The sequence below is a fragment of the Stenotrophomonas sp. TWI1409 genome, assembly GCF_039673015.1.
Taxonomy (GTDB): Bacteria; Pseudomonadota; Gammaproteobacteria; order Xanthomonadales; family Xanthomonadaceae; genus Stenotrophomonas; species Stenotrophomonas maltophilia_A.
The window spans coordinates 1-94,185 of the sequence record NZ_JBDJKU010000009.1 but is presented as its reverse complement, the minus strand read 5'-3'; the positions used below and the strand labels follow the sequence as shown (position 1 = coordinate 94,185).

General features: G+C 64.4%; 86 protein-coding genes and 1 tRNA gene. 48 read left to right on the top strand and 39 right to left on the bottom strand.

The window, feature by feature from the left end:
• Nucleotides 1-89: 89 nt before the first annotated feature.
• From ABE423_RS05310 to ABE423_RS05270, 9 genes are all read right to left on the bottom strand, one after another.
• Nucleotides 90-836, bottom strand: coding sequence for a hypothetical protein (locus ABE423_RS05310; protein ID WP_125892186.1), 747 nt, complete (start codon nucleotides 834-836; stop codon nucleotides 90-92).
• Nucleotides 837-871: 35 nt separating this feature from the next.
• Entirely contained in the window at nucleotides 872-1,549 is a 678-nt protein-coding gene (locus ABE423_RS05305; RefSeq protein ID WP_049401000.1) for a DUF4124 domain-containing protein, read from the bottom strand.
• 43 nt (nucleotides 1,550-1,592) lie between these two features.
• On the bottom strand, nucleotides 1,593-2,183 hold the full coding sequence (locus ABE423_RS05300) for a Sua5/YciO/YrdC/YwlC family protein (protein WP_019338925.1): 591 nt from the start codon (nucleotides 2,181-2,183) through the stop codon (nucleotides 1,593-1,595).
• 147 nt (nucleotides 2,184-2,330) lie between these two features.
• Complete coding sequence (locus ABE423_RS05295) at nucleotides 2,331-4,817, bottom strand: DNA topoisomerase I (RefSeq protein WP_032129673.1); 2,487 nt, start codon at nucleotides 4,815-4,817, stop codon at nucleotides 2,331-2,333.
• A 193-nt stretch (nucleotides 4,818-5,010) separates the two neighbouring features.
• On the bottom strand, nucleotides 5,011-5,943 hold the full coding sequence (locus ABE423_RS05290) for an RDD family protein (RefSeq protein ID WP_049461963.1): 933 nt from the start codon (nucleotides 5,941-5,943) through the stop codon (nucleotides 5,011-5,013).
• 49 nt (nucleotides 5,944-5,992) lie between these two features.
• Nucleotides 5,993-6,751, bottom strand: a complete 759-nt coding sequence (locus ABE423_RS05285; protein WP_049423390.1) for a pilin — start codon at nucleotides 6,749-6,751, stop codon at nucleotides 5,993-5,995.
• Nucleotides 6,752-6,790: 39 nt separating this feature from the next.
• On the bottom strand, nucleotides 6,791-7,264 hold the full coding sequence (locus tag ABE423_RS05280) for a DUF494 family protein (RefSeq protein ID WP_005411195.1): 474 nt from the start codon (nucleotides 7,262-7,264) through the stop codon (nucleotides 6,791-6,793).
• Between the two features lie 43 nt (nucleotides 7,265-7,307).
• Nucleotides 7,308-8,435: a DNA-processing protein DprA gene (dprA, locus tag ABE423_RS05275; RefSeq protein ID WP_125892190.1), complete on the bottom strand. Its 1,128-nt coding sequence runs from the start codon at nucleotides 8,433-8,435 to the stop codon at nucleotides 7,308-7,310.
• A 130-nt stretch (nucleotides 8,436-8,565) separates the two neighbouring features.
• Entirely contained in the window at nucleotides 8,566-9,699 is a 1,134-nt protein-coding gene (locus ABE423_RS05270) for a LysM peptidoglycan-binding domain-containing protein (protein WP_346485269.1), read from the bottom strand.
• 126 nt (nucleotides 9,700-9,825) lie between these two features.
• Here ABE423_RS05270 and def point away from each other — a divergent pair, with 126 nt between their 5' ends.
• From def to ABE423_RS05250, 4 genes are all read left to right on the top strand, one after another.
• Nucleotides 9,826-10,338 carry a peptide deformylase gene (gene def, locus ABE423_RS05265; RefSeq protein WP_008267110.1) on the top strand — a complete coding sequence of 171 codons (513 nt, stop codon included), beginning with the start codon at nucleotides 9,826-9,828 and terminating at the stop codon, nucleotides 10,336-10,338.
• Nucleotides 10,339-10,458: 120 nt separating this feature from the next.
• Entirely contained in the window at nucleotides 10,459-11,382 is a 924-nt protein-coding gene (fmt, locus tag ABE423_RS05260; RefSeq protein ID WP_346485267.1) for a methionyl-tRNA formyltransferase, read from the top strand.
• A 3-nt stretch (nucleotides 11,383-11,385) separates the two neighbouring features.
• Nucleotides 11,386-12,717 (top strand): 16S rRNA (cytosine(967)-C(5))-methyltransferase RsmB, encoded by a 1,332-nt coding sequence (rsmB, locus tag ABE423_RS05255; RefSeq protein ID WP_010481181.1) that lies wholly within the window; start codon nucleotides 11,386-11,388, stop codon nucleotides 12,715-12,717.
• A 23-nt stretch (nucleotides 12,718-12,740) separates the two neighbouring features.
• On the top strand, nucleotides 12,741-14,462 hold the full coding sequence (locus tag ABE423_RS05250; RefSeq protein ID WP_346485264.1) for a glycosyltransferase family 39 protein: 1,722 nt from the start codon (nucleotides 12,741-12,743) through the stop codon (nucleotides 14,460-14,462).
• An 18-nt stretch (nucleotides 14,463-14,480) separates the two neighbouring features.
• Here the strand turns inward: ABE423_RS05250 and ABE423_RS05245 are convergent, their stop codons facing one another.
• Nucleotides 14,481-15,602 (bottom strand): glycosyltransferase family 4 protein, encoded by a 1,122-nt coding sequence (locus ABE423_RS05245; RefSeq protein WP_125892196.1) that lies wholly within the window; start codon nucleotides 15,600-15,602, stop codon nucleotides 14,481-14,483.
• Between the two features lie 43 nt (nucleotides 15,603-15,645).
• The gene (locus tag ABE423_RS05240; protein WP_107433229.1) at nucleotides 15,646-16,464 is read right to left on the bottom strand and encodes a glycosyltransferase family 2 protein; all 819 of its coding nucleotides are present in this window, start codon (nucleotides 16,462-16,464) and stop codon (nucleotides 15,646-15,648) included.
• Between ABE423_RS05240 and ABE423_RS05235 the strand changes: the two genes are divergently transcribed.
• Nucleotides 16,463-17,521, top strand: coding sequence for a CDP-glycerol glycerophosphotransferase family protein (locus ABE423_RS05235; protein ID WP_049461970.1), 1,059 nt, complete (start codon nucleotides 16,463-16,465; stop codon nucleotides 17,519-17,521). The genes ABE423_RS05240 and ABE423_RS05235 overlap by 2 nt on opposite strands.
• A 97-nt stretch (nucleotides 17,522-17,618) precedes the next feature.
• Here the strand turns inward: ABE423_RS05235 and ABE423_RS05230 are convergent, their stop codons facing one another.
• From ABE423_RS05230 to ABE423_RS05215, 4 genes are all read right to left on the bottom strand, one after another.
• Nucleotides 17,619-19,163, bottom strand: coding sequence for a PH domain-containing protein (locus ABE423_RS05230; protein WP_032128560.1), 1,545 nt, complete (start codon nucleotides 19,161-19,163; stop codon nucleotides 17,619-17,621).
• Entirely contained in the window at nucleotides 19,160-19,660 is a 501-nt protein-coding gene (locus ABE423_RS05225) for a PH domain-containing protein (protein WP_049401009.1), read from the bottom strand. The genes ABE423_RS05230 and ABE423_RS05225 overlap by 4 nt, the downstream gene beginning before the upstream one ends.
• A 75-nt stretch (nucleotides 19,661-19,735) precedes the next feature.
• Nucleotides 19,736-20,872 (bottom strand): GTP cyclohydrolase II RibA, encoded by a 1,137-nt coding sequence (gene ribA, locus ABE423_RS05220; protein WP_125892204.1) that lies wholly within the window; start codon nucleotides 20,870-20,872, stop codon nucleotides 19,736-19,738.
• Nucleotides 20,873-20,959: 87 nt separating this feature from the next.
• Complete coding sequence (locus ABE423_RS05215; RefSeq protein WP_032128563.1) at nucleotides 20,960-21,880, bottom strand: lauroyl acyltransferase; 921 nt, start codon at nucleotides 21,878-21,880, stop codon at nucleotides 20,960-20,962.
• 60 nt (nucleotides 21,881-21,940) lie between these two features.
• Between ABE423_RS05215 and dtd the strand changes: the two genes are divergently transcribed.
• The 16 genes from dtd to ABE423_RS05135 all read left to right on the top strand — a co-directional run bounded on the left by dtd (nucleotide 21,941) and on the right by ABE423_RS05135 (nucleotide 42,190).
• The gene (gene dtd, locus ABE423_RS05210) at nucleotides 21,941-22,381 is read left to right on the top strand and encodes a D-aminoacyl-tRNA deacylase (RefSeq protein WP_049401012.1); all 441 of its coding nucleotides are present in this window, start codon (nucleotides 21,941-21,943) and stop codon (nucleotides 22,379-22,381) included.
• Between the two features lie 90 nt (nucleotides 22,382-22,471).
• A complete protein-coding gene (gene rpoD, locus ABE423_RS05205; protein ID WP_032128565.1) occupies nucleotides 22,472-24,325 on the top strand; it encodes an RNA polymerase sigma factor RpoD in 1,854 nt (617 codons plus the stop codon).
• A 258-nt stretch (nucleotides 24,326-24,583) separates the two neighbouring features.
• Nucleotides 24,584-25,984 carry a type II toxin-antitoxin system HipA family toxin YjjJ gene (gene yjjJ / locus ABE423_RS05200; protein WP_065428852.1) on the top strand — a complete coding sequence of 467 codons (1,401 nt, stop codon included), beginning with the start codon at nucleotides 24,584-24,586 and terminating at the stop codon, nucleotides 25,982-25,984.
• Between the two features lie 124 nt (nucleotides 25,985-26,108).
• Nucleotides 26,109-26,184 (top strand) — tRNA-Ile (locus ABE423_RS05195).
• A gap of 176 nt (nucleotides 26,185-26,360) precedes the next feature.
• Nucleotides 26,361-27,575 carry an integrase arm-type DNA-binding domain-containing protein gene (locus ABE423_RS05190; protein ID WP_346485259.1) on the top strand — a complete coding sequence of 405 codons (1,215 nt, stop codon included), beginning with the start codon at nucleotides 26,361-26,363 and terminating at the stop codon, nucleotides 27,573-27,575.
• Between the two features lie 325 nt (nucleotides 27,576-27,900).
• Nucleotides 27,901-28,131 carry a hypothetical protein gene (locus ABE423_RS05185; RefSeq protein WP_074899926.1) on the top strand — a complete coding sequence of 77 codons (231 nt, stop codon included), beginning with the start codon at nucleotides 27,901-27,903 and terminating at the stop codon, nucleotides 28,129-28,131.
• On the top strand, nucleotides 28,131-28,817 hold the full coding sequence (locus tag ABE423_RS05180) for a hypothetical protein (protein ID WP_346485258.1): 687 nt from the start codon (nucleotides 28,131-28,133) through the stop codon (nucleotides 28,815-28,817). The genes ABE423_RS05185 and ABE423_RS05180 overlap by 1 nt, the downstream gene beginning before the upstream one ends.
• A gap of 560 nt (nucleotides 28,818-29,377) precedes the next feature.
• The gene (locus tag ABE423_RS05175) at nucleotides 29,378-30,289 is read left to right on the top strand and encodes a DUF6387 family protein (protein ID WP_346485256.1); all 912 of its coding nucleotides are present in this window, start codon (nucleotides 29,378-29,380) and stop codon (nucleotides 30,287-30,289) included.
• A 356-nt stretch (nucleotides 30,290-30,645) separates the two neighbouring features.
• Nucleotides 30,646-30,900 carry a hypothetical protein gene (locus ABE423_RS05170; protein ID WP_154264540.1) on the top strand — a complete coding sequence of 85 codons (255 nt, stop codon included), beginning with the start codon at nucleotides 30,646-30,648 and terminating at the stop codon, nucleotides 30,898-30,900.
• Between the two features lie 226 nt (nucleotides 30,901-31,126).
• The gene (locus ABE423_RS05165) at nucleotides 31,127-31,822 is read left to right on the top strand and encodes a phage antirepressor N-terminal domain-containing protein (RefSeq protein ID WP_346485254.1); all 696 of its coding nucleotides are present in this window, start codon (nucleotides 31,127-31,129) and stop codon (nucleotides 31,820-31,822) included.
• A 551-nt stretch (nucleotides 31,823-32,373) separates the two neighbouring features.
• Nucleotides 32,374-32,850 carry a hypothetical protein gene (locus ABE423_RS05160; RefSeq protein ID WP_081352268.1) on the top strand — a complete coding sequence of 159 codons (477 nt, stop codon included), beginning with the start codon at nucleotides 32,374-32,376 and terminating at the stop codon, nucleotides 32,848-32,850.
• Between the two features lie 1,244 nt (nucleotides 32,851-34,094).
• Nucleotides 34,095-35,774: a D-Ala-D-Ala carboxypeptidase family metallohydrolase gene (locus ABE423_RS05155; RefSeq protein WP_241885996.1), complete on the top strand. Its 1,680-nt coding sequence runs from the start codon at nucleotides 34,095-34,097 to the stop codon at nucleotides 35,772-35,774.
• A 3-nt stretch (nucleotides 35,775-35,777) separates the two neighbouring features.
• Nucleotides 35,778-38,039, top strand: a complete 2,262-nt coding sequence (locus ABE423_RS05150) for a hypothetical protein (protein ID WP_201117422.1) — start codon at nucleotides 35,778-35,780, stop codon at nucleotides 38,037-38,039.
• Between the two features lie 1,030 nt (nucleotides 38,040-39,069).
• Nucleotides 39,070-39,741, top strand: a complete 672-nt coding sequence (locus tag ABE423_RS05145; protein ID WP_180845245.1) for a hypothetical protein — start codon at nucleotides 39,070-39,072, stop codon at nucleotides 39,739-39,741.
• Nucleotides 39,742-40,571: 830 nt separating this feature from the next.
• Nucleotides 40,572-41,336: a hypothetical protein gene (locus ABE423_RS05140; protein WP_346485251.1), complete on the top strand. Its 765-nt coding sequence runs from the start codon at nucleotides 40,572-40,574 to the stop codon at nucleotides 41,334-41,336.
• 20 nt (nucleotides 41,337-41,356) lie between these two features.
• Nucleotides 41,357-42,190, top strand: a complete 834-nt coding sequence (locus ABE423_RS05135) for a hypothetical protein (RefSeq protein WP_346485249.1) — start codon at nucleotides 41,357-41,359, stop codon at nucleotides 42,188-42,190.
• A 23-nt stretch (nucleotides 42,191-42,213) separates the two neighbouring features.
• Here ABE423_RS05135 and ABE423_RS05130 read toward each other — a convergent pair whose 3' ends face one another.
• On the bottom strand, nucleotides 42,214-42,702 hold the full coding sequence (locus ABE423_RS05130; protein WP_346485247.1) for a hypothetical protein: 489 nt from the start codon (nucleotides 42,700-42,702) through the stop codon (nucleotides 42,214-42,216).
• 61 nt (nucleotides 42,703-42,763) lie between these two features.
• Nucleotides 42,764-43,567 (bottom strand): hypothetical protein, encoded by an 804-nt coding sequence (locus ABE423_RS05125; RefSeq protein ID WP_346485245.1) that lies wholly within the window; start codon nucleotides 43,565-43,567, stop codon nucleotides 42,764-42,766.
• A gap of 1,352 nt (nucleotides 43,568-44,919) precedes the next feature.
• Here ABE423_RS05125 and ABE423_RS05120 point away from each other — a divergent pair.
• The 3 genes from ABE423_RS05120 to ABE423_RS05110 all read left to right on the top strand — a co-directional run bounded on the left by ABE423_RS05120 (nucleotide 44,920) and on the right by ABE423_RS05110 (nucleotide 46,785).
• Complete coding sequence (locus ABE423_RS05120) at nucleotides 44,920-45,249, top strand: hypothetical protein (protein ID WP_346485243.1); 330 nt, start codon at nucleotides 44,920-44,922, stop codon at nucleotides 45,247-45,249.
• 427 nt (nucleotides 45,250-45,676) lie between these two features.
• Nucleotides 45,677-45,895, top strand: coding sequence for a hypothetical protein (locus ABE423_RS05115; RefSeq protein WP_346485241.1), 219 nt, complete (start codon nucleotides 45,677-45,679; stop codon nucleotides 45,893-45,895).
• Nucleotides 45,896-46,485: 590 nt separating this feature from the next.
• Nucleotides 46,486-46,785 carry a hypothetical protein gene (locus ABE423_RS05110; RefSeq protein WP_346485240.1) on the top strand — a complete coding sequence of 100 codons (300 nt, stop codon included), beginning with the start codon at nucleotides 46,486-46,488 and terminating at the stop codon, nucleotides 46,783-46,785.
• A 128-nt stretch (nucleotides 46,786-46,913) separates the two neighbouring features.
• Here the strand turns inward: ABE423_RS05110 and ABE423_RS05105 are convergent, their stop codons facing one another.
• Nucleotides 46,914-47,189 (bottom strand): hypothetical protein, encoded by a 276-nt coding sequence (locus ABE423_RS05105; RefSeq protein ID WP_346485238.1) that lies wholly within the window; start codon nucleotides 47,187-47,189, stop codon nucleotides 46,914-46,916.
• On the bottom strand, nucleotides 47,186-47,497 hold the full coding sequence (locus ABE423_RS05100) for a hypothetical protein (RefSeq protein WP_346485237.1): 312 nt from the start codon (nucleotides 47,495-47,497) through the stop codon (nucleotides 47,186-47,188). Before ABE423_RS05100 ends, ABE423_RS05105 begins: the two co-directional genes overlap by 4 nt.
• Before the next feature lie 206 nt (nucleotides 47,498-47,703).
• Between ABE423_RS05100 and ABE423_RS05095 the strand changes: the two genes are divergently transcribed.
• Nucleotides 47,704-48,318, top strand: coding sequence for a hypothetical protein (locus tag ABE423_RS05095; protein ID WP_346485235.1), 615 nt, complete (start codon nucleotides 47,704-47,706; stop codon nucleotides 48,316-48,318).
• A 538-nt stretch (nucleotides 48,319-48,856) separates the two neighbouring features.
• Complete coding sequence (locus tag ABE423_RS05090; protein WP_346485276.1) at nucleotides 48,857-49,294, top strand: hypothetical protein; 438 nt, start codon at nucleotides 48,857-48,859, stop codon at nucleotides 49,292-49,294.
• A gap of 11 nt (nucleotides 49,295-49,305) precedes the next feature.
• Here ABE423_RS05090 and ABE423_RS05085 read toward each other — a convergent pair whose 3' ends face one another.
• The 4 genes from ABE423_RS05085 to ABE423_RS05070 form a co-directional block, all read right to left on the bottom strand.
• Entirely contained in the window at nucleotides 49,306-50,766 is a 1,461-nt protein-coding gene (locus ABE423_RS05085; protein WP_346485233.1) for a P-loop NTPase fold protein, read from the bottom strand.
• 183 nt (nucleotides 50,767-50,949) lie between these two features.
• Nucleotides 50,950-51,879, bottom strand: coding sequence for a site-specific integrase (locus ABE423_RS05080; RefSeq protein ID WP_346485231.1), 930 nt, complete (start codon nucleotides 51,877-51,879; stop codon nucleotides 50,950-50,952).
• Nucleotides 51,880-52,069: 190 nt separating this feature from the next.
• A complete protein-coding gene (locus ABE423_RS05075) occupies nucleotides 52,070-52,429 on the bottom strand; it encodes a hypothetical protein (RefSeq protein ID WP_346485229.1) in 360 nt (119 codons plus the stop codon).
• Between the two features lie 240 nt (nucleotides 52,430-52,669).
• Entirely contained in the window at nucleotides 52,670-52,822 is a 153-nt protein-coding gene (locus ABE423_RS05070) for a hypothetical protein (protein WP_346485227.1), read from the bottom strand.
• A gap of 97 nt (nucleotides 52,823-52,919) precedes the next feature.
• On the opposite strand from ABE423_RS05070, the gene ABE423_RS05065 reads away from it, so the two are divergent.
• Both ABE423_RS05065 and ABE423_RS05060 read left to right on the top strand, forming a co-directional pair.
• Nucleotides 52,920-53,159, top strand: coding sequence for an AlpA family phage regulatory protein (locus ABE423_RS05065; protein ID WP_346485225.1), 240 nt, complete (start codon nucleotides 52,920-52,922; stop codon nucleotides 53,157-53,159).
• Between the two features lie 438 nt (nucleotides 53,160-53,597).
• The gene (locus tag ABE423_RS05060; RefSeq protein WP_346485224.1) at nucleotides 53,598-54,419 is read left to right on the top strand and encodes an inovirus-type Gp2 protein; all 822 of its coding nucleotides are present in this window, start codon (nucleotides 53,598-53,600) and stop codon (nucleotides 54,417-54,419) included.
• A gap of 6 nt (nucleotides 54,420-54,425) precedes the next feature.
• On the opposite strand, the gene ABE423_RS05055 is transcribed toward ABE423_RS05060, so the two are convergent.
• Nucleotides 54,426-55,208: a hypothetical protein gene (locus ABE423_RS05055; RefSeq protein WP_346485223.1), complete on the bottom strand. Its 783-nt coding sequence runs from the start codon at nucleotides 55,206-55,208 to the stop codon at nucleotides 54,426-54,428.
• A 287-nt stretch (nucleotides 55,209-55,495) separates the two neighbouring features.
• On the opposite strand from ABE423_RS05055, the gene ABE423_RS05050 reads away from it, so the two are divergent.
• Nucleotides 55,496-56,143 carry a hypothetical protein gene (locus tag ABE423_RS05050; RefSeq protein ID WP_346485222.1) on the top strand — a complete coding sequence of 216 codons (648 nt, stop codon included), beginning with the start codon at nucleotides 55,496-55,498 and terminating at the stop codon, nucleotides 56,141-56,143.
• A 135-nt stretch (nucleotides 56,144-56,278) separates the two neighbouring features.
• Here the strand turns inward: ABE423_RS05050 and ABE423_RS05045 are convergent, their stop codons facing one another.
• Entirely contained in the window at nucleotides 56,279-56,857 is a 579-nt protein-coding gene (locus ABE423_RS05045; protein ID WP_346485220.1) for a hypothetical protein, read from the bottom strand.
• Nucleotides 56,858-56,887: 30 nt separating this feature from the next.
• Entirely contained in the window at nucleotides 56,888-57,280 is a 393-nt protein-coding gene (locus tag ABE423_RS05040) for a DoxX family protein (RefSeq protein WP_032128569.1), read from the bottom strand.
• A gap of 118 nt (nucleotides 57,281-57,398) precedes the next feature.
• Here ABE423_RS05040 and ABE423_RS05035 point away from each other — a divergent pair, with 118 nt between their 5' ends.
• Both ABE423_RS05035 and ABE423_RS05030 read left to right on the top strand, forming a co-directional pair.
• Nucleotides 57,399-57,818 carry an H-NS histone family protein gene (locus ABE423_RS05035; RefSeq protein ID WP_100435293.1) on the top strand — a complete coding sequence of 140 codons (420 nt, stop codon included), beginning with the start codon at nucleotides 57,399-57,401 and terminating at the stop codon, nucleotides 57,816-57,818.
• Between the two features lie 49 nt (nucleotides 57,819-57,867).
• Nucleotides 57,868-58,275, top strand: a complete 408-nt coding sequence (locus ABE423_RS05030) for a hypothetical protein (RefSeq protein ID WP_125892319.1) — start codon at nucleotides 57,868-57,870, stop codon at nucleotides 58,273-58,275.
• Nucleotides 58,276-58,296: 21 nt separating this feature from the next.
• Here ABE423_RS05030 and ABE423_RS05025 read toward each other — a convergent pair whose 3' ends face one another.
• Nucleotides 58,297-58,938, bottom strand: a complete 642-nt coding sequence (locus tag ABE423_RS05025) for a glutathione S-transferase family protein (RefSeq protein WP_125892321.1) — start codon at nucleotides 58,936-58,938, stop codon at nucleotides 58,297-58,299.
• Nucleotides 58,939-59,065: 127 nt separating this feature from the next.
• Here ABE423_RS05025 and ABE423_RS05020 point away from each other — a divergent pair, with 127 nt between their 5' ends.
• Nucleotides 59,066-59,482: a hypothetical protein gene (locus ABE423_RS05020; protein ID WP_125892323.1), complete on the top strand. Its 417-nt coding sequence runs from the start codon at nucleotides 59,066-59,068 to the stop codon at nucleotides 59,480-59,482.
• Between the two features lie 7 nt (nucleotides 59,483-59,489).
• Here ABE423_RS05020 and ABE423_RS05015 read toward each other — a convergent pair whose 3' ends face one another.
• Nucleotides 59,490-60,293: a helix-turn-helix transcriptional regulator gene (locus ABE423_RS05015; RefSeq protein WP_125892380.1), complete on the bottom strand. Its 804-nt coding sequence runs from the start codon at nucleotides 60,291-60,293 to the stop codon at nucleotides 59,490-59,492.
• A gap of 65 nt (nucleotides 60,294-60,358) precedes the next feature.
• Here ABE423_RS05015 and ABE423_RS05010 point away from each other — a divergent pair, with 65 nt between their 5' ends.
• Nucleotides 60,359-61,252, top strand: coding sequence for a DMT family transporter (locus ABE423_RS05010; protein ID WP_253143463.1), 894 nt, complete (start codon nucleotides 60,359-60,361; stop codon nucleotides 61,250-61,252).
• A gap of 8 nt (nucleotides 61,253-61,260) precedes the next feature.
• Here the strand turns inward: ABE423_RS05010 and ABE423_RS05005 are convergent, their stop codons facing one another.
• Nucleotides 61,261-62,289, bottom strand: a complete 1,029-nt coding sequence (locus tag ABE423_RS05005) for a hypothetical protein (RefSeq protein WP_180837315.1) — start codon at nucleotides 62,287-62,289, stop codon at nucleotides 61,261-61,263.
• 258 nt (nucleotides 62,290-62,547) lie between these two features.
• Nucleotides 62,548-65,382: a TonB-dependent receptor gene (locus ABE423_RS05000; RefSeq protein WP_125892328.1), complete on the bottom strand. Its 2,835-nt coding sequence runs from the start codon at nucleotides 65,380-65,382 to the stop codon at nucleotides 62,548-62,550.
• 554 nt (nucleotides 65,383-65,936) lie between these two features.
• Between ABE423_RS05000 and ABE423_RS04995 the strand changes: the two genes are divergently transcribed.
• On the top strand, nucleotides 65,937-66,389 hold the full coding sequence (locus tag ABE423_RS04995) for a PA2169 family four-helix-bundle protein (protein WP_005419568.1): 453 nt from the start codon (nucleotides 65,937-65,939) through the stop codon (nucleotides 66,387-66,389).
• An 85-nt stretch (nucleotides 66,390-66,474) separates the two neighbouring features.
• Here the strand turns inward: ABE423_RS04995 and ABE423_RS04990 are convergent, their stop codons facing one another.
• Complete coding sequence (locus ABE423_RS04990) at nucleotides 66,475-67,965, bottom strand: MFS transporter (RefSeq protein WP_346485215.1); 1,491 nt, start codon at nucleotides 67,963-67,965, stop codon at nucleotides 66,475-66,477.
• A gap of 107 nt (nucleotides 67,966-68,072) precedes the next feature.
• Between ABE423_RS04990 and ABE423_RS04985 the strand changes: the two genes are divergently transcribed.
• Nucleotides 68,073-68,978, top strand: a complete 906-nt coding sequence (locus ABE423_RS04985) for a LysR substrate-binding domain-containing protein (protein WP_180837313.1) — start codon at nucleotides 68,073-68,075, stop codon at nucleotides 68,976-68,978.
• 198 nt (nucleotides 68,979-69,176) lie between these two features.
• A complete protein-coding gene (gene cml, locus ABE423_RS04980; RefSeq protein WP_180837311.1) occupies nucleotides 69,177-70,364 on the top strand; it encodes a CmlA/FloR family chloramphenicol efflux MFS transporter in 1,188 nt (395 codons plus the stop codon).
• Between the two features lie 66 nt (nucleotides 70,365-70,430).
• Here cml and ABE423_RS04975 read toward each other — a convergent pair whose 3' ends face one another.
• A complete protein-coding gene (locus tag ABE423_RS04975; RefSeq protein ID WP_346485212.1) occupies nucleotides 70,431-73,781 on the bottom strand; it encodes an autotransporter domain-containing protein in 3,351 nt (1,116 codons plus the stop codon).
• A 188-nt stretch (nucleotides 73,782-73,969) separates the two neighbouring features.
• Between ABE423_RS04975 and ABE423_RS04970 the strand changes: the two genes are divergently transcribed.
• Together ABE423_RS04970 and ABE423_RS04965 are read left to right on the top strand one after the other, a co-directional pair.
• Nucleotides 73,970-74,170, top strand: a complete 201-nt coding sequence (locus ABE423_RS04970; RefSeq protein WP_346485274.1) for a hypothetical protein — start codon at nucleotides 73,970-73,972, stop codon at nucleotides 74,168-74,170.
• A gap of 124 nt (nucleotides 74,171-74,294) precedes the next feature.
• The gene (locus tag ABE423_RS04965; RefSeq protein ID WP_346485210.1) at nucleotides 74,295-74,645 is read left to right on the top strand and encodes a VOC family protein; all 351 of its coding nucleotides are present in this window, start codon (nucleotides 74,295-74,297) and stop codon (nucleotides 74,643-74,645) included.
• 15 nt (nucleotides 74,646-74,660) lie between these two features.
• Here ABE423_RS04965 and ABE423_RS04960 read toward each other — a convergent pair whose 3' ends face one another.
• On the bottom strand, nucleotides 74,661-75,281 hold the full coding sequence (locus tag ABE423_RS04960) for a TetR/AcrR family transcriptional regulator (RefSeq protein ID WP_346485208.1): 621 nt from the start codon (nucleotides 75,279-75,281) through the stop codon (nucleotides 74,661-74,663).
• A gap of 126 nt (nucleotides 75,282-75,407) precedes the next feature.
• Between ABE423_RS04960 and ABE423_RS04955 the strand changes: the two genes are divergently transcribed.
• Nucleotides 75,408-76,880, top strand: coding sequence for an MFS transporter (locus ABE423_RS04955; RefSeq protein ID WP_346485206.1), 1,473 nt, complete (start codon nucleotides 75,408-75,410; stop codon nucleotides 76,878-76,880).
• Between the two features lie 10 nt (nucleotides 76,881-76,890).
• Here ABE423_RS04955 and ABE423_RS04950 read toward each other — a convergent pair whose 3' ends face one another.
• The 3 genes from ABE423_RS04950 to ABE423_RS04940 all read right to left on the bottom strand — a co-directional run bounded on the left by ABE423_RS04950 (nucleotide 76,891) and on the right by ABE423_RS04940 (nucleotide 79,255).
• Nucleotides 76,891-77,196, bottom strand: a complete 306-nt coding sequence (locus ABE423_RS04950; protein ID WP_032128582.1) for a KGG domain-containing protein — start codon at nucleotides 77,194-77,196, stop codon at nucleotides 76,891-76,893.
• Between the two features lie 135 nt (nucleotides 77,197-77,331).
• The gene (locus tag ABE423_RS04945; protein WP_346485205.1) at nucleotides 77,332-78,006 is read right to left on the bottom strand and encodes a CerR family C-terminal domain-containing protein; all 675 of its coding nucleotides are present in this window, start codon (nucleotides 78,004-78,006) and stop codon (nucleotides 77,332-77,334) included.
• A complete protein-coding gene (locus ABE423_RS04940; RefSeq protein WP_049423757.1) occupies nucleotides 77,999-79,255 on the bottom strand; it encodes a M24 family metallopeptidase in 1,257 nt (418 codons plus the stop codon). The genes ABE423_RS04945 and ABE423_RS04940 overlap by 8 nt, the downstream gene beginning before the upstream one ends.
• A 207-nt stretch (nucleotides 79,256-79,462) precedes the next feature.
• Here ABE423_RS04940 and ABE423_RS04935 point away from each other — a divergent pair, with 207 nt between their 5' ends.
• Nucleotides 79,463-80,947, top strand: coding sequence for a DUF4434 domain-containing protein (locus tag ABE423_RS04935; RefSeq protein WP_346485202.1), 1,485 nt, complete (start codon nucleotides 79,463-79,465; stop codon nucleotides 80,945-80,947).
• Between the two features lie 5 nt (nucleotides 80,948-80,952).
• On the opposite strand, the gene ABE423_RS04930 is transcribed toward ABE423_RS04935, so the two are convergent.
• On the bottom strand, nucleotides 80,953-81,417 hold the full coding sequence (locus tag ABE423_RS04930) for a MarR family transcriptional regulator (protein ID WP_346485200.1): 465 nt from the start codon (nucleotides 81,415-81,417) through the stop codon (nucleotides 80,953-80,955).
• Nucleotides 81,418-81,467: 50 nt separating this feature from the next.
• Between ABE423_RS04930 and ABE423_RS04925 the strand changes: the two genes are divergently transcribed.
• The 3 genes from ABE423_RS04925 to ABE423_RS04915 all read left to right on the top strand — a co-directional run bounded on the left by ABE423_RS04925 (nucleotide 81,468) and on the right by ABE423_RS04915 (nucleotide 86,113).
• Nucleotides 81,468-82,379: a S41 family peptidase gene (locus tag ABE423_RS04925; RefSeq protein WP_346485198.1), complete on the top strand. Its 912-nt coding sequence runs from the start codon at nucleotides 81,468-81,470 to the stop codon at nucleotides 82,377-82,379.
• Between the two features lie 98 nt (nucleotides 82,380-82,477).
• Nucleotides 82,478-83,371, top strand: coding sequence for an NAD(P)-dependent oxidoreductase (locus tag ABE423_RS04920; protein WP_346485196.1), 894 nt, complete (start codon nucleotides 82,478-82,480; stop codon nucleotides 83,369-83,371).
• 210 nt (nucleotides 83,372-83,581) lie between these two features.
• The gene (locus ABE423_RS04915; RefSeq protein WP_346485194.1) at nucleotides 83,582-86,113 is read left to right on the top strand and encodes a methyl-accepting chemotaxis protein; all 2,532 of its coding nucleotides are present in this window, start codon (nucleotides 83,582-83,584) and stop codon (nucleotides 86,111-86,113) included.
• Nucleotides 86,114-86,208: 95 nt separating this feature from the next.
• On the opposite strand, the gene ABE423_RS04910 is transcribed toward ABE423_RS04915, so the two are convergent.
• The gene (locus ABE423_RS04910) at nucleotides 86,209-86,595 is read right to left on the bottom strand and encodes a DUF2628 domain-containing protein (RefSeq protein ID WP_071227807.1); all 387 of its coding nucleotides are present in this window, start codon (nucleotides 86,593-86,595) and stop codon (nucleotides 86,209-86,211) included.
• A gap of 217 nt (nucleotides 86,596-86,812) precedes the next feature.
• Between ABE423_RS04910 and ABE423_RS04905 the strand changes: the two genes are divergently transcribed.
• Nucleotides 86,813-86,983, top strand: coding sequence for a hypothetical protein (locus tag ABE423_RS04905; RefSeq protein ID WP_165929944.1), 171 nt, complete (start codon nucleotides 86,813-86,815; stop codon nucleotides 86,981-86,983).
• A 60-nt stretch (nucleotides 86,984-87,043) separates the two neighbouring features.
• On the opposite strand, the gene ABE423_RS04900 is transcribed toward ABE423_RS04905, so the two are convergent.
• Nucleotides 87,044-89,089 carry a TonB-dependent receptor gene (locus tag ABE423_RS04900; RefSeq protein ID WP_346485192.1) on the bottom strand — a complete coding sequence of 682 codons (2,046 nt, stop codon included), beginning with the start codon at nucleotides 89,087-89,089 and terminating at the stop codon, nucleotides 87,044-87,046.
• A gap of 493 nt (nucleotides 89,090-89,582) precedes the next feature.
• On the opposite strand from ABE423_RS04900, the gene mdoH reads away from it, so the two are divergent.
• Genes mdoH through ABE423_RS04880 form a run of 4 tightly spaced genes read left to right on the top strand, consistent with a single transcriptional unit; the run spans nucleotide 89,583 to nucleotide 94,007 of the window.
• Nucleotides 89,583-91,508 (top strand): glucans biosynthesis glucosyltransferase MdoH, encoded by a 1,926-nt coding sequence (gene mdoH / locus ABE423_RS04895; RefSeq protein WP_032128590.1) that lies wholly within the window; start codon nucleotides 89,583-89,585, stop codon nucleotides 91,506-91,508.
• Nucleotides 91,509-91,558: 50 nt separating this feature from the next.
• Nucleotides 91,559-92,218, top strand: a complete 660-nt coding sequence (locus tag ABE423_RS04890) for an alpha/beta hydrolase (protein ID WP_346485190.1) — start codon at nucleotides 91,559-91,561, stop codon at nucleotides 92,216-92,218.
• A 3-nt stretch (nucleotides 92,219-92,221) separates the two neighbouring features.
• On the top strand, nucleotides 92,222-93,265 hold the full coding sequence (locus ABE423_RS04885; RefSeq protein ID WP_346485188.1) for a sensor histidine kinase: 1,044 nt from the start codon (nucleotides 92,222-92,224) through the stop codon (nucleotides 93,263-93,265).
• Nucleotides 93,266-93,275: 10 nt separating this feature from the next.
• Entirely contained in the window at nucleotides 93,276-94,007 is a 732-nt protein-coding gene (locus ABE423_RS04880) for a LytTR family DNA-binding domain-containing protein (RefSeq protein WP_010481294.1), read from the top strand.
• The last annotated feature ends 178 nt before the right edge of the window (nucleotides 94,008-94,185 follow it).

Below are 94,185 nucleotides of genomic sequence, written 5' to 3'. Positions count from 1 at the left end.
TCTGGTGGTGCTCCGGCCCGCACCCAAAAAACCCCAATTTTTTTGTTCCGTCGCGCCCGCCCCCCCCCCCCCCCACTACCGGGTGGCCGTTACCCCGGTACCGGGCAGTTGCTGGCCTCCAGCACACCCTGCAGCCGCTCGCGTTCACCGCGCGCGGTATCGCGGTTCTCCGGCGCGGCGAAGCGCTCACGGCCGCGGGCATCGCGGAAGCGCTGCTGCCAACCACCGCAGCGCTGCGCTTCGGGAAGCGCTTCGCAGTGGTCGCGCACCACTTCACAGCTGGCGGCATTCACCGGCGTCACTCCGCCAAGGCCCTGTACCGTCATCAGCTCGCAGCGGCCGGGCGCGGCTTCGTACTCGTACAGGTAGCCGCCGCCCTGGCTGTCGGTGCACTGGAAGATCGGAGGAAGCGGCGGCTTCGGTGGACCGTCACCTGCGGCGGCGCGGGCCTCGGCATCGCGGCGCAGCGTCGCGCTGTCGAGGATCTGGTCGTCTCCTGCGTGTTCGACCATGCCTGCTTCCATGATCGTGCGTCCTTCGTCCGCGCGTCGTGGTTTTGCTGGGGCCGCAGGGGCAACGGCCGGTCCGGACGGCACCGGCGCGGGTGTTTCAACGGGCGCGGATGCAGGTTCGGCGGCTACAGGCGCAGCGGCGGCCGGCTGCGAGTTGGCCGGGTCGGGGATGCGCAGCACCTGCTGCTTGCTGCCGGTGGCGCACGGCGTGCGCTGCAGGGTAGGGACGTCACTGCTGCTGGAGGTACAGCGGTAGATCACGCCCTCTTCGGCCAACGCGCTTCCGGGCAGCAGGACCAGGAGCAGCCAGATCACTCGGTTCATGCGCACAGCGTACAGGCTGCGACGGCGTGCTGCGCTCAGCGTTCGCAATCGCGCGACAGGCGCGCATCGATACCGCGCTGTTCGTTGCTGATGGCGGTGCGTTCACTCTGCAGCGCGCTGTTGTAACGGCGATCCAGCTCCCAGCGGCGGTCACTCAGCCGTGCGCAGACTTCCTGTGGTGGCAACGCATGGCAGCTGTCGCGGACCAGCACGCTGCCGGCCGGCACCTGCACGTCCATGCCGATCGAGGGGCGCCGATAACCCGTGCCTTCGCCGATCGGCGTGCCGATGGCCGGGCGTGGTCCGGGATAGGCTGGACCACGATGGCCGTGCGGCAGCCAGACACTGGTCCACAGCGGCACCCAGCGCGGATTGCCTTCGTTGTTGTCGCTGGTATAGCGCCGTCCGTCCTCGCTCACGCACTCGTACATCGGCTGCGGCGGCTGGATGTAGACGTGGCGGACTTCGCGCTCGCGGATGACCGGGGTTTCGCTGGGCGGCGGAGGCGTGGCATCACTGCGCACCACCCGTGGAGCGGGATCGCGCGGGCGCTGCAGGTCGCGCACCTGCTGGCGGCCGCTGTTGCACGGCCTGTCCTGCAGGGCGACGGCACCGTTGCTGGCAACGCAGCGGTAGACACGCACGTCCTCGGCCGCGGGTGCCGTCCACGGCAGCAGCAGGCACAGGCTCAAGGTGGCGCGTAGCAGGGTCATGGCGGCAGGGTGCGTGATTGTCCGCAGCAGCGCAATCGCCGGCTCAGGAGCGCAGCACGTTGCCGCTGAGCGCGTCGCGGATCGGGGTGGGCTGGGCCAGGCCGCCGGTCTGCCCATCGAGGATGCCGTCGAGCAGGCGCAGCAGGCGCGGGTCCAGTTCTTCGCGGCTGCGTGCCGGTGGTTCGCCGGCCAGGTTGGCGCTGGTGGAGACCAGCGGGCCGCCCCAGGCGCGGCAGAGTTCGGCCACCAGCGGGTGCGCGCTGATGCGCACCGCGATACCGCTGTGTTCGCCGGTGACCCAGGGCTGCGCGCGCGGGCCGGCAGGCAGGATCCAGGTGTTGGCACCGGGCCAGCTGGCCAGCACCGCGCGCTGGCGGGCGTCGGGCAGCGCCTGCAGCCGCACCCAGCCTTCCAGCTGCGCCAGTTCGGCCGCGACCAGGATCATGCCTTTCTCGATCGGGCGCTGCTTCAGCCGCAGCACCATGTGCACCGCAGCTTCGTGCGAGGGATCACAGCCCAGACCCCAGACCGCTTCGGTCGGGTAGGCGATCACGCCGCCCGCGCGGAGCGTGGCGACAGCAGAGTCCAGGGTGAGTTCTTTCATGGCGGCGACCGGCCCGGCGTGGGCCTTCATTATCCCCCTGCCGCGTGCAGAAGGGGTGGACCCTGGCACCCGGTAGTGCCGGCCGCTGGCCGGCATCAGCGGTAGGTACTGACTGCTGATGGTGGGTGCGGACCGTTGGTCCGCACACCTTGACCCTCATCCACGCATGGCGTGGATCTACTTCTTTGCAGCGGCCTTCTTCGCCGGGGCTTTCTTCGCGGCAGCCTTCTTCACCGCTTTCTTTGCCGGGGCCTTCTTGGCAGGCGCTTTCTTTGCAGCGGCCTTCTTCGGCGCCGCTTCCTTCTTCACCGCCGCCTTCTTTGCCGGGGCCTTCTTCGCGGCAGCCTTCTTGGCGCCGAAGCCCTTGCGCACCGGCTTGCCGGTTTCTTCCATCAGCTGCTGCACTTCGGCCAGGGTCAGCGAGGCCGGTTCGCGATCCTTGGGGATCTTGCCGTTCATCTTGCCGTCGCTGATGTACGGGCCGAAACGGCCGTTCAGCACCTGGATGTCGCTGCCCTCGAACTCCTTGATGATCCGGTTGCGCGCGATCTCTTCCTTCTCTTCGATCAGGAACACGGCGCGGGCCAGGTCAATGGTGTACGGGTCATCTTCCTTCTTCAGCGAGGCATAGGTGCTGCCACGCTTGGCGAACGGGCCGAAACGACCGATGCCGACGCTGACCGGCTCGCCCTTGTCCTCACCCAGCGCGCGTGGCATCAGGAACAGTTCCAGCGCGTCTTCCAGGGAGATGGTGTGCATCGACTGGCCGGGGCGCAGCGAGGCGAACTTCGGCTTCTCCTCGGCGTCCTCGGCGGTGCTGCCGATGGCAGCGTAAGGCCCGAAGCGGCCGAGGCGTACGCTGACCGGCTTGCCGGTCTTGGGGTCGGTGCCGAGCTCGCGCGCGCCACTGGCCTCGGCACGGTCGACCGATTCCTTCTTGTCTTCCACCAGCTCCTTGAACGGCTCCCAGAAGCGGGCCATCAGCGGGATCCACTCTTCTTCGCCACGCGAGACGGCGTCGAGCTCGTCTTCCAGCTTGGCGGTGAAGTCGTAGTCCACGTACCGGGTGAAGTGGCTGGACAGGAACTTGGACACCGCGCGGCCGACGTCGGACGGGCGGAAGCTGCGGCCTTCCATTTCCACGTACTTGCGGAACAGCAGGGTCTGGATGATCGAGGCGTAGGTCGAGGGACGGCCGATGCCGTACTCTTCCAGCGCCTTCACCAGCGCCGCTTCGGTGTAGCGCGGCGGCGGCTGGGTGAAATGCTGTTCGGCCTGGATGCGTTCCAGCGGCACGCGGTCGCCGGGCTTCATCGCCGGCAGCTTGCGGCCTTCGTCCTCGTCTTCGGCGCTCTTGTTGTCCTTGCCTTCTTCGTACACGGCCAGGAAGCCGGGCACCACCACGGTGGTGCCGCTGGCGCGGAACACGTGTTCGCTGCCGGCGGACAGATCGACGCTGACGGTGTTGAGGGTGGCCGGAATCATCTGGCAGGCCACCGCACGCTTCCAGATCAGCTCGTACAGCTTGCGCTCGTCATCGGTCAGGTAGCGCGCCACCTGCGCAGGCGTGCGCAGCGCCGAGGTCGGGCGCACCGCTTCGTGCGCTTCCTGGGCGTTCTTCGACTTGGTCTGGTAGGTGTTCGGCTGGTCCGGCAGCGAGGCGATGCCGTAGTCGCGGGCGATCACGTCGCGGATCTCGGCCAGCGCGTCCTGCGACAGGTTCACCGAGTCGGTACGCATGTACGAGATCAGGCCGACGGTGCCTTCGTCACCGATCGCCACGCCTTCATACAGCTTCTGCGCCACCTGCATGGTCTTGCGGGTGGTGAAGCCGAGCTTGCGCGAGGCTTCCTGCTGCAGGGTGGAGGTGGTGAACGGCGGCGCCGGGCGGCGCTTGCGCTCCTTGCTGGCCACATCGGTGACATGCAGCGAGCCCTGCGCGGCCTGCTGGATGCGCAGGCGGGCGGCCTCGGCGGTGTCGCCGTCGGTGATGGTGAACTGTTCGAACTTCTGCCCGTCCAGCTTGATCAGCTTGGCGTTGAAGTGCTGCGACGGGTGCGCGCACTCGGCGGCGATCGACCAGTATTCGCGGGCGATGAAGGCTTCGATCTCTTCCTCGCGCTCGACGATCATGCGCAGTGCCGGGCTCTGCACGCGGCCGGCGGACAGGCCGCGCTGGACCTTGCGCCACAGCACCGGCGACAGGTTGAAACCGACCAGGTAATCCAGCGCGCGGCGCGCCTGCTGGGCGTCGACCAGGTCGCTGGCGATCGCGCGCGGCTGGCTGATCGCTTCCTTGATGGCGCGCGGGGTGATCTCGGTGAACACCACGCGCTGCATCGGCTTGTCCTTGACCAGCCCGCGTTCCTTCAGGATCTCGGCGATGTGCCAGCTGATCGCTTCACCCTCGCGATCCGGGTCGGTCGCCAGCAGGATGTCGTCGGCGCCCTTGGCGGCCTTGGCGATCGCATCGACATGCTTTTCGTTCTTGTCGATCACGTCGTAGTGCATGGCGAACCCGTTGTCCGGGTCGACTGCGCCTTCCTTCGGGATCAGGTCGCGCACGTGCCCATACGAGGCCAGGACCGTGTAGTCCTTGCCGAGGTATTTGTTGATCGTCTTGGCCTTGGCCGGCGATTCGACGATGAGCAGGTGCTTGGGCATGTCAGGAAAGGTCTGTGGGCGGACCGGGGGAGAGGGGCCGCTAGGGTGGAGCAAACGGCCGCATTAGTGAAGCGGCCACGGGCAAATCCATAAACTGAACGCCCGGTAATGTGCCGGGCGTTCAGGTTTCACCTTATTAGAGGAATCACGCCCGGCCAGCCCATGTCAAGCAGCCAGGCGTGAGGATGGCCGTTCATGAGGCCATCTTGGCGATGAAGCCAACCGCGAACACCATGAGCGCCAGGCCCACCAGCGACAGCAGGCCGGTCAGTACGAGCACCAGCACGGTCACCGTGCCCAGCTCCCGGCGCTGCAGCTGCGGCTGGTCGGTGTAGGCCCAGCGGTCGACCACCAGGGTGTCGCAGATCATGTCGTGCAGGCCCTGCTTGCGCTCGGTGAAGGCGGCCATCAGGAAACCGATGCCGAGGGTGAAGGTGCTGAGCACCGCGGCCCAGTAGCGACCAAATGCGCGGGCCTTGGTCAGGCGCTCGCCATTGCTGCGCACGACCTTGATGCCGACCGCCATCTTGCCCAGCGTGGCACCGCCCTGCGAGGCATGGAACCAGGTGTAGTACGCCATGCCGATGGCCAGGTTGATCAGGGCACTGGCCAGCTGGGCCACGATTTCGATGGCCGATTCGCCGCTGCCCACCGCACCCATGCTGGCACCAAGCGCCACACCGAGGATGGCGCCGATGATGCCGCCGGGGATGGCCAGCACGAAGTAGTCGATCATGTAGGCCGCCACGCGCTTCCAGAAGCCCGCGTAGACCACTTCGCCGCCCATCACCGGCTGGGCATGGCCGCCGCCGCCGAGCGCCGCAGGGGCGCTGTAGGGCGAACTGCTGAGCGCGCCGGTGCCAGGCAGTGGCGCCGTACCGTTGTCGATCGCGGCATAGTCGCCACGCAGGTCGAAGCCGCCACTGCCGGTGGCCGTGCTGGCGTCGGCCAGTGTCTGCAGTCCCAGTTCGTCGACCACCTGGCGCAGCGCAGCCCACTGCGCCATGCCTTCGCGCCAGACCAGGGTGTCCAGGTTCAGCTGGCCGCGCTGGAAGCGCTGGCGGATCTCCTGGACCGGCAGCGGGCCCTGGCGTTGCTGTCCTTCGGCGTAGTACCACTCAGTCATTGCATGTTCCCTGTTGAATCATCCTTGGAGGTGCTGGCGTGCGCGTGGCTCAGCCGCGGCACGTCGGCGGCAGGTACTTGTCGTTGCTTTCGCCACTGCATTCCCAGCGGCCGCTGTCGCGATCGTATTCCAGCCACAGCAGGTCGCCATCAAGGCTCTTGCCGGGCAGCGCCAGGGTGGCTTCGATGCCGCAGTGGCCATTGTTGAAGCGACCGATGTTCACCGCCGACAGCCCTGCATGGGCGAAGTCACCCGGGGCCGGGAAGCCGGCGTCGTTGGCACCGGGGCAACGGCCTTCGTCATCGGCGAAATGCTGCACCTGGTCCTTCAACGGCTGCAGCGCGGTCACTGCGCCGGCGACCTTGGCGCGCACGGTGTAGTCGTTGTAGGCGGGCAGCGCGATGGCGGCCAGGATGGCCACGATCGGGACCAGCACCAGCAGCAGGCCGCCGCCGATGATGGCGGTCAGGGCGCAGCCGGACAGCTTCTTCTTCGGCGCTGGCAGGGCGGTGGCCGATGCACTGGTGGTGTAGGGCGTGGACGGCGGCAGTACCGGCGGCTGCGGCGGAGGCGGTGCCACCGGTTCCGGATCGGGCTCGGGTTCCACGGGCGGTGCGGCAGCGTCCAGCGCCGGCACGATCAGGCCGAGTTCGTCGACCACGGTGCGCAACGGCTGCCATTGCGGCAGGCCGTCGCGCCAGACCAGGGTGTCCAGGGAGATCTGGTTGTTGCGGAACAACTCGACCAACTGTTCCGCCGGCAGCGGACCCTGCTGCCGGTTGCCTTCTGCATGGAACCACTCGCTCACGGGGACGCTCCTGAATGCGCTATGCCCCCAAGTGTACGGTCAGTGCAGGGGTTCTGGCTCGTCCATGAACATCTGCGTCTCCATCCAGGCGTACGCCGCCTCGGAGCCGGGCTGGTTGAACAGCACCATCAGCACGACCCACTTCAGGTCGTCCAGGTCCAGTTCGTCCTGGTCCAGGGCCATGGCCCGGTCCAGCACCAGCTCGCGCTGGTCGGCGTCGAGGATGCCGTGCTGTTCCAGGTACAGCAGGAAACCACGGCATTCCACGTCCAGCTTGTCCAGCTCGGGGCCGTGGTAGACGCGCACGGGGCCATCGACCCGTGCCTGGGCCACGCTCGGCCGCTGCGCGGCCAGGGCATCGAGCCAGTCGAATGCCTTGTTGATCTCGGTTGGGCTGAAACCGGCCTGGATCAGGCCGTTCTGGAGCGAATCGCGGTCACGGATCAGGTCCGCATCTTCGCTGAAATAGTGTTCAAACAGGTACAGCAGTACGTCCAGGATGCTCTCTTTCATTGCCCCTCGGCCTGCGTCGCGCGACGCTGTGGAGGTGAAGAAACTAGGGAGTTCGACAGTAGCGGCCGTGTACGCACACCACGATTCCCGCCAGTTCCATGGCCAGCAGCATGGAGGACACCTGGGGCGCCGTCAATCCACAGCGCGTGATCAGTGAATCCATACCGCTTGGGTTGTGGTCCAGGGCCCGCCACAAGCTCTGGTAGTCAGGGTCGTCGGCCCAGCGCGCCGGCAGGAGTGCCGGCGGTGCCTGTTCAGTGGGGGTGGCGAGCCGTGATTGCAAGCCCGGCAGCTGCTGGCGAAGGGCGGGCGCCAGCAGTTCAAGGACCTCCTCCGGGCGCTCGACCAGTGCGGCACCCTCGCGGATCAACCGGTGGCAGCCCGCGGCGCGTGGGTTGAGTACCGAACCGGGCAGGGCACAGACCTCGCGGCCGGCCTCGGCGGCCAGGCGTGCGGTGATCAATGCGCCGGAGCGCTGGGCGGCCTCGACCACCACCGTCGCCAGCGCCAGCCCGGCCACCAGGCGGTTGCGGGCTGGAAAGTGACCGGGGCGTGCCGGTGTGCCCGGGAGGTATTCGCTGAGCACTGCGCCTTCGGTGGCGATCCGGGCCTGCAGCCTGGCGTGGCTGTCCGGGTAAGCCCGGTCCGGGCCGGTGCCGATCACCGCCACAGTGCAGCCACCGGCGTCCAGCGTGGCCTGGTGGGCGGCCGCGTCGATGCCTGCCGCCAGGCCGCTGGTCACCGCCAGCCCGGCTTCGACGAAGCAGCCGGCAAACCGGGCGGCCAGGGCGCGTCCGCCCGGCGTCGGCGAGCGGCTGCCGACCAGCGCCACCGACGGGCGCCAGGCCAGGCTGGGGTCGCCGGCGATGAACAGCGCCAGGGGTGGGTTCGGGACATCCAGCAGGGGCGGGGGGAATGCCGGATCGGTGAAGGCCAGCAGGTGCTGGTTGTCGTCTTCCAGCCAGCGCCGTGCCACGGCCCAGGCCCGGGTGTCCGGGCATTCCAGCGCGGCGCACTGCTCGGGCGTGCAGCCGTGCGCGCGCCAGTTCGCGGCGCCCTGCGCGATCGCAATCTCCGCGCTGCCTGCGGCCTGCAGCAGTGCCCGCCGTGGCGCCAGCGCGCCGCCTGCCATCAACAGGCGCAGCAGCGCCTCGTCAGCTTGGTTGGTCATCTCCCCACTATCGAGCGCATACAACAAAGGCGCCCTAGGGCGCCTTCGCATGTGGCTGTCAGGTTTTGCCGGAGGTGCCTGCCGGCCAGCGGCCGGCACTACCTGCAGTGGCCGGGCAACCCGGGACTGGTTACTTCGCGTCCGGGTGCAGTGCGTTGAACCCCACGCGTACCGGCTTCACGCCCTGCATCACCAGCGCGTAGCTGACGTTGTCGAAGGTACGGAACACCATGGCGTGCGCGGCGTATTCGTCCGGCAGCGAAACCCGGCCGGCGCCGGTGCTGAGCGAATCGTCCATGCGCGACGAGGTGGGGTACTTCATGCGGTGCGCCACGTGGCGGCCCGGGCGCCACAGCGAGAACACGGTGCCGTTGTCCACGCCCTGTGCGCGACCTGCGGAAATCGCGATCACATCGCGCGGGCCAGCGGCGGTGAACATGTCGGTGACGGCCAGCACGCGCACATCGACGCCCTCGACACCGGCGGCCGGGACATGGGGGACGAACTGCAGGTCGTACGGCTTGGCCTCGACCGGGACCAGGCGGTCGCCGGCACGCACCTCGCGGCCGCCTTCGTTCTTGTCCAGCACCAGGGTGGACGCCTCGACCTTGCCGCCGGCGACATGGGTGATGGTGCCGGTGGCGACCTGGGCCAGCTCATAGCCGAGTATGCCGCGGCGGTGGTTGGGGGCGTTGTAGGCCCGCCACAGGTTGCCGCTGCCGGGGGTGACGTCGCCGTTGGCGGTCAGGTCCTCGGTCGGCTTGGGCTGGGCGTAGCGCACGGTCGGGCGGACCACGGCCCAGCGCTGGCCCAGCTGGGCGTCGGCCAGGCGCACGTAGACCGCACTGCCGCTGGTGACGCGCAGGCGTTCTTCTTCCAGGCCGGCCACGTAGGGTAGCTGCTCGATGCTGTCGATCACGCTCAGCTGCTTCAGGAACGGCTCGACCTGGGCCAGCGGAATGGCATCGATCGGGGCTTCCTGGCGCGGGCCGGGCTTGGCAGCGACGGTCACCCGGTCCAGATAGGCCAGGCTGAGCACGTCACCGGGATAGATCAGGTGCGGATTGGCGATCTGCGGATTGGCCTGCCAGATCTCCGGCCACAGCCACGGCTTCTGCAGGAAACGTGCGGCGATATCCCACAACGTATCCCCTTTTCGGACCACATAGGTGTCCGGGTGCCCGCCATTCACTTCCACGGCGGTAGCATAGGCAGCCACGGTCAGCATCGCCGCGGCGACGACCGTACGAAAACGAAGCAACATAGGTGTGAAGCCCTGATTCCCCAACAGGTCCGCGCACTATAGTCCAGAAACCGGGGCGCAAGGCAAGCGTTGGAGCTAGAATCTGCGACGTATGCCGGCGTGCCGGCCCCCTATCCGGAAACAGCCATGGCCCTTCTCCCCATTCTCGAGTTCCCCGATCCGCGCCTGCGTACCAAGGCTGCGTTGATCGAAGCCGCCGAAGTCACCACGCCGGCCTTCCAGGAACTGATCGACAACATGTTCCTGACCATGTACGACGCCCCGGGCATCGGCCTGGCCGCCACCCAGGTGGACGTGCACAAGCGCTTCATGGTCATCGACGTCAGCGAAGAAAAGAATGAACCGCATGTGTTCATCAACCCGGAAATCGTCGCCAAGGACGGAGGCCGGGTGTATCAGGAGGGCTGCCTGTCGGTTCCGGGCATCTTCGCCGACGTGACCCGCGCCGATACCATCACCGTGAAGTACCTGGACCGCAACGGCCAGGAACAGCAGCTGGAAGCCGGCGAAGTGCTGGCCACCTGCATCCAGCACGAGATGGATCACCTGGACGGCAAGCTGTTCATCGACTATCTGTCGCCGCTCAAGCGCGAGATGGTGCGCAAGAAGCTGGCCAAGCAGCGCAAGCACGTGGCGTGATCGCCAATCCGGGCCGCCCATCGGGTGGCCCGTGCCTGCGCGACGCGCGCGGGCTGTACGGCGCCGGCCGACGGCGCCGTTTTCTTTCCTGCACGAATCCATCCTGCAAGTGGGGTAGCCATGAGGATTGTCTTTGCCGGTACGCCGGAATTCGCGGTGTCGTCGCTGCGCGCGGCTGCGCGCCACCATGAGGTCGTGGCCGTCTACACCCAGCCTGATCGTCCGGCCGGCCGTGGCCGTGGCCTGGCGCCGTCGCCGGTCAAGCTTGAAGCCGTGGTCCGTGGCATTCCGGTCTACCAGCCCGAATCGCTGAAGGATGAAGCCGCCCAGCAGCAGCTGCGCGACCTGCAGCCGGACCTGATGGTGGTGGTGGCCTATGGCCTTATCCTGCCCAAGGCGGTGCTGGCCATTCCGACCCACGGCTGCTGGAACGTGCATGCCTCGCTGCTGCCGCGCTGGCGCGGTGCCGCGCCGATCCAGCGCGCGATCCAGGCCGGCGATGCGAAGACCGGCGTCTGCCTGATGCAGATGGAGGCCGGCCTGGATACCGGCCCGGTGCTGCTGCACCAGGAGCTGCCGATCGCGGCCACCGATACCGGTGGCCAGCTGCATGACAAGCTGGCGGAACTGGGCGCGCAGGTGCTGTCCGACGGCCTGGGCCTGCTGCGGGCCGGCATCAAGCCGATCGCGCGGCCGCAGCCGGAGCAGGGCGTGACCTACGCGCACAAGCTGGACAAGGCCGAGGCCCGTCTGGACTGGGCGCTGGATGCAGGGGCGCTGGCACGCACCGTGCGCGCCTTCAATCCGTGGCCGATCGCCGAGGCGACGCTGGCTGGCGAGCGGGTGCGCATCCATGGCGCGGTGGCGCTGGATGAGGCCCACGGCCAGGCGCCGGGCACGGTGCTGGCGGCCAGCCGCGATGGCATTGACATCGCCTGTGGCCAGGGCGCACTGCGCCTGCGCGTGCTGCAGCGGGAAGGTGGCAAGGCGATTACTGCGGCCGACTACCTCAACGCCCGCCGCGATCTGCGCGTGGGGGCATAAGCGGTGTCGAAGCAGAACGATTTCTCCGTCGCCAAGGCGGCGCCGGGCGCGGCCACGCGCATGCTGGCCGCACGTGTGCTGGCACAGGTGTTCACCCGTGGCCGTTCGCTGAAGGCCGAACTGGCCTGGGCGCTGCCGAAGCTGGCCGACAGCCGCGACCGTGCGCTGCTGGAAGCCCTGTGTTTCGCCGTCCTGCGCCGCCGCAGCACCTATGACGCGGCGCTGCAGTCGTGGATGCAGAAGCCGCTGTCGGCGCGTGATGCCGATCTGCGCACGCTGCTGATGGTCGGGTTCGCCCAGCTGGACGTGCTGGAGCTGCCGGCGCACGCGGCGCTGTCGGCCACCGTCGATGCCGCGCGTGCACTGGGCCGTGAGCGCCAGGCGGGCTTGGTCAATGCGATCCTGCGCCGCGCGCAGCGCGAAGGTTTCCCGGAGCAGCCAGCGCGCGATGCCTTCCCGGAATGGCTGGCCGATGCGGTGGAACGCGATTGGCCGGCACAGGCCGACGCGATCTTCAGCGCCAGCCTGCAACCGGCGCCACTGTGGCTGCGCGCCAACCGCCAGCAGGGCGGTCGTGACAAGGCACTGGCCGCGCTGGCCGAAGCCGGCATTGCCGCAGAAGCCAGTCCGCTCAGTGCCGACGCGTTGCGCCTGGCCTCTCCGGTTGCCGTGAATCAGCTGCCCGGCTTCGCCGAGGGCGCGATCTCGGTGCAGGACCTGTCGGCGCAGTGTGCCGCCGATGCGCTGGCCCCGGTGGCCGGTGCCCGCGTGCTGGATGCTTGTGCGGCCCCCGGCGGCAAGTCGGCGCACCTGCTCGAGCGCGACCCCAGCCTGCGCCTGCTGGCGCTGGATATCGACGCGCGCCGCCTGGCCCGTGCACGCGATACCTACACCCGTACCGGCGTGGGCGAGCATGCGCAGACCCTGGCGGCAGATGCCAGTGATCCGGGCGCCTGGTGGGATGGCGTGCCGTTCGACGCGATCCTGCTTGATGCGCCGTGCTCGGCGACCGGCGTGATCCGCCGCCAGCCGGATGTGATGTTCCACCGTCGCGCCGAAGACATCGATGCACTGGTCGGCGTGCAGGCGCGCCTGCTGGAAGCCTGCTGGTCGATGCTGCGCCCGGGCGGCGTGCTGTTGTATGCCACCTGTTCGATCCTGCGCGCCGAGAACATCGATCAGGTGCGCGCGTTCCTGAAGTGGCATCCGGATGCCGTGGCGCAGCCGCTGGGCGATGCATTCGGCGTGGATTGCGAAGGGGTGGCGCGCCAGAGGCTGCCGGGTGAAAACGATGCTGACGGTTTCTTCTACGCGCGTCTGTTAAAAGCAGCCTGACCCCCGCTGCCGTTTCGAGTCCCATGCTGAAAGCCCACGCGTCGCGCCAGACGTGGTTGTTGGTGGTGATGGCCCTGCTGGTGCTGGGGGCCGGCCTGGGCCTCCGTGATCCGTGGCCCTCGGACGAGCCACGTTTCGCGCTGGTGGCCAAGCAGATGGTCGACAGTGGCTACTGGTTGTTCCCGCATCGCGGCCCCGAGCTCTATTCGGACAAGCCGCCGATGCTGATGTGGTTGCAGGCGGCGATGTACAGCCTGGTCGGCCACTGGCGGGTGGCGTTCCTGCTGCCCTCGCTGCTGGCCGCGCTGGGCACGCTGTGGTGCGTGGTCGATCTCGGCCGCCGCCTGTGGACGCGCCAGGTGGGGCTGTACGCGGGCTGGGCACTGCTGTTCGCGCTGCACTTCACCTTCCAGGCGAAGAAGGCGCAGATCGATCCGCTGGTGGTGCTGTTCATCACCCTGGCCAACTACGGCCTGCTGCGCCATCTGCTGCTGGGTCCGGCCTGGCGCTGGTGGTGGCTGGGCTGGTTCTTTGCCGGCATTGGTGTGATCACCAAGGGCGTAGGCGTGCTGGCGCTGATGATGATCGTGCCGGCGGCAGTCGCATCCGTGCTGCACTGGCCACGGGTACGCCTGCACGTGCGCGACCTGCGTTTCTGGCTGGCACCGTTGGCCTTCCTGCTGGCGGTGTCGTTGTGGCTGGCGCCGATGCTGCTGGCAGGCTTCGCCACCGGTTCGGAGCCGTACCGCGCCTACATGGACGACATCCTGTTCCGGCAGACCGCGCGGCGCTATACGCAGTCCTGGGACCATCACCAGCCGTGGTGGTACTTCCTGGCGATCATGCCGTCGATGTGGATTCCCGCGTTTCTGCTGCTGCCCTGGGCGCTTCCGGCCTGGTTCCGGCGGCTGCGCCGGCGCGATGCGCGCTACCTGCTGCCGTTGGCCTGGTGGCTGCTGGTCGTGCTGTTCTTCTCCCTTCCGCACGGCAAGCGCGACGTCTACATCCTGCCGGCATTGCCGATGTTCTGCCTGGCGCTGGCGCCGTTGCTGCCCGGGCTGCTGAGGCGGCGCGATGTGCAGCGCGTGCTGGGCGCATTCACCGCGTTGCTGGCACTGGCGCTGGGGCTGGTCGGTGCGCTGGCGCTGCTGGGTGATCCGGATTTCGAAGTGCGCCTTACTCATGGCCGCGGGTTGCTTCCCGGTGCCACCGATGCGCTGGCCTGGGCGGCGCTGGCGATGGCGGTCTGGTCGGCCTTGAGCCTGTGGGTGTGCGGGCGCCAGCGTCGGCACGTTGCCCTGGCCTCTACCCTGGCAGGAGTCTGGGTGCTGTACAGCCTGGTCGGCTATCCGGTGTTGAACGACTCCAGCTCGGCCCGTGGCCTGATGCGTGAAGTGAGTGCACGCATCGGTCCGCAGGCCGAGCTGGGACTGGTGGCATGGAAAGAGCAGAACCTGCTGATGGCTGATCGCCCGGCGGCCACCTTTGGATTCGAAGCACGTTGGCATCAACAGCTGCAGGCGGCCGTGCGCTGGCAGCGGCTGGTTCCGCAGCGACGCTGGCTGCTGGTGAACGAGGATGCGATGCAGGCCTGCATCGATCGTGCGCGGGCCGAGATGGCGGGCATTTCCAATCGTCGCCGCTGGTGGCTGGTGCCTGCCGATGCGGTCGCCGGCGACTGCCGGCCGTCAGTGGCGGAACTCGAGCACGAGCGCCGCCTGCAGGGGCCCGGCATCACCGATTGAGCGTTCGGGGAACGTGGCTCAGGTGCTGGCCAGGGCGGCGTGATAGCTGGCCAGCGTGGCGTCGGCGAATGTCTGCAGGCCGAACTCCCGCTGTGCATGGCGGCGTGCTGCGCGGCCCTGTTCCGGCAGCGCATCGCGCTGTGCGTACAGCGCCTGTACCTGGGCGGCGATGGCGTCGATGTCGCGTGTGGCAACCACCCAGCCATCGACGCCTTGTTCGATGTTCTCCGGCAGGCCCGCGTAGTCGCTGACCAGCATCGGCTTGGCGCTGGCCATCATCTCGCGGCAGGCGAAGGAGATCGTCTCGACGTCATGGGACAGTACGAAGCCAGCATCGCCGGCCGCGATCAGGACACGGGTATCGGCCAGCAGGCCGGTGAAGTGCACCTGCGCGGCCACCTCGCCCAGCGCCTGCACCTGTTCGCGCTGCTGCGCGCTGGGCAGGTGGCCGGCCACGGCCATGTGCACATGCGGACGCACCGCATCGGGCAGCCGTGCGATGGCCCGGGCCAGGTCGATCCAGCCCTTGTAATCGTCGGTGCCGGCATTGCTGACCAGCACCAGCGCCTGTGGATCCTGCGTCCACTGCTGGCGCAGCGCGCTGCCGGTGCCGGCCGGCTGCGGTGAGTAGCGCTCCAGGTCAACGCCATTGCGGACCACGTCGATCGGGCAGCGACGGTACGGGCCCTGTTCCAGCAGGCGCTTGGTGTCGGCCGAGACCGCGATCAGCCGATCGGTGGCCCAGCGTGCGCGCAGCGCATTGCCAAAGGTATTGGTGGGTTTGCTGTTGTGCTTGGTCAGCACGATCGGCGGGCGGCGCATGCCCAGCAGCCCCTGCATCACGAAGCGGTGGTCGCGTGCACCGTTGACATGGATCAGGTCGATGCCTTCATCGTGCACCAGCCTGCGCAGCGCGCGCTGTTCGGCCAGCTGCCGGGGCAGCGTTGGCAGGCCGCTGCCGAACGCAATCGGCAGTGTGCGGGCAATGCCTTCATCGGCCATGGTCCGCAGCAGGCGGCTGTCGGCCGGCGCGGCGACGTGGAGCGTGTGCTGGCCGTGCAGCGCACGCGCCAGCGAGACGATGTACGTGGTGTGGCCGCCACCGTCGCCGTAGTGGAAGTTGGTGTACAGGATTTTCATGGGGGGTCTTCAGGCAACGCCCACGCAGTGTGACACAGCGTGGTCAAGGCTGGTCCGCGGAAGGTGCCGGGTCGGCCACCGCCTGTCCATTGCCCAGCATCCACAGCATGATGGTCTTCTGCCGCACGTAGTTGGCGCGGACGTAGGCGTAGACCAGACCATGCCAGCCGTCGCGGAAGCCGCCACGGAACAGGAAGCCGCGCCAGAACCGCCAGGCCGGCGCCAGCACCAGCTTGCCCAGCGTGGCCCGCTTGCCGCGTGCGAACTCGTGCTCGGCCATCATCCGCGCGTACTTCTCGGTCTTGGCCAGCTGCTGCTGCAATGACCGGTACGGATAGTGGATCAGGTCGCCGCGCAGGGTGCCCACACTGCCGTCGACACTGGCCGCCTCGTGGATCTCGCGCTTGCCGCGCCAGCCGCCGCGGCGGCGGTCGAACAGGCGCATCACCCGGTCCGGGTAGGCATTGCCATGGCGCAGGAACTTCCCGAAGTACTCCGAGAGGCGGGCGAAGCGATAGCCGGCCTGGCCGCCGAAGCCACCGTCGCGGGCCTGCTCGATGGCCGTGCGCAGTTCGGGGCTGATGCGCTCGTCGGCGTCCAGGCACAGCACCCAGTCGTGGCTGGCCTGCTCGACGCAGAACGCCTTCTGGCTGCGGAAGCCCTCGAACCGGCGCTGCAGCACGCGGGCACCGGCGGACTCGGCGATGGCTACGGTGGCATCGGTGGACTGCGAGTCCACCACCACGATCTCATCGCAGAAGGCCAGCGAGGCCAGGCAGTCGCCGATGCGCCCGGCCTCGTTGAACGCGATAATGCACGCCGAGATGCGAGGCCGTTCGATGGGAGCGGTCGTGGAGGACATGATGGCCGGGTACCTGTTGTTTGCGACGGAGCGCTATGCGCTGCCTATTCTCGCCCCGTTGGCGCAGGCCTTGCACGCGTCCGGGCAGGAGGTGGCGGCCTGGTTCGAGGACGGCGCGGCCGGCAGCAGCCTGCCGGGGGTGCCCAACGTGGGCCTGAAGCAGGCCCTGGCAATGCGTCCGCGGGCGGTGTTCAGCGCGGCCAACTGGGTGCCGACCTTCCTTTCGGGGGCCAAGGTGCAGCTGTTCCATGGCTTCAACGTGGAGAAGCGGGACAGTGCGCGCGGCCACTTCCGGGTGCGCGGCATGTTCGACCTGTACTGCACGCAGGGGCCGGCCACGACCGCACCGTTCCGCGAGATCGCCAGCCTGCAGGGCCACTTCGCCGTGGCCGAGACTGGCTGGCCGAAGCTGGACCCGCTGTTCCGCGATGACGGAGGCGAGAGTTCCGCGCTGCGCGCACCGGCCGGTGACCGCCCGGTGATCCTGTTCGGTTCCACCTTCACCGAGCGGCTCAGCGCGGCCCCGCACCTGCATGCGCAGATCGCCGCTGATATCGCCGCCGGTGACCACTACTGGCTGCTGACCCTGCACCCGAAGTGCCCACCGGAACTGTTCGAACGCTACCGCGCGCTGGCCGGTGCCAATGCCCGCTTCATCGAGCCGGAGCAGGTGATGGCCGCGCAGCGTGCCGCCGATGTGCTGGTGTCGGACACCTCATCGATCGTTTCGGAGTTCATCGTGCAGCACAAGCCGGTGGTGACCTTCCGCAACCGCGTGCCGAAGCCGCACATGATCGACTTCGATGATCCTGCGCAGCTGCAGGCGATGCTGCAGCGCGCGCTGCACCCGGACGCCGCGCTGCAGGCGGAAATCGTGCGCTACGCCGATGCCATCCACCCTTACCGCGATGGCCGCTCCAGTGAACGGGTGATCGCGGCCACCGAGGATTTCCTGTCCGGTGAAATGGGTGCGTTGCGGCGCAAGCCATTCGGCAGCTGGGTGCGCGATCTGCAGATCCGCAAGGACCTGGGGTATTGGGGCCCGTCGCAGCGCTGATGCCTCGCTGAACCCGCTCGCGGTAGTGCCGGCCGCTGGCCGGCAACCTCGGGAATGGCGGCAGTTGCCGGCCGGCGATCGGCACGACCTATAGTGCTTACCAGCGCAGCTTGCGCCGCGCCAGCGCCGCGGCCAGTTGATCCATCACCTGTTGGGCCTGTGCCTGCGGCAGATGATGCAGCGTCAGCGCCACATCACCATGCGCGCCGGCGGTATCCAGCTGCAGGCTGCTGGTGCCCAGCAGTTTGTCCAGCGGCGAGCGTTGCAGGCGCAGGCCCTGCACCTTGTCCAGCTCGGCCCAGCGCCACCAGCGCTTCCACCAGCCGCCGCGCACCGCCACATAGTGTTCGTCCAGGTACCAGCCCATGCGTGCCATCTGCCGGTGCGCGACCAGCAGCGCCACCGGTAGCCACGCCAGCACCAGCAGGCCCCATGGGCCCCAGCGCCAGTACGCGGCCGCAGCCAGCAGCGGCACCAGCACCAGTGCGCCCAGGCACAGCCGCCACCAGCCGCGCTGCGGAATGGACTGCCATTGCAGCGGAGGCCACTGCAGCTGCGGCAGCAGGTGCTGCACCAGCTGCTCACAACGTGTACTGGACGCCAGCGGCGCGAGTTCGCGCAGGGCGCGGTCCTCATCGCGCGCGGGGCCACCGGCGGCACTGTCGATGCGCAGCTGACGCAGCCCGAACCAGCGCTGCAAAGTACCTTCGCGCAGCGTCCAGGCCTGGATGCGCCGGCGCGCCACGCTGCTGCGGGTGCGGCTGAGCAGACCGGCCGATACGGTCAGGCGTCGGTCCTGCTCGCTGAGGGTGAAGCCGTGGTAGCGCAGCAGCGTCAGCACCACCGACAGCACGCGCAGCGCCAGCCAGCCCAGCAGCAGCGCGGCAGCCAGCAGCAGAAACGCGCCGGTCACGCCGGGGTGCAGATGGCTGGCGTAGCCAAAGGCTTCGCGTCCACCGCGCTGGAGGGCATCGTCCATCACCGGCCGTGGCACGGTCTGGAACAGCACGCCGAACGCGGCGATCGCCAGCGCCCAGCCGCGGTTGGAGAGCAGGCCCATGCGTACCACGTCCCAACTCGACAGGCGCAGCAGTACCTGCTCGTTCTCAGTCGCGGTGCTGGCAACCGGGTCGGGCTCGGTGATGCCGGCGGCCTGCGGCGCCTGCCCGCGCTGGCGGACCAGCCGTTCCAGCGCCAGCGCCTGGTCCAGCTTCAGCACCCGCATCTCCGCTTCCGGGCGCACGCCACCGGCCGATTCCAGGCGCAGCTCGGCCACACCAAACAGACGGTGCAGCGGGTTCTGTCGCACCTCCACGTTGTGGATGCGCGCGAACGGAATCTCGCGCCGGTTGCGCGCGAGCAGACCGCTGCGCACGGTGATCGCATCACTGCCGATACGGTAGCGGTAGCTGAGGTACTGCAGCACCGACACCAGTACCAGTGCGGCAATTGCCGTCAGCGGAATCAGCTGCGCCCACATCGGGTCGCGGTCGCCGCGCTGGCCGAACACCAGCAGTGCCACCAGCGGCAGGAAGTAATGGCGCAACTGCATCAACAGTACGAACAACCACGACCACGGATGCAGGCGGTGGTCCTCGCCACCGGCGGGCAGTGCTGCAGGCAGAGGCGGTGGCAGGCTCACAGGGCGTCGGCGTCCTGGTCGAGCTGGTGGGACAGGGTATCGCGCAGGCGCTCGGCATCCGCCTCGTCCAGGCCGCTGACGGTCACCGCGCTCATGCGGGTGCCGGCGGTGTGCACGATCAGCGTGGCCAGGCCAGCACGGCGTTCCAGTGGTCCACGGCGCAGGTCCAGGTGCTGCACGCGCGAAATGGGGATGCGCGTTTCCAGCTGCCACATCAGGTCGCGGCGCAGGCCCAGCCCTTGGGCATCCAGCCGCCAGCGGGTGCGGACCAGGCGCCGGCGGCCGAGCCAGGCGCCGAAGACGATGCCGATCAGCAGCCCAAGGGCGGCCGTCCACAGGCCGCCGGGCAGGTCGAAGAACCACGCGGCTGCGGCCAGCGGCAGGCCCGGCACAAACAGGCCGCCGAAGGCACCTTCCAGTGCGGCCAGCCGCGCGGCGCGGCGCGGCAGCGACTGCCAGGCATCGGTGGTCGGAGCAGTAAGGGGAACGTCGGTCACGCGGGCTCCGTCAGGTGGCAGGGCGGGCGGTGGCGGCCGTGGCCGCACCGCGCAGACGGTAGCAGGTCGGCTGCGTTACTGGGCAGCCTGGATCAGCGCGTCCACATCCAGCATGTGGCCGGCACGATCGGCCTTGGTACGCAGGTAGTGTTCGTTCTCGGCGGTGATCTCGCCGGTGACCGGAATGCAGTCCAGCACTTCGATGCCGGCATTGCGCAGGCGCTGCGCCTTGGTCGGGTTGTTGCTGAGCAGGGCCACACGCGAAATGCCCAGGCCGCGCAGCATCGCCACCGCGCTGCCGTAGCGCCGTTCGTCGGCGCCGAAGCCGAGCTGTGCATCGGCATCGATGGTGTCCAGGCCGTCATGCTGGTAGCCATAGGCACGCATCTTGGCCGCGATGCCGGTACCGCGGCCTTCCTGGTCCAGGTACAGCAGCACGCCGCCGCCCAGTTCCTTCAGCTTGCGCAGGCCGCGCCGCAGCTGGTCGCCGCAGTCGCACTTGAGCGAACCGAACAGGTCGCCGGTCAGGCACGAGGAGTGCACGCGTACCGGTACCACCGCCGACAGATCCGGTTCGCCGACGATGATCGCGACCTGGTCACGCTGGGCGACGCCACCACGGAACACCGCGAACGTGGTCATGCCGACATCGCGCAGCGGTACCGGCGAACGCGCCACCAGTTCGTAGTCATGCGCGGCATGTGCTGCGCCCTCGGCCAGGTCGCACAGCGCAACCTCGGCCGCGCCATCGAAGGTGCGGTCTTCGGCGTCCAGGCGCACCGCCACCATCGCCGGCAGCAACAGGCCGAGGCGGGCCAGTTCCACCGCGCCTGCATCGAAGGCGTCACCGGCGCTCCAGCCGTCCGGCATCGGGCCCGGTTCACGCAGGTAGCCCAGCGAGGGCAGGGCATCGAAGGCAATACCCGCCAGCGGCAGGCGTGCTCCTTCCGGGGCCTCCACGCCAAGCACGCGGGCGCGGGTAGCGGTCAGGAACAGGTAGTGGCGCTCGCGCGCGGCGCTGGCGAACGTGGCGAAGCTGCTGGCGGTGGCGCTGTCCAGTGCGATCACCGCCAGGCGCTGGCCCTGGCCATCGTGGAGCAGCACCGGGCGACCGGCGCGCAGTTCGGCCACCGCGCGTTCGCAGCGGATCGCGGCGGGATCGCCGAACAGGGAAGAGGCAGCAGGCATGGCAGGACCGGGGGAGGCGGACATCGCAGTCTCTATGGGGGCGCCGGCGTCGTATTCAACGTGGTGCGGCCGCCGGTCGCAGGTGCCAGGTGGGCCTGAGTGCGGCAGCCGTCAGTGCGGATGCTCTTCGGTCGCATACGGGTCTTCCTCGCCGCTGCCCGGTGGCCGCAGCGTATAGCGCTTGTAGGTCCACTGGTACTGGGCAGGATCGCGGCGCGCAATGCGCTCGATGCCGGCATTGAGCGCGGTGGCGGCCACCTGCGGGTCCGGGTCGGCCACGGCCGGGTCGGTCGGCTCGATGTGCAGGGCAAATTCCATGTCCGGCCCGATGCGCTCGCACCAGCCGTACAGCACGGTGGCGCCGGTGCGCTCGGCCAGCCGGTTGACCAGGGTCATGGTCAGCGCCTGCACGCCGAAGAACGGCACGAACACGCCGTCGCCTGCCTTGGGCTGCTGGTCGGGCAGGATGCCGGTGGCACCGCCGTCCTTGAGTACCTTGAACAACTGGCGCACGGCCGGGCCTTCGGCGCGCACCTGCTGTACGTTCTGGCCGCCCCGCACCAGCTGCAGGAAGGCATCGCTGGCCTCGTCCTCCGGTGGCTTGTAGACGATGGCGATCTGCCCGCGCGAGGCCAGCCACTGGTTCAGCAGCTCCCAGTTGCCGAAGTGAGGTGCGGCCACGATCACGCCCTTGCCGCTGGCCAGGGCCGCGTCGTACAGGGCCTCGCCGTGGCGCTGCTTCAGGTGCAGGCGCAGGTTGTCGGCCGGCGCCTGGCTCCACAGGCGCAGGGTCTCGATGGCCTGCAGGGCGGTGGAGCGCAGCAGCTCCCGGTGCAGGCGGTCGCGCGTGGCGCGGTCCAGGTCCGGGTAGGCCAGCTCCAGGTTGCGTCGGGTGACGCGGCTCTCACGGGCGTTGAGACTGATCCAGGTCCAGGACAGGGCACGGGCGATTCCCCGCAGCAGCGGCCAGGGCAGGCGGGCGAACAGGGTGGTGGCGCGGTAGACCAGCCGGGCTTTGCGTTGCGGATTCATCTGCGCCAGTTTAGCCAAGGGCGCTGCTATCGTGGCCGGCCCCGTTCATTGGAGCCCACGATGCTCGTCCTTATCCAGCGTGTCAGCCAGGCTGCCGTCCACGTCGATGACGAAGCGGTCGGCCAGATTGGTCCGGGCCTGCTGGCGCTGGTGGGCATGGAACCGGGCGATACCGAGGCCCAGCTGCGGCGCATGGCCGAGCGCCTGCTGGGCTACCGGGTGTTCGCCGACGAGGCCGGGAAGATGAACCGCTCGCTGCGCGACACCGGCGGCGGCCTGCTGCTGGTCAGCCAGTTCACCCTGGCGGCCGATACCCGTTCGGGCATGCGGCCCAGCTTCACCAGCGCCGCACCGCCGGACGAGGCTGAACGCGGGTTCAATCGATTTGTCGAGATCTGTCGTGAAAATCACGCACCAGGGGTGGAAACGGGCCGATTTGGTGCCCATATGGTCGTCAGCCTGGTCAATGACGGTCCCGTGACCTTCCTTCTCAGGCCCTGAGCCTGCGGGACCACCGCCCGGCAGGCGGGGCCCCGGGCTGGTATAATGCTACGTTCCCTATTTCTCCCTAGCCGGTGGCGCGAGCACTACATGGCCAACGAACGTCCTGCCCAATCCGAAATCAAGCAACTGATCAGCAAGGGCCTGGAACAGGGCTACCTGACCTACGCCGAAGTCAATGACCATCTGCCGGACGACATGGTCGACCCGGAACAGATCGAAGACATCATCGGCATGATCAACGGCATGGGCATCGATGTCCATGAAGTTGCGCCGGATGTGGAAACCCTGCTTCTCAACGATGGCAACACCGGTAACCGCGAAGTCGATGACACCGCGGCCGAAGAAGCTGCCGCCGCGCTGAGCGCGCTCGACACCGAAGGTGGCCGTACCACCGACCCGGTGCGCATGTACATGCGCGAAATGGGCACCGTCGAGCTGCTGACCCGCGAAGGCGAAATCGCCATCGCCAAGCGCATCGAGGAAGGCCTTTCGCAGGTCCAGGCCGCCCTGGGCCAGTTCCCGGTCTCGGTCGAGTCGCTGCTGACCGACTACGAAGCCCACAAGGAAGGCAAGAAGCGCCTGGCCGAAGTGATCGTCGGCTTCAACGATCTGGCCGATGAAGTGCCTGCGCCGGCCGCTGCCGCGTCCGATGACAGCGATGATGCCGACGCCGAAGGCGACGAGGACGAGGACGATGATGTCGAGGGTGGCGAGGAAGAAGCCGCACCGACCGGTCCGGACCCGGAGGAAGTCGCTGCGCGCATGCAGGCGCTGAGCGATGCCTTCAATGCCTTCAAAAAGGCCGCCACCAAGGGCGACAAGAAGAACCTGCCGCGCCTGCGCGAAGAGATGTCGGCGGTGTTCGTCACCCTGAAGCTGCCGCTGCCGCTGACCGACGTGCTGACCAAGCAGCTGCGCGACACCATGGCGTCGATCAAGGCCCATGAGCGCCGCGTGCTGAATCTGGCGACCGTCACCGCCCGCATGCCGCGCAAGGACTTCATCCGTTCCTGGGAAGGCAACCAGACCAATCTGGAATGGGTGGAAGATGCGCTGAAGCGCAAGCAGAAGTGGTCTTCGGCCCTGCGCGAAGTGAAGGACCAGATCATCGCCGAACAGCAGGCGACGATCGACATCGAGAAGCTGACCCAGCTGGACCTGGAAGAGCTGAAGGAAATCAGCCGTGCCATGGCCTACGGTGAAGCCAAGGCGCGCAAGGCCAAGAAGGAAATGGTCGAGGCCAACCTGCGCCTGGTGATCTCGATCGCCAAGAAGTACACCAACCGCGGCCTGCAGTTCCTCGACCTGATCCAGGAAGGCAACATCGGCCTGATGAAGGCCGTGGACAAGTTCGAGTACCGCCGCGGTTACAAGTTCTCGACCTACGCCACCTGGTGGATCCGCCAGGCGATCACCCGCTCGATCGCCGACCAGGCGCGCACCATCCGTATTCCGGTGCACATGATCGAGACGATCAACAAGTTGAACCGCATTTCCCGCCAGATGCTCCAGCAGTACGGCCGCGAGGCTACGCCGGAGGAGCTGGCCAAGGAAATGGACATGCCGGAAGACAAGATCCGCAAGGTGATGAAGATCGCCAAGGAGCCGATCTCGATGGAAACCCCGATCGGCGACGACGAGGATTCCCATCTGGGCGACTTCATCGAGGACACCAACGTGGAGTCCCCGATCGAGAACACCACCAACATCAATCTGTCTGAAACCGTGCGCGACGTGCTGGCCGGCCTCACCCCGAGGGAAGCCAAGGTGCTGCGCATGCGCTTCGGCATCGACATGAACACCGACCACACCCTTGAGGAAGTCGGCAAGCAGTTCGACGTGACCCGCGAGCGCATCCGCCAGATCGAAGCGAAGGCCCTGCGCAAGCTGCGTCACCCGAGCCGCTCGGAGCAGCTGCGCAGCTTCCTGGATATCGATTGATTTCCAGCGGCTGTTGAAGCGTTGAGAGAAACCCCGCTTCGGCGGGGTTTTTCTTTGCCCACCATATCCCTGCAAAGGCCGGCCCATGCTCGGCTGAGGCTTATGATTACGTAACAAGTAATGTAACGGAAGGCCCGCGTCGAAGCTGGCTCTTCGTGAATATACCCATTATTTTCAAGCTCATAGGTGCACGGCCGCGCTTGCAGTCCCGCTTTTTTGATGCTAATTACGTAACAAATTTCGTATTACGTAATGCACATGCCACGCGCTCAACGCCCACAGGTACTGGATCTGATCGCTCAGCTGGCCCCCGGCCAGCCGCTACCTGCCGCGGCGCTGGCCGAACGTCTGGGGGTGGACCGGATGGCGCTCAGCCGGCTGGTGGCCGCCAGTGGCCCGCAGGTGGTGCGCATGGGCAGCACCCGGGCAACCGCCTATGCGCTGCGGCGGCCCACCCGGGCCGGCAGCGAATGGCCGCTGTACCGGTTGCGCGAAGATGCGACGCTGGAGGAGCTGGGGCGGGTAATTGCGCTGGTAGGAGGCGGCTTCCACGTCGATGCCGGGCCTGACTGTCCGAACCTGCGACGCGCGCCCGAAGGTGACGTTGCCGCCTTCTTTCCTGACTTGCCGTGGTACCTGGATGACCTGCGACCGCAGGGATTTCTTGGTCGCAGCTTCGCCCATGGCCGTGCGCAGGCGCTCGGCCTGCCGAAGGACCTCAAGAGCTGGCAACCGGACGATGTGTTGATGGCCCTGGTAACCGCTGGCGGGACTGAAGCGGGCGATCTGCTGCTCGGTACCGCCGCCGTGGAGGCGGCGATGGAGACGTTGCAGGTGCCGATCGATCGGGTTGCGGCCGACGATCGTCTTGCACAGTATCGCGAGCGTGCGCGTGCTGCGCTGGACGGAGAGGACGTGGGCTCCTCGCCGGGTGGCGAGCAACCCAAGTTCACCGCCACCGTAGAGGCCTACGGCAGGCGCCGCTCGGTCCTGGTCAAGTTCGCGCAGCCCGATGAAGGCGCCGCCGCCCAGCGCTGGAGCGATCTGCTGGTCTGCGAACATCTGGCGCTTGAGGCCCTGCGCGAGTCCGGACAAGCCGCGGCGTCCAGCGAACTGCTGCAGTCGCCCACGCACACCTTCCTGGAAATCGAGCGCTTCGACCGCACGCCCGATCTGCTGGGGCGGCGAGGCCTGGTCTCGCTGCTGTCGCTATCGTCTGCGTTCACCGGCGAGGTCACCCCAGCGTGGCCGGTTGCAGGCGCCGAACTGCGTGATCAAGGCTGGCTGACGGCCGACACCGTGCAGGCGATGGGCCGACGTCACGCGTTCGGGCGGCTGATCGGCAACAGCGACATGCACCACGGCAACATCGCCTTCCACTTCATTGATCGCGGCCCGCTGCCGCTGGCGCCGGTCTACGACATGCTGCCGATGTCGCTGGCGCCGTCAAAGCTGGGCGTGTTGCGCGCGGACGAGCCGCTGTCGCCGGTCGCGCCGCTGGGCAGTGGTGATCTGCAGCATCTGCGCTGGGCGGCACCGGTGGCTGAAGCATTCTGGCAGTGCGTGGCTGTTGACGGGCGGATCCAGTCGCCGGCAATGCGGTCGTTGGCGGGGGCGAACGCCGAGCGGGTGCGGGAGATGGGCGCGCGGTTTGGGTGAGCCAGCTGTTGCGCAAGCCTGGGCGCGTGGCGTTGCGCAGCGATGGCTGAGGGTTTTTCAGTGTGTCTTGGCGCCGGCGGGTAGCCGGTTGAGCGCAGGCTCCACTACACTGTAAAGCTGCGCAGGGCCTATAGCTCAACGGTTAGAGCAGGGGACTCATAATCCCTTGGTTCCAGGTTCGAATCCTGGTGGGCCCACCACATTGACGTCCAGCGAAGTCCAGAGACGTCCGCGAAGTCCTTGAGTCGCTTGATTTCAGCGCTGCGACGGATCCATAGCCGTCCAGCGGCATCCACTTGCATCCACAAAAAAAGTGAGTCAGGCTGTGTGTCAGCGGGCTAGACGCCCCTAGACGACTCACAGGCGCTCGACTCACATGCTGACCGACACCAAGTTGCGCTCGCTCAAGCCAAAGGCCAGCCCCTTCCGTGTGGCTGATGCCAACGGCTTGTGCATTGAAGTGCGCCCCTCGGGAGCCAAGGTGTGGCGCTACCGCTACCGCTATCTGGGAAAGGCCAGCATCGTCACGCTCGATGAGTACCCGTCGATGTCGCTGCAGGCTGCCCGCGTCGAACGCGACCGTCTGCGCTCGCTCCTGCGCGGCGGGGCTAATCCCGCTCAAGTGGCCAGGGTCGAAAAGGCAGTCCAAGGAGAACGGGCCGCGAACACCTTCGGAGCCATCGGCTTGGAGTTGCTCGCCAAGCGAACGAAGGAGGGCCTTTCCCCTGGATCGGTTGTGCGTGAGCGTCGGCTGATCGAGAAGGATCTGGCTGGACTGGCGGATTTGCCTATTGGGGACATCACCGCCCCCGTACTGCTGGCTGCGCTGCGGAAGTTGGAACAGCGCGGTGTTGTAGAAACCGCGCATCGCGCCCGGGCACATGCTGGGCGGGTCTTCCGCTACGCCATAGCTACGGGGCGTGCTGACAGAAATCCCGCTCAGGACCTGACAGGAGCGCTTGAACAGCCTCAGACCAAGCACTTTGCCAGCGTGACTGATCCTGCCGTTATAGGAGGCCTCCTGCGCGCGCTGTGGGGCTACCAGGGGGCACTGGTCACGCAAGCCGCTCTAAAGCTGGCCCCAATGGTGTTTGTTCGCCCTGGGGAGCTTAGGCAGGCGAAGTGGGCTGACATCGACCTCGATGCTGCAGAGTGGCGCTATGTCACTAGCAAGACCAAAACGCCGCACATCGTCCCTCTGTCAGATCAGGCCGTTGAGGTTCTCCGGGAGTTGCACCCGTATACGAAGCGGAGCGAATTTGTCTTTCCTGGCGTCCGCAGCTCGCTGAAGCCAATGAGCGAGAACACGATGAACGCGGCGCTCCGAAACCTCGGCTTCGACTCAGACACGATGGTTGGCCATGGCTTCCGAGCGATGGCAAGAACGGTTCTGGATGAGGTGCTTGGCTACCGTCCGGACTACATCGAACACCAGTTAGCGCATGCCGTAAAGGATCCGCTTGGGCGGGCCTACAACCGAGCAACCCACCTGCCGGAACGCCGGAAGATGATGCAGGCCTGGTCTGACTATCTCGACCAGCTGCGCGTTGCAGAACCGAACGTGCTGGCCTTCAAAGCCAAGCGCGCCTAACCACCGGAGATAGGCCTTTAAGGAGGGCCGGACAAAGAAGCACAGCCGCATAAACAAAGCGGCCGAGAAAGGGGCGGGAACCCCTAGCTCGGCCTACCACAACCGACTATTGGAGAGTCGATCATGGATTGCAGCATTGTACTTGTTGCGCCTGAACGGGCGCGCTCGGCCGAAATCCGGCCCGCACTTTCGGACGTACTGGCCAGCAGCAGGATCGTCCGCGCTTGCCACAGTTGGCTTAGCGCCAACGATGACCTCAATACCTACCGGGTCTGCCTCGCACTTTTTGCCGCCGCGTTGGCCCTCGAATTTTGGGGGCGCGCCAATGGCTAAGCGCAATCAAGGCGAGTCGACGGCCCTGAGCAGGGAAGATGCCCTTTTCCAGGCACTGAACTCAGCAAGCCTTGCCATGGGTGACATTGAGGGAATCTGCCAACTGCTCTTCAACGAGCAATCGATGTTCGAGGCCGATTTCCCGGCTCCGATAGCTGCTGCCATCAGCATGATCCGCGAGCGGGCCTCTACTGCAGGAAACGCGATGCAGGAGGTGCTGTGATGCTCAGCTCGACTGTAGCGACGGCGGGGCAGCAAAAGGATGTACTCGAAGTCCGTATTGAGGCGCTGCTTGAAGCTGGCGTACCGATCCGAACTTTGATCGGACATCAGCTATGCAGCATAGACTGGCTTGCTGCTCGAATCGACCACAAGTTCCGGCTTTGCTATCACGGCGAGCGCGGTGAAGTGATTGTTGAGTGCGTTTCTGCAGCCAGTCTCCTCACTCGTGGCAGAGAGCTAGGTTGGCATCCGCTGGATGAAGAACCATTTGAGCTTGGATGGCCAGACCTCTTCAAGGAGCCGCTGTATCACCACCGACACGGCGTTCATTGGTATGCGACCGCTATCTCGGACACGGATCGGATGCTCCCACTCGCGTTTCCTAAGTCTGTCCTCGAGAGAGACAGACTAGCCACGGAAGCAGCGGCTGAGAGGGCTGAAAGTCGATTGCGTCGCCAGCAGAAGACGAGGGACAGAGCCTTGGCTGCCAAAGACCGCCAAGCTGATCTGGACAACTTGACGCGTATCTCAGAGCGGATGCTGCAGGAGGCCGCACAGGCCGGACGCCCTATTTCAGTTTCGACCGCGCGGCGAAGGGCAAAGGCATGGATGCACCAATGGGAGAAGGACGTTGCCACCGTCATGAAGCGCTTCACAGATAGCCAGGAGGGCAACCATGGCCAGTAATGCAAGTAGGTTCAGGCGGCCGGTCCGATTCAATCGGAACCGTGCAAACCCCATCCATCGCTTGCCATTCTACCGCCAGAGCCATGCCAAGGTTGGGGACTACTGGCGGATGCCGGAAGCCCGTGGGCATCTGATGGGCCGAGAGGTGGGGCGGGTCTGTTGCATCGCGTTCCTCCAAGCTCTCCAAGAGGCTGCAGCAGACCCACGCACTAGCAAGAGTGCCCACCTGGCCGATATTGTCTGCTCGGCAGTTGAGGCTTACGGGGGGAGTCTGGACAGCGCTCAGCGAGGCGTTGTCGATGGATTCTTTGGGGCTGGATCACCGCTGACGGAGGTTCTGATGCGAGGCCTTGGATCCAAGAGGGGGGCTGACTACACCATGGAGCAATTGGAGGGTGCTCTCAGCGACTTGGCATCGGTCACCGTTGAGGAGTACGCCGGTAGACGCATGGTTCCAGTGCAATGTCTGATCCCTGATAGGTCCGACCATCCTGCTTTCGAATTGTCATCCCTGGACGCAAGGCCTCAGTAAGAGGCAGCTTGAATTGAGGAACAACTACATGGCCCGTCCCAAACCCGCCAGCCGAATTCCCGACTGGTTCAATCTTGATGCATACGACCGCTTGTCTGGTTTGGACGCCAATGGCTGGCTCACGGTAGTCAGTGGACTTCGCCAGCTGCTTGATGAAATTCCAGATTTCTATCGAATTGACGATGAAGACGCCGGGGTTAGTCTGGGGGAGCTTGAGGCGACCTTCATAAGCTTCCAAGAGGACGAGGGCATGGGATGGGCCGATTGGAAGAAGCAGGACTATGCCGTCGACAAGGATGCCTTTAACTTTGGCAGCGTACAGTCATTGAGCAACTGGACAGTTGCGCATATGGGTGCAACGCTCGAACACATCAGGAATGGCCCTGAATTGTTGGCCGGCATTAGGACGGCGGTTGAGCTTGAATCGAAGAGGGAATTCAAAGAATCGAGGAAAGCACTTAAGGCAATGGAATCTCTAGATGAATTTGCCAACACGCCTTTCTTCGTTTCGTTGCGAGATTCAAGGGAAGCTTCAGGTTCTGGGGTCGGGCTGCCCAGGCGTAGAACGCTCTCTGTCAACATGCGAGCTCCTGACGAAATACTCCGAAAGGACTTCGACAGGTGGCTTCAGGCGATGCGCGCTCTTCAAGGGCATCAGGCTGCGAAGAAGTCATTTACGGACACTGATTTCAAAAGGTGGGTGCGCAACGCGTACGTCCCGCTGCTCGTGCTGAACAAGTGGAAGGAACTCACCGGTGCGAGGATCACCTACGGGGACCTTTGTGAAGCGGCGTTCCCACCAATGAGACGAGTGGAAGTAGATGACGTCCGCAAGACTTTCCTGCCAAACGCCAAGGCCTGGGCGTCGCTGGAGACAATTGATGCTCTTGCTGCGCAGGCAGCCCGGGAAGACGAAAAGTCGGAAGATTTTAGCGACTGAGTTTTTCCGGAAATTTCGGTAAGCATCGATGGCCCGGACAAGAATGAGGGCCTTATTTGGCCCTTCTAGTGCAAGCGCTATGTGCATAGTTTTACATCCGCCCGGACACAGCCGGGCGGGTGCGGACGCCGGTTCGTACCCATCTAACAGGTACGGACAATGGTCATTTCCACGAACGCTCTCGACCCACTGCTCCACCGAATCCCCGACGCGTGCCGCCGGCTCAGCGTCAGCCGGACGACCCTCTACGAGCTGATCAAAGCGGGCGAGATCCGCTCGGTCAAAATTGGAACTCGATCCCTGATCCCTGAGGTCGATCTCCAGCGTGTGCTGTCCTCCAGACTGGAGGCCGTGCGATGAGCGGATTCGACTTCTCCGATCTGAGCCCAGATCAGCGACGTCTGCTGGACCTTGGTGGCTGGACCGCAGATCACCCCCATGCCGAGACCAAGCCGGGCCGTAAGGATGCCTGGGGCTTGATCGAGCGCGGGCTCCTTCTCGCTGTCAGCGTTCGGAGGCGTGACAGCTACGGCGCTTACTCCCTCACTGAGTACCGGGTGCCGGACACGGCCCGCCGGGCGTGGGCTCAGCATAAGGAGACCTCGGTATGACCTCCGATGCTATCCGGCTTGGGCGCGTGGCCGCTCAGGGCCGAACCCTAATGCGCCTGCCCGAGGTGATCGCGGCTTGCGGTATGTCCCGCTCTCTCATCTACAAGATGGCGAAGGATGGTCGGTTCCCCCGACCTATCCGAGTAGCTGCGCGCTTGTCTGCCTGGGACTCGGAGGCGGTGAGGTGCTGGATCGACTCCCGTTGCGAAGAGGGGAGGGCCGCCTAATGGCTACTGGAATCGTCCACGTCGAGTTCCACGGTGCCGAACTCATCGGCCGTCTCCATCAAGGACAACCCTTTGTCGCCATGCGGCCCATCGTGGAAGGTATGGGGCTGGATTGGTCCAAGCAGCTCGAGAGGCTGAAATCTCACCCCGTGTTGGCCCGGCAACTGTCTACCTTAAGGGGGATGGTTGCCGGTGATGGCAAAGGTCGCCAGATGCAGGCATTGCCCCTGTCTAGGCTCCCGTTCTGGCTGGCCACAGTGAACCCTAACAAGGTGAAGGCTGCCATTCGGGAGCGCGTGGTGCTGTTCCAAGAGCAGGCGGCTGACGTTCTCGCAGCGGCATTCCTCTCAAATGGCACGAGGCAGGATGCGGCAATGGCAAAGCGTGTCGCAGGCACCGTAATGTGCCGGATCCTGCACGACACCCTGGTTGGGCTGGGCAGGGACCCGAAGGGTTACGACTACGCCACCGAGCATCGACTTGTGAATCACTGCATCACTGGGGTCTTTGGCGGTGTCTGTGAGGACTCGCTTTCCACAGACCAGCTCAAGCTGCAGCAAGAGCTCAGGATGCAGAACGCGGTGTGGATCGGGCAGGGCAGACCATATCGTGAGCGCAAGCCTCTCCTTGAGCAGCATGCAGCCACTTGGTGCAGCTCTCAGCAGATCGGTTGGGAGGCCCCCAATGCTTCCTAGCGCGACTGACAGGCTATTGCATTGCGCCAGCGGTCTCCTCGTCTCGCCGAGTACTGGGGAGCTATGGAGCGCCTGCGGGCGGACAGTAGGCCGGAGATACCGTGACGGGTACATCAGGGTCATTCACCGCCGGGCAGGTGGTTCCTGCACAACCTGGTATGCCCACAGGCTCGTGTGGGAGGCCGTCCACGGTCCTGTACCCAAGAGGATGGAGGTGGACCACCTCGATGGTGATTCGTCGAACAACAGGCTGGACAACCTGCAATTGGTGACTGGTTCGGAGAATCGCCGACTTCAACGCGCACGGAACATAGCCAAGTTCGGCAGCCCCTCCTCCCAGTGCAAGCTCAGCGTTGCAGAGGTGGAAGCGGTGCTGCGCACGGTGGGAATCGTTCCAACCAAGGTTTGGGCGCGCCGCTACGGCGTGAATAGTTCAACTATCAGGTGCATCCGCAAGAAGAAGACTTGGCGTCACGTGGACGCAGGGACGACCTGTAGAGCCAAACGTCCTAAGCGCGGCTGAGGCCGAGTTCCTTGCCCTTGGGGGGCACATGCACAGTACAAGCCAAGACCGCGCCCAGCGGTCTCCAGAGGGCGGCGCAAGCTATGGCCAGGCGCAACCCAAGAAGAACACTGACAGGCGGCGCCAGAAGCTCGTAGGGCGGTCGAAGGGCGCGCCGTTCCTGATGCTTGAGCACAGGATTTCCGACTCGCCGGAGTTCGGCCAGCTATCTGGTAACGCCGTAAAGCTGCTGCTGGAACTGGCCCGGCAATACAGGCCTGGCAAAAACGGCGATTTGAGCATCCCCTGGTCGATGCTCTCGACCCGTGGTTGGAGGAGCAAGGCGACCGTGCACGGCGCCAAGCTTGAGCTCCTCTCCGCAGGCTGGATCATCGAGACGCGCAAAGGTGGCAAGAACATGTGCAGCCTGTACGCGCTGACCTATTACGCCGTCGATGAGTCCGAAAAGCACCTTGAGCCACCGACCGTAACTCCACTGAACCTGTGGAGGAATCGCAATGGGTAGTCGCTATGTAGGCCAACTAGGTCGCTATGCAGGCCAATCCCGCTATGAGTTGGCCCGCATAGAGACCTACGAGGTCGCAATGCAGGCCAGTCAGGCGGTTATCCACACCCCTTCGAGGTCGCTATGTGTACACCCTTCTAGATATATACCAAGCGGAGCGCGCTCTTCTTGCTTCAAGGCATTGGCTTTAGGGCTTCAGGCCACGGCGGTCGTTTCTGGACGCCTCCAAGTAGAAGCGCGAACCGGTTCGCCAGGCGGAGTAGTCCGTCTGCCGGACTGGTCGCACTGGGAGGCCGCCCATGCCATCTCGAGACCATGAGCGGTACTTGGAGATGGTGCTGCTGGAGAACGAGGCAGTCGATTTTGTTGTGAGGAGCATCGCTGGCGCGTTTGGCTTCGGGGCGCCAACACGGCCCACAAGCCGGCATGCGACGAGGCGAAGCCTCAGCGAGGAGTCCTGCATGGATGACGGTGCCTACCTACCTATCCATCGGGTGCACTCGATTGAGCAGGCAGCATCCAAGTACCTGCCGACGCAGGCGGCGGCCCGTAAGCAAGCGCTGGATAGGTTCAGCCCGAAGGATCGCCAAGCAGTGCTCGATTTTGACCAGTTGGCGGTGATGCGCGCGCCGGCCGCGACTGATCGTACTCGCCAGCTACGGAGCTGGAAGACGCAGGGATCGCATACGGCCGCGCCTGTCAGGGGGCCGAGCAGGCTGGTGCTACACGCTCTGGCGGACGCGCACCTGGACGGTCCACTTGCTGCCTGGCTAATGCTGTACGCCATCGGTGACGAGAGAGGCTGGCCGTTGGTCTGTCGGTACATGACCGCATGCGGCCATCCGGAGTGGGCTGCGTCGGAGGCGGCGCGCAGATTGCTGGTTCGTCGACCTCAGCGGTCCTATCGGGAGTCGGCGAAGGACCAAGCCCGGCAAGAGGCGCGGTTTCGTCGCGAGGTGCAGTCGGCCGAGAGGCGCCTGCTCGAATGGCTGGCTCGCGCCAGCCGGAGAGTTGCCGTCGCAGTGGGATCTGCCTGCGAGTAGTAGACCTACATGGACGGCAGTGGACGCGGGAGTCAGAAACGCCCAAATCCCGACCTATCTAGTAGGACCCCATGTCCCCCCAAGGGCGGGTCCAGGCGGCAGCCCCCGAGAGCTGCCGCCTTCTTTTTTTGCCGATGAAGGCGCGCCAGGCGCTCCTTCCCACTCGCAGCCAGGCGACTACAGACGGAGTACCCGAATCCAATGGCCACCTTCTACGATTCTTTCGCTCAAGGCATGCAGAACGGTCTTGAGCGCCAAAAGGCAGTCACGCAGCGGAACATGCTGGCGGAGCTGCAGGACCTGGGCCCCAAGGTGATCGCCGGTGATCGCGCGGCTACAGATCGGGCGTTTGCTCTCGATCCGCAGCGCGCCCAGGTGTATCAGGGGCAGCAGGATCGTAATCGAAACATGGTCTACAACGCAGCTCGCTACCTCAAGGGTGCCTTGGACCGGCAGAACCCAGCTGAGATTTCTGGGGCGTGGCGTGCCGTCCGTCCGAGCCTCATCAACGCAGGCATTGCTACTGAGCAGGACCTGTCCCCCGATTGGCAGCCGGACTACGCGCAGACCGTGTATCAGGTGCTGGCAATGGGCGGCGGAGGGACATCCCAGACTCCTACTGATGTTCGCTCTTTTGAGATGATGACTCAGGGTCTCAAACCAGAAGATGTGGAGCGCGCACGCCGCATCAATTTGGGATTGGATGGCCGCGCCTCCAACGCTGGTTATGGATTCTTCGAATTCCAAGGAGCGGACGGTCTTAAGCGCATGGGCCGGAATAACCCGCGTACGGGATCGCGTGAGGTGTACGACGAGTCCACTGGGGAATTTGTGCCGCTGGGCGGCACTGCTGGGATGGGTGCTGCTCCGCAAGCCCCGACTGGTCCGCAGCCTGTAGCTACTCCGGCAGACGGCAATCACTTCGCTGCATTCAGCCAATTGGCGACCGAATTCCCAGCTGTGACTATGACGAGCGGCGTCCGATCTGCTGAGCGGAATGCCCAGGTCGGCGGCCAGCCCAACAGTCAGCATCTCACTGGCACGGCTGCGGACTACACGGTCCCGAACAACCTCAAGCCAGCATTCCTTTCTCGAGCACGCCAGCTTGGCTATCACGCCATCGATGAGGGCGATCACATCCACCTGCAGCTTCCCCGTGGCGCGTCCAACAATATTAATCCTGCACTTGCAGTTGGTCGCAGTCCCGAAGACCAGGCTGCGCGTACTGCGCAGGCTACGACGAATGTGGAGAACGCCAACTTCCCGAACAAGCTCAATCAGGAGCGTCAGCTGCAGGATGTGAAGACTCAGGGGGCGATCACTCAGGCAGCCGGAACAGCAGCGGCGGAAGCACAGGCTAAGGACGCAGCACAGCGCCCGAAGCGTATCCAGCAGTACAGGCAGGCTCTGACCGCCGCCGGGAACGTGGAAACGTCGCTGGACAAGGCGCTCGGTCTAGTAAGCCCATATTCGACTGGCTTCGTAGGCGCTCGCTCTCGTGGCGTTGAGGGGAGCCCCTCCTACAATCTGGCTGCAGAACTGGAAACCATCAAGGCCAACCTCGGCTTCGACAGGCTGCAGCAGATGCGCGATTCGTCGCCCACGGGCGGTGCGCTCGGCGCCATCGCGGTACAGGAGCTGGTTGCGCTGCAATCAACGATTGCCAACCTCGATCCCAATCAGTCTGAGGCTCAGATCAGAGACAACATTGAGCGTGTAAAGACACACTACAAGAAGTGGAGGTCCGCGGTGGAACAGTCCTTGGCGGACGAGGAGCGGGCTCAGAGCGCAGCGCCCGCTGTAGGGGCTGGCCAGCACTATGGAGGCGCAGCTCCTTCATCAACGCCATCTTCTTCCAACTACAGCAATCTCTGGAACTGACCAATGGCCAAGAAATGGGTTGACGTGGCCGCTTCCCCTGCCTACCAGGCCCTTGCGCCAGAGCAGCAGGAGGAGGCTCGTAATCAATACTGGAACGAAGTTGTTGCTCCGCACGTGCCTGCTGCTGAGCATGCTCAGGTTCGTCAGGCGTTCGACAGTGACACCTCGCGCACTGTGAATTGGCCTGGACAGGCTCCAATGGAGCTCGAAGTTGTTGGCGGAAGACCCGAGCGGGCTGATTTCTCGGATGTGACCTCCAGTGTTTCCAGTACTGCAGATGGTCGCCAAGCCGATGGGTGGATGCCAGGCAGGGGGCGTGACTTCGCATTCGGCGTTCGCTCGGCGTTGCAGAGCGCTGGCGGCCTCCTAGGTGCAGTTGGCGGCGATGCCTTCAACAACTATGTCGCCAATCCAGTGGCGCGTGCTGCGGGCCTGCAGGAGTCGCGCCCGTACCGAGAAGAGGCTGCAGCTCTGGCAGATCGGCTCGGCCTACCCAAGGCACAGACTGGCGCTGATCGTGTTTTGGGCGATGTTGCTGAAGCACTGGCGGGCACTAGCCTCACCATGGGTGCCGGCGTCGGGATCAACGCACTTGCCAATCTTGGAAGGAGCGCTGCAATACGAACCCCGGGCTATGTGGCTCCCGTCAGGAATCGCCTTGCCGACCTCCTGACCACCCAGCCTGGTCTGCAGACTGTGTCTTCCATTACCGGATCTGGAGCATCCTCTGTAGCGCGCGAATCAGGAGCATCTGAACGCAATCAGCTCCTTGCCGGGCTTGCGGGTGGACTCGCCCCAGGTGTTGCGACGGCTGGCGGCGCGGCTACATTGCGCGGTGCGGTTCGGGGCCGCTCTGGCCAAGGCATGCAGAACACACTTGCTGACTTCCAGGCACTTGGTGCGACGCCTTCCGTTGGACAGGCTGCGGGGCCGGGATGGGTTCAGGGGATGGAGGGCCTGCTATCCAAGGGTCCTACGAGTGGTGGAGTACTCGGCCGATTTGCCGAGGACCAGGCTGATCGGATCGGCGCAGGGCTTAAGGCAAAGGCTTCCAACCTGTCGCCAAATCCGGGCTCGGAGAACGCTGGTCTCGCAATTGAGAGAGGCATGAATGCCTTTAAGGGCGACACAAACGCGGTGAAACGCGCGTTGTACTGGGCGGTCGATCAGCAGATCCCTGGAACCACGCCGACTCCCATGGCCAATACGCAACGCGTTCTTCAGCGGCTCACCACTCCCAACCCGAGTGCAAGGGCAACAACCGGGGATTTGATCCAGCCCAGCATGACTAGGCTTCGAACCAACCTCGAAGCGGATCTCCAGGCGAATGGCGGAAACCTGACGTATGAGGCGCTCAAGCGCATCCGCACCGACATCGGTGAGCAGATCGGGCGCTCCTCGCCCTTGAACCCTAGCACTGATCTGCAAGAGCTCCAGAAGGTCTATGGGGCCCTGTCGGAGGACATGCTTGCGGCTGCGCAGAACAGTGGGCCGGCAGCAGTGCGGGCCGCAGCACGTGCTAACAACTACACCCGGAACGTCGCTGAAAGGAATGATCTGGTTCAGCGCATTCTGGACAAACATGGAGGCCCAGAGAAGGTCTACCAGGCAGCTACTTCGGGCACCAGGGATGGTGCAACCACGCTCCGCGCCGTGATGTACTCGCTACCGCAGGACGAGCAGAAGGCCGTGTCCGCAGCTGTGATCAAGCGCTTGGGGCTAGCCACGCCGGGGAATCAGAACGTAGAGGGCGACGTTTTCAGTTCGTCCACTTTCATGCGCAACTGGAATGACCTGAGCGAGGAGGCCAAGGCGGTGCTGTTCGGTCGCTATGGCAAGAACTTCAGGGAGTCGATGAACCAGGTGGCCCGGGTTGCGCACAACATCAAAGAGGGCGCAAAGGTCTATGCGAACCCATCTGGCAGCGGCGATAAGGTCACCGCGATCGCTTACTGGGTTGGCCTTCTCAATGCTTTGGGCAGTGGCCATTTCAGGACTGCAGCCGGCGTGGCAGCGGGTGGAGTTGGAGCAAATGCGACTGCTCGCGCACTCACCAGCCCAATCGCCGTGAGGTGGCTTGCCTCACAAACCAACATGCCGAGGGGGGCGGCAGTGCCGCAGGCAATTCTCCTGCAGAAGCAGGCAGCTGCCGCGAACGATCCAGAACTGGAAGAGATCGCAAAAGCCCTAGTGGAACGGGCCAAAAATGACCGAGATCAGCATCCAGGCAGCGAAGACGAACAAGGCAATGATCGCTCCAACTGATAGGAATACCTTCCACCCTTCAGTTGAGTTTGATGCGACTTCCTTCTCATGCTCCCGCTGCATCCAATCCTTCGGCTGTCCACCGACGTTGGAGAGGTCTACCTTGTCACTGCTCATCGGGTCACTCCATTGGGTAGGTGATTTTGGCTCATCGATGCTTCTCTGCGCATGACGATTCGTCAGTCTGAAGGCAGCAGATATACGACCAGTCGTCTGCGCTGTCCTTCTCCCTCGCCTGCGCGGTATTCCAGGCGACGGTCCCGCACTGCTGAAGCCCAATGGCTGTGCCAAGGAAGATCTCATTCGGCTCAGATGAGGTATCCGTGACTTCGTAGTAGTAGACGTTGAAGGTCTGCGTTTCAAGTTGCTTGCAGGTAAATCGGGAGTATTCCTTACAGGAGTCCGTTTGGCACCCTGGCAGAGCCACTAAGGAAGCAGCGGCTAGGAGGGAAGCCATAAATAGGCGCGCATCTTGCGGCTTCATCTTCCACCCTGCCCAGTCCTAGAAGCTACATACGCCATGCAGCCTTCCACGAACGACTTGGAGCTCCCTCGGCAGTTCTGCACCGAGGATGTGCCTTGCTCTGAGGCCCAAGCATAGCCCGCCCTGTGCCCGCTGCAGTCTGAGGAGCACTTGTAGCCCATAAAGGTGCCAGGCGGGTCAGGCTGTACAGAGTGCTTGTCCACCCAGCGGTACTTGATGGTCCGGCATGCACTGTCGGTGGGTAGGGGCGTAGAGGTGTACGTCCGTAGCCCATCTCGAACGCAGGCGTACAGGACCCCCTCGTTGCCCTCATAGGTCTGGGCGGAGGTGACGCAGGTCGTCGTCAAGAGGGCCATAAAGGCGAGCGCGGTCGGGAACAGTCTGTCCATGAGTCCTCCCCTATTTGGGCGGATCGTACACCAGTGAGCTGGCGCGGACCTTAGGCCGACTACCACCGATTTTGAGACCAGTACGCGCGCGTTGGGCCGTCCAGCGGCGTCCACATAGATCCAGCAGTCTGAACGAGACAACTGAGGGAAGTATCCGATGGACCCGAGCATCGCCGAGCTGAAGATCACACGCCGCCCAGGCCAATCGGACGAGGAGCTCCATGCCGAGCAACTGGCAGATGGGGTCAACAGCAACGCGTTTCTGGCCCTTCTGTTTGCGCAGCATTCTGGCTTTGCCAAGGGTTCGGAGATTGGCGAGCTTGTAGGGGCTACTCAGCAGGCAGTGGAGCGAGCTAAGCGGGGAGGAACCGAGCAGGCAGACTCACTTCTCACCAGTCAGGCCATAGCTCTCAACGCGGTGTTTCTGGAGATGAGTCGGCGAGCGGCTCTCAACATGGGTAGCCACCTGAGGGCGACCGAGACATACATGCGGCTGGCCCTGAAGGCACAGTCCCAGTGCCGGACGACTCTGGAGACCTTAGCCGAGATCAAGAACCCCAGAGCCGTGGCGTTCGTGAAGCAGGCCAACATTGCCGGTGGCCACCAGCAGGTGAACAACCTTGCCCCGGAAAGTTCCGGGCCGGTCCCGGAAGAGGCCGGGCGCGCGGGAACAAAAAGTCGGCCGAACGAACTATTGGAGGAGATCTCAGATGCGCAATGGCTGGACCCCAGAGCGGCGCCAGCGGCAGGCGCAGGCAATCCAGAACTGGCGACCGTGGGAGCGGGCGACCGGCCCGCGAAGCGTCGAAGGAAAGGCCAAGGCGGCTAGGAATGCCTGGAAGGGTGGGGAGCGCGTGTCGCTTCGGCAACTGGCCGCTGTCCTTCGGGAATCCTGGGGCTAAGGTGGCAAGACGCGCACGGCACAGTTTTGTGGAGTGCTTGTAAATCAATGAGTTATCGGGCTCGGATCGTTCCATGCGCGAGGGCGCTGGAATTAATGGACGCCTCTACGCGCGCGAGTCCGGCGACCGCCAACCCGGAGTTTCGCGACAAGTACGCGCACGCGCGCGAGGCCGGCCGGGTCTTCGGAATTTAGTGACACCTTTACGCGGGCGAGCGCTGAGGGCGGCACGTCCGAGTTGGGCCTTAGCCCCAGTATCTGGAGCCCCTAAAAGGAGCGGTTGTATGTTGCTTTGCGATGTTCCCCAAGTCCCTCCGGCAGAGGGAGAGCTGGACTATGTGGACCTGATTACGCGCGCTGGGCTGGCGAAGGACCTCATCCGTAGGATTGATCGGCACTACCTCCTGCATGAGGACGGGTGCCCCGGGGAGGTCGGCGAGGCATGTACCTGCGGCCTGGTAGTCGCCTTTGTAGGTCCCACGGCGGTGGTCATGGTGGACAGTCACTATGCCTACCGAACTGACCCCATCAACTGAGTTTTGTCAGGCCCTAAAGGCGGGCTAGGCCGTTAGATGCCTGCGTCCTTGCCACTTCTTCTCACGAACCACTGCGCGCTGTCCGCTGCTGTTTTTCTTTAAGGGCTAGATGTTTGCGGATTGCTCCTTGATCTCACTACAGCCCGCGAACAACCCATCCGGCGACCCTCGTCCGCCATTGGCCGGTGGGCTCTAAGCCGGTTAGCATCTCCCCATTCGGGCATGGCGCCCACCAAGGCTTCGGGGGGGGGGATGGAATTGGCTTGGGCCACCGTAATTGAAGGATCGGAAACGCCAGCCGGAGACGGCGACTTTGGAGCTCTTCGGTGTGTAATTGAGACGGCAAGCGGCGAGCTTCTTGCCGCAGTTCTAAAGCGGGACCCTCCGGAACTCGTCTTTGCAGAGGCGCTCTGCTCTATTCTTCTAAGCAGATGGGGTTTGGTCGTTCCTCGGCCGTTTCTCATCAAGGACACCCACGGGGTGTCATTTGCCAGTGCTGATGTTGGATACCCGAATCTCAAGCAGCGGGTTGGACTAGGGCCAGGCTACGCGGAGGCAGATCAGGAAACAGCGTTTAGGCTGGCTACCACTTTGGTCAGTTCCTTCCCTTCCACCCCGCTCGCTCTCGCGATAGATGAAGCGATAGACAACCGCGACCGCAATCTCGGAAATATCCTTTGGGACGGCACCCAAGAGGCATGGATAGATCACGCACTAGCGCTCGGAAACGGCCTTCACATGGATGATCTGAATAAGCTGTGCATACTGATGGTCGAAGCCGGAAGGGCGGACGAGGCGCTACAGGGGGCAATTGCCCAGTGGTTGGCTCTAAATCGATCAGAAGTTGCAAGTGCGGCGCTTGCTGTGGAAAGGCTGCACAACGCAGGACCTTGGCAAGCGCTGATCGTGGAGCGCCTTGAGGACTTGGGTGCACGTCTCACTGCTCGCTTCCCTAGACCTGATGATCTATTGGCAGATCTGCGATGAATACGCCTACGGAATCTATCGTGACCAAGCCCCAACGTCACCCCTGGCGGCCCATGTTCTGGGAGCCAGTGACGGGAACTGGTGAACGAATCCTTGTTGGAGTCCTTTACTGCTTCGAGGGCACAGCGGGTGTATCCCGTTTCATTCGAGACGAGTCGCTTGATGGGATGTTCGGTGCTCAGGCGGCTGGTGCGCGCCGTTTAATTGACCAAGCGTTGTCAACATATGTCGCTATTGCTGAGCAGCGCAATGGGAACATTGGGTCGACGGAAGCGAAGTACATGGGGCTGGTTCCTGGGCCGCTGAGGGAAACGTCAGCCCACAGTTTGAACGACCTCTTGCGTACAGCTGCGTTGCTCTACTCCAGTATGGCAAGCCTCGCCAAGCTAGAAGACCTTGATCAAGCGGAGACACCGCTTCCAGAGGACGTCAATCGACGGTTTAGTACTGAGGTTAGGGATCTGGTACTAGCGCAGCGCCCGGAATTCTCGGAGTACTTTGGCCGTTCCACACCTCTAGTCAACGGAGGCAATCCTGTGAAGTTCGGTTTCGCCTCACAACGAGCGCTGCTTCACTTCTGTGTGGTTCATCCATTGCGTGTGGGTGCAAGCATTCGTGATGCTAGGGCTCGCCTTTTTGAGCTACAGCGTGCTCGCGAACTGGTTGGAATCTCAGGGGCGGCCTTGATAGGCGCGACTACTCGCAACGACGACGTGACCCTAGGTGACAAGCAGAGGGCGGCTGTAGCCAGTGCGCGTGATGAAATTGAGGCTGAGGCAGTGGCGGCTAAGCTTCGCTTCTATCCCGTCACATCCGCCTTCGAAGGGGCAGAGAAGGTCCTTGAAGCAGCTTAGAACGCTGCTGCTTGGTTAGGGCTCTAAGACTGGGATTGAATTCCCAGATGGCCTCGCCAGAAGTCCAAGGTCTGCGTTAGGAGTTTCCGGATGCTCACGCGTCGGCCGTTGGGGCTATCGAAGTAGATTTCCATCGCCTCGGCAAACACACCGTGGCCGAAAGGAGCGTTAAAGATGCTAGGGGTCGATTGTAGTTGATCGGCTCCGGTGATCTGCCGGGCCCTATTCTGAAGTGATGCGAGCCTTCCATGCTTGGCTGCATCAGCTGCGTCGGCGAGTAGCTGCAAGTCTGGGTGAAGATCCGTCAGAGCTAAGCGGCCGTGGCTCACTGCGTCGCCCATCGCCTTTCTGGATTGACTTCCCGCGTAGCTGCCCATCACCCAGTAATCGACCATGTGAGAGGTCACGATCAGTGACAAGATCCCTCGGCGGAACTCCCACGGTCGCTCGAAGTATTCGGCGCAGGTTGGCTCGACTATAAAAGCGAAGTAGTTCTCGGCTTCAACCAGCATTGGAGGCACTCGCTAAGGAAATTGACGGGTTTAGAAGGCTGGCGCAAGGCTTTGGGGTGCCTTACGGTTGGGCTCTGCGTGGTCGAGGCGCAGTAGCTATAGCCAGGACAAACTCCCCCAGCACATCGAAGATGGTCTCGAAGTCGGAAAGCATCTGGGGGTGGAGCAATACCGGCCCGGTGCTGGGCGCGAATGAGGAGACCATTAGGTAGCCATGGCCCTGGATGCCACGCATTTCTTCCTGAAGCGTAAGCGCACCGTCCCAATCAGCCGCTTCTGAAGCGGTTTGAATGCGGCGCTCTAGATCTTGTAACTTGCGTGCTTCTTCGGGGGTGTGGGTTTCCGGGATATACGGCGGAATCCGATGCGCCAAAGAGTCTCTGTATGGTTTTAGATAGGTGTCTCGCCACGAAGTCAGATCTGGACTGTTTAGATGGTCGGTCAGCCTGATCGGGAGCCTTTCCTGCATCTTGGCCTTGAAGAGGTCAACATCGTTCCGGTGTACTTCGTGTTCCATCCCGTGCCAGTAGACATAGGTCCAGGCCATATTGTCCATGATGCCTACGGTATGGATGAGGAAGGCTTGGAGATTTATGGTGGCATTCTTCAAAGCATCTCGTGTCACTCTGGTGTTGCTTGGCGGGATGAGAGAGAAGACCGCGTTGGTCGCCTCAAGCATAGTTGTCAGCCGTCTTCCGATACCCTGGCCCATTTGCTCTTGCGCTTTTGGCGGAGCAGTTCCAGCCATGGTCAGAAGACGGAGGAGCATGTCGGTGACTCGCGGAGTCAGCTTGCGCTGGCTTTCGACCAGTTGCTGCGCCGCCTTCGATTCGTAGCGGGATGAGTTCGGCTGTCGATTGGACATGGAGTGAAATATACCCCCGATGCAGCCGGCGACCGAGTCAATGTGCAGAGCCCGATGAAGGACTGGGCAAGGGCGCGCGGAGCGAAGCTAAGGGAAGTGGACTAGGTTGGCAAGTTTTACTGCGTGGCTTTGCCAGCTGAGGGCAGGGCGCCGGAACGATCTCTGGCGACAGGCGAGCGAGCACTGTGTGCAGGAGATCTCTGTGCTCCGGTCGTTGACTACGCCTTTGATCTCAAATGCGTTGCAGGACAGCGTGTTCGAGTCCTAATTTGTAGTGGGCGATAGGGGCAGCATTCTTGGATAGGCTGATGAGCCCAGCCGTTGTAATCGGGTGTGGCCATGAACGAACACGATAGCTCGGTGCCATTTGAGCTCAGAGCGATAAACGCGGCTGCTGTTGGGAAACTCTTAGGGCTGACACCTCGATCCGTCCTAGAGACGGTGGCGTGTCGCCCAGACTTCCCGGTACGCCTGACCATGCGCCCGGCCACATGGGTAGCCGGGGAGGTACTGAAGTGGCGAGAGACTAACCGATACGGACAGCGAGCTCGGCGGCGCCGCACTCCATGAATGGTTTGCGCTTTGCGGAGACTTCGAGAAACGGTTCTCAAACCTTTTCAGGATGTGACGCAGCAGTGACGTCACCTGTGACCTGAAAGCGGCAGGCGCCCTATGGATCGCGTCACCTGGCTAGCCGCTCGAATGATGTCCAATGTCGTCATGCTTGGCAGATGCGTTCGCATTGCCAACGCATCGATTTCGGACGCGAGCATATTGCCTTTACCTCTACCTCGCCGCCGCTAGCTCTTGAACAAGTCGATCTACTGACCGATAGGCGCAATGGCGCCGTCAGAAGTCATTAGGATCGTAGGGCTCGAGATGTGGCGTTGCTCCCGCTAGGCCAAGCGCTTCATTGGGCGCGTCCATAGTGGTCCAGATCCGGCCGCTTCCGTCGTACGGAAAATGGATGCTGCATTCGTTGGCCCATCGGATCACAGTGGCAAGCCTAGGCTTCTTGCCTGTCTGGCAGAGTTCCTGCAGGTCGTGGAACTGAAGAATCGCTTTGTTCAAGCCGATAGCTCATCTGGCAAGGAACGTGCCTCCCTTCTTAAGCCACTCGGACTGTCTATTCTCGAGCGCGTGGGAGCCATTCTGAAATGCCTCCAGCCCTGTGCGAACGCCTCGATCATGTAGCTCCAATTAAGCGTCAAGATACATTCTCCCTGTCAGAAGGTAGAAGAACAGGGAGAGGAAAGGGGGCCACGTAGGTACTTCGATGTGGGTCTAGGCAGATTGTAGATCCGCGTACCGTGGGTGATACTCAGATGACCCATAGGCGAGAGGACAGGCCGTTGAGCGCCTCCATGCTTCCAAGAGTTGTCGGTTTCGATGTGCCACAGCTACATGAGCGCGTCGATTCCTCTACTGATGAGGCCATCATTGCGTTGTTGGATCTTGCGCCGGGTGTCCGCTGGACTGAGCTCTTCGTGAGGAAGTGCGACGCGCTGGCGTCTCAGCTCTCCCTGGCGGAAGTCCGGGTTGAAGGCTCGAAGATCTACTTCTACGGGTCAATCAGCGACTCAAGAGCGCTCGCCGATGCGGTCATGTCCATCGTTCACGTGCTGAATGATCAGCTCATGAGAGAAGGGAACGACGCAGCCTCGCGGGAAGAAGACTCCTAGGAGCAAGAGAGACGCGACCAGCATTGGCCTGCGATCTCCGCTGCACCAGGGTGACCACGCAGGCTGGATCGGGCCGCAAGTCTGCCCTCGAGGTCGTCCAGCCATTCTGCGCGTGTTCCGTGGGGGGCTCTGATGTAGATATCACATGCGAGCCGGATGACCGGGTCAACTTCATGACGGAAGCTAATGGCCGGTAGCACACCAGAGTTGAATGCCAATCCCCAATGCGTGAGTTCACGTTCGACGTCAACGAAATCCTTGTTCCTCTTGCGTTCCATGTTCTTCTCCTCTTGGAGCTGCACTGTACACCCTTAGAATCGGCGGCCTGTTCATGGCGCTTGTTCATACTGGTGCCAATCGGGCACGGCTGCGTAACACGCTGGGGGCCATTGTGGGGTGGCAGCAGATGGCTGCATCGGAGTAAGACATGAACAACACTTCCCAGCACCAGAATGACAGTCGCAACTCGGATGCCGATAAGAAGCACCCGGGCCAGCAGGGCCAAACAGACGGGAAGGACCTCGCTGGTGAGGATTTGGCCGGAAAGCAAGGGCAGCAACAGCAGCAGCCGAACAGCACTGAGCCTGGTCAGCCAAGCCCTGGCCAGGCCCCAAAGGTCGGTGTCGATCACGACAATCGTCGTTGATGCATAAGAGGTGGCCGCGCCAAGCGCGGCTCCTTCCGTATCAACAGGATCGCCAAAATGTCGTCCCACGCTCAAGCTGTGAACTTGATGACGAAGATCATGTATCAATCGCGCCCGGCGACCACGACGACGATGGCTCAGTGCCGGACCTGCCAAGGTGAAAGCCCTGGAGGAATGGAATGTGCGCGGTGTTTGACTGAAAAGCTGGGAAGGGTGATTTCGAATAGAGGCGCTGCTCTTTGCTGGCTTGAGTCGTTCCTGAAAGTTCAGCGAGACGAAGCACACGTTTTCATATGTGCAAAGAGAGTTGATGCGTCAGCGTTGTAGCAGTCGCATTCCGGCCTGACATTGTGCAAGCGTATGCTCGGTACATCTAGGAGCAACGCTATGAATTTCCCGATATGCATCTACGATCGAACGGGTACTGGGCTCCGGCTTCCTTCCGAGTGGTGGATTGATCTGCAGTCAGATCTCCCCGCTCTAGTGAACGGTAGTGAGCGCATAGATCTGCCACGTTCCTCGAAAGATGAGCGCCCTCGCCTGGATCCTGAAGTTCTCAGTGATCTATCCAGACGAATCCGGGGCTCGCAATGGCTAGAGTAGATCCAGCTCAACCGCCAGGCGTGCGCTGGCTTTTCTTCCGACTTCGCAATGGGCAGTCGATCAGCCCGGCTAGGCTGATGACTGTCTGGTGCGAAGCTACTGAATCAACCGAGTGCGCAGTCCGCCGCGAAATCATTGACGGCGCTGGCTACGTATATGCTCTCTATGCACCAAATGGACTGCGCTCCCCCCGTCGTGTGGAGCTGCGCATGAGAGCACTTCTGGAAGAAGCCGGGTATGCCTTCACGATGGGGAGTTTGGCTGGAAGGCACCCAGCCGACGGCTGAGGGTCGCCGCTTCCATGGCTGAAGGACAATCGTCTTGTGGATCCCCTGCAGCCCCCGAATGCTCCCTTGTGCCTATCCAGGCTGTTGAGGAGCGCTGCCTAAGCGGCAAGCCTCCGTGTGGTCGCAGCTTATGAAGGGCTAGCTGGTTCGCCTATTTGCTCCGTTAGAACTGTAAGGGCCTGCTCAAAGGCGGCGACGAAGAGCTCGCCGCCATCGTCTCGGTGCTTTGCCGCGATCTTTGGCAGCAACTGGAGCCACACTGCGGACAGGTGCTCGCGCGCGGGATGGGTCGCGATGGCCATGCGCAGCCCATACTCCATTGCTTTCAGATAACCGCGATGGACTTCGATCGCGACTTCGCAGGAATGAAGGCGGTCCAGCAGTTCGGAGATGCCATCGTTCATTTAGCGGCCTCGGTATCGAACGGATCGTCGGGCTTTGGGTCGAATAGCGCAAGCAGACGCTCACTACGGCATTGCTCGAGCCAGTGATGCCAGATCTCCATTTCGTCCATCAAACCTGTAGCTGCGCAAGCTGGGCAGATGAGGGTGGTTCCCTTCGAATCGGTTTGAAAGCCTGCGTCTTTAGTCATTGACGACCTGAGTCCACAGCTTTTGCAGGTTGAGCGAACCTGCTTTAGGTGGATGATCGCGCCATTGAGCGCAAGCTGGGGCAGGATCGAATGAATCTTGAAGGCATTGGGAGGGTGCATAGCCGTGCCGTTGTGGGGCTGGACACGGGAGCAAAGGATTTTGCACCGGAGAAGAGCCACGAGATTGCAGTGTCTACTCCATGATGTGAGCCTCGCATCACACCAAGCTCAAGTGGACGCTTGTGCTTACTTGTGTAAGCGTCATGGCGGTTGGACTCGAAGCACTCAAGCTGCCATATTTCCCGGAACTTCCCAGTGCTTTCTAGATGAGCATCCTCAACGTTCTGCTGCGTCCTGATCAGCTCCTTGTTGCGGTTGATACTCTGGCAGAGGACGCACGAACCGGAGCCCATTCGTCCGGTGCGAAGGTGCTGCTGATCCCGCAGCACAACTTGGTGTTGGCGGCACGCGGGTCCACTCAGTTCTTTCTTCGTATCTACGAGCTCGTACTCCAGGCAAGCTTCCGGGCCGATTTCACGATGGAGCAGCTATCTGCGGAGCTGGGGCTCGTAGTGGATAAGCTGTGGCCGGATTACATGAGCGCGGCTGCCGAGGCCAACTTACCGGTTGAGAGGCTTGGGATCGAGCTGGTTCTAGGTGGGTGGTCTACGAAGCGCGATCGAATGGTCGCCACGGCCTATGCCAAGAGCGACAGCTCCAGACCAACGATAGTGCAGCCGCTTGATGGGGGTTTGGCTTCGCCTGGTGAGCCTCTGGCCGGTAGACCGGACAGCTTCGCTCCAGCGGACGTGCTCGCAGCTGGCAAGATCCAGGCGGCATGGCTTAACAAGCAGGTGGGGCGCCAGGTGGCCGGAGGCCGGCTCCTGGCCACAGTGCTCCGGGAGGGGCAGGCGGTGACACAGGACTTAGGGCCGATCTAAGTCTTCCGGCGTCAGCCCGGCAAGAGCGAGGATTCGATCCTGCCTCATCTGCTCACCCCAGAGGAACCACGCTTGCTCAGTGGTCAAGAGCCCTGTCACCTTGCATTTGGGACAGATGAGCTCGACACCGCCCTCTATGGCGGCAAGTCCGGCTCCGAGGGCCATGCGCGACTCGTCCCCACAGGCCCCACACTTGGCTTGCAACGATTGAACTTGTTCAATCGTTCCATTGAGGTGCAGCAAAGGGCGGATCCGAAGGATCCGGAAAGCGGTCGGAGGTGTCATGTGTCGTGCCTGTAAGGGGCTAGACACGGGGGCGAAGGATTTCGCGCCTGAGAGGAGCCAGATGCATCGACCATACAGCATGAACCGTTAAGAACTTCGTGCTGGACAAATTCTCTACACTAGAGCCCGTGCCGGCAAGTGGCTCAACGCGGTGGCGCGTGAGCAGCACCTGGCCGGCACCTATTCCGAACGATTCAGGCAGGTCGTGGCAGCGTTCGCAGGTTGTGCGACGGCTGGTCGTATCCTTCCGGCCATGCTCCCCTCCCACGGCTACCAAGGCTTCCGCACCGCCCCGATCCCCTCTGGCTGGGTCCAGTTAGGCGACACATGGGTGCTGTGGTGGAACGGCAGGCGGATCGTCAACGTCTCGGCAGCCAAAGATGGCAGCGTGCGCGTCCGACTGAACGCTCGGAAGATGTGGGATACCAAGGACGTGCGGGTCGCCAGCATCGCCCAGGGCAAGCGCTACGCCGAGCGCTGGTGCGCGGCCAGGCTCTACCCAGAGATGCGCCTGCGCGCCGCCGTGGCTCGGCTGCTGGATGCCACACCAGCCGAGCCGCTCGAACCGCTGCCCGGCCTACCGCCGACCCGCGAGCAGCAGCAACAGGCTCGGCGCTTGGAAGCGGCGAGCATCGCCGCTTCCAAGCGATTCAATGATGCGCTGGAATCAAGCGGCCGTTGGCACGCTTGAAGTTAGCTGAGTTAGCCAACCTCCTCATCCCTGTTCAAAGACCTGCTCAGGCGAATCACAGACTCGATATAGGCAGAGGAATCAAAGCCTCGTAACTGATTGCACCTGGCCAATGAGGTGGCTGCTGCGAGCACGCTAAGGTTTGCGCCTGCGCTGGATTCTCTGACCTTCTTTCCCACTGTATGGAGTGCATTTCTCTGATTGGCTCGGTTTCCAACAAACATATCCAGGACTTCGTTATAGTTTTGAGCAATCAGGCAGTTGAGATCATTTTTAGGGCCGCTGGAAATGGAATGGGTGCTAGGGATAGAAATTACACCTGTCGACGACAGTTGGATGTAATTTTGCGGCGATCCGAATCTAAGGCATGCGATAAAGCAATCAAGGAGCGGGATTGTGACGAACGACTTCGGACGCGTTATATAGAATGCATATATCAAAGTGAATGCTCTAATCTGATCGCGAGGGGAGAGTTGAAAGGCTGAAGACATCGCGGTGAAGAAGGATCCATACTCAATTCTATCGAGCTCTTCGACCTGTTCTTCATTGAGTTGCTTGATGTCAAAGGCCGAAGGGTGTCCAACGATTTCTTCTAAGGTGCTCTTACTCTCTAAGCCAAGTCCGGCACTGCTGAGTAAGTATTTCGTTACCGCATCACGTGATGCGGGGGAAAGGTGGTATTCAAAGTCAAAGAACTTTCGAAGGTACTCCTCCCCATTTACGTGAGCTCCGTAAACCGTTTGCACCGCAGCAGGGAGATTTCCGTGGTCCGTCGCAACTATGAATATTATTCCTGGCACATCAAAGTGGTGTTTGATTCGCTCAAGCGTTTGAATCGCGTAGTCGGGTCGGCAGCGGTCTAGTTCGTCAATGATGAAGAGGATCGGCCTGATCGGACCTTTCGGCTTGCGAGCGGAGACCGCATCTCTAGCCGCCTCAAGGGCAGATCTGAAGGCTGGCTCAGCGTTCATCAATTCTCTCTGCCTCTCCAAGAGGCTTGCCGCAATCTTTTCGGCGCCTTCCACCAACGAGGCATAGCCGGGTACTGTTACCTTGGCTGTAGCACTTAGCGCGGGCAGGATGTACTTGGCGCCCGTAGCCGCTAATTGGGAGCCAACCTTTTCTAATTTATTTCGGAGCGCGCTTTGGGGGTGTTGTTTTTCTGCTCGTTCCTCAATTACGTCAAGAAGCTGCGCTAGAATTGGGGCAAGAGGATCACCGTGATGATCATATTTCCATGTGTCGACTGAAATGGCCTTAATTTTGAACTCATTCTGGATGTGCGCCTTTAGGCGTTGGAGAAACACCGTCTTGCCACTGCCCCAAGGTGCCTGAAGAGAAATGGTGAGTGCCTGGTCAGCACTCTTCGCAATTAGGTTGGACAGAACTCTGCCGTCATGTGCCCGGTCGAAGATGTCTCCCTTCCAAGGTGAAGCCGGGTCTACAACAGGGGGTGCTTCCTTTCTAATCATTGGAATGTCCTTGCCTCAGATTGACCAGAGTCTATCCATCATCTGCCTTTTCAGACATCGTTCCGATCTAAGTGGACCCGCAACTGGGCGTCAATGCGCGTGCGCAGCGGCTGGACCCCGAGACTGTCCAGTTCTCTTATGTCCAGCGGGGGAGTTTGGCAAGGAATCCTTCCGGTTCGGAAGTCAGGCCATCTTTTTGATGGCGTCTGACAGGTGTTCCGGCGACAGGTGAGCATAGCGCCGGGTCATCGCCATAGAGCTGTGTCCAAGCACCTCAGACACCGTGTGCAGGGGCACGCCAGCCTGGACGAGCCAAGAGGCGCATGTGTGCCTCAGATCATGCCAGCGCACATGCTCCAGACCGCATGCAGCCCTTGCCGCAGCCCATGAATCCCTAACCTGACAGTCAGTGGCTCCGAGAGGTAGACGCTCTGCAATTGCCATGACCTTGGGGTGTAGCGGAACCAGTTGCAGCGTCTTGGTCTTGCTAGTGCGGTCAAGGTGGATGAACCCATTCTTGACGTTGTGGCGGGTCAGCCTGAGCAGATGGCCCCGGCGGATGCCCGTATACGCCGCAAGGCGCACGTAGTCACCCGCAGCAGGGTTCGGGCATGCCTTTGCCAGTGCCTCGACCTGATCGAGTGTCAGGAACGTCTCTCGCGGCTTCTCCGGCAGCAGCCCGATAGCAGCAGGCCGCTCCAGCCATCCCCATTCGCGCCACGCCATTCGGCTGATCTGCCGCAGGATGCGCCCCTTGTGGTTGACCGTGGCCGGAGCCTTGCTCATCTCGGCTGCCTTAACCTCCGCCCACACCTGGGCAATCTCCCCCAACTTCCGACCAGCGATATAGGGCAGCAACGCCCGAACGTGGGCCTTCGTCTTGGTGGCAGAGCGCAGGCGCGGCACGTGGTCGATCAGCCAGCGCTCGACCGCATCGGCGATCACTCGTTCCGGTCCTCTGCCGGCCGCAATGTCCTTGAGCGCAGAGATGTACCTGCGTTCGTACTCTTTCGCGTCTTTGTACGACCAGAGTCGAGAAGTCTTGCGATGCGTTCTTCCGCCGTATCCGACGGTAACTTGATAGTGACCATTGGCGCGCTTGGTGATAGGCATAGCGTCTTGGCCCTGCACTTGTCCAGCCATGCGGCCAGGTTTACTGGATGGATGCGGTCTGACTTCTTCCCTAGGCCTAGCCGACACGCGGCCAGCTCGCCTATGTCTATGGCTCGCCGAAGTGTCCGGGGGTGGCAGGCACAATGCTCCGCAGCCTGTGCGAGCGTCATTAGCTTGTCAGTCGGAACCATTACCCCTTTCCCCTTCGCTGGTCGTAGCGCCTCAGTCGAGCAAGAGCCTCCCCCATCTGGGGGGAAGTCGGGATCAGAGAGGCGCCCGCAGTCCCCCGGGATTTCCAGTTGCCGGAGTTCTCGATTGCTTTGTACAGCTCATTCTTCTCATAGAGCTGCTTGCCCATGAAGTTTCTGGGCACAAGGCCGAGTTCAGGGGCATTTCGTCGAAACTGGCGGGACGACACGCCGCAGTAATGGGCTGCCTCATCAACGGTGAGCCAGTCTTTACCGCGAATGTCGACACGTAGGGCAGCCAACTGCTGTCGGAGAGCTTTGATCTCGTCCTGTAGGGAGACGTCGGGTTCAGGGGTGCCCATCTGGATCTGATCCTGCGTGCCTACCTACACCCTGCCACAGTACGAGCTAGGTCGGAACGCTGATGATCAATCAACCGGATTTCAAACCCATAACACGATAGGGAGGGGCATCAGCCTCTCATCTATGCCGGCGCAATGCCGTATCCCCTACTGACTAGGAGCCTATCGTGTTCATCGAACGATCCAATTCCCCCCTCGAGTATCTGGCCGCCTTCGCGGTTGTCTTCCTTGCTGGTTTGATCAGCGGGCAGGCATCTCGGTAGCCATCTGGCTGGAAGTCCCGCTGTCATGCAGCAGCAGGGCTTCCAAGCCATTCCAAAGTGGACCGATGGAACCAACTTGACCGAGAAAAAGGAACGAACTCGACAGAATCCCTTGTGCCAGCTTGGTCACGAGCAGCCTTTGCTAACGACCGTTAACCGGTTGACGGTCGTGACTCTTGCCAGCTTGGGGCATAGCTTGAGTGTCCCTTCCAGCACGAGGCGACACGATGAATTCCCCCAGCCACGACCGAGTTCTTGAGCGCTTCATCAGGAGGCAGGAAGTCGAACGCAGGACCGGCTTCGGTCGTTCGACGATCTACGCTGCCATCAAGCCGGGTTCGAAGAGGTATGACCCGACCTTCCCCCGGCCCGTGCGTTTGAGTCCCGGCACGATTGCTTGGGTTGAGAGTGAGGTGGACGGATGGATCCAAGCCAGGATCGCTGAGCGTGTTGCTCCTACCAAGTAGGCGACACCAACTCGACTGCGCGTGATCTCGAAGAATTGGTATCAATTCTTGGGCGCGAACGATGGTCCAGGCCTTGAACGATAGGGCGTGGCGTTCAGCGTAGTTCCGGACTTTTATATCTTGGCAACTAGCTACGTTCTTCCAGGCAAAGATGGGCTAATCAAGCCGCCAGGGAAGATGTAGTAGCGCGACGTATGTCGCACTGGATACTGCATGTATAGAAAAGAAGAAAACCTCATTAGCCAGTGGTGCGATCGAATGCTGGATCACCGTGAGGACTGCGTTGTCGTGGGACCATGGCGCAGCTACCCGCAGCAGATCATCGAGGTGGATCAAGCAATGCGGGGGTTGGTTCGGACTAAGGGTGAGCTGTTCTCGCATGCAGTTGTGGGTCGCCGCGCTGCCCTCCGTATCCATCCGGTCGTCAAGCGAATTCGCATGCTCGAGAATCTGGACTATTGGGCAATCGAGGAGTTCTACGCAAGTCACAAGCTCAGCCCGTACTTTGAGATCATGTCTCGCGAGTTCAGGGAACTTAGAGCGGACGTGATTACCGGGGGCTATGTCGATGCCGCTGCTGCCAATCAGTGGGTGGACAGGATTCGTCAGGAGGCCTTGCATAGTTCCTTTACTGCCGCGCTGAGTGCTCAGGAGAGAAGCGCTAGGAAGAATGCCCGGTCGGCTTTGGACTACGTGGACTCGCTCTATAGGCGCTACTCTCGCCTCTGTGTGGTACGAGTGGATCTGGCCTACAGTGCGGAGTATCGGCAGACGCCTGAAGGGAAGTCCATTGCGCCCAAGCGGGTTAAGCGGGATCTGACGGCCTGGCTTCGAGCACTTCGCCTGAAGTTCCCCTCTCTAGTCGGGTATATCTGGAAGCTTGAGTACGGGCCTTCGAAGTCCTATCACGTGCATGTGATGGCGCTCTTCAACGGGCACGAGATTCGGCAAGATGTTGCCATCGGGAAAATGCTTGGAGAGTACTGGCGTGAAGTGGTCACTAAGGGGGAGGGGGGCTACTGGAACTGCAATGCCAATAAGGCCTACTACGAACGCTTCAACGGTGTTGGCATCGGCATGGTTGCTCACGATGACGTGGAGAAAAGGGCCCGACTGAAGCACGCGATTCTCTATCTTGCTAAGGCCGACTACTACGCCAGATTGAACGAGCCAGGGATCGGGCGAATCTTTGGCAAGGGGCAGCTCCCGGTTGACTGTCGACCAGGTCGCCCACGCGCCTCTGACAGACCTGCAGAGTAGGGGAGCCTATGCTTTGCTGCTTCTCTTTCTTCTAGTGGTCAATGGACCTGCGACCACACGGAAGAACTGTTGACGTATTTCTTCATTGTTGTTGGTCCAAGTCCGTAGGAGCTTCGCCGGGTCAGCACTTCTCCCGTGCCTGCTCTTCTCTCCCTTTCCGCGTCGATGGAATGTTTCGCGGTACTGCTCGGTCGGGGGGCGGCCCAATTTGCGCACCCAATCTAGTGGCCCCTCCTGAACATCTCCAGGAGGAATGAAAGAACTCATGGCTGGGACGATTTCATCCCATATTTCCTGCTTGGTGGCTCGGGACTTGTCGGGCATGGCGGATAGCATCTCCAAGACCATCTCCCGAAGTGGAAGCGTACGCTTGGCAGAATTGCGACCAGCGCGGCTCGACCGTTCGCGGTGGGATTCGTGTGAACAGCACATGCCGAGAAAGAAGTTGCACCGGACGAGTGCCGCCCAGGCGCGGTCTAGGTCGCCTGACTGGTGTGCGCTTTCAGCTTCGAACCAGAGGCTCATCGAAGCGCGAAGGATGAAATAGACCTCAGGTAGGGTTCCCTTCGTGCGGAAGATCTCGACCCAATCATCAAATTCCGATGCGTAGTCAGGACGATCCTCGCCTTCGCTGCGTATCCAACCCCATTCATCAGCGAACGTGACGCCGGGATTGAAGATGACGCCGCGTACTGAGAACACGACCTCGATTTCGGCCTTGGCGCGCTCCAGGCATTCTAGGAGCGTGGGCGTGGGCAGGTCAGTCCTGAAGGCTCCTGTGCCGAACATATTTGTCCGTAAGGGTGGCAGGGGCCAAGATTCTCTAGGTCTTCCCTTCGGTTTGCCAGTGTTGGGGCAGATCGGCGTCGCACGCAACCAACGTGCACCGGCCTCTCAAGCACCGGCCGAAGTGAGTCGTTTTGTGAGTCTAAAGTAGATAAAAGTAGATTGAATATTAATCAAGTCAATCACTTGTGCTCGCTTTGTGGGTGCTGGTGGGCCCACCAACCCAGCGTGCATGAACGGCTGCTGGTCTGCCTTCAAGGCAACATCTGATCCACACGCAAGGATCGAACATGCCCGACACCCGCCCCCCGGTGGAAGACTTCACCACTGAAATCGAAGACAGCCGGCATCTGTTCGCCTGGTGCCTGGTGCGCTACGGCCAGATTCCCGAAGCGCTGGCAATCGAACAGGCACGCGAACGCTATCCGGACCAGGCCGCCGGCCACGAATACGAGCACGAACTGCTCTTCCACGACGAGCCCTGGCATTGGGCGATGCTGCATGTGCTGGGCGAAGGGTACTGGCACCAGAACCCGGAACTGTTGCAGCCGTCGCTGGAGTACGACACCGAATCGGACGCGCTGTGCCTGGCGCGCGGCGAGCCGATTCCCTTGCTGGATGAGGATGAGTATCTCGGTGCGCTTGCGCACGCGCGCCATATGCATGCGTGGACGTTGATCCATCAGGCAGGGATTGACGAAGAGCAGGCACAGCGGCAGGCGCTTGAGTACTACGCGTACTTTCCGCCGCATCATCGCTGGCGCATGTGCGTCCACGATGCGCGCGCTGCATGGGTCGACGTGATGAGCGTACTGCACATCAATGACTACTGGAGCCGGCCCGAACTGCAGAGGCCGCCTGAGGCGTACTGGCGCGCGTCACGTGCATTCGCCCTGGCACAGGGGCTCCAGCTGCCGGAAATTCCGCCTCCCTCATGAGAGGGCGCTGCAAGGGTGGCATGATGCGGCTTCCGCCGATCCGTACGACAAGGAGCCCGCATGAAGCGCAGTGCCCGTATGTTCGTCGCCCTGACTACCCTTGCGGCACTGCCTGCCGCTGCCGAGCCGTCCGACTCACCCAGGCGCCCGTTGGTTGACACCCTGCAACGCCTGATCGTCGACAAGGCACCGCAGACGCGCGTAGCAACACCGGACCACGAGCGCATCACCGCACGGCGCATCGATATCGTCGATGACACGGGGGTGATCCGCATGACGCTGTCCGGAAAGACACCGGCACCGATCATCGATGGCCTGCAGTACAAGCGCGCCTTCAACGTGGCCGGCATGGTGCTGTACGACGACAAGGGCAGCGAACGCGGTGGCTTCGGCACCGCCGATGTCGACGGCGGCATGGCGGTGCTTGCGCTGGACCATCCGGCGATGGATGCGATCGGCTGGCGGGTATCGCCGGACGGCGCGGTGAGTTTTTCGATCAACCAGGCGCCGAAGCTGATCCGCGAGCCTGCGCTGGGCAACAAGCTGATTCCTGGGGTGCAAGCACCGACCCGCATCGGTCTGGTGGTCGGGCCTGACGGCACGCCGGCCATCGCCTTGAACGACAAGGCAGACCGCACGCGACTGCGCCTGACTGTCACTGCGGAAGGCTACGGTGCGATCGAGTTCCTCGATGCGCAGGGCAAGGTGATCCACACATTGGCGCCGGAGGCTGAGCTTCGGCGCTTACCCGCGCCGCCCTCTGCCATCAATGCTGTACCGCCCGGCCCCGGTGCAGGCCAGCAGCAGGAAGCCACCGGCCAGCCCCAGGTTCTTCAGGAACATGATCTGTTGGGTCTGGTCGGCGAAGTTGTGATGGAAGATGAAAGCGGTGACCAGGCTGAAACCCACCAGCACGATCGACACCAGCCGGGTCTGGAAGCCGAACAGGATGCACAGTCCGCTGCCGATCTCGAAGGCGATGGTGGGCCAGAGCAGGATGCCGGGCACGCCCATCGCTTCCATGTAGCCCTGGGTGCCGCTGAGATCACCGAGCTTGCCCAGGCCGGAGATGAGGAACAGCGCCATCAGCAGGATGCGTGCAAGCAGGTAAGCGAGCGAATGGGATGAGTGGCTCACGTCGGTGTCCTCGGAGATGGCCGGCGAAGGCGATCGGAGCCCACCGGCAGTGAAGCCCGTGTCTACGCCAAGGGCAAGGCGCCTTGACAGCTGGCCGTCCGCAGGAGACCTTTCTCCCATGACGATTGATATTGAATCGCTCAGCCTTCGGGAGCTGGGCGCCTTGGTGGTTGCCGCTGAACGGCGGAAACAGCTGATTTCCAGCCGCCGCCCGGCCAGCGCGGTGCGGCGGATGTTGAAGGCCGCCGCGGCCGAAGCCGGTTACACCCTCGAAGAACTCTTCGGTGGCGAAGCCTCGGAAACACCTGCGCCCGCCCGCAAATCCGCCCGCCGTAAATCCGGCAAAGTCGCGCCCAAGTATCGCGACCCGGAATACAAGCGCCTGACCTGGACCGGTCGCGGACGCATGCCGCGCTGGTTGGCGTCCAAGGTGTCGATGGGCCACAAGGCGACCGATTTCCTGATTCCTGGCTTGGCCAGGCCGACCGCTGGCAAGACCAGCACCATCGGCAAGCGGACCGTCATCAAGAAGGGATGAGGCTGCGGCACTGCTACCCTGCCCGGGTCTTTCAACCAAGGAGCACGGGATGGCACACGAGGGTGGCATGACGATCACGCCGAAAGTCCTGTACACAGCCGCAGGCGCGGCCGTGCTGGTCAGCCTGCTGGCCTGGGCGGTGGAATGGAGCGGGATGGCCTATGTCTGCCCGTACTGCCGCGTGCAGCGCACGGTCATCGGCGTGCTGGGTGTGCTGACGCTGTTCGCGCGACCGGGCGGCTTCATCGTGCCGTGGTTGTCGTATACCGCGGGCGGCTTCGCATTCGTGGTCGCGGCGATGCAGCACTTCAACGGCTGGAAGCGTATTTCCGCCGGAGATTTCAGCTTCAACGCGCAGTGGTATATCGACCCGTGGCTGCTGTCAGGTTGCGCGATGCTGATCCTGGTGGCGCAGCTGATGCTGGTGCAGACCGCATGTCGGCGCAGTCTGCACTGAAGCCTGCCCACGGGCGTAGCGTCAGGCGTTCTGGAACACCGCCAGCTGCGCAGCAAACGCACGCTGGTAGGCGGGGCGCTGCGTTGCACGGCCCACATAGGCCACCACCTGCGGGTACTCATCGAGGAGGCCGCTGCTCTTCAGGCGCAGCAGCACCGAAACCATCATCAGGTCGCCGGCGCTGAACTCGCCCTCCAGCCACAACGCCGATCCCAACCAGGCGGACAGCTGTGACAGCCGCATACGCACGCGCTCATCGAGCATCGGCAGACGCTGCGCATACCAGGGCTGCTCGCGCTCCAGCACCCAGGCCATCGAGCGCTCGACGATGGGCGGCTCCACCGTATTCAATGCAGCGAACACCCACATGATCGCGCGCATGCGTGCATCTGGATCAGCAGGAAGCAGGCCGACATGCTGCTCGGCCAGGTGCAGCACGATCGCGCCGGATTCGAACAGGACCTGGCCGCCGTCCTGCCAGGTGGGGATCTGCCCGAAGGGGTTGCGCGCCAGGTGCGCGGGCTGCTTCAGCTCGGCAAAGCCGAGCAGCTGCACGTCATAGGGCACGGCCAGCTCCTCCAGCGCCCAGCGTGCGCGCATGTCACGGGCCAGGCCCTGGCCGCGGTCCGGGGAAGTGGCGAAGGCTGTGAGGATCGGGCACATCGTGGCACTCCTGCAGGTCGAAGGGCCTGCCTTTCCTGTTCCGACGAACCACGGGGCGGGAAATCGACACCCTTCCCGGGACGGCGGGCGATACACTGCCCGCCACCCACCACTCCTGTGCCTCCTCATGTGGCAGCGCCGCACTTCCCTGGCCGAACTGCAGCAGCAACGCGATGTGCTGCAGGCTGAGATGGATGCTGACGCCCAGCGATGGGTCTCACAGCTTCCGCCGGATGATCTCGTGGCAGCGCTGACGCCGCAGGCGCGCCGGCTTCAGGAGCTCAATCAGCTGATCCTGCGGGCTACACCACCGCGTGAGCTGATGAAGCGCCTGAAGGCGCTTGAGCGCCAGCTGCTCGAGCCCGGTACACAGAGCGCAGGCGTGCGGAGGGGACTGGAAGATGAACTGCGCGATCTGCACCTCTACTTCAGCAATCCCCGCCGTCGCCCATTGACGGCAAAGGTCATTCTCATCCTGTTCGCCTGCGTTCTGGCCGCCTTGTTCCTGCCGAGGCTGCTTGTGGACCTGCTGATCGCTCTCTAGGCCGGCCTCACCCCGCCCGATGCAGTTTCCGGTACTGGTCCGGCGTGCACTGCGCGTGCCGCTTGAACATCTCGGCGAAGGCGCTGACGCCGGAATAGCCCAGCTCCTCGGCGATCCGGCTGATCGGCCTGCGGGTGCACAGCGCCTCGGTGGCGCGCACGAACTTCACCCGTCCACGCCAGTCGCCGAGCGACATGCCCAGCTCGCTACGTGCCAGGCGTTCGAGCTTGCGCACGCTCATGTGGTGGCGCAGCGCGATTTCGGCAACCGATTCGGCCATCGACAGGTGTTTCTCCATGTACGCCATCACCTGCTTCAGCGCATCGCTGCTGGCGATCGGCAGGAAGCTGGGCAGTACGGCCGCATTGACGATCTGGTCGATCACCACGGCGGCCATGCGCCGCTGGGCCGGGGTCTGCGGATCGGTCACGCCCTGTCGTGCCAGTTCGTGCAGCAGCTCGCGCAGCAGCGGGCTGACTTCCAGTGCACGGCAGCGATCAGGCAAGCGGCGTGACAAGGCCGGCGACAGATAGGCCGAGCGGTAGGCCAGCTGCGAGCGGTTGCGCGAGTAGTGGGCCATTCCCGGTGGAATCCAGATCGCGTAGTGCGGCGGGGACACCATCCATTCGCCGTCGATCTTCATCTCCATCACACCCTGCGCGACGAAGTTGAACTGGCCCCACGGATGGCTGTGCGTGCCCCAGTCCGTGGGCTCCATCGCACCCTGCCGGAAGTAGATCGGACCGGGCAGCTTGTGGAAGGTGGGGATTGGCTCCATCGGTTGCCGCAAGCCGGGGTCGGTGTGGCGCATTTTCGGGATGTCCTCGATATGCGCCAAGCGTACGCTGGCCATTCCCCTACGTACACCCGCGTTCCGTGAACTATCTTTTCCCGATCCTCGCCTGCCTGCTGTGGGGCGCGAACACCATCGTTACCAAGCTTGCTTCGGGCTCGGTCGGTCCCATCGACATCGGCTTCTTCCGCTGGCTGGTCGCGGCGGTGGTCCTGCTGCCGTTGGCGCTGCCACGTCTGCGCGAAAACCTGCCGACCGTGCGCGCCAATCTCGGGCGCTTCCTGGTGCTGGGCTGCCTGGGTGGGGTGATGTACCAGTGCCTGGCCTACTATGCGGCGCACTTCACCTCGGCCACCAACATGGGGGTGATCCAGGCGCTGATTCCGTTGATCGCGCTGGCGCTGTCGCGCGTGTTCATGGGCCATCCGGTGCGAGGCACTTCCATTCTTGGCGCGGTGATCTCCACTGCCGGTGTGGTGGCGGTGGTCTCGCAGGGCGACCTGGCACGGCTGGCGGCGCAGGGCCTGAACCGCGGCGACGCGATCATGCTGATCGGCGCATTGGCCTTCGCCGCCTACAACGTGCTGATGCAGCGCTGGAAGATTCCGCTGTCGGTGCTGGAGTCGCTGTTCCTGCAGGCCATCGCTGCATCGCTGATCCTGTTGCCGGTACAGCTGCTGGTCGGCACCGGGGTGAACAACCTCACGGCGGTCGGCTGCATCGGCTTCGCCGCCGTGTGCGCTTCGATCCTGGCGCCGCTGACCTGGATGACCGGACTGTCACGCCTGGGCGCTGCGCGCGTCTCTGGCTTCTTCAACCTGGTGCCAATCGTGACCGCCGCGTTGGCTGTACTGCTGCTGGGAGAATCGCTCAGTGGCTGGGTACTGGGCGGTGGCCTGCTGGCGGTGTCCGGCGTGGTGTTCGCCGAGTACAGCGCCAGGCGCGCCGCCGCAGTGCCGAGCGAGCAGCCCGCATAGGGCTTCGGTCATGCGGGATACGTGTCTCCGCTCAGCGCCTGTTCCACCCGCTGTTGCAGCGCGTCTGCATCATGGCCGCGTTTGCCCTGCAGGCTGAGATACAGCGAAAGCGGGTCCACCACATCGCCAATACTGGTGAATGCCGGCGGATAGGCCCAGATCTGCAGCCGTGCGCTCTGAAGGCAGTCCGGGCCGGGCATGGGAAGTGCGCCCAGCAACCGCCACGCATCGATGTGCAGTGCGCGGGTGCCACCGATCGGGAGCGGTGACGTTTCAGCAAGCGCATCGAGGCCGGCCGTCGGCGCCGGATGCCCCGCATCGCGGAGTGCCTCGGCGGTCGGGCCCCAGCAGACATCCACTTCCTTCAGGATGGGGGAACGCAGGAACGGCTGTGCCCTGGCCCAGACCTCGTCGCGGTTGCCGGCCAGCTTCAGGAAGCGCTCGCGGCCACCGGTGGAGCGCTCGACCAGGCCGCGACCGACCAGTTCGGCAGACAGGCGCGACGCCGTCATCGAGGTGTAGCCGGCGACGGCACTGATCTCGCGCGGCGACCACCAGCGCGACTGGCCGCTCAGCAGCACGTGGATCAGTACGGCCTGCGCCGAAGGCAGCAGCGAGATGGCTTTCTTCTCATGATCGGGGTCGTCGCGGAACTCAATGGCCAGGCTCGGCGCGAACAACTGGGTGTGCGGGACCACGAAGTCGATGTGGTTCTCGACCAGGAAGCGGCGCTGCGTCGGCGTGAGATAGGGCGATACGTACAGCACCAGTGCATTCGCTGCAGAGCGCAGGCAGCGCACATCCTGGATCACACGGGTGCTGGATTCGCCCGGCTCGCGGGCCACGGCGAGCATGGCGGGGGTTTCCCCGTACAGCATCAGCCCGGCGAGGTGGTAGCGCGATGCCATCGCGTGGGGAATGGCATGCAATGAAGCAAGTGGATGCACTGCCGAGGCGAGCCCGGGAAGAATCCTGCGCAGGTACCGCTGCGCGTCAGCGACCAGGTCGGTCAGGCCGGTGCGAACTGCCGTCGTCATCTCGTACTTCCCTTGCGGCGGCATGTCCGGAAGATCGGAACCCGGCCACACCGTCACATTCAGTGGTGAACCTGGAGACGGGTGTGCAGTGTCGGGGCGCGTGGCGATCCATGCGGTCCTGCTCCTTAGCCGTCATGACATCAAGTGTTGCCGGGAACCTTGGAGATTCCGTCGAAAAACGATGGAGATTGGGTGGAGGCGGTGTGCATCGTGGCCGGCGGACTCCCCTTCCGCCGGCCACGAGCACGGACCTGCCCGTCAGAATCGCTGCGAGTACTTCACGTACACGGTGCGGCCGATATCGAAGCCGCCGTAATAGGGGAAGGAGCTGGACGGCTTGGAGAACATGATCGGGCCCTGGTGGTTGAACACGTTGTTCGAACCCAGCGCCACGGTGCCGTCCCACGGCAGCTTGTAGCTGACCTGGATATCGTGGAAGGCATTGGAACCGACCTTGCGCAGGGCATCCGGCTCACCGTAGGCGTAGCGGTCGGGCAGGGTGCACGGACGGTTCGGTACGCAGTTTTCAACCATGCCGGAGTAGTAGCGCACGGTGTACTGCGTGCTGAAGTTGCCGAGCTGCCAGTTCACACCCAGGTTCGAGCGCAGGCGGGAAATGCCCGGCTGGCCGATGCGGCCCATCATGATCGTATCGCCGGCCGAGTTCTGGTTCTCCTCGTCGTACTTGGAGACATAGCTGTTCTGCAGGTCGATGGTGAAGCGGCCGAACGAGAACTCGGGCAGGCGGTAGCGGATGCCCAGGTCCCAACCTTCGGTTTCCATCGAGCCCAGATTGGCCAGACCGTAGAACATGCTGGTGATGTGGCCATCGCCAGCGCGCTTGACGCTGCCACAACGCGAAGCGTTGCCGAGCACGTAGCAGTCACGCAGGATGCGGTCGACGCTGTCCTGGATGATCATGTTGGTGATCTTGTAGCTGTACCAGTCGAGGTTGATGTCCAGCCCGTCCACCCAGCGCGGGCTCCAGACCACGCCCACGGTCTTGCTCTTGGACTCTTCCGGGCGCAGCTTCGGATCGGAGCCGGTGGTGAACTCGTCAGGCGTGGCGCACGGATAGCTGGCGCAGGGCTTCAGGCTCTGGTTCAGCTGCTGGTAGCCCAGCGGGACGCCGGCGGCGTTGCAGGCGGCATTGCCGTTGACGCTGTTGGTGGCGCCGATGCCGCACGGGTCGACATAGGTTTCGAAGCTGGTGCCCAGGCCGCCATACAGATCGGAGATGCTCGGTGCGCGGAAGCCTTCGGCGAAGGTGCCACGGATCATGAGCTCTTCGATCGGACGCCAGGCGAAGCTCGCCTTGGAGTTGGTGGTGCTGCCGAAGTTGCTGTAGTCGGAGTAGCGCGTAGCCAGGTTCACGGTCAGTTCCTTGGCGAACGGCAGGTCGCGCAGGATCGGCACGTTCACTTCGGCGAAGAACTCGTTGAGGCTGTAGTCACCGGCGGTGGTGGATGCGCCCAGTGCAGTGCTCTGGCGCGACTGGGCGAAGGCATCGGGCACGAAGCGGCCTTCTTCCTTGCGGTACTGATACCCCAGGGCGACGGACAGGTCACCGGCAGGCAGTTCGATCACCGGGCCGGAGATGTTGGCGAAGTAACTGCGGGTCTTGGTGATGCCGGTATCGTTGAACGTCGGGAACAAGAAGCGCTGCAGTTCGGGATCGGAGAGAGAGCCAGCCCCCGCGACCCCGAACGGCAGCAAAGGATTCCAGGCCAGACAACCCGAGACCGGCGATGCCGCCGTGCCACACCGGGCCACACCGTTGGCATCGAGGTAGGAGGGCCCCAATGCCTGCCGGGAAGCGATCAGGCTCATGTCGCCACGGCCTGTTTTTGTAACTTCATTGCGGTTGAACAACGCGCCGACTTCCCAGTCGTACGTCTTGGTCCCCAGCTCGAAGTAGCCGGACAGACTGGGTGCAACCCGCAGCGACTTCAGCTTGCTTTCGGTCGTGCGCGGCACTTCCCACAGGCGGCGATTGAACGCGATGCCGTGGTCGAGCGGGTTGAATACGCTGGCCGCGTCCAGGGGCGTGCCGAACTTGGTCGACTGGTACGGGTAGCCCGCGATCTGCTGGTCGGTGGTGCGCTCGTTGTAGCCGATGTCGGCAGTGAACTTGATCTGGTCGGTCAGCGCATAGTCCGTGCTCAGGAACAGCGAGCGGCGCTCGATGCCGGTCTGCAAGTGCATCTGGTCGTTGCCGTTGGCGAACTCGGCCGGCGTGATCGGGTGGTAGTCGTTCGGGTTCTTCGGATCGCCGCCACGATTGAGGGTCTTGAATACGGCATCACCGGTATTGCACTTGTAGAGCGCCGGGTCGCACCACGAACCGTTCTGGCTGATGTTGCTCCAGTCCGCGCCCGGGTAGTTGGGGCCGGCGCCGCCGTACCGGGAGAACTCCCGGTCGCGGGCAAACACCGGGTCTGACTTCTGGTATTCCAGTGCGAGCGTGTACCCGCCACGCTCCCCACGGGCGCCGGTGACCAGCGAGAACGTGCTGTCCTTGCCATCGCCCTGGCTGAACTGCCCGTGCTGCATGGACACTTCCAGGCCTTCGTAGTTCTTGCGGGTGATGATGTTGACCACGCCAGCGATTGCATCCGAGCCGTACAGCGAGGAGGCGCCGTCCTTCAGCACGTCGATGCGTTCCACCGCGCTCATCGGAATCTGGCTGAGATCCTGCAGGCCGCTGGTGGTCGCGCCGAGCCGCTTGCCGTTGACCAGAACCAGGGTGCGCGTGGCACCCAGATTGCGGATGTTGACGTAGTAGCCGCCAACGTTCTCGCCGGACGCCAACGCGCGCGCACGCGAGATGGTCGGCGCGCCGGTGGAGGTCAGGTTCTGCAGCAGGTCGGCGATGGTGGTGAAGCCCTGCTGCTCGATCATCGCGCGGGTGATGGCGATGATCGGCTGCTGCGTTTCGATATCCACGCTGCGGATGGCCGAACCGGTAACCTGGATGCGATCGAGGTTCTTCGGTGTTCTATCGCTGTCATCCTGCGCATGCGCGGCCGGTGACCAGGCAGCGGCCAAGGCCGTGCCCACTGCCAGGGAAAGCAGGGTGTACTTGTAGTGCATTTGGCTCTCTCCAAATCCAGTTGAATGGGTTTCCGCATCGCTGCGTGGAAACCGATCTGAAATCCCGCTGTGCGGAATCGGAAGGAACCTAACACTCCGTTTACAACTCGATTACGTTATGGACGCGTTATCGTCGCGCGCCGGATACAGCGTTCATGCACAGGCCATGCACGAAACCGCGACGCGCACCAAGGGTGCTCTGCTTCAGTCTGGCTGCGGGCTGATGACAGACTCCAGGAGACATCCGATGAATACCCCCGGCAAACCAAGACCCACGTGGAAGCAGTGGCATGTGCTGTTGCTGGTGCTTGCCATCGCATTGTTGGTGACGCTGATCATCGTCATCGCGCCATGGTGAATCGTCGGCGTTCTGCTCAGGTACCGTGAACGCGGAAATGCGACGGGATGAAGGAGTCAGGGCGCGTTGAGGGTGGTGATGCATGCATCAATTCGTACTCACCCAATCGGCACATTCAAACCTCCACAGTGGTCCCGAAGGCAACGCACTCGCGCTGTCATTCTCCATAGACCATCGAGCACACAGGAGCGATTCCATGAGCACCCAGTCCACCATCGAACACCGCCTCAACGATCTGATCGAGATCGCCCGCGACGGAAAGTCGTTCTACGAGGAAGCTGCGACCAAGGTGAAGGATGCCGAACTGTCGGCCCTGTTCACTCGTATTGCCGGCGTCAAGGGCCGCATCGTCGCCGCACTGAGTGGCTCCGTTGCTGCCAGCGGTGGCAAGCCGGCCGAGCACGGCACCGTGGTCGGTTCGATGCAGCAGTTCTATGGCAAGGTCCGCGCTGCATTCGGCGACACCAACTATGGTTACGTGGCCGAGCTGGAAGAGTCCGAAGACCGGCTGCTTGGCGCGTTCAAGGACGTGCTGAAGGATAACGAACTGCCGCCGGCCGTGCGCCAGGAAGTCACCCAGCTGCTGCCTGAAGTGCAGGAGTGCCATAACGTGATGCGTGCTCGCAAGCACGCCATGAAGGCGGCCTGACGATCATCGGCGGCCTTCTCCCCGGGGCCGCCACGGTCGGGGCAGCGTGGCTGCCCCGGCCATCTTTGCAACCAGCGCTCCAACATCATCGCCGCGTGGTGCTACGGCCCAGCAGCAACACCGCAAGGCTGGCCAGCAGCGCGGCGATGGCCGACGTCCACAGTGCACTGGCAAATCCATGGCTGTAGATCGCCTGTGCGAAGGCGGCGGTGCGCGCATCGGCGAAGGTGCCGGTAGCGATCGCATCGGCCATGGGCAGTACGTTGCGCGCGGGAACCGCCGCGGACAGTGCGCTGCGGATGCCCAGGCTCAAGGCACTGGACAGTACGGTGAATCCGAGCAGGATGCCGACAAAGCGCGTGGTCGCGCTGATGCCGGAGGCCATGCCGGCGCGCTCGCGCGGTGCCGCGCCGATGATGGCTTTGGATGTCTCGCCATTGAGGATGCCGCCGCCGGCACCGATCACCACCATTGCGACGAGTGCCAGCCACGGCAGGTGCTGCCACGCGGCCAGTCCGGCCACGGCATTGCCCGCGGCGGTGACCGACAGCCCGATCGCCAGCACCGCCGGACTGGTCAGATGGCGACCGAGCCGCCGGCCCACGCTGGGAAACAGCAGCATCGCCGCAGCGAACGGAAGCATGCCAGCACCGGCAGCCAGTACGCTCAGGCCGATGCCGTTCTGCAGGTACTGCGGCAGCATCGATGCCATCACCTGTGCGCTGACCGAATAGCCGACCATGGCAATGAGTGCGCCGACGAAACGCGGACTGGCCAGCAGCCCGAGATCGACCATGGGATGTGACCGTGCCCGTTCAACGATGACGAAGGCAACAGCCATGATGATGGCCAGGCCCAGCCCAATCAGCGCCGGGGCCGATGACCATCCTTCTGCCAGTCCTTCCACCAGGAAGAACACGATGCCGAAGATGGCAGCGCTGAACGTGATGATGCCGGGTGGATCGAGCGGGCGGACCACGCTGTCTGACGACTCGGGTATCCAGCGCAGCGTGCCGTAGCCGAGCAGGCCCAGGAACGGCAGGATCGCGACGAACACCGCGCGCCAGCCCCAGAGTGCGGACAGCACGCCGCCGATCAGCGGTGAGAGCACCATCATCACGCCCATGGCTGTGCCCCAGAACGCCCATGCAGTGTCCTTGGCGGCCCCCTCGTGGTACGTGTGGCCGATGATCGACAGCGAGGGTGCCAGCAGAAAGGCCGCGCCAATGCCCTGCAGAGCCCGCGCCAGGTAGAGCAGGGCAGCACCGGGCGCCAGTGCACAGAGCAGAGAGGTGAGGGCGAACAGGCTGATGCCGATCAGCAGCACCCGGCGGCGGCCGTAGCGGTCGGCGACAGCGCCGGCGGGCAGCAGCAGTGAGGTGAAGGACAGGATGTAGGCACTGATCACCCACTCGATATCCGCGAATCCGGCGTGCAGGTCACGCGCGATGCTGGGCAATGCGACCGCGACGGCATTGGTCTCCAGCACGGTCATCGTGCAGCCCAGCGAGGCCACCAGCAGGACCGCGTCAGGCAGCGTGTGCCGTGCAGGCGAAGGGGGAGGAGAGGGCGGCACCGGTCACTCGCAGGAAGGGGAGGACGGCCATTCCATCAATGATCGGTGTTTGTTTCATTCTCGGTGTTTTCTGGTTACGTTAGCTTTAACCTAACGAAATGCCGCCCATGGAACGCCGTCACCTGGAGTACTTCGTGACCCTGGCCGAGGAACTGCACTTCGGTCGTGCGGCCCTGCGTCTGGGAATTGCCACTCCCACGCTGAGCGTGCAGATCCAGGACATCGAGCGTCGGCTCGGCACGCGCCTGTTCGACCGCGGCCGGCGCGAGGTGCTGCTGACCTCGGCAGGCGAGGTGTTCCTGGCGGAAGCCCGTGATGTGCTGCGCCGGTTCGAACAGGCCGAAACCCTGGGCCGGCGCGCGGGGCGGGGTGAAATCGGCAAGATCGAGATCGGCTACGTCGGCTCGGCGCTGTATGCCGGAGCATTGCAGGATCAGCTCAGCCGGTTCCGCAGCCGCTACCCGGGCGTGGAACTGCAGGTGAGCGAATGGCCGATGGGCGAGCTCCCGCAGCTGCTGCAGGAAGGACGGGTGGATGTGGTGTTCTGCCGGCCTCCGATGGATGTGCCCGACAGTTTCGGCGAACACACCCTGGTCGAAGACCAGTTCTGCGTGGCCCTGCCGGAAACCCATCCGCTGGCGCAGGCCCGGTCGCCGGTGCAGCCGGCGTCATTGGCCCGGGAGGGTTTCGTCATGCCGGAGCAGCCGGTGGGCGCAATGGAAGTCGGGCGCCGCGGCGGGTTCATTCCACGTATCCGTTCCCAGCCCGGGCATCTGGCGGCGGTGTTGGCCGAGGTGTCGGTCGGCGTTGGTTCGGTGGCGATCGTGCCATCGGTACTGCAACGCACGCTGGTGCTGCCCGGAATGATCTATCTGCCACTGGCGGGCCCCACCATCGTCTCGACCATCGCTGTGCAGTACCGGCGGGCAGAGACTTCGCCAGTGGTGCGGCGGCTGATCGAGCAGGTGAAGGATACACCGTGCAGGCGCATCGACATGTTGCCCCTGGCCTGAGCGCCGCGCGGCAGGTGGACGATTGCTACACTGGTGCCACCTGCATTCGCATTCGATGGACACCATGAACAACGGGAACGGTCCGCAGACAGTTCGCTGAGCCGCAACAACGATGCAGACGTTGTTGCGGTGATCATCCCTGCGATGCACGCGAATTGGATGGATCACCGCCGGATTCACTCTGGGCGGAGACTCCCCATGTTCAATCGACAGGCCCCGCGTTGGGCCCACCCGCTGCCATCGGCCATTGTGCTGATGGCGCCGTTCGACCTCCTGGCCTCGCTGGCCATGGACATCTATCTTCCTGTGGTGCCGGTGATGCCGCAGGCATTGCAGACATCACCGACGCTGGTGCAGCTCACCTTGAGCATCTACCTGCTGGTACTTGGCCTCGGCCAGTTGCTGTTCGGCCCGTTGTCCGACCGCATCGGGCGGCGGCCGGTCCTGTTGCTGGGGGCGTTGCTGTTCGCGCTTTCGTCGTTCGCGCTGGCCATGTCCAGCAGTGGCGCGGCATTCCTGACCTGGCGAACCGTACAGGCGGTGGGGGCGTCGGCGGCACTGGTGGCGACCTTTGCCACGGTGCGTGATGTGTATGCTGATACAGCCGAAGGCGCGTCGCTGTACGGGCTGTTTGCCTCGATGCTGGCCTTCGTGCCGGCGCTGGGACCGATCCTCGGCGCGCTGCTGGCAGGCGCCTTCGGCTGGCGCGCGATCTTCGTTCTGCTCGGCGTACTGGGCATGATCGCCGGCATGCGCGCGGTACGGCATTGGCAGGAAACCCGCCCGCAGTGCCGGGACGCGTCGCGACCCGCGGTACGACGCATCCTCGGCAGCGGCGCGTTCTGGGTCTACACGCTGGGCTTCAGTGCGGGCATGGGCACGTTCTTCGTGTTCTTCTCGGTCGCGCCCCGGCTGCTGGTCGGGCGCATGCAGTACTCGCCGCTGTCGTTCAGCCTGGCCTTCGCCACGGTGGCGCTGGTGATGATCGTCACGGCGCGGATGGCGAACGTGTGCATTGCCCGCTGGAACGTGCGCGGTACCTTCCTGCGTGGCCTGTGGGTGATGGTGGCCGGGGTACTGCTGATGGCGTTGGCCGCAGCGCGGCCTCCCTCGTTCGTCGGAGTGGTGCTGCCCATGTGGGGCATCGCGGTGGGGCTGGTGATGGTGGTTTCGGTGGCTGCAAGCGGCGCGCTGCGTGATTTCGCCGATGCGTCAGGTACGGCGGTGGCCCTGTACTACGCCGTGCAGAGCCTGATCGTGGCAGGCATCGGCACGCTGGTTACCCTCGTGCTGCCCGGCGATACAGTGTGGCCGCTGGTGGCCTATGGGTTGCTGTTGCCACTTGCCAGCCTGGCAGGTGCCGCCGCGCTGCGGCATCGCGCATAACGCTGGGTGGCGGGCAAAAAAGGGGGCGGCCGCAAGGCCGCCCCAACCCGTCAAGAGAGCACGTGTTTAGAAGCGCACAGACCAGCGTGCGGTGGCGCCATGGTCGCGGCTTTCACTGCCGAACTGGCCGCTGTAGCCCAGCTCCAGCTGCTGCCGCGGGGTCAGCCACGCCGACAGGCCCAGCTCGGCCACCACGGCGTTGTCGGCAATTGGTGCGCCCTCGACCGCGAAGGTGCTGCTGCTGTTGGCGAAGGCCAGGTTGGCCACCTGGCTGCGGTCGCCAGAGGCGCGGCGATAGCCCACGCCACCGCGCAGGTGCAGCCAGCTGTCCTGCTGGAACGATGCCTTCAGGCCCTTGTCGAAGCGCAGGCCAGCGGTGGCGATGGTGGTGCCGGTGTCGTCCACCTTGCCGTGCAGTGCGGCCGCGCCGCCACGCTCGTTGATCTGCTTCAGGTCCACTTCCACGCGGGCGACCTGCAGGTACGGCTCCAGCCCGCCTTCCGCATTGCCGAAGCGGTAGCCCGCTTCGATGAAGGCCTGGCGCGTACGTGCGTTGTAGCGCGCGCTGAGGCTGTCGCTGAAGCCGGCGAAGGCAACATCACGCGTGCTCTTCACTTCGTTGCGGCTCCATGCCACGCCACCACGCAGGCCGAAGCCGCCCCAGGTGTGGCTGGCATAGGCGCCGAAGTGCGTGTTGTCGATCTTCGACTTGGCACGACGCTCCTGCTGCTTCACGTCGGTGCGGCCTGTACCGGCCAGCACGCCGATCTGCCAGCCACCGAACTCGCGGTCGATGCCGACCAGCAGGCCGTTGCTGTTGGCGTCGGTGCGCGCGGTGTTGCTGTTGCCATCCAGCTTGCTGTTGCCGCCCAGTGCCTGCACCCAGGCGCCGGTGGCATCACCCGCATCGGCACCGGGTGCGGTGGCACCGGCACGACGTGACAGTGCGGCATCGCGCACATAGCGGCTGCCCTCGACCAGGGCCAGCGCCGTGGCCGGATGCAGCTCGCCGCTGAGGCCATCGAGCACGCCACCCACCTGTTGCGGGAACAGTTGGGTCAGCGGCTTGGGCAGGCCCTGGTTGATCGCCAGTCCATCGGCCACCGCCGCGGCCGCACGCTGGTTCGGCGTGGTGGCGGCGCTGGCGAGCGAGGCACCCCGGGTCACGTCGATGCGGGTGCCATTGGCGCCGTAGGCCAGGCTGAACTGCAGGAACGGCGAGAACGCGCTGAAGTCGGTTTTCGCGAACTGGCCGCTGACACCGCCGTCGGCGCGGATGAAATTGAACTGCTCGCCGAGGTAGTAGGTACCCGGCTCCGGCAGCGCGACCAGGGTGCCGCCGAGAGTGGCGGTGCCGGTTACGTGCAACTGGTCACTGCGGCCGCCCGGGGCAAGTTCGGCGGCATAGACGCCGGTTGCACCCTGCACGTAGTTGCCGTTGATGGTCAGCGTGCCGATCGAATTGCCGGGCGCGATGATGCCGTCCACACGGGTGTTGCCCAGCGTGCCGATGCCCTTCAGCAGGCCGTTGGCACCGACCGTGGTGGTGCCGCCGGTCTGCGTGCCGTTGAAGGACACCACGCCACCGTTGACCGTCAGGTTGCTGTCCTTCAGCAGGCCGCTGCTGCTGACCGTGCTCACGCCTCCAGTGGTGTTCAGGGCGGTGGAGACCAGCGAGCCGTTGAGCAGGAACTGGCCACCCTGGACTTCGACCGCTGACGTGAGTGTGTTGGTGCCGTTCAATTCCAGCGTGCCGTCCTGCAGCACTGCGCCGTTGAAGGTGTTGCCACCACTCAGGCGCAGCCAGCCGATGCCGGACTTGGTCAGCTTGCCGGGGCCGCCGATGTCGTTGGTCCAGTCATCCCAGGCATCGCCTTCCCACACCTTCAGGCCACCGGCCTTCTGGTTCATCACCACGTTGGTATCCACGCGCAGCGAGCCATAGCCTTCGATGGCCTTGCGCAGGTCGACCATGCCCCAGCCGTAGGTTGCGTCGATACCCGGCGCGCCGAGATCGCGGGCGGTGGTCAGCAGCACGTCGCGGACCTGGGCGTTGTCCAGATACGGGAAGCGCTCCATCAGCAGGCCAAGAGCGCCGGTGATGTGCGGCGCGGCCATCGACGTGCCGGTCTTGGTGCCATATACGTACTGGGTGTTCTCGCTGTCGATGATCAGGCGGACATAGGCGGAAGTGTTCTCGACGCGCCCCTGGATATCACCAGACACGATGGTGCTGAGAATGTCGGTGCCGGGGGCCGAGATGCACCAGTTGGCGGCAACGCCACAGATGCTGGAACTGCCATCGATCACGTAGTCGGTTTCGCCCGCAGCGGCGTTGGGCCGGCGGACGTTGGCCACGGCCAGCCAGTACGGTTCCAGTTCGGGCTTCCAGCGTGGCATCGAGGCGGTGATGCCGGCAACCGCACCGCTGCCATTACCGGCCGACCACACCTGGATGAGGGTGGAGCTGGGGGCATCGCCATCGCTGGCGTAGATGCTGCCGTACACGCCGTAGTCGGCACCGATGTTGGCGTACTGCTGGTCCAGCGCGGCGGCGGTCATGTTGCGCGTGGAGATGCCCCAGCTGTGGTTGATGGCGCGCACGCCCTGCGCCTGGATCTGTGCATACATGTCCAGCGTGGCGGCATCGTCCGGATCGGTTCGGTAGACAGCACGCGGACGATAGTAGTTGTCCGGATCCAGGCGCCACTCGTAGTAGGTGTCGCCGAACACGCGGGCGGCGGTGAGGTCCGCACCAAAGGCCACGCCATGCATGCCGGTGCCATTGCGGTTGGCGCCGATGGTGCCAAGCACATGTGTTCCGTGATCGGCATAGCTGAAGCCATAGGGCTGGCCGGCGGCGATCAGGCGTGCCGCCAGTGCGGCCGGAACGCCGGCGCCGAGTCCGTAGTAGTTGTAGCCGGGCTGTTCGCCGCGGGTCTGCCCGCAGGCACCGGTACCTGCGACGACACCCGGCGTCGCGCAGTCGGCACCGATGGTGATGCTGGTGGTATTGCGTCCTGCAAACTCCGGATGCGCCAGCGCGGAGCCCGAGTCGAACAGCGCAAGGCGTACGCCCTTGCCGGTCAGACCGCGTGCATAGGCGTAGTCTGCGCCCATCGCACCCAGGCCCCAATCGGCGTTGAATTCATCGCTGCGCCAGCTGGCCGGATTGCCTGGGTTGCCGAGAACGGCGGTGCTGCTGGCGGCAGCTGCAGTGGCCGTGGCTGCAGGCGCCGTGCTGGAAGCGGGCTGCGCCCACGCAGCCTGCAACTGGCGCTGCTGCTGCCAGGCATCGAGTGATTCGCTGGCCATGGTCGGGAGTGCGGTGACCAGCAACAGCGAGCTGGCGACGGCAAGCGCCAGCGGGCGGTGCGACAGGGAGCGGGACGAACGGCCGTACAGCGGGTGATTCATCGGACAACTTCCTTGATTGACGGACAACAAGGCCGTTAACCCCGCAGCGCGCTGATCACCCCCAGTGGTGTGAAAGAAATTTAATGAATAGGTTAATGTTCCGTGACACGGGCGTTCACTCCATCTCCCGGAGGCCTCGCTACCGTGGCCCGGCCTGGGCTCACCAGGCTTATCAAGGAGTGATGTCGATGCGTACTTTCAGGAAAATGATCGTGGGTGCGGTGTTCGCCTTGACCTGCAGCGGTTCGGTTGCTGTGGCTGGGCCGATTCCGCCATGCGATCTTCCCTGTTGGAAGGCTTACCAGGCCTGTCTGTCCGGTGGCGGTGATGCGATGGAATGCCAGTACGAATACGATCGTTGCATCATGGATCGCTGCGGCGCTGTGTAAGCAGTGGCAATGCAGGATTGATGACGAGCCCCGTCCCTGACGGGGCTCTTCTGTTTCAGCGCCGCCCGCTTGCAGGCCATGCACGCAGCGGCGAGGATGGGGAATCGCATCGGAGCCGCCGCACATGGCCGTCAAACGTGTCGTCGCCAACATCGCCACGCCTGACCCTGCGCGTGCCGCAGCGTTCTATGGCGAGCTGCTGGGCATGCCGGTGGTGATGGACCACGGCTGGATCGTCACCCATGGCGGCGAGGGCAGCGCGCTGGCGCAGGTCAGCTTTGCCACTGAAGGGGGATCCGGCACCGCGGTGCCGGACCTGTCGATCGAAGTGGACAATCTGCAACAGGTACTGGATCGCATGCGCGCGGCCGGCATCCCGCTGGAATATGGCCCCGCCGATGAGCCCTGGGGTGTGCGCCGCTTCTTCGTCCGTGACCCGTTCGGGCGGCTGTTGAACATCCTCGCCCACACCTGAGCGGCAGAACGTCCGTCAGCGCCGTTTGGCACTGGTCGGTGGCACGCCGACCATGCGCAGGCAATCATCCACCACGGCGGCGATGAAGGCATCGGCATCCTGTGCGGGTGTGGCGATCAGGTCGTCGGTGGCGCCGTGCACGCCGGCATAGATCAACGAGGCGGTGACTTTGGGCGCTGGAAGCTGCCACAGAGCTGCGGCATTGCCTGCTTCGAGGATGCCCAGCAGTTGCTGCTGGATCGCATTGCGTTCGGCGTTGCCACGCTGGTGGTGATGATGGTTGGCGTACACCACATCGTGCAGCGCGTGGGTGCGCACGTAGAGCTCGATATTGGCGCGGATCCAGGCACGCAGGCGCGCCACGCCATCGCGGGTCGGGTACTGCTGCACGGCGCGGTCGACGTCTTCCATGAAACGCTGGGTGTAGCGCTGCGCCAGCGCCTGCAGAATCTCGGTGCGCGAGGCGAAATAGGTATAGAAGGTGCCCTTGGCAACGTCGGCTGCGGCGACGATGTCGCTGATGGTGGTGGCATCCACTCCCTTTGACAGGAACAGCGCCTGCGCGGCGTCCATCAGTTCTTCCTGGCGGGTTTCCGCAGGTTTGGTGCGTGGCCTGGCGACAGCTGTGGTCTGCATGTGGGAGGGATCCGGGTGCGACGGGAGCCATTCTAGCTGGCCTGTGGCACCGACTGACCGTCAGTCATTGACCGACGGTCAGTCAGTGGCTAGGATGCGCACACATCCTTCCCCCGGGAGCCGTACATGCGACGTTTCCAGCGGCCGGCCCTGGTGCTGGCGGCCTACCTCGGCACATTCCTCGCCTCGCTGGACATCAGCATCGTCAACGTCGCCCTGCCGACCCTGCAGCAGGCGTTGAATACCGACATGGCCGGCCTGCAGTGGGTGATCAATGCGTATGCGATCGCGTTGTCGGCGCTGATGCTGTCGGCGGGGCCGCTCGGGGACCGTTACGGTCATCGGCGGATGTGGCTGCTCAGCGTCGCCACCTTCACTCTTGGCTCGTTGCTCTGTGCCTGTGCCGGCAATCTTGCGACGCTGGTGGCTGGACGCGCGGTGCAGGGCATCGCGGGCGCGCTGCTGATTCCCAGCGCGATGCCGATTCTCAGTCATGCATTCCCTGATCCGCGCCAGCGCGCGCGGGCGATCGGTGGCTGGTCGGCGTTCAGTGCGTTGGCCCTGGTGCTTGGACCGTTGCTGGGCGGCGTGCTGGTACAGCGCGTCGGATGGCCCAGCATCTTCCTGATCAACTTGCCGTTGGGCCTGCTCGCACTGGCGCTGGGCGCCTGGGGAATTCCGGAGCGGCGGCATCCGCAGCACGCTGCGCTGGACCCTGCCGGGCAGCTGCTCAGCGTCGTCGCGCTGGGTGCGCTGAGCTATGGCCTGATCGCGATCGGCGCGCATGGCCTGCTGGCCCCGGTGACGCTGCTGGCGCTGGGCGTGGCAGCTGCCGGGTTGATCCTGTTCGGCATCGTCGAACGCCGGGTGGCACGCCCATTGCTGCCGCTGGACCTGTTTGCCGACCGCCGCTTCGGCATGTTCAACCTGGCCTCGTTCGTGCTGGGCTTCACTGCCTATGCCAGCCTGTTCTTCCTGTCGCTGTTCTTCCAGCAGGCGCAGGGGCACAACGCTGCGCTGGCAGGCTCCCAGTTGGCCCCGCAGTTCCTGTTGATGGGGGCCGTCTCGCTGTTGTTCGGGCGTCTGGTCGCCCACCTCGGGCTGCACGCCGCGCTGGTGCTGGGCTATGCCCTGGCCGGGGCGGCGCTGTGCGCGATGGCCACGTTCGAACCGGCTACTTCGCACGCCTATTCCAGTGCTGTGCTGGTGCTGCTTGGCATTGGAATGGGGCTGGCAGTGCCGGCGACCGGCATGGCGGTCATGGCCAGCGCGCCGGTCGAGCGCGCGGGTATTGCCTCAGCCACGATGAACGCGTTACGTCAGGCAGGCATGAGCCTGGGCATCGCGCTGCTGGGCAGCCTGATGGGCCAGCGCGCCGTGCAGCAGTTCGCCGCGTCCGCGCAGGCGGCCGGGCAGCGGGGGCTGGTGGCACAGGCGCGCGAACTGATCCTGCAACCGGGCTCGATGCACGCCACGCCGCAGATGCTGACGTGGTATCGCAGTGCGATGGCCAGTGGTTTCGGATGGGCGATGGCTGTGGCCGGTGCGCTGGCCCTGCTTGCGGCGCTCGGGCTGTATCGGCAGCGCGCACCGGCCTGACGCGCTGCATTCAGCCCTGCTGGCGTTGCGGACCCGCTGCCGTGCGTTCGATCTCCTGAGGCTGTTGTTGCTGCTGGCGCGCATTGGCGTGGCGAGCGTGTCCACCTTCACGACCGATCTCGGCCATGTGTTGGCGGTTGCGGCTGATCGCCTCGCCGCCTTTGCGGCCTGCGACACGTGCCTCGGCCGGACTGAATTCATGCGCGTTCCCGGAGGCATGTGCGGCGCGCCCGCCCTTGGCAGCGATCGCGCGCTGCTTTTCCTGGTCCATTGATGCGAAACCCCGGTTGGAGCTGCGCGGGTTCTGCTCAGTCATGTGAAATCTCCTGCGGTGTGGGCGTCGCCTTCGTAGACGACGGCATCCATGCTTGGCCATCGCACGCTAAGTCCAGGTCGCCATCTTGGCCACGATTTTCACGCGCCCTGCGCACGGGGCTGATCACGCAGCCATTCAGTCAGGTGCTGCCTTCGCTGCCGCCAGTGCCATGCCACTGACCACCGACGCGATCGTCTCTACGTCTGCCAAGGGAGCTCCCTGGTTCAGTCGCGCCTGCAGAGCCCCATGGGAGACCGCGAAGACGATCGCTTGGCCGAGCAGGGCGTGGGTACGCAGCACCGTCTCGACACTGGATGGTTCGCTGCCGCGCAGGCACGCTACGCACGCGGCCAGCGTGGTGTGCAGGGGTTCGAACAGCGTACGGTGGGCGCTGGCGAACGCGGCCGTCGGTTGGATCTGTTCGCGCGCCAACAGCAGCGTGCGTGGACCCGCATCCGGCGCCGACAGCAAGGCTTGGACGAATGCCCGCATCAACTGCTGCAGCTGCTGCGCGGCCTGCCGCGCGCCGTTGGGTGGCGTTGCCGGCAGCGGCAATCGCTCGGCAATGGCTTGAGCGCAGCGCTGCAGTACGGCGGCATACAGTTCCTGCTTGCCACCGAAGTGATAGGGAATGGCTGACTGGCTGCAGCCGGCCATGTCCACCAGCTGGCGGGTACGCACACCCTCCACGCCGAACGCGCTGAACAGCTGCAGCCCCGCGTGCAGCAGTCGGGCTCGGGTCTGCCCGCTGCGCGTCTCGGCCGCGCGCCGCCGTGCCGGTGTCTGCAGATGGGCGATGAACTCAGGCATCGGCCTGCATCAGCCGTGTCGAGTTTTCATTGAGCGCGGTACCCGCGTCAGCGCCGACGATGACCGTACCGCCGATGTTGGCCATGTGCCGGCCGAATGCACAGTTCGGTTCGAAGGCGAAGCACATGCCGGCCTGAAGGGGCAGTTCGCGCCCGACAGTCGGCAGCGGCGCGATGTGCGCATAGCGCGCGGCCTCCGGCAGCGCTTCGATGCCCGGTGCACGGCCGAAGCCAATCGGTCCATAGGGGTTGAGGCTGTGGACCAACGGATGCACGTGCCAGCCGCCCGCCTCCAGCAGGGGCGCTTCCATCGCGTCGACGACATCGCCGAAGGTATTGCCCACGCGCAGTGCGGACAGGCCTGCTTCGTAGCTGCTGCGGGCGACGGCAGCGGCGCGATGGATGTCGTCGTGCACCTCGCCAATGGCAACCGCGGCCTGATGCTGGGTTTCCATCAGCCCGTACAGTGCGAAGATCTCCGACAGCACCAGGTCACCATCGCGCAGAATGCGCGGCGGCTGCGCACGATACTGCCAGGCGGGTGGTCCCCAGCCCACATACTCGGGACCCGAGCCGAGCAACACCTCGGCGGTATAGCCCCCCAGCGAGAAACAGGCGGCGGTCACTGCGGCAACCAGTTCGGCTTCCGAAACACCGGGGCGAGCAGTGGCACGCAGCGCCTCGCTCATGGATTCACCGATCCAGGCGGCATGCGCAATCAGCGCCAGTTCCTCCTGGCTCTTTACCGAGGCGCGCTGGAAGAACGCACGATATACCGGTACGAATTCCGCGTTCGGCACCGCCGCCTGCATGCCCTGCAGGGTGCGCGCGGGCATCGCGCCGTCGAAGTAGAACGGTGGATAGGGCTCCAGCCCCAGCACGCCGATACGTGCCGTGTGCAGGCCACATTGCTGCAGCCAGCGGCCAACCTCCAGACCGGATTTTCCAACCCACAGCTGTTCGGGTGCGATCCACTGCAGGTCGCCGCGCAGGCAGGCCTGCAGGTGGTCGGCAATCATCAGCGAGGCAAAGGTGAACACCCGTGGCGGCTGGTCGCCGACGAACACCACGATCGAGCCTGGCCGGTCATTGGTGAAGTAGCAGTCCGGCGAGAACCCGGCCGGTGCGGCGGCTTCCCGGTCGCCATGCACAACCAGGGCATCGAGGCGTTCACTGGCCATGAGGTCGCGGGCCAGGGCCCAGCGGCGGTCGCGTTCCATCAGGCTGAGCGGTGCGGGCGGCGTGCGCATGAGGAGTATTCCAGGGGAAGGAGCGCGCAGGCTCGATCACGCAGTTGAATGAATCAACCGCTTGAATCGGCATTGCACGTGCGCTGCTGCGGGGGCAGCTGAAGTCGGCGATTGCGCAGCGTTGTCGATGATCATGATGGGGCCACCGTCGCTGTTGATAGGATGCGCAACAACGCCACTCGCTTGGCCACGACAGGGAAGTAGAACATGAACAGGATTGGATTGATCGCAGTGCTGGCCTGTACCGCTCCGGTCCATGCAGCCAGCCCCCTGTTGTCCGGCAGCTTTGTCCACGTCGGCTATTCGGCTACCGACGAACAACTACCGGCTGCGCAGTTGCCGCTGTTCCTGGATGAGCTGCAGGACCTGGGCAACGACACGATCATCCTCGGTCAGGTGCGTGCCACTCGTGCCGGCGTCGGCTGCGCCAGCGGCGTGCAGGATTTCGAATGGATTGCCGGCTTTCCCGGCAAGCTCGGCACCGTGCTCGATGCGGCGGCCGCGCGCGGCATGAAGGTCGTGGTCGGCACCACTTACAGCTCGGGGCAGTGCGCCACCTTCTGGCAGGGGCAGAACGCAACGGCCGTGGCACAGGATGCGGCGCAGTCGCTGGCCCAGCTGGGCCAACAGTACGGATCGCATCCGGCGTTCGCTGGCTGGTACATCACCGACGAGCCAGCACAGGTGCCGGCTGATCGCGCGCCGTTTTACCGTGCGATCGTGACGGCGCTCAAAGGCAGTACACCCTCGCGGCCGGTGATGGTGGCCCCCTACCTGGCGTCATCCAGCGTGGATCCGGCCAGCGTGGGCCGGGCTGCTGCACAGTTCCGTACGGCCACCGGCGTGGATGTGCAGATCTGGCAGGACGGCATCGGCGCCGCCTCGCATGCACGCCTGTTCCAGTGGGATCGCCCGGGTCATTCCACCGAGGCGTATTACGAGGCGCTGTCGGTGGCGCTGGGGGCCAGCGGCCTGTGGGCCGACATCGAACTGTTCAACCATGGCAGTCCCTTGTTCCTGGAAACCGGCAACGGATTGTCCGGTGCCTATCGCTCCGCGTCGGTGCAGCGTATCAACCAGCAGTTGTGGAGCGCGCGTTCGGCCGGCAAGCGCGTTGCCTGGCTCAACCAGTACCACATGTCCGAGGTGGTCGGCCCCGGCCAGGGCTATGCCGAATCGTCGCGGATGATGAACACCTATCGCGGGCTGTATGGGCTCGGCGCGTCCTACAGTGTCGATCCGGTGCAGACCACGTACAGCTACAGCGTGGCACCGGATGCAAACTATCCGGACAGCAGTGGCCACGAGCTGTTCGATCGTCGGGTGGGGGATCCGCGCAACCCGATGGATGCAGGCTGGGTAGGCGTGCATGGCAACGCCAGCATCACCATCGACCTGGGCCAGCGCCGGAGGGTGGACTGGATCGGCCTGCATACGATGACCCGCCCGGCGTGGGGCATCGTCACGCCGACAGCTGTGGACGTGATGTGTGCCGAGCCGGGCGCCGCTGCGGTGAAGATCGGTGTGCTGTCGGCGCCATTCCCCCAGGCCGGACTGAGCGGTTCGACCGAAGAGGAATACGTGCTGGGCAACGCCGCGCCGCTGGCCGCGCAGTGCCGCACGCTGGAGCTGCGGTTGGCCAATGGCAGCTGGACGTTCCTCAGTGAAATCGAGATGGCGGCCGAGCAGTAAGCGCCTCAGCGTTGGGGCGTGCCACGCAGTCGCTGCGCGAACGTCCGCTGTTCAAGCGCCTGCAGTGCCTCGCGCAGCACCTGCTCCAATGACTGTCCAAGATCGGCATCGAGGCTGCGCGCCGCGCGTGCCGTGGCCTGCCACTGCGCCTGCAGCGCCGGCAACGCCTGCAACGCGCGCGGGCTCAGCTGCAGGATGCGCTCGCGGCTGTCTTCACCGACCGCAGCGTGCAGCCAGCCGTCGCGCACCATTGCTGAAACCGTCTGGCTGAGCGCCGAATGGCTGAGCCCGCAGGCCAGTGCGAGATCCTTGATGCGGCAGGGTCCCTGCGCCATCAGCGTGCGCAGCACCGGGGTGTAGCGCGGCCGGTAGTCCAGCTTCAGGTCGCGGTAGGCCTGCTCGACCGCCGGGTCGAGCTGGTCGAGCAGGGCCCGCAGCAGTGTTCCCAGGGTGGCATGTTGGAGATCCATGGTGGCGATGATATATAAGCACTTACATATCATCAACATGGGGTGTGGTCATGGCGGTTTCGTGGATGCTGGGCGCGCTGCTGGCGGCGTCCTGCCCGGCCCAGGACGCGGTGCTGCAGGCGGCGGCCACGGCGATACAGGCGCAGTACCTGGACGTGGCCGAAGGCGCGCGCATTGCCGAGGCCGTGCGCGGCTGGTCCACCCAGCAGCGCTATGTGGACAGCTGCGCGGACCCTAAGGCGTTCAGCGCACGCTTGAGCCAGGATCTGGACGTGTTCGATGGCCACTTCCATGTCGAGCGGGTGGATGCCCGCGCCGGCCAGGACGACTGGCTGATGGCCTGGCGCGCGGATGCGCGCAGCAATGGTGCGGGCGTGCGCGAGGTGCGGGTGCTGGAAGGCAACATCGGTTACCTGCGCCTGAGCACCTTCTATCCGCTCGATCTGGCCCAGCCGAAGCTGGCTGCTGCCTTCACCCTGCTGGCCGACACCGACGGCCTGGTGCTGGACCTGCGCCAGAACGGTGGTGGCGATGACGGCAGTGCGGACCTGCTGGTGCGGACCCTGCTGGCGGCGGAGATCACCCAGGTGCAGTCACTGCAACGCCGTGGCCAGCGCAGTCCGGTACCGTTGCCACCGGCGAGCCTGGGGGTGTACCTGAAGCCGCTGGTGGTGCTGATCGACCGCCGCACCGGGTCGGCTGCCGAATTCGTCGCGTACTCGCTGCAGGCGCAGGGGCGGGCACGTGTCGTTGGTAGTCGAAGTGGCGGTGCGGCACATATGTTCGATGATCCTGTGCTGCTGCCGGATGGCTATCAGATCAGCATTCCCGACCGGCAGCCGATCAACCTCCGTACCGGAACCAACTGGGAACGCACCGGCGTCACGCCTGACGCAGCAGGCGGTGACGATCCGCTGTTCGTCGCCCGCCAGCTGCTCGCCCGATCGGCATCGCCAGAATGAACGCACAATTGCAACCGCGCCCTATCGCAGACGACATGCAGCGTGCCTAGAATCGATGCATCCCGGTAGTTCCCGGGCGCTTCGAGTGAATGGACTCAATGAAGATTCTGTTGACCGGCAGTTCCGGGCGGATCGGGCGTGCGATCTTCGGCGCGCTGGCGGCGGCCCACGAAGTGGTGGGGCTGGATCGCAGCCCATTCGCCACCACCCGCATCATTGCCGATGTCACTGATCATCAGGCCGTGATGCGGGCAGTGCAGGGCGTCGATGCGGTGATCCATACCGCCGCCCTGCATGCACCCCATGTCGGCCTGGTGCCGGATGCGGTATTCCAGCAGATCAATGTGGAGGCGACCGCACACCTGTTGCAGGCTGCCCGCGAGGCCGGTGCACGCCGCTTCGTGCTGACCAGCACCACGGCGTTGTATGGCCATGCGGTGGTGGCGGGCGGTTGCCGCTGGATCGATGAAGATACCGAGCCGCTGCCACGCACCATCTACCATCGCAGCAAGCTGCAGGCCGAGGCGTTGGCTGAAGCCGCTGCGGCGCCGGGCTTCAGCGTGCGCGTGCTGCGCATGGCCCGCTGTTTCCCCGAGCCACCGGAGCGGATGGCGATGTTCCGCCTGCACCGCGGTATCGACGCGCGCGACGTGGCCAGCGCACATGCCGCGCTGCTGCACGATGAGGGCGCTGCCTTCGCACGCTACATTGCCTGCGCACCGACGCCGTTCCTGCGTGAGGATTGCCTGGAACTGGCGACCCAGCCGCGCAGGGTGCTGGCCCGCCGCGCCCCGCAGTTGCTGGCCGAGTTCGAGCGCCGTGGCTGGCCGCTGCCGCTGAGCATTGACCGCGTCTACGACAGTGCACTGATGCGCAGCACACTGGGCTGGCAGCCGCGCTTCGGCCCGGACGACGTGCTGCAGCAGTACGCGGTTGGCAGCATCGAGGTGCTGCCGCGGGCGGAATGGATCAAGGACCGCGTGGCCGAATAGGGCGGCAGCGGGGCGGGTTCCTGACCCGACCCTGAGCAGGTTCAGGAATGTGCAGATGGACCGCCTCAACCTCGTTCGCAGGCGGCCGCTAACCCGGTGCGCTTCCAGCGCCGGGCGTGTCCCGGCGGCCGGTGGCCTGCGCGACGGATCGCGCACCTGCGCGGTGCCCTCGCGGTGCCGGTCGTCCTGAACTGCCTTGCGGATCCTTCCATGCCTTCTCCCCGCTCCGCCGCTGCCCGCCGCCCGGGCAGCATCGCCCACAAGCTGATGCTGGGCACCGCTGCGATCGCGCTGCTGTGCTTCGGCCTGACTGCGTTCCTGATCTACCGCCAGGCCAGCGCCAGCCTGATCGACGCCTCGCGCCAGACCATGGCCAGCGAAGCCACCGCCGAAGCCCGCCAGGTCGCGGCCGATCTGGGCACCGCCTTTGCCAGCAACGACGCCATGGTCGAGGCCGTGCTCGCCCAGCGCGCGCGCGGCGATGTTCCGGACCGTGCCAGCCTGGCTGCCGTGCTGGGCGAGCAGCTGCGCACCCACCCCGAGTGGCTGGGCAAGAGCACCATGTGGGAGGCCGACGCCTTCGATGGCAAGGATGCCGAGTTCGTCAACACTGAAGCGCACGATGCCACCGGTCGTTACATGAGCTACTGGGCCTGGCACGATGGCAAGCCGCAGCAGTCGACGATGACCGACTACACCGAGACGGCCAGTGGCTCCGGTGACTGGTACATGGTGCCCAGCCGCGACAAGCTGGCGAAGGTAAGCGAGCCCTACGCCTACGACATCGGTGGCCAGCAGGTGCTGATGAGCACGCTGAGCACGCCGATCATCGAAAACGGCCGGTTCCTCGGTGTATTCACTGTGGACTTCTCGCTGGCGGCGCTGCAGAAGCACCTGGCCACGCTGAAGCCGATGGGCGCCGGGCGCGTCGAACTGCTCTCGCCGAATGGCGTGGTGCTGGCCTCGGCCAATGCCGCCGAAATCGGCAAGCCACGTGGCGACGCATTGACCCGCAGCATGCTGGCAGACATCGCCGCCGACCGCCGGTTCGAAGCCTTCACTCCGGATGCCGCCGGCAACGTGCGCGTATACGTGCCGCTGCGTGTGGGCGATGCGCCGCAGCGCTTTGCACTGGGTGTGGTGATGCCGCACACGGTGATCGTGGCCGAGGCGCGCCAGCTGCTGTGGCTGACCCTGCTGGTTGGCGTGGTGGCCGCGCTGACGCTGAGTGCCGGTGTCTATGTGCTGCTGCGCCGGTTGGCGATCCGCCCACTGGCCGAAGCCGTGCGCGTGGCCGGCGACGTCGCCGCGGGCAAGCTGGACAGCACCCTGCCGGCACGCAGCAACGACGAAGTGGGCCGCCTGCTGGACGCGATGCAGGGCATGCGGGGGCAGCTGCAGTCGGTGATGGCGGCGCAGGCGGAAATGGCGCGTCGCCATGACGCCGGTGAAATCAGCTACCGCATGGACGCCTCGGCGTTCCCGGGTGAGTACGGCCGGATGGTGGCTGACAGCAACCAGCTGGTGGCCTCCAGCAACGCCGTCACCCAGCGCCTGGTCGACGTGATGCAGCGCTATGCGGTGGGTGACCTGAGCGTGGACATGGAAGCGCTGCCGGGCGAGAAGGCGGTGTTCACCGCTGCAATGGCCACCACCAAGAGCAACCTGGCGGCGATCAACGATCAGATCCAGCAGCTGGCCGCTGCCGCAGCAGCCGGTGATTTCGCGGTGCGCGGCGACACGCTGCGCTTCGACCACGACTTCCGCCGCATGGTGGAAACCCTCAACACCATGATGCAGGTCAGCGACCACAACCTGGCCGAGCTGTCGACGCTGCTGCGCGCGATTGCCGCAGGCGACCTCAGCGCGCGCATGCAGGGCGACTTCCACGGCGTGTTCGCGGTGATGCGCGACGATGCCAACAGCACCGTGCAGCAGCTGACCCAGATCGTTGGCCAGATCCAGCAGTCGGCGGCCAGCATCCGCCTGGCGGCGGGTGAGATTGCCGCCGGCAACAGTGACCTGTCGCGCCGCACCGAGCAGCAGGCGGCGAACCTGGAAGAGACCGCGGCCTCGATGGAAGAGCTGACCTCCACGGTGCGCCAGAATGCCGACCACGCGCTGCAGGCCAACACCCTGGCCGGCTCCGCAGCGGGCGTGGCCAGCGAAGGCGGGCAGGTGGTCAGCCAGGTAGTGCAGACCATGGAACAGATCGAGGCCTCCTCGCAGCGCATTGCCGAGATCATTTCGGTGATCGATGGCATCGCGTTCCAGACCAACATCCTGGCATTGAACGCGGCGGTGGAAGCGGCGCGTGCCGGCGAACAGGGCCGCGGATTCGCCGTGGTCGCCAGCGAAGTGCGCGCGCTGGCCCAGCGCTCGGCAGGTGCGGCCAAGGAGATCAAGGAGCTGATCGACGCTTCGGTGGCGCAGGTCGGCGCCGGTGCACAGCTGGTGCACGGCGCGGGCCGCACCATGCAGGAAATCGTCGGCCAGGTCGGCCGAGTGAACGAGATCATGGCCGAGATCTCGGCAGCCTCGCGCGAGCAGTCGGCGGGCATCGAGCAGGTCAACCAGACCGTGGTGCAGATGGACGAGACCACCCAGCAGAACGCCGCACTGGTGGAAGAGGCCAGTGCCGCCGCGCGTGCGATGGAAGAACAGGCCGAGCAGCTGGCGGTGGCGGTCTCGCGCTTCCGCCTGCAGGCCGAGCCGGTGGCTACGGTCCGCCGCGCAGCCTGATCCTGTTGCGCGCACATGAAGACGCCCGGCCAAGGCCGGGCGTCTTCATGTCTGCTTGATGCTATGCCAGGCCGGAGTGCGGCGGCAGCATCGCGTCAGAACATGCCTTCGAAGGGATTCCAGCTGGCTTTGCCCTTCACCTGCTCCAGGTAGTAGCTGTAGTTGGTGCTGGCGGCAACCAGGAAGTTCATGGCGATGAACAGCGGGCGCGCGATGATGTCCGGCAGGAACAGGGACACGATGCCCAGCACGAGGCCGATGCCGATCACCACCAGCGCCTTGCGCCACATGCCCAGAATGAACAGGTAGATGAAGCCGAAGAAGAAGGCGAAGAAGTTGATGTTGATCTTGAGGCGGTCGCCGAAGGACAGCGCCTTCCAGGCTTCCTTGAAGCGCGGCTCCTTCGGAGCGCCGTGCTGCTGGAAGAAATTGAAGCGGAACTGCCACTTCGGGCTGAAGCGGGAGAGGTCGACGGCGTTCATTGACGATTACGTCCTTGTAGGAAAACGGTTACATGATACGAGGCCGACGGTTCAGGAAACTACCCTCAACCGTCAAAAATGTGACGCGCCCGGCATGTGCAGGCCTGCGGCGGGGCGCCGCACCGTCACCCATCCGCCTTGTTTTTAGGATAGGGTGCGCAGTTCCGCTGCCGCCCCAGCTGAACCCGGGCGGCGGCGGGATGTCCATGGAGGTTGCATGACCACACCTGCTATACCGGAAAACGCACCGGGACCGGTGCTCCTGCCGACACCTGAAGTGGTGCAGGCACAACAACTGCTCGCACGCCAGCAACTGGCGGTAGCGATGGACCGTGCACGCACGGCCGCTACGCAGAACGCGGCCGCGGCCGCGCTGGAAAGCGAGTAATCCGCAACACCGCCGATCGCGCTGGCGTGCTGCCAGCGCGATCGCGGCGCGCGCAGCCGGTCAGAACCGCGCGGTCATGCTCATGAAGTAGCTGCGCCCGGCCACGAAGTAGTCGGTGGAGCCTTCCGCATACAGCTTCTTGTCGGCCAGGTTGCTGACGCCGCCGCGCAGGGTCAGTACCTCGTTGACGTTCCAGGCTGCGGTCAGGTCATACAGGGTGTAGGCCTTGAGGAAGGTCGTGGCGGTACCGGTCTGCTTGCCGGTGTACTGCGCCGACAGGCTGCTGGAAAACACCGTATTGGGCGTCCAGTCCAGCGACGAATAGCCGGAAAACTCCGGCGTATCGATCAGGTTCCTGCCGGTGGTCAGGTTCTTGGCTTCCTTCATCCAGGTGGCCGAGGTGCGCCAGCGCCACTGCTCGCCGAAGCGGAAGTTCACGTTGCCTTCCATGCCGCTGGTACGCGCGCGCTGCACGTTGCTCATGCGCGTCCACCAGATGCCGTTGAACTTGCCCAGGGGCGCGTACTCGATCTTGTTCTTGAAGTCGGTATGGAAGTAGGTCAGGCCGGCATCGAACAGGTCATTGTCGAAGCTGATGCCGATCTCTCGGTTGGTGCTGGTTTCAGGGTCCAGGTCCGGGTTGCCGGCCATGTAGCAGCCACCGCGGGTATAGCCCAGCGGGATCAGCGAGGTGCAGCCGCGGCCGCCGGACTGGGTGGCCGCGCTGGGCGAGTTCTCGGTCAGGCTGGGCGCGCGGAAGCCCTTGGAAACACCACCACGTATCGTCCACTGTTCGGCCGGGTGCCAGACCAGGTAGGCGCGGGGGCTGACGTGGCTGCCGAACTTCTCATGATGATCCAGGCGTGCGCCCACGGTCAGCGCCAGCGTGCGGTGCAGCTTCAGTTCGTCCTCGACAAACAATGCCCAGGTATCCACTTCCAGGTTGGAGCCGCTGACGGCATTGCCGGCATAGTCGATCGGCGCGCGGCCGATGGTATCGGTATTGGTCAGTTCCTGGCGCTTCCACTGGCCACCGACGGCGAACTGGTGTTCAACGCCCAGGGTGAACGGCGTGGTCAGGCTGCCTTCGATGATGGTATCGGTGGCCTCGGAGCGGCCGGTGGCACCGATGTCGTTCTTGTACTCGGTCCAGTACGCGCTGAGCTTCGAGTTGCCGAAGCTCCACTTGCCATCGTGGTTGAGTGCCAGCGAGCTGCGCTTGAGTTCGCTGGCACCCCAGGCGCCTTCGTCCTGCTTTTCCAGCGAGGCGTCGATGAAGGCCTGCTGCACGCCGTGGCCGGCTTCCAGCGACAGTTCCTGCGCATCGCTGAGCTTCCACTGCAGCAGCGCGTCGACATTGCGGTCCTTCTCGCCGGCGTAGGCATTGCCATAGACACCACCGTTGGAGCGGTCGGAGTCGCGGCGCATGCTGTTGGCACCGATGCGCAGGCCGAAGCGCTCGCCGAGCGGGCCGGAGAACGTCGCACCGATCTGCTGGGTATCACCGCGCTTGCCATCACCCGGGCGGGTATAGCTGTGGGTGGCGCTGCCGTTCCAGTCATCACCGATGCGCTTGGTGATGATGTTGATCACGCCGCCCATGGCGTCGGAGCCGTACAGCGACGACATTGGTCCGCGCACCACCTCGATCCGTTCGATCTGGTCGGGCGAGATCCAGTTCAGATCCTGGCGGCCGAGGTCGGGACGGTAGTTGGTCGAGGCCGAGCTGCCCATGCGCTTGCCGTCCACCAGCACCAGCGTGTAATTGGACGGCATGCCACGCAGCTTGATCTTGGACTGCTCGCCGACCGCGCTGAGGCCACCGGTCACGCCCGGCACGCGGCTGAGCAGGGTGGCCAGGTCGTGCACCGGCTGGCGCTCGATGTCCTCACGGCTGATCACGCTGATGCTGGCCGGTGCATCCTTGATCCATTGCTGGTTGCCCGAGGCGGTGACCACCACGGTATCCAGATCCTTGGTGGAGGCATCGGCGCTGGCCTCTGCGGCGGCCAGGCCGGGCAGGGCCAGCAGGCAGGCGGTGGCCAGAGCGCAGGCCAGGCGGGTGCGCGGCAGGCGCGCGGAAGGGGTACGGAACGACAGGGACATGACGGCTTCCATCGGAGGAGGGGGACCCGGTGGAAGCAGCAGGCGCACGCAGACAGCAGGCAGCCCCCTTCCATGGGTCGTTGGGCGCTGGGTTGGAACCGGCGCAGCTGGGTGGGTCTCGGCCGTGCGGAAGACGGTGACCTGCCTGGTTAATGAAATGATAACCGTTCGCGTTTGTTACGATCCAGTACCTGGGGCGACCAAGTGACATCCGTTCCCCTGCCCCGGCACTCGCCTGCTGTTTGCTGAATGGGGATAAATCCCGGCGTAGACCTTCGCACTCGGCTTACATCCGGCGCCCTAGACTGAGCCGCATTTTCGATTCCGCCCCGTTGGAGATCGTGTGGGTTCCGGTAGTGACAGACAGCGACTGCGTGGCGTGACGCCGACGCAGCCAGGACAAGTGCGGGCGCCGGGAAAGCGCGCCGGGAACCTTGGTGCATGCAGCCCGGCCGGGATGGCCGGCCGTGCCGACTGCGCGGAGTAGGCGGCAATGGAGGTGCAGACCATCCATGCGGAAGCAGATACGTCCCGGCTTGATGCCGGCTGGACGCTGCTGCCGGCCGAATCGCCGTTGCAGATGCCCGAGCAGACCCTGCGCGAAGGCCAACTGAAGGTTCGCCGCCACCGCACCTCGCCGCGGCTGATCGGCCTGCGCCGGTTCTATATCTTCGGCGGCACGCTGGCGATGACCGCCATCGCTACCCGGATGATGTGGCGGGTGCTGTCGGCCAATGGCATCAGCGTGCTCGAGGCCTGCCTGCTGGTGCTGTTTGTCGGCCTGTTCGCCTGGATCGCGCTGTCTTTCGCCAGCGCCGTGGCCGGCTTCCTGACTGCCGTGTTCGACCGGGGGTATCGCCTCGGCATCGACCCGGACAAGCCACTGCCGACAGTGCACAGCCGCACCGCGCTGCTGATGCCGACCTACAACGAAGATCCGCGCCGGCTGCTGGCCGGCCTGCAGGCGATCTACGAGTCGGTGGCCGCCACCGGCCAGCTCGACCGGTTCGACTTTTTCGTGCTCAGTGATACCCGGCGCGAAGACATCGCACGGGCCGAGGAGCAGGTGTTCGCCGAACTGCGCGAGCGCGTGCCCGATGGCCAGGCGCGGCTGTTCTACCGCCGCCGTGGCGACAACAGCGGGCGCAAGGCCGGCAACATCGCCGACTGGGTCCGCCGCTTCGGCGGTGCCTACCCGCAGATGCTGATCCTGGACGCCGACAGCCTGATGACCGGCGACAGCATCGTGCGCCTGGTCGCGGGCATGGAGCACAACGCCGACGTCGGCCTGATCCAGACCCTGCCGTCGGTGATCGGCGGACGCACCCTGTTCGCGCGCATGCAGCAGTTCGGCGGCCGTGTGTACGGTCCGGTGATCGCCCGTGGCGTGGCCTGGTGGCACGGTGCCGAGAGCAATTACTGGGGCCACAACGCCATCATCCGCACCCGCGCCTTCGCCGATCAGGCCGGGCTGCCGGCGCTGCCGGGGCGCAAGCCGTTCGGTGGCCACGTGCTCAGCCATGACTTCGTCGAAGCGGCGCTGATGCGTCGTGGCGGCTGGGCCGCGCACATGGTGCCGTACCTGGGCGGCAGCTATGAAGAAGGTCCGCCGACCCTGACCGACCTGCTGGTGCGCGACCGCCGCTGGTGCCAGGGCAACCTGCAGCACGGCAAGGTGGTCGGCAGCCGTGGCCTGCACTGGATCAGCCGCATGCACATGCTGATCGGCATCGGTCATTACTTCACTGCGCCGATGTGGGCGATGCTGATGCTGATCGGCATCGCCATCCCGTTGTTCCAGGAAGGCATCGATTTCAACGCGCTGCTGCACCTGTCGCCCAGCGTGTACTGGCGGGCCCAGGACGAGGAACAGGTGGTGCGCCTGTTCGCGGCGACCATGGCGGTGCTGCTGCTGCCCAAGGTGCTGGGTTACCTGGCGATGCTGCTGGACCCGGTCGACCGCCGCGGGTGTGGCGGTGCCCTGCGCGCGTTCGTCTCGATGCTGGTGGAAACCGTATTGGCCGCGCTGATGGCGCCAGTGGTGATGTACGTGCAGTCGCGCGGCGTGGCCGAAGTGCTGTCCGGCCGCGATTCGGGCTGGGACGCGCAGCAGCGTGACGATGGTGGCATTTCGTGGCTGGCGCTGATCCGTGGCTACGGTGGGCTGGGGGTGTTCGGCGCCTTCATGGGCATGCTGGCCTGGGCGGTGTCGCCATCGCTGGCCGCGTGGATGGCGCCGGTGGTGATCGGCATGGTGCTGGCGGTACCGGTGGTGGCACTGACGTCTTCGCGTGGCCCCGGTGCCTTCCTGCACCGTCTTGGCCTGCTTGATATCCCCGAGGAGAACATCCCGCCGCCGGTGCTGGTACGCGCCGCGCAGCTGCGCCGGGAAGCGGCCGAACAACCGCCGCTGTACTGATCGTCCCGCGGCAGCGGCATAATGCGGCTCGAACTTGAAGGAGCCGCATCATGCTGCAAACGGTGGAACAGGAGACCGGCGCCTCGCCGCAGTGGTCGGTGATCTGGCTGCACGGCCTCGGTGCCGATGGCCACGACTTCGCGCCGATCGTGCCGGAGCTGGTGCGTCCGCATTGGCCGGCGCTGCGCTTCGTGTTCCCGCATGCACCGGTGCGGCCGATCACGATCAACAACGGCGTGCCGATGCGCGGCTGGTACGACATCGTCGGCATGGATTTCCGATCGCGCGCCGACATGGTGGGCGTGCAGGAATCGGTGGTGCAGCTGGATGCGCTGATCGCGCGCGAGATCGAGCGTGGCATCGCGCCGGAGAAGATCTTCCTGGCCGGTTTCTCGCAGGGGGGCGCGATCATCCTGACCGCCGCGCTGTCACGCACTGCGCCGCTGGCCGGCCTGATCGCGCTGTCCACCTACCTGCCCGAAGCCGACGGCGCAAAGCGCGCTGAAGGCGCCGTGCAGGTGCCGGTGTTCATGGCCCATGGCAGCAGCGATCCGGTGATTCCGCAGGCGGTGGCCGCACACAGTGTGCAGGCACTGCAGGCGCTGGGCCTGGAGGTGGAATGGCACAGTTACCCGATGGCCCACCAGGTCTGCGCCGAAGAGATCCAGGCGCTGGGTGACTGGTTGCAGGAACGCCTGGGCGCTGCCTGACCCATGCCGCCGGCCAGCGCCCCGCCCTGGATGCCGGAACTGTGCCGCCTGCCGCGGCTGGCGGCGATGCTCGGCCTGGCCGAACTGGTGGTGGTGGTGCTGGCCCTGGCCCCGGATGGCAGCCGCCACTGGACTATGGGCGAACTGCTGTCGGCCAGTGGTTTCGCGTTGTGGCTGGCGCTGGCCGTAACGGCCAGCCTGTGCCTGCTGCGGAACGCGTTGTCGAGGTTGCCACAGGTTCTGGGGGCGGTCTCGGCCATCGCACTGGCGACGCTGATCGCGGTGGTCTGCGCGGGCATCGTGCATGCCCTGTACGCGGTGCTTGGCGACAGCTTCGCTCGCGGCATCAGCTTCTGGCGCTTCACGCTGGGCAGCGCGGCGACGACGGCGCTGATCACTGCCTTGGCCCTGCGCTACTTCTATGTGAGTGATCGCTGGGCCGCGCAGGTACAGGCCAACGCACGCGCACAGGCCGATGCCCTGCAGGCGCGGATCCGCCCGCATTTCCTGTTCAACAGCATGAACCTGATCGCCAGCCTGCTGCATCGCGACCCGGTCGTGGCCGAGCGTGCGGTACTGGACCTGTCCGATCTGTTCCGTGCCGCGCTGGGGGCGGGCGAGGGTGATTCCACCCTGCGTGACGAATGCGAGCTGGCCGAGCGCTACCTGTCGATCGAATCACTGCGCCTGGGCGAGCGCCTGCAGGTGCGCTGGCAGCGCGACGAACCGCTGCCCTGGGATCTTCCCCTGCCTCGCCTGGTACTGCAGCCGCTGGTGGAGAACGCCGTGCTGCATGGCATCTCGCGGCTGCCCGAGGGTGGCGCCATCGAGTTGCAGCTGATGCGCGAGGGTAATGAACTGCAGATCTGCGTGCGCAATCCGGCGCCCGACCCGCAGGCCCCCGGGCTGGCCCTGGCGCGCGGTGCCGGCCATGCCCAGCACAGCATCGGCCATCGGCTGGCCTGGCGCTTCGGCAGCGCCGCGCGGATGACGGCTGGCTGGAGCGAGGGCTACTATGCCTGCCAGGTGACAGTGCCGATCCAGTGAGGGAGCGATCGTGAGGGTAGTCATCGCCGATGACGAACCGCTGGCGCGTGAGCGCCTGCGCAGCCTGTTGGCCGCGCAGGACGGCGTGGATGTGGTGGCCGAAGCCGGCAACGGCGAGCAGGCCCTGCACGCGTGCGCGGAGCTGCAGCCGGACCTGGTCCTGCTGGATATCGCCATGCCCGGGCTGGATGGCCTGGAAGCCGCCCGCCACCTGGCCAGCTTCGAGCCACGGCCGGCGGTGGTGTTCTGCACCGCTTACGATGCGCATGCGCTGTCGGCGTTCGAGGCGGCCGCGATTGATTACCTGATGAAGCCGGTACGTGCCGAGCGTCTGGCCGCGGCCATCGCGCGCGCGCGCACGTTCCTGGCTGGCCGCGATGGCCAGCCACAGGACCACCGCGGGCAACAGGCGCGCAGCATGCTGTGCGCGCGCCTGCGCGGCAGCCTGCGCTTGATTCCGCTGGACGACATCCATTACCTGCAGGCCGAAGAGAAGTACGTGGTGGTGCACCACGCGCGCGGCGAGGACCTGATCGAAGAGTCGCTGAAGTCGCTGGAAGAAGAGTTCGCCAGCCGCTTCATCCGCATCCATCGCAACTGCCTGGTGGCACGCCATGAGCTGGTGGAGCTGCGTCGTGGCACGGGTGGGCAGGTGCAGGCGATGTTGCGCCATGGCAAGCAACCGCTGGAAGTCAGCCGCCGCTGCGTGGCGACGCTGAAGCAGGAACTGCGGCATCTGTGAGTGTTCCGCGCGGCCTGCGGCCGCGACTGCTTACAGATCAACATCAAGATCAACAGCAACAGCAACAGCAACAGCAACAGCAACAGCGGGTCATGGCTCGGTATTTCTACGTGCTGGGTCGGGCCCGGGGGGGGGGGGGGGGGGCCCGCCCCGGACAAACCAGCGCGCCCGCGGGGGG

Bases quoted from the DNA above. Each gene is read 5' to 3' on its own strand.
- ABE423_RS05245 (WP_125892196.1), bottom strand. From the start codon at position 15,602: ATGAAAATCCTGTACACCAACTTCCACTACGGCGACGGTGGCGGCCAC.
- ABE423_RS04965 (WP_346485210.1), top strand. From the start codon at position 74,295: ATGGCCGTCAAACGTGTCGTCGCCAACATCGCCACGCCTGACCCTGCG.
- ABE423_RS05105 (WP_346485238.1), bottom strand. From the start codon at position 47,189: ATGAACGATGGCATCTCCGAACTGCTGGACCGCCTTCATTCCTGCGAA.
- ABE423_RS05170 (WP_154264540.1), top strand. From the start codon at position 30,646: ATGAGCGGATTCGACTTCTCCGATCTGAGCCCAGATCAGCGACGTCTG.
- ABE423_RS05050 (WP_346485222.1), top strand. From the start codon at position 55,496: ATGCCCGACACCCGCCCCCCGGTGGAAGACTTCACCACTGAAATCGAA.
- ABE423_RS05095 (WP_346485235.1), top strand. From the start codon at position 47,704: ATGAGCATCCTCAACGTTCTGCTGCGTCCTGATCAGCTCCTTGTTGCG.
- ABE423_RS04995 (WP_005419568.1), top strand. From the start codon at position 65,937: ATGAGCACCCAGTCCACCATCGAACACCGCCTCAACGATCTGATCGAG.
- ABE423_RS05110 (WP_346485240.1), top strand. From the start codon at position 46,486: ATGGCTAGAGTAGATCCAGCTCAACCGCCAGGCGTGCGCTGGCTTTTC.
- ABE423_RS04955 (WP_346485206.1), top strand. From the start codon at position 75,408: ATGCGACGTTTCCAGCGGCCGGCCCTGGTGCTGGCGGCCTACCTCGGC.
- ABE423_RS05300 (WP_019338925.1), bottom strand. From the start codon at position 2,183: ATGAAGGCCCACGCCGGGCCGGTCGCCGCCATGAAAGAACTCACCCTG.
- ABE423_RS04885 (WP_346485188.1), top strand. From the start codon at position 92,222: ATGCCGCCGGCCAGCGCCCCGCCCTGGATGCCGGAACTGTGCCGCCTG.
- ABE423_RS05080 (WP_346485231.1), bottom strand. From the start codon at position 51,879: ATGCCTATCACCAAGCGCGCCAATGGTCACTATCAAGTTACCGTCGGA.
- ABE423_RS04925 (WP_346485198.1), top strand. From the start codon at position 81,468: ATGGCGGTTTCGTGGATGCTGGGCGCGCTGCTGGCGGCGTCCTGCCCG.
- ABE423_RS05125 (WP_346485245.1), bottom strand. From the start codon at position 43,567: ATGTCCAATCGACAGCCGAACTCATCCCGCTACGAATCGAAGGCGGCG.
- def (WP_008267110.1), top strand. From the start codon at position 9,826: ATGGCCCTTCTCCCCATTCTCGAGTTCCCCGATCCGCGCCTGCGTACC.
- ABE423_RS05280 (WP_005411195.1), bottom strand. From the start codon at position 7,264: ATGAAAGAGAGCATCCTGGACGTACTGCTGTACCTGTTTGAACACTAT.
- ABE423_RS05075 (WP_346485229.1), bottom strand. From the start codon at position 52,429: ATGGGCACCCCTGAACCCGACGTCTCCCTACAGGACGAGATCAAAGCT.
- ABE423_RS05005 (WP_180837315.1), bottom strand. From the start codon at position 62,289: ATGACGACGGCAGTTCGCACCGGCCTGACCGACCTGGTCGCTGACGCG.
- ABE423_RS05090 (WP_346485276.1), top strand. From the start codon at position 48,857: ATGCTCCCCTCCCACGGCTACCAAGGCTTCCGCACCGCCCCGATCCCC.
- ABE423_RS04975 (WP_346485212.1), bottom strand. From the start codon at position 73,781: ATGAATCACCCGCTGTACGGCCGTTCGTCCCGCTCCCTGTCGCACCGC.
- ABE423_RS05130 (WP_346485247.1), bottom strand. From the start codon at position 42,702: ATGCTGGTTGAAGCCGAGAACTACTTCGCTTTTATAGTCGAGCCAACC.
- ABE423_RS05085 (WP_346485233.1), bottom strand. From the start codon at position 50,766: ATGATTAGAAAGGAAGCACCCCCTGTTGTAGACCCGGCTTCACCTTGG.
- ABE423_RS04945 (WP_346485205.1), bottom strand. From the start codon at position 78,006: ATGCCTGAGTTCATCGCCCATCTGCAGACACCGGCACGGCGGCGCGCG.
- mdoH (WP_032128590.1), top strand. From the start codon at position 89,583: ATGGAGGTGCAGACCATCCATGCGGAAGCAGATACGTCCCGGCTTGAT.
- dprA (WP_125892190.1), bottom strand. From the start codon at position 8,435: ATGACCAACCAAGCTGACGAGGCGCTGCTGCGCCTGTTGATGGCAGGC.
- ABE423_RS05030 (WP_125892319.1), top strand. From the start codon at position 57,868: ATGGCACACGAGGGTGGCATGACGATCACGCCGAAAGTCCTGTACACA.
- ABE423_RS05180 (WP_346485258.1), top strand. From the start codon at position 28,131: ATGCTCAGCTCGACTGTAGCGACGGCGGGGCAGCAAAAGGATGTACTC.
- ABE423_RS04935 (WP_346485202.1), top strand. From the start codon at position 79,463: ATGAACAGGATTGGATTGATCGCAGTGCTGGCCTGTACCGCTCCGGTC.
- ABE423_RS05305 (WP_049401000.1), bottom strand. From the start codon at position 1,549: ATGACCCTGCTACGCGCCACCTTGAGCCTGTGCCTGCTGCTGCCGTGG.
- ribA (WP_125892204.1), bottom strand. From the start codon at position 20,872: ATGTCCGCCTCCCCCGGTCCTGCCATGCCTGCTGCCTCTTCCCTGTTC.
- ABE423_RS05115 (WP_346485241.1), top strand. From the start codon at position 45,677: ATGAACAACACTTCCCAGCACCAGAATGACAGTCGCAACTCGGATGCC.
- ABE423_RS04900 (WP_346485192.1), bottom strand. From the start codon at position 89,089: ATGTCCCTGTCGTTCCGTACCCCTTCCGCGCGCCTGCCGCGCACCCGC.
- ABE423_RS05150 (WP_201117422.1), top strand. From the start codon at position 35,778: ATGGCCAAGAAATGGGTTGACGTGGCCGCTTCCCCTGCCTACCAGGCC.
- ABE423_RS05025 (WP_125892321.1), bottom strand. From the start codon at position 58,938: ATGTGCCCGATCCTCACAGCCTTCGCCACTTCCCCGGACCGCGGCCAG.
- ABE423_RS05190 (WP_346485259.1), top strand. From the start codon at position 26,361: ATGCTGACCGACACCAAGTTGCGCTCGCTCAAGCCAAAGGCCAGCCCC.
- ABE423_RS05145 (WP_180845245.1), top strand. From the start codon at position 39,070: ATGGACCCGAGCATCGCCGAGCTGAAGATCACACGCCGCCCAGGCCAA.
- ABE423_RS05035 (WP_100435293.1), top strand. From the start codon at position 57,399: ATGACGATTGATATTGAATCGCTCAGCCTTCGGGAGCTGGGCGCCTTG.
- ABE423_RS05235 (WP_049461970.1), top strand. From the start codon at position 16,463: ATGATGGCCGGGTACCTGTTGTTTGCGACGGAGCGCTATGCGCTGCCT.
- ABE423_RS04905 (WP_165929944.1), top strand. From the start codon at position 86,813: ATGACCACACCTGCTATACCGGAAAACGCACCGGGACCGGTGCTCCTG.
- ABE423_RS05290 (WP_049461963.1), bottom strand. From the start codon at position 5,943: ATGACTGAGTGGTACTACGCCGAAGGACAGCAACGCCAGGGCCCGCTG.
- ABE423_RS05250 (WP_346485264.1), top strand. From the start codon at position 12,741: ATGCTGAAAGCCCACGCGTCGCGCCAGACGTGGTTGTTGGTGGTGATG.
- ABE423_RS05185 (WP_074899926.1), top strand. From the start codon at position 27,901: ATGGCTAAGCGCAATCAAGGCGAGTCGACGGCCCTGAGCAGGGAAGAT.
- ABE423_RS05100 (WP_346485237.1), bottom strand. From the start codon at position 47,497: ATGCACCCTCCCAATGCCTTCAAGATTCATTCGATCCTGCCCCAGCTT.
- ABE423_RS05240 (WP_107433229.1), bottom strand. From the start codon at position 16,464: ATGTCCTCCACGACCGCTCCCATCGAACGGCCTCGCATCTCGGCGTGC.
- ABE423_RS04920 (WP_346485196.1), top strand. From the start codon at position 82,478: ATGAAGATTCTGTTGACCGGCAGTTCCGGGCGGATCGGGCGTGCGATC.
- ABE423_RS04930 (WP_346485200.1), bottom strand. From the start codon at position 81,417: ATGGATCTCCAACATGCCACCCTGGGAACACTGCTGCGGGCCCTGCTC.
- ABE423_RS05055 (WP_346485223.1), bottom strand. From the start codon at position 55,208: ATGTTCGGCACAGGAGCCTTCAGGACTGACCTGCCCACGCCCACGCTC.
- fmt (WP_346485267.1), top strand. From the start codon at position 10,459: ATGAGGATTGTCTTTGCCGGTACGCCGGAATTCGCGGTGTCGTCGCTG.
- rpoD (WP_032128565.1), top strand. From the start codon at position 22,472: ATGGCCAACGAACGTCCTGCCCAATCCGAAATCAAGCAACTGATCAGC.
- ABE423_RS04915 (WP_346485194.1), top strand. From the start codon at position 83,582: ATGCCTTCTCCCCGCTCCGCCGCTGCCCGCCGCCCGGGCAGCATCGCC.
- ABE423_RS05000 (WP_125892328.1), bottom strand. From the start codon at position 65,382: ATGCACTACAAGTACACCCTGCTTTCCCTGGCAGTGGGCACGGCCTTG.
- ABE423_RS05015 (WP_125892380.1), bottom strand. From the start codon at position 60,293: ATGCGCCACACCGACCCCGGCTTGCGGCAACCGATGGAGCCAATCCCC.
- ABE423_RS05295 (WP_032129673.1), bottom strand. From the start codon at position 4,817: ATGCCCAAGCACCTGCTCATCGTCGAATCGCCGGCCAAGGCCAAGACG.
- ABE423_RS05060 (WP_346485224.1), top strand. From the start codon at position 53,598: ATGCTCGAGAATCTGGACTATTGGGCAATCGAGGAGTTCTACGCAAGT.
- ABE423_RS05215 (WP_032128563.1), bottom strand. From the start codon at position 21,880: ATGAATCCGCAACGCAAAGCCCGGCTGGTCTACCGCGCCACCACCCTG.
- ABE423_RS04890 (WP_346485190.1), top strand. From the start codon at position 91,559: ATGCTGCAAACGGTGGAACAGGAGACCGGCGCCTCGCCGCAGTGGTCG.
- ABE423_RS05140 (WP_346485251.1), top strand. From the start codon at position 40,572: ATGGCGCCCACCAAGGCTTCGGGGGGGGGGATGGAATTGGCTTGGGCC.
- yjjJ (WP_065428852.1), top strand. From the start codon at position 24,584: ATGCCACGCGCTCAACGCCCACAGGTACTGGATCTGATCGCTCAGCTG.
- ABE423_RS05155 (WP_241885996.1), top strand. From the start codon at position 34,095: ATGGCCACCTTCTACGATTCTTTCGCTCAAGGCATGCAGAACGGTCTT.
- ABE423_RS04950 (WP_032128582.1), bottom strand. From the start codon at position 77,196: ATGACTGAGCAGAACCCGCGCAGCTCCAACCGGGGTTTCGCATCAATG.
- ABE423_RS05020 (WP_125892323.1), top strand. From the start codon at position 59,066: ATGTGGCAGCGCCGCACTTCCCTGGCCGAACTGCAGCAGCAACGCGAT.
- ABE423_RS05165 (WP_346485254.1), top strand. From the start codon at position 31,127: ATGGCTACTGGAATCGTCCACGTCGAGTTCCACGGTGCCGAACTCATC.
- ABE423_RS05065 (WP_346485225.1), top strand. From the start codon at position 52,920: ATGAATTCCCCCAGCCACGACCGAGTTCTTGAGCGCTTCATCAGGAGG.
- ABE423_RS04960 (WP_346485208.1), bottom strand. From the start codon at position 75,281: ATGCAGACCACAGCTGTCGCCAGGCCACGCACCAAACCTGCGGAAACC.
- ABE423_RS04970 (WP_346485274.1), top strand. From the start codon at position 73,970: ATGCGTACTTTCAGGAAAATGATCGTGGGTGCGGTGTTCGCCTTGACC.
- dtd (WP_049401012.1), top strand. From the start codon at position 21,941: ATGCTCGTCCTTATCCAGCGTGTCAGCCAGGCTGCCGTCCACGTCGAT.
- cml (WP_180837311.1), top strand. From the start codon at position 69,177: ATGTTCAATCGACAGGCCCCGCGTTGGGCCCACCCGCTGCCATCGGCC.
- ABE423_RS05310 (WP_125892186.1), bottom strand. From the start codon at position 836: ATGAACCGAGTGATCTGGCTGCTCCTGGTCCTGCTGCCCGGAAGCGCG.
- ABE423_RS05160 (WP_081352268.1), top strand. From the start codon at position 32,374: ATGCACAGTACAAGCCAAGACCGCGCCCAGCGGTCTCCAGAGGGCGGC.
- ABE423_RS04940 (WP_049423757.1), bottom strand. From the start codon at position 79,255: ATGCGCACGCCGCCCGCACCGCTCAGCCTGATGGAACGCGACCGCCGC.
- ABE423_RS04910 (WP_071227807.1), bottom strand. From the start codon at position 86,595: ATGAACGCCGTCGACCTCTCCCGCTTCAGCCCGAAGTGGCAGTTCCGC.
- ABE423_RS05270 (WP_346485269.1), bottom strand. From the start codon at position 9,699: ATGTTGCTTCGTTTTCGTACGGTCGTCGCCGCGGCGATGCTGACCGTG.
- ABE423_RS04985 (WP_180837313.1), top strand. From the start codon at position 68,073: ATGGAACGCCGTCACCTGGAGTACTTCGTGACCCTGGCCGAGGAACTG.
- ABE423_RS05175 (WP_346485256.1), top strand. From the start codon at position 29,378: ATGGCCCGTCCCAAACCCGCCAGCCGAATTCCCGACTGGTTCAATCTT.